Below are 113047 nucleotides of genomic sequence, written 5' to 3'. Positions count from 1 at the left end.
CGCCTTCGCCCGGATCTGCCCGGCCGACCGGGTGGACACCCTGGTCACGGACACGGCGGCGGACCCGGCCACGGTGACCCGCTTCGAGGAGGCGGGGATCACGGTCGTCCTGGTGTGACGGGTAGGGCTACGCGGGCTCCCGGGAAACGTTGGCCGCGCGGGCCCGAATCAGCGGGAGCCGGCCTCGCCGACGACCCCGCACGTGCTGCCCGGAGCCACGACGGGTGCCGCATCCAGCACCCAGCGGTCCCCTTTCCGGACGGCGGACCACGCACTGCACACCGGCCCCTGGCCCGGCACGTCCGCGACGATCGTGATCACGGGGTGCGTGCCACCCTCCGACACGGTGGCGCGGATGCGCTGGGGTCCGGTGTCGTCGAGCCGCTCCAGATAGTTCTTGGCGTAGGCGTCACCGGCACTTTCGGAGTCGACCAGGCGGGCCAGCGTGCCGTCGTCGCGCTCCGCCAGGGCCTGCTCCACAGCGGCCGTAAGGCCCTTGAGAGTGCGTTCGCCACCGGGCTCCTCGCGCACGATCGACACGACCACGACCGCCAGCCACACGACCAGAACGGCCCCACCGATCAGGGGAATCACAAGGTACGGCTGCTTCAGCCTGGCCCGCCGCTTCTCGGCCATGGTGCGTCCACTCTCGTAGCGGGATGCTGGTGCGAGCCGCGACAGTACCATCCGCGATTCGACACCTGTACGACGGGCGCGCCCCACCACGTGGAGCGGGTCGCGGGGTCACAGGTGCACGGGTGCACGGGTGCACGGTGTCGCGGGGGCCCAGTTCGTCGAAGACCGCTTGCCCGTTGCACCGATCGCTCCCTACTCTGACTTTGTGCCGCTAATAAACAAAGTACGACCGCGCAGCGCCGCGCGGGACGCCGACGACCTCACCCGACTCCGTGCCGCCCTCACCGTCTTCTTCGCCCTCGACGGCTTCATCTTCGCCGGCTGGGTGGTACGGATCCCCGCGATCAAGGAGCAGACGGGCGCGTCCGCGAGCACGCTCGGTCTGGCGCTGCTCGGGGTATCGGCCGGAGCGGTGGTCACGATGACGCTCACCGGACGGCTCTGTCGGCGCCTGGGCAGCCACCGGGTGACGGTGGGCTGCGCGGTACTGCTCGCCCTGAGTGTCGCCCTGCCGCCCCTGACGCACTCCGCGCTCGCGCTCGGCCTGGTGCTGCTGGCGTTCGGCGCGGCCTACGGCGGTCTGAACGTCGCCATGAACAGCGCGGCCGTCGATCTCGTCGGCGCGCTCCGGCGGCCCGTGATGCCGAGTTTCCATGCGGCGTTCAGCCTCGGCGGCATGCTCGGCGCGGGCCTCGGCGGCCTGGTCGCGGGCCACCTGTCCCCCACCCGACACCTCCTCACGCTGACCGTCATCGGCCTCGTGGTCACCGCGACCACGAGCCGCACCCTGCTGCGGTACGAGGCCCCGGCGCGGCCCGAGTCGAAGCGGCGGGGCGCGACACCGCGCCGGCTCGACCGACGTACCCGGGGGCTGGTCCTGGTGTTCGGACTGATCGCGCTCTGCACGGCGTACGGCGAAGGGGCCCTGGCCGACTGGGGCGCACTGCACCTGGAGGAGGACCTGTCCGCACATCCCGGAATCGCGGCGGCCGGCTACTCGTGCTTCGCCCTCGCGATGACGATCGGCCGACTCACCGGGACGACGCTCCTGGAACGCCTGGGGCGCACCCGCACCCTGGTCGCGGGCGGCACGACGGCGGCGGTCGGCATGCTGATCGGAGCGCTGGCACCCTCGGTCTGGGCCGCACTCCTCGGCTTCGCCGTCACCGGCCTCGGCCTGGCCAACATCTTCCCGGTCGCCATCGAACGCGCCGGAGCCCTGGCGGGCCCGACCGGGGTGGCCGCCGCATCCACGCTGGGCTACGGCGGCATGCTGCTCGGCCCACCGGCGATAGGCTTCATGGCCGACTGGTTCTCCCTCCCGACGGCACTGACCAGCGTGGCGGTCCTGGCGGGGGTGGCGGCGGCGATCGGTTACTCGACGCGGGGGGCCGCGCGGGAGGAGCCGGTACGGGCGTGAGCAGGGAGCACGGGTGCCGTCGTGGTGGGGTGCTCTCGGGCGCCGGGGCGAGTTGTCGCGGCCGGAGAGCATTGACGCCGTCGGAGTCCGCTGCTCACGGTTCGGGGGGCGCGCCGCCGCGACGGGAGAGCGCTGATGTCATCGCGGTTCAGCGCTCACGCACAGCACCTCGGGCCGCCACGACCGGAGAGCACCGACGCCGTAGCGGTCCAGCGCTCACACCGCAGACGCGCCCCGTCCCCACCTCGTACCGCCCCGCAATCCCACCCGGCCCGCCCCGACCCGTCGCTCAACTCCAAGTGATTCCCGACCGTTCGCGCCACAGCGCCGCCAACTCCGGGTCGCCGGTGATGTCGGGGAATGGCAGCCGGTTCCACAGGGCCAGGTAGAGGCGCGCGGCGGGGCCCGCGAGTTCGCAGTCGGCGTCGCCGGATTCGCCGCGCTCGGTCACCGGCGCGTCGGCGGACAGGCGTACCGTCCACACCGCACCGGTGTCCGTGGCGCGTACCCGCAGCGTGCGGGGCGCGTCCGTGCGTACCCGGCTCTTACTGCGGGCGTGGAAGCCGCGCAGCAGTTCGTCGATGCCGTCCGCCGCGAAGCCCGCCGCGATCGTCGTGGGGGTGTTGCCCCGGGCGGTCTCGGCGTCGACCCGGTGGATCGTCGTCTCGTGGGCCTGGCGCCGCACCCAGAACGCCAGCGGGGAGGGCGCGGGCATGAATGCCCAGCACTCCAGGTCGGCGGGGGCCGTGGACAGCGTGTCGACCAGCCGGGCGTGACCGTCCCGGAACCAGGCGAGCAGCAATTCGCCGTAGAGATCCGGAAGCCCGCCGTCAGGGTGGTAGGAGGTGTGACCCTCGGCGACAAGTGTGGTGGCCCAGCGGTGCACCATGCCTGTGTGCCGCAGCAGATCACTGATCTGCCACCCCGGGCAGGTCGGTACCTCGGCGTCGAACCCCGCCTCCCGCGCCGCGTCGGCCAGCAGCCGGCCCTCCGCGTCCAGGCTCCGCATCAGCTCGCCAGTCTCCATGCGGGCATTGTGCCCAGAACGACGGAACCGTACGTCTCAGGAATCAGCACGCCTGCGCCGACCACGGCCGACCTACGCCGACCTGCGGGACAGAAGCCCGCGACCCCGACCCGTCAGGAGCCGGCGAGCATCCGGGTGAGCACCGCTCTCTGCAACGGCCTTACCTCGGTGTGCAGGTCACGGCCCTTGGCGGTGAGGCAGACCCGTACGCCCCGGCGGTCCTCCTCGCACATCCCGCGCTCCACCAGGCCGTCCTTCTCCAGACGGCCGACAAGGCGGGACAGGGCGCTCTGGCTCAGATGGACGCGGGACGCGATCTCCTGCACGCGGTAGGAGGCACCGCCATCGTCCGGCGACCCCTCGGCGAGCACGTCCAGGACCTCGAAGTCGCTTGCGCCCAGGCCGTGCCGGTGCAGTTCCCTGTCGAGTTCGCACATCGTGCGCGCATGCAAGGCGAGGATGTCCCGCCACTGGTCCACGAGCACGTGCTCGGCACTCTTCGCCGCCATGACGGCACGGTAGCAGAACATCGATGAATGTTGCATCGGAATTAAATGCGCTTGCATTCAATGCATGTGCATGTACTGTCTGCGCATGACCTCTCCGCTCACCGCCGCCGTCCCCAAGTCGGCGTCCCCGGAACACTGGACCCCGCGCCTGTGGGGCACCCTTTTGGTGCTGTGCGCCGCGATGTTCCTCGACGCGCTCGACGTCTCGATGGTCGGCGTCGCCCTGCCGTCCATCGGCTCCGAACTCGACCTCTCCACGTCGACGCTGCAATGGATCGTCAGCGGCTACATCCTCGGCTACGGCGGTCTGCTGCTGCTCGGCGGACGCGCGGCCGATCTGCTGGGCCGGCGCCGGGTGTTCCTGATCGCGCTCGCCGTGTTCGCGGTGGCCTCCCTGCTCGGCGGGCTCGTCGACTCGGGTCCGCTGCTGATCGCGAGCCGTTTCATCAAGGGCCTGAGCGCCGCGTTCACCGCGCCCGCCGGACTGTCGATCATCACCACGACCTTCGCCGAGGGCCCGGTCCGCAACCGCGCGCTCGCCATCTACACCACCTGCGCCGCCACCGGCTTCTCCATGGGCCTGGTCCTGTCCGGCCTGCTCACCGAGGCCAGTTGGCGCCTGACGATGCTGCTGCCCGCCCCCATCGCGCTGATCGCCCTGGTGATCGGCGTCAAGCTCATCCCGCACAGCGAGCGCGACGACACCCATCGCGGCTACGACATACCGGGAGCCGTCACCGGCACGCTCTCGATGCTCCTGCTCGTGTTCACCGTGGTCCAGGCCCCGGAGGTCGGCTGGGGCTCCGCGCGAACACTGCTCTCGTTCCTGGCCGCCGCCGTACTCCTCACCGTCTTCGTCGCGATCGAACGCCGTACCGCGAGTCCCCTGGTCCGCCTCGGCGTGCTCCGCTCGGGCAGCCAGGTCAGGGCCCAGCTCGGCGCGATGGCGTTCTTCGGCTCGTACGTCGGATTCCAGTTCCTGGTGACCCTGTACATGCAGTCACTGCTCGGCTGGTCGGCGCTGCACACCGCGCTGGCCTTCCTACCGGCGGGGGCCCTGGTGGCGCTGTCCTCCACGAAGGTCGGCGCGATCGTCGACCGGTTCGGCACGCCCCGCGTGATCGCGGTCGGCTTCGCGCTGATGGTCGTCGGGTACGCGCTCTTCCTCCGCGTCGACCTCGATCCGCACTACGCGGCGGTGATCCTGCCGACCATGCTGCTGATCGGCGCGGCCTGCGCACTCGTCTTCCCCTCGCTCAACATCCAGGCCACCAACGGTGTGCCGGACCACGAACAGGGCATGGTGTCGGGCCTGTTGAACACCTCCGTCCAGGTGGGCGGCGCGATCTTCCTCGCGGTGGTCACCGCCGTCGTCACCGCGAACGGCCACGAGGGCGCCTCCGCGCGCGAGGTGCTCGACAGCTACCGCCCCGGCCTGATCGTGATCACCGGAATCGCCCTGATCGGCCTGCTGATCACGGTGACCGGGCTGCGTACCCGCCCCAAGGAGCGGCCCGACGGGCACACGGTCCTGGTCGCCTCGTCCGAGCAGGACGCGGCACGACGGCGCGCGCGGGAGGCGGCCGAGCGTGACACCGCCGACGCGCGGCCGGTGGCGGCGCGCGACTGATTCGACGGCACTTCGACGGCACCCGGAACTCGGGACGACTGAGCCAACCGAAGGAACGGGGGGCGGGCCCGGCGTACGGCGACCGTACGCCGGGCCCGCACAGGTCGGCGCCGGCTCGGCGTGCGCCCCCGCTCAGCCCAGCCAGCCGGGCCGCACCAGGCCCGATTCGTAGGCGAGGACGACCAGTTGGGCGCGGTCGCGGGCGCCGAGTTTCACCATGGTGCGGCTGACATGTGTCTTGGCGGTGAGCGGACTGACGACGAGCCGGCGGGCGATCTCCTCGTTGGACAGCCCGATCCCGACCAGCGCCATCACCTCCCGCTCCCGCTCGGTGAGTTCGGACAGCGAATCGGCGGCGGCCGGCTCCTTGGAACGGGCGGCGAACTCGGCGATGAGCCGCCGCGTGACGCCGGGCGAGAGCAGTGCGTCGCCGTCGACCACGGCCCGTACCGCGCGGAGCAGTTCCTCCGGTTCGGTGTCCTTGACGAGGAAGCCGGAGGCGCCCGCGCGGATCGCCTCGAAGACGTACTCGTCGAGTTCGAAGGTGGTGAGCATGACCACCTTCACCTGACGCAGGTCCGCGTCACCGGTGAGGCGGCGGGTGGCGGCGAGTCCGTCCAGGAGGGGCATCCGGATGTCCATCAGGACGACATCGGGCCGCAGTTCACGTACCGCGTGGAGCGCCGCTTCCCCGTCGGCGGCCTCCCCCGCGACCTCGATGTCGGGCTGCGCGTCGAGCAGCGCCCTGAACCCGGCCCTCACCAACGACTGGTCGTCGGCGAGCAGTACACGGATCACCGCTCTCCCTTTCACCGGTCCTCCTCGCGGGGCAGTACGGCGGACACCCTGAACCCTCCGTCGGGACGGGGGCCCGCCTCGATCGTGCCACCGAGCGCGGCGGCACGCTCCCGCATGCCGGCGAGCCCGTTGCCGCTGCCGCCCGCGTCGGCCCCGGTCGCGGGCCCGTCGTCGTCGACGCGGATCCGTACCCCGCCGTCCTCGTGACGCACCACTACGCGCGCGTGCCGTGATCCCGAGTGGCGGACGATGTTCGTCAGCGCCTCCTGGACGATGCGGAACGCGGCCAGGTCCATACCCGGCGGCAGCGACCCTGCGCCGCCGGACGCCTCCTGAGTGGTGACGTGGACGGTGAGTCCCGCGCTCGCGGCCTGTTCGACGAGTTCCGGGAGCCGGTCGAGGCCTGGCGCGGGCGCGCGCGGGGCGTCGCCGGGGGTGCGGAGGGTGTCGAGGACCTGGCGGACCTCGCCCAGGGCCTCCTTGCTGGCCGCCTTGATGGTGGTCAGCGCGGACCGCGCCTGCTCCGGGTCGGAGTCGAGGAGCGCGAGGCCCACGCCTGCCTGCACGTTGATGACGGAGATGCTGTGGGCGAGCACGTCGTGCAGTTCGCGCGCGATGCGCAGCCGCTCCTCGTCGGCCCGGCGCGCCGCGGCCTGCCGCCGCTCGGCACGGTCGCGCTCCCACTGCTCGCGCCGGACGCGGCCCAGCTCGGAGAGCGCGACGACGGCGACGAGCCAGGTGGCGATGATCGCCTCCTGCCCCCAGGGCGCCGCGTGATCACCCGCCGGGGGCAGCCAGCGGTAGAGCCAGTGCGCGATGAGCAGATGTCCCACCCACCACATCCCGGCCGCCGACCAGGCCGCGACCCGATGCCCCGCGACGACGGCGCTGAAACAGCCCACGACGACCGCGAGGAGGACGGGTCCGTACGGATATCCGGCGGCGAAGTAGACCAGGGTCGCCGTCGCCGCACCGAACACGGCGAACACCGGGTGACGCTTACGCCACAGCAGTACGCCCGTGGCCGCGACCATGAGCAGCCGGGCGAAGACGTCCAGTTGCTGGCGGTCCGGCTGACCGTGCGCGGCGAAGGTGGAGCCGACGAGGACGAACACGGTGATCAGCAGCGTCGAGCGCCAGGGCCATGTGCTCGTACGGTCACCGGCGTCGCCGACATCACCGGGGCCGCCGAAGCCGTCGCCCCGGCCGCCCCACCACGGCGGTCCCGGCCACCGCTTGTGCGGCGGTCCGCCCCTCGCCCAGGGCGGACCGCCGCACCGGGGCGCGCGCAACTCTTCCATGCCGGCCACGCTAGACGCCGTGCACCGCCGGGGGCGTCAGCCGGGCGAGGTGATCACCCGTACTCCCCGGGGAGTACGCGGGCCCGCATCACGCGCGCGCCGGCGGCCCGTCTCCGCGCCCTACGCAGGAGTGACCTCGTCGACCGGCAGCCCCACCCCGTGGGCGAGCCGGGTGACGGCGTACCGGAAGAACGCGTCACGGTCCTCGACGACCCGGTGGAACTGTCCGAACACCTCGAAGCCGACCAGGCCGAACAACTGCGCCCACGACGCGACGAGCGTGGTCATGACCTCGGGGGGCAGATCGGGCGCCAGGTCGTCGGCCATGCGCTCCGCCTCGGGCCGCAGCCCCGGCGGCAGCACGGGCAGCGTCACCCCCCGGCCGAACCGGGCCTCCCTGACCACGTCGATGAGCAGCAGCCCGACCCGCGACGCGGCGGGAATCGTCGTCTCGGGAGCGGTGTAGCCGGGCACGGGCGACCCGTAGATCAGCGCGTACTCGTGCGGATGCTTCAGCGCCCAGCCGCGTACCGCCTCGCACACCGCCACCCAGCGGCGCGCGGGCGGTTCCTCGGCCGCCTTCGTGTGGGCTCCCTCGGCCGCCTCGCCGAGGGAGTCGTAGGCGTCGATGATCAGGGCCGTCAGCAGGTCGTCACGGCTCGGGAAGTAGCGGTAGAGGGCCGACGAGACCATGCCGAGTTCCCGGGCCACCGCGCGCAGCGACAGCTTGGCGGCCCCGTCGGCCGCGAGCTGTCTGCGTGCCTCGTCCTTGATGGCGGCGGTGACTTCGATGCGGGCTCGTGCGCGGGCTCCTTGTGTAGTGCTCATGGGAGAAGTCTGCCATGCCGCGAGAGCGGCGCACACAGACGAGATCGGCGTTCGCAAACGTGTTCAGTGCATACGTTCGAGAGCACCGCTCTTGCTTTGGAGCACCCATCTGCTCCATACTGAGGCCAGGAACGGAGAGCACCGCTCTCGATCGGCGTTCTTGTCGAGCGCCCTCGTACCGGCCGGCGCTCGTTCTCGCTCTGGCTTCTCTCGCTCTGCACCTGGAAGGCCGCCATGTCCACGACCTACATCAAGCCGAATTCCTTCGACCGGATGCTCAACACGTCCATCGGCTGGCTCGCGCGACGGGGCGTCAGTCTGATGGGTACGGCCGAACTGTCCGTGATCGGGCGGAAGAGCGGCGAGTGGCGGCGTACGCCGGTGAATCTGCTTCCGTACGAAGGGGGCCCGTACCTGGTCTCGGCGCGCGGGCACTCCGAGTGGGTGCGCAACATGCGGGCGGCCGGTGGGGGGCGGCTCCAGGTCGGGCGCCGGACGCAGGAGTTCACGGCGGTCGAGCTGTCCGACGAGGAGAAGCCGGTGATCCTGCGCACCTACCTGAAGAAGTGGGGCTGGGAGGTGGGCCGTTTCTTCGGTGAGGTGACCGCCGATTCGACGGACGAGGAGCTGCTGGCGGCGGCGCCCCGGCACCCGGTCTTCCGGATCACCGTGAAGCCCTGACCGCCACCGAACCGACCGCCACCGACCTCCACCGGCCGACCCCGACCGGCACCGAACCGACCGCCACGGGGTCGACCGGCGCTCCCGGCCCCGTCCCCGCTCTCGGCCGCCGCCCCCGCACCCCCGCATGGGCACCCGCCCCGGCCGACGCGCCAAGGGGCGGGCCCCTACCGGTCCATGGACGACAGGACGCGCCCCGCCATCGGGTGCGTCCGCACGATCTCGCCGAGCGTCGTCGTGCCACGGGTGATCCGCGCGAAGGCCTTCCAGGCGGGACGGAAGCCGGTGATGGCCGCGTGCAGGACGCCGGGCCGGCGCTCGAACACGGTCAGCATGCGCTTGCCGACGCTCATCTCGACGCCGAGTCCCGCCTTCACCGCGAAGGCGTAGTTCAGGGCCTGGCGGCGGGCGTCCACCGCGTCGTGGGACTCGGCGATCCGGACCGCCCACTCCCCCGCGAGCCGCCCCGACCGCAGGGCGAACGAAATGCCCTCGCGGGTCCACGGCTCCAGCAGCCCCGCCGCGTCCCCGCACACCAGGACCCGGCCGCGCGACAGCGGTGAGTCGTCCGCGCGGCAGCGCGTGAGGTGTCCGGAGGAGATGCTCGGTTCGAATCCGGCGAGACCGAGGCGGGCGATGAAGTCCTCCAGATACCGCTTGGTGGCGGAGCCCTCACCGCGCGCGGAGATGACGCCGACCGTCAGCGTCTCGCCCTTGGGGAACACCCAGCCGTAACTGCCGGGCATCGGGCCCCAGTCGATGAGGACGCGGCCCTTCCAGTCCTCGGCGACGGTGGCCGGGACCGGGATCTCCGCCTCCAGGCCGAGGTCGACCTGTTCGAGCTTCACACCGACATGGGCGCCTATCCGGCTGGCGCTTCCGTCCGCGCCGACGACCGCGCGCGCGAGCAGGGTCTCGCCGCCCTGGAGGACGACGGCGACCGTGCGCCGGTCGGGGACCGCCGCGCCGTGCTGCTCGACCCGCGAAACGGTGGCCCCGGTGCGGAGTTCGGCACCGGCCTTCTGCGCGTGCTCCACGAGCTGCTGGTCGAACTCCGACCGGTTCACCAGGCCGAACAGGATCTGCTTGGAGCGGCGGGTGCGGCTGTACTTGCCGTCGAGTGTGAACGTGACCGCGTGCACCCGGTCGCGGAACGGCAGGTCGAAGCCGGGCGGCAGCGCGTCGCGGGAGGGTCCGATGATGCCGCCGCCACATGTCTTGTAGCGGGGTAGTTCGGCCTTTTCCAGGAGCAGGACCCGGCGTCCGGCGACCGCAGCCGCATAGGCGGCGGACGCTCCCGCGGGTCCCGCCCCGATCACGACGACGTCCCACACCTGACGGGCGTCGTCCGAAGAGTTCTCGCTGCTCACGTTGGTTTACCGCTCCCGATCCCACAGCCTGCCGCGCTTCTTCCAGGCATCCTACGGCGGGCGCCGCCGGTCCCCGCTGTGGGAGGATCGGCGGCACTTGCGCCGTGCACACAAGCACGAGCGAAACGCCCACACGTACCCGTACTCACCCCGGTACAACGTCGCACCCACGAGGAGCGTGCCCATGTCGCCGAATCCGATGTCCGAGACCATCGCCTCCCTGCTGCCCAGGGCCCGGACGGAACTCGCGGAGCTGGTGGCCTTCAAGTCGGTGGCGGACTTCGAGCAGTTCCCGCGGAGCGAGAGCGAGGGCGCCGCGAACTGGGTCGCGGACACGCTGCGCGCCGAGGGCTTCCAGGACGTGGCGCTGCTCGACACCCCGGACGGCACGCAGTCCGTGTACGGGTTCCTGCCCGGCCCCGAGGGTGCGCCGACGGTGCTCCTGTACGCGCACTACGACGTGCAGCCGCCGCTCGACGAGTCGCAGTGGCTGAGCCCGCCGTTCGAACTCACCGAGCGGGACGGCCGCTGGTACGGACGGGGTGCCGCGGACTGCAAGGGCGGTCTGGTCATGCACCTGTTGGCGCTGCGCGCGCTGAAGGAGCACGGCGGTGTCCCGGTCGGCGTGAAGGTGATCGCCGAGGGCTCCGAGGAGCAGGGCACGGGCGGTCTGGAGCGGTACGCGGAGGCGCACCCCGACCTGTTGAGGGCCGACACGATCGTGATCGGTGACACGGGCAACTTCCGGGTGGGGCTGCCGACGGTGACGTCGACGCTGCGCGGGATGACCCTGGTGCGGGTCGAGGTGGACACCCTGGAGGGCAACCTGCACTCCGGGCAGTTCGGCGGCGCCGCGCCCGACGCGCTGGCGGCGCTGGTGCGCGTACTCGACTCGCTGCGCGCGCAGGACGGTTCGACGACGGTGGACGGGCTGACGTCGCACGGGGTGTGGGACGGGTTGCAGTACCCGGAGGGCGACTTCCGCAAGGACGCGAAGGTGCTCGACGGGGTCGAGCTGATCGGGTCCGGCACGATCGCCGACCGGATCTGGGCGCGGCCCGCGGTGACCGTCCTGGGCATCGACTGCCCGCCGGTGGTGGGCGCGACACCGTCGGTGCAGGCGCACGCACGCGCGCTGGTCAGCCTTCGGGTGCCGCCGGGTGTCGACGCCGGTGAGGCGACCAAGCTGCTGATGGCCCATCTGGAGAGCCGTACGCCGTGGGGCGCGCGGGTGCGGGTGGAGCAGGTCGGTCAGGGCCAGCCCTTCCGCGCGGACACGGCGAGCCCCGCGTACGCGGCGATGGCCGAGGCGATGAGCGTGGCCTATCCGGGCGAGCGGATGCAGTACGCGGGCCAGGGCGGCTCGATCCCCCTGTGCAACACCCTGGCGACGCTGTACCCGGAGGCGGAGATCCTCCTCATCGGCCTCAGCGAGCCGGAGGCACAGATCCACGCGGTCAACGAGAGCGTGTCACCACAGGAGTTGGAGCGCCTGTCCGTTACGGAAGCACTGTTCTTGCAGAATTACGCGGTGGCCAGAACCGAAGGCGAACTGACCTGACCGGACCTACCGGGATCCGGCGTGCACGCCGGATCCGCCTGGTCCGGTCACGCCCCGGCCTGGGTGCCCGTCTCGGTGTCTGCCACGGCGATGGCGAAGCCGAGGGCTTCGGTGATGCGGGTCGCCGCCGCCATCACGCGGGCCGTGCCGACGACCGGCGCGATGGCGACCAGAACGTCCTGCACCTGACTCGCGGTCACGCCGGTCTCCGCGCCGACGCCGATGTGGGCGGCGTACGAAATCTCCGGCGCGCCCATGGCGGCCAGAGCCGCGATACGGGTGAGGACCAGATGGTCCGCGGGGAGCCCACACCGTTCGACCGAGTCCACGGTCATGGCCGCGAGAGTGTCGAGAACGGGGGTGTCGGATGCTGTCGTCATCAGGCTCATCTCCTGGGGGAGGTCGGGAGCCGACGCGGTTGCCGATGGGTGCAGCGTCCTGCTCGGCGCGCCGGACACCCTCTGTTTCGACCATAGACCATTCCCACCCGTATCACTCGCGGCGTTTCGCGGCGTTCCATGGAGGAAGTGCGTCGCCGGTCGACCACCCCTCGGTCGAACGACCTGGATACGGGGAGCGTGTACATGCCCAGCGACGTATCTGACCCGGAAGGCGACGCGTCCAAGCCGGGTTCGGGCTGTCCGGTCCCGGGGCCGTTCGGACGGAATGCGCGGCATGGACGGCCGCGCTTCTTGTCGGTGGGGCGCAGCGATGTTGCGGTGTATCAGGCTCTGGCGCAGTCCTCCCCGTTCAGGTCGGCGTGAAAGCGGCTGAGGGACACGGCGCGCAAGCCGCCGACGCCGGGCGGACGGCGCGCCGGGTCCTCGCCCCCGCAGGAGAGTCGCGGCCTGGCCGGCAGGAGCAGGAGGGTCGGCCCCACCGCTGACCGGTACCGCACTCCGGCGTCCTACCACGACGGCGAGCATCGGAGTGTGTGATGGTCCTTGACCTGTTGCTGATCGGCCTGGCGATCACCCTGGAACCGTTCCCGCTCGTGGCGTTCGTCCTGGTGCTGTCGGCCGAGCGGGGCGTGCGCAAGGCGCTCGCCTTCATCCTCGCCTGGCTGGCCTGTCTGGTCGGTGTCATCGCCGCCGTGCTGCTGCTGACCGGCGGCCACCCGCCCGCCCACAAGACCGGTGGATCGACGGCGGCGATCATCGTCAAGCTGGTGGTGGGCGTCGGGCTGATCGCGTACGGCGAGCACAAGCGGCGAACAGTCGGCCGTCCGCGCAAGGCACCGAAGTGGGTGGCACGGCTGCACGAGTTGAACGGCTGGACGGCGGCCGGGCTGGCGGTTCTGCTCCAGCCGTGGGGGCTGGTCGCCGCGGGCGCCGCCACGGTGGTCGAGGCGAACCTTGACCACGGCGCCACCTACCTCACCCTGGTCGGCTTCTGCTTGTTGGCCACGGCGAGTCAGCTGACGCTGGAGCTGTACGCGGTCTTCTCCCCCCGCACCGCGGGCCCACGACTCGAACGGCTGAGCAACTGGCTGGACAACCACCATGACCAGGCGATCGTGGTGCTCTCCCTGCTCATCGGCTTCTGGCTGGTCGGCAAGAGCATCTCGCAGCTCGTCTGAGTCCGCCGGACCGGCCGCGGTCGCTCAGCGGCGTAGAGACAGAGACGGGGAGAGACAGGGTCCCGGTCCCGCCGTTGCCGGAGGCCGGCAGTCGAAGGCCGTGGTGTCGCGATGTCGAACCCTCGGCGGTCGGCGCCCGCTGCCGCGTTCCCGGCACCGTCTACACCGGAGTTCCCGACTCCAGATAGATCGCAGCCCCCCGCTCGCGCGCGCGCAGCGCCCACCGCAGGCGTTCGTACCGTACGGGTGGCAGGAGGTGGTGGGCCTCCTCCTCGGTGACGAAGCGGCAGTCGCGGAGTTCGGGGCCGGGGAGCAGCAGGTCGGTGGCCCGGGTCGCGTCGAGTCGGCCGCCGTCGAAGAGGAGGCGCAGTCCGCCGTAGGCCGGGGGTGACGGGGGTTCCCAGTCGAGGACGAGGAGGCGCGGTACGTCGGTGAGGCGCAGGCCCGTCTCCTCGGCGACTTCGCGCAGCCCCGCGCGCGCGGGTGCCTCGCCGGGTTCGACGACCCCGCCGGGGAACTCCCAGCCCGCCTTGTACGTGGGGTCCACGAGGAGTACGCGGCCTTCGGCGTCGAAGAGGAGGACTCCGGCGGCGACGGTCTCGCCGGTGGGTTCGGGTGTCTGGACGATGTCGCTGACGGCCGCGTCCCCGGTGCGGACGGCGTCGGCGATCCGTACGGCGGTGTCGTAGGGGGTGAGGGCGCTGTTGTCGATCAGGTGGGCGTCCGCCGCGAGCCATCCGGCGAGCGCGGTGCGGTAGGGCTCGATGTGCTCGTAACACCACTGTCGGACGCGTATCTCGCCTTCGGGCAGATCGGGCGGTATCTCGCGTTCCGCTATGCGGGCACGCAGGATCGTTTCCGCCGGGGCGAGGAGCACATGCCGTACGGAGATCCGGCGGGCGGCGAGTCCGCCGAAGATCTCGTCGCGGTACTCCTGGCGCAGCAGGGTCATGGGGACGACGAGGACGCCGCCGACGTCGGCGAGCAGGGCCGCCGCGGTGTCGACGACGAGGCGTCGCCAGATCGGCAGGTCCTGGAAGTCGCTCACCTCGGCGAGGCGCTTGGGCGGCAGCAGATGGGCCATCGCGCCGCCGATGACCTCGGGGTCGAAGAGCGTGCTGTCCGGAATCAGGTCGAGCAGTTCCCGTGCGGTGGTCGTCTTGCCCGCACCGAACGTTCCGTTGACCCAAACGATCACGGTTCCCCCTCTTCTCATGGCCCCCTGTGGCTTGCCCGGAACACCCTGCCACGGAAACCAGGGGCCGAAGAGGGCTCCCTTACCGGCTCCTTACCGGTCGTTTACCGGCCAAGTTGTGTACCGCCGGGTTTCCCGGGGTTCCCGGCGGTTCTCGTCACCGACCTTGCGTGTCGCCACCTGTGGTCCCGGTCGTCCCTCTCACCCCTTGGTCGAGCCGAGAGTGAGTCCGGCGATGAAGTGCCGCTGAAGCACCAGGAAGACGAGGATCGTCGGCAGGGCCACCAGGACCGAGCCCGCGGCGAGCATGTTGTAGTCCGTGAAGAACTGCCCTCTCAGGTTGTTGAGCGAGGAGGTGATGGGGAGTTTGTCCGGGTTGGAGATGAAGATGAGGGCCCAGAGGAAGTCGTTGTAGATCCAGGTGAATTCGAGGGTGCCGAGCGCGGCGAGCGCGGGGCGGCACAGGGGCAGCGTGATGCGCCAGAACTGGGTCCACACGCCGGCGCCGTCGACGACGGCGGCCTCCAGGATCTCCTGTGGCAGGGTCCGCATGAAGTTCGCCAGGACGAAGACGCAGAAGCCCAGTTGGAAGGAGATGTTGACGATGATCACGGCCCAGTACGAGTCGTACATCATCAGCGAGTCGGACATCCACCAGGGCAGCGGGATCTTGTTGAACAGGACGTAGAGCGGGGTGACGATGACCTGTGGGGGAAGCAGGTTGCCCGCGGTGAAGAACATCAGCAGGACCAGTCCGCCGCGGATCCTCAGCCGGGACACGGCGAAGGCGACGAACGACGCGAGGAACAGCGTGATCAGCACGCCGGGTACGGCGATGAGCAGCGTGTTGACGAAGTACTTGCCCATGCCCGAATCGGTGTACGCCTGCCGGTAGTAGTCGAACGACAGGTGTTCCGGGAGGGAGAAGTAGCCGTGCTGGGCGGTCTCCTCGTACGGGCGCAGGGACGCGTAGACGGCGAGGAGCAGCGGGGCGAGGAACGCCAGCGAGACGGCGAGCAGGAAGGCGTGCACGCCGAGGCGTCCTGGGCGGACGCGGCGGCGCGGCGGCGCGGGCGCGGGCCCGACGGGCCGTACGGGGGTGTCGGCGGAGGTGGTGGCGCGGAGATCGGCGGTCATCGGTCGCGTGCACCTCGCAGCTCTTGGACCAGGAACGTCACGATGAATCCCAGGGAGACGGTGAGCAGGACGACCGCGATGGCGGAGCCGAATCCGATGCGGCTGGCCTCGCCGATGACGTTGTCGGTGATGAGGACGGAGAGCAGTTCCAGGCCGTTGCGGCCCTTGTTGACCGCGTAGACGATGTCGAAGGCGCGCAGGGCCTCGATGACGGTGATGACGCCGACGATGACGTTGACGGGCCGCAGGGTCGGGAAGACGACGCGGAAGAAGGTCTGCCGGGCGCCCGCGCCGTCGATGGCGGCGGCTTCCTTGAGGGCGGGGTCGACCGCCTTGAGGCCGGCGAGGTAGAGGATCATCACATAGCCGACGTGGCGCCAGCTCGCGGCGAGCATGATCATCCAGATGTTGAGGTTCGCGTCGCCGAGCCAGTCGATGGGGTCGTCGTGGTTGGCGAGGATGGTGTTCAGGGCGCCCTGGTCGGTACCGAGGACGAGTTGGGCGATGAAGCCGACTATTGCGAGCGACAGCACGACCGGCATGTAGAGGGTGGACTGGTAGAAGCGGCTGAAGCGCACGCCCCGGTCGATGATGACGGCGAGCAGCAGTCCGAAGGGTGTGGCGATCAGGCCGAGGAACGCGAGCCACAGCAGGTTGTGGCGGACGGCGGGCCAGAAGGCCGGGTAGTTGTCGACGAGGTTCCGGTAGTTGTCTCCGCCCACCCAATGGATGTCGCCGATGCCGTCCCACGAGGTGAACGACAGGCCGATGGAGGCGAGCGTCGGCCCCCAGATGATGACGATGTCCAGCAGGACGGGTATGCCGAGGAGCACACCGAGAACGGCAAGGTCACGGCGGGTGAATCGCCGTGGGCCTCGCCGCCCGGCGCGCCGCGCGTTGTTCAGCGGCACGGATCCTTTTCCCCTTCTGGCCTCGATGGTCGGCTTCTCGCCTCGGTGGGGGCTTCTCGCCTCGGTGGTGGCTTCGCGCCTCGATGGTCGGCGGGTGACGGGCGCTCGCGGGGTCAGCCGACGGCTGTGGAGAAGATGGTCTTCTTCTGCCGTTCGATGCTGTTGCAGAGGCCGTCGACGTCGTTCGGGTTGCCGATGAAGTCCTGGATCGCCTTGATCATGACGGTCGACGCGAAGTCGGGACGGGTGTCGCGGTCCAGGAACTGGGAGATCTGCCGGGCGCCCGCGACCAGTTCGGCGGACTTCTTCTGCAGAGCGGTGTACGCGGAGGTGTCGGCGCCGTCGTTCACGGCGACGTTGTTGGGGTCGCCTGCGAGGTAGACGTCCTCGGCCTTGGGGGTGCCGAGCCAGGTGAGCAGGTCCTTGGCGGCGGTGACGTTCTTCGACTTCTTGGCGATGAGGAAGCCGTCGATGGGTGCCTCGACGGCGTCCTGGCCGAACTGCGGGTCGATCTCGGGGAAGGCGAAGAAGTCGATGTCCTCGCGCTCGTTCTCGGGGAACTGGCTGCCGGGGTGGGGCATTCCGAAGACGGCCATTCCGGTCTTGCGCTGCTGGAGGCCCTGCCCGGCCTCCTCCCAGGTCCGGCCGAGCGCGCCTTTCTGGTAGTACGGCATGAGTTCGCGCCACAGATCGAAGACGTTCTTGACCTTGGGGTCGGTCCAGGACTCCTCGCCCGCCATCAGCGACTTGTGGAAGTCGTATCCGTTGGCGCGGAGGTTGATGTAGTCGAAGGTGCCCATCGCGGGCCAGCCGTCCTTGTCGCTGAAGGCGACCGGAATGCCGTCCTTGCTCATCTTCTTGGCGAGGGCGATGAACTCGTCCCAGGTCTTGGCCTGTTCGTAGCCCTGCTTCTCGAAGAGGCTCTTCCGGTGGAAGACGGCCCACGGATAGTAGTAGTACGGCACGAAGTACTGCTTGCCGGCGTGGGTCGACTGGTCCTTGAGCGCCTGCGAGAAGCCGTTGAACTTCTTCCACACGTCGCTGATCTCGACGAGGAGGCCCTTTTCCGCGAAGTACTGCATACGGTATCCGGCGAACCACATGAAGACATCGTCCGGTGTGCCCTGGAGATACCGGTTGATGTTCTCCTGGAAGTCGTTGTGGTCCTTTGTGTTGACCTTGACGGTCTTCTTGGATTCCTTCTCGTAGGCGTCGAACGCGTCGGCGAACGCCTTCTTGGGCACCGCGTCCGATGCGTTGGAGCCGACGGTGACCGTCTTGCTGTCGCCGCCGGGGCCGCCGCCGCAGGCGGTGAGCAGGGCCGGCAGGGTCACGGCGCCCGCTCCGACAGCCGCACCACGCAAGAGATTCCGCCGGGACATCCGATGTCCAAAGGCGCCGCGCGGCGCGACCGGACCGTTGAACGATGACTGAGCCATGTCCCCCTCCTCGGGGTGCAACCCAACACAACCGAACGCGAGACTTGGATCTCACTGCCAACTTGGAGCGCAGTCAAGGGTTTTGGCGCGTCCATGGGCAACCGTTACCGCATCTCTTCCAACAGAGTCCAACACGCTCTACCGTAAACGCGCGCCTCTGACGCGTACATGCCGTCATCCCATCTGTCGCGAGTACGGAGGAACGTCACCATGCGTCATCTCTCCATCCGCAGTACCGGACGAAGAATGGTCGGAGCAGTCGCCACGGCGGTGCTGTGCTCCGCGGGGCTCGCCGCACCCGCGGCGGCAAGCGCACCGGCCGGCCCGGCGCAGGGCACGGCGGCATCGGCCCGTACCGCCGCCCCGGAGGCGGCCACCGCGCCGCCGAAGGCCGACGACGGACTGGCCCTGACACCTCCGATGGGTTTCAACAACTGGAACTCGACGCACTGTCGTGCCGAGTTCAACGAGGCGATGGTCAAAGGCATCGCCGATCTCTTCATCGAGAAAGGCCTGAAAGCGTCCGGCTATCAGTACGTCAATCTCGACGACTGCTGGGCGCTCCCGCAACGGGACGCGAACGGCAAGCTCGTCCCCGACCCGGTGCGTTTCCCGAACGGAATCAAGGCCGTCGCCGACTACGTCCACGCGAAGGGCCTCAAACTCGGCATCTACACCAGCGCCGGCACCAAGACATGCAACAGCGCGGGTTTCCCGGGCGCGCTCGGCCATGAGTACAGCGACGCGCAGCAGTTCGCGGACTGGGGTGTCGACTACCTCAAGTACGACAATTGCAACAACCAGGGCGTCGACGCCAAACAGCGCTACAACACGATGCGGGACGCGCTCAAGGCGACCGGCAGGCCCATCGTCTACAGCATTTGCGAATGGGGCGAGAACAAGCCGTGGGAATGGGCAGGGGACGTGGGCCAGCTCTGGCGCACGACCGGTGACATCAGCGACAACTGGGGTTCGATGCTGTCGATCCTCAAACAGAATCTGCCTCTCGCCCCGCACGCGGGTCCCGGCCGCTGGAACGACCCCGACATGCTGGAAGTCGGCAACGGCGGCATGACGGACACCGAGTACCGTACGCACTTCTCGATGTGGTCGATCATGGCGGCGCCGCTGCTCATCGGCTCGGATCTGCGCAAGGTGCCCGATTCCACCTTCGACATCCTCGACAACCGTGAGGTCATCGCGGTCGACCAGGACCCGCTCGGCAAGCAGGGAGCAGTGCTCACCTCCGAGGGCGGGCGCTGGGTCGTCGTCAAGGAGATGCAGGACGGCAGCCGTGCGATCGCCCTCTTCAACGAGACCAACACCGCGCAGCGCATCTCCACCACCGCGACCGCCGCGGGCCTCCCGCACGCCTCCGCCTACACGCTGCGGGACCTGTGGAAGCACCGCAGCTACAACACCGCGGGCGCAATCTCCGCGACCGTCCCCGCCCACGGCACCGTGCTGCTGCGGGTGACGGCCGACCGCAAGTGGTCCGCGTATCCGCCCGCCGTCGAACTCCACGCGGACGGCGGCACACTGGTCGAGGCCGGCAAGCAGACAGTGCTCACATCGAAGATCACCGATCTCGGCCGGACGCCCGCACAGCATGTGTCGGTGCGGCTCACCGGTCCGGCCGGCTGGAAGGTCCGGGCCACCTCACCTACCACCGCACCCGGCCTGCCCACGGGCAAGTCCCTCACGACGCGGTGGGCGGTCACGGCACCGGCGGGGACACCCGCCGGGGACTACGAGTTCACCCTCACGGCGACGTACCGCTCGCCGCGAGGGGACCGTGCGGAGAGCACCGTACCGCTGGCGAGCCGGGTCGTGGTACCGCCGCCCGCGGGCACCTCGCAGCTGAGCGACCTGCCGTGGCTCTCGGCGGTCAACGGCTACGGGCCCGTCGAGCGGGACACCAGCAACGGCGAGGACCAGGCGGGCGACGGCAACCCGATCACCATCGGCGGACAGGTCTTCGCCAAGGGGCTCGGCGCGCACGCGGCCGGCGACATCGAGTACTACACAGCCGGGGCGTGCCGCTCCGTCAGCGCACAGGTCGGCGTCGACGACGAGAAGGGGGACAACGGCACGGTCGTCTTCGAGATCTGGGCGGACGGCAGGAAGGTCGCCGCCACCGGGACCCTCACCAACGCGATGCCCGCGCAGCCGATCTCGGCCGATGTGACGGGCGCCCAGGTGGTCCACCTGATCGTCACGGACGCCGGAGACGGCGTCAGCTACGACCACGCGGACTGGGCGGACGCCAAGCTCACCTGCTGACAGGAGCGGGGCGGGAGCAGGGCATGGCGCGGGGACGGATGCCGGTCGGCGTCCACCCCCGCGCCATGCACCGCCGACCACGGGACCGCCGGAGCACCGCTCCCGCTTCAGATCGCGCATCACGCAACACGGCCCACGGCCCACGGACCACGCATCACGGATCACCGATCACCGATCACCGATCACGGACCTGACTCGTGGAGCACCGCTCCGGATTCAGCGCCCTGATCACCGACCAGCGATCACCGACCCCCGACCAGCGATCACCGCTCCGGTCTCACCCTCCGACCCTGGCGGCCGTCGCCCGGCTCGGCCCGCTCAGCGCCGCCGCAGCCGCACCGACCAGCCCGGCGTCCGTGCCCATGGTCGCGGGCGCCACCGTGAGGCGCTGCACGAAGGACAGCGTGGCGTAGTCGCGCAAGGACCGGCGCAGGGGCGCGAACAGGACCTCGCCGGCCTTCGCCACTCCCCCGCCGATCACCGCGATGTCGATCTCGACGAGCGTCGCGGTGGCGGCGATGCCCGCGGCGAGCGCCTGGGCGGCGCGCGCGAAGGACGCGAGCGCCACCGGGTCGCCCGCGCGCGCGGCCTCGGCGACCGCGGCGGCCGAAGTGTCGCCGTCGGGCCCGGGGCGCCAGCCGCCGTCCAGGGCGCGGCGCGCGATGTTCGGCCCGCTCGCGATGCGTTCGACGCAGCCGCGGGCACCGCACGGGCAGGGGTCCCCGTCGAGGTCGACGCTGATGTGCCCGATGTGACCGGCGTTGCCCGTCGGCCCCGGGTGCAGCTTGCCGCCGAGGACGAGTCCGCCGCCGACGCCGGTCGAGACGACCATGCACAGCGCGTTGTCGTGGCCGCGTGCGGCGCCCTGCCAGTGCTCGGCAGCCGTGATCGCGACGCCGTCGCCGATCAGTTCGACGGGCAGCCCGCCGGTCGCGGAGCGCACGCGGTCGACCAGTGGGTAGTCACGCCAGCCGGGTACGTTCACCGGGCTGACGGTTCCCTTCGACGCGTCCACGGGTCCCGCGCTGCCGATCCCGACGGCCCGCGCCGACGCCCACAGGGGGGATGCGGCCAGTTCGCCGAGGACCGCGTCGGCGGCCCGCATCACGGTGTCGCCGTCCTCCCGCGCGGGCGTGGACCGCTGTGCCCGGAGCAGGATCTGTCCCCGGTCGTCCACGAGGGCTCCGGCGATCTTGGTTCCGCCGATGTCGAGCGCGGCGACGAGGTCGGTGTGCATCAGTGTCAGATCTCCTGGTGAAGGGCAGTCCGCAGAATGCGATGGACAGTCTCTCCCGCATCTGACAACGTTGTCCAGGCTCTATGCTCGATGCCACATCTTCCTACCATCCCGGACGACAGGACAGGACAGCGCATCGTGGCCGAGATCGCCCGCCGATCCGAGAACCGTTATGGCAACCGTCCGACCATGAAGGACGTCGCCGCGCGCGCGGGAGTCGGCCTGAAAACGGTCTCGCGCGTGGTCAACGGAGAGCCGGGAGTGACCCCGGACACCGAGCGCCGGGTCCAGGAGGCCATCGACGCGCTGGGCTTCCGGCGCAACGACAGCGCGCGCGTGCTGCGCAAGGGGCGTACGGCGAGTATCGGCCTGGTCCTGGAGGATCTGGCCGACCCGTTCTACGGCCCGCTGAGCCGCGCCGTCGAGGAGGTCGCCCGTGCGCATGGCGCCCTGCTCATCAACGGGTCGAGCGCCGAGGACCCGGACCGGGAGCAGGAGCTGGTGCTCGCCCTGTGCGCGCGCCGGGTCGACGGTCTGGTGGTGATCCCGGCCGGTGACGACCACCGCTATCTGGAGCCGGAGATCAAGGCGGGCATCGCCACGGTGTTCGTGGACCGGCCGCCCGGCCGGATCGACGCGGACATGGTCCTCTCGGACAGCTACGGCGGTGCGCGCGCGGGCGTGGCCCACCTCATCGCCCATGGTCACCGCAGGATCGGTTTCATCGGTGACCAGCCGCGTATCCACACGGCGGCCGAGCGGCTGCGGGGCTATCGCGCGGCCATGGACGACGCGGGCATCGTGGTCGAGGACGCCTGGATGTCCCTGGGGCTCACGGTGCCGGAGCGGGTGCGGGCGGCGACGGACGCGATGCTGTCGGGCCCCGAGCCGGTCACGGCGATCTTCGCGGGCAACAACCGGGTGACGGTGACGGTCGTCCGGGTGCTCGCCGAGCGGGAGCGGCCGGTCGCCCTGGTCGGCTTCGACGACATCGAGCTGGCCGATCTGCTGAAGCCCGGGGTCACGGTGGTCGCGCAGGACGCGGCCCAGCTCGGCCGCACGGCGGCGGAGCGCCTCTTCCGCCAGCTCGACGGCGCGTCCATGGCGCCCGAGCGGATCGAACTCCCGACCCGGCTCATCACCCGGGGCTCGGGCGAGGTCCCGCCCTCGGCCTGAGGCGCCGCGCCACTCCGGCGGCGGCCCGCTTCCGTATGTCGGCCCCGGTTCCCGTCAGAGCGTGAGATCGCCGCGGCGCGGGGAGGCGAAGCCCTCCAGGCCCGCGCGGTCGAGGCCGGTGAGCCGGGTGACCTCGTCGGTGTCGAGGGCGCCGCAGTCGAGGCCGCGCAGCAGATAGCCGCTGAGCGCCTTCGCGGTCGCGGGCTCGTCCATGACGTCGCCGCCGGTCCGGTCGGCGTAGGCGGCGAGGCGGGCGGCGGCCTGTTCGTAGCCCTCGCGGTAGAAGGCGAAGACGGCGGCGTACCGGGTGGGGAGGTGGCCGGGGTGCATGTCCCAGCCCTGGTAGTAGGCGCGGGCCAGGGCGCGGCGGGTGAGGCCGTAGTGCAGCCGCCAGGCGTCGTGGACCTGGGCGGTGGGGCCGACGGGCAGGACGTTGGTGGAGCCGTCGCAGACCCGGACCCCGGTGCCCGCGGCGGCGACCTGCATGATCGCCTTGGCGTGGTCGGCGGCGGGATGGTCGCTCGCCTGGTGGGCGGCGCTGACGCCGAGACAGGCGCTGTAGTCGAAGGTGCCGTAGTGCAGTCCGGTGGCGCGGCCGTCGGCGGCCTGGATCATTCGGGCGACGGTCGCGGTGCCGTCGGTGGCCAGGATGGACTGGCTGGTCTCGATCTGGATCTCGAAGCCGATCCGGCCCGGCTCCAGGCCGCGCGCCTTCTCGAACTCCTCCAGGAGCCGGACCATGGCGGTGACCTGCTCGGCGTACGTGACCTTCGGCAGGGTGAGGACGAGCCCGTCGGGCAGACCGCCGGCCGCCATCAGTCCGGTGAGGAAGATGTCGAGGGTGCGGATGCCCCGGTCGCGTACCGCCGCCTCCATGCACTTCATGCGGATGCCCATGTACGGGGCCGCGGTGCCGTTCTCGTACGCCTCGGCGACGAGCCGGGCCGCGCGGGCCGCTGCCTGGTCCTCCTCGGCGTCGGGGCGCCGGCCGTAGCCGTCCTCGAAGTCGATCCGCAGGTCTTCCACCGGTTCGCGTTCCAGTTTGGCGCGCACGCGCGCGTGGACGGGCTCCGCGAGGTCGTCGCCGATGCCGAGGACGGCGGCGAAGGCGGCGGCGTCCGGGGCGTGTTCGTCGAGCGCGCGCAGCGCCCGGTCGCCCCAGGTGCGGAGGGTGTCCGCGGCGAAGTCGTCGGCGGGGACGTACACGGTGTGGACGGGCTGGCGGGTGCCCGGGTCGCCGGGGTAGCGCCGCTCCAGCTCCGCGTCGACCGGGGCGAGGGAGGCGCTGACGCTCTCGCTGACCGTGCCCGCGATGCTCGTCGCCACCTTCTCCTGCTGACCCATCCCACACCCTCCTGTTTTCCGATGTACGGAATCTTAAATCCGTATGGTGAAGTTATCCAGGGACCTTCGCGCCGGTCAACACCCGCTTGGCGTACGGGACACTTCCGGCACCCGGCGTGTTCACTCCCGTCTCGGTTCCCTCTTCGACACTGCGGTCGCACGCTGCATCGTGCACCCCGTTCGTCCCGACCCGCTTCGTGACCCGCTTCGTGACCCCCGACCGAAGGAGCACGCATGCCGAACACCAGCCGAGTGACGCGCCGTCTGGGGCTCAAGACCGCCGTGGCGGCGGCGGTCGCCGGTCCCCTGTCCAGTACAGCACTGTCCGCCGCTCCCGCCTCGGCGGCGACCGGGCGCACGGACCGCCGCCTGGACGTCATGTCGTTCAACCTGCGCTACGCGAGCGCCACCGAGCCGAACAGTTGGGCGCGGCGCCGGCCCGTGGTGCGGGAGTTGCTGCGCCGCGAGCGGCCTCAGGTGATCGGTACCCAGGAGGGCCTGTACCAGCAGGTGCGGGACATCGAGGCCGATCTGGGGGCGCGCTACGACTGGATCGGCACCGGCCGTGCGGGCGGCAGCCGCGACGAGTTCATGGCGGTCTTCTACGACACGCGCCGCGTCGAGCCCGTCTCCTACGAGCACTACTGGCTCTCCGACACGCCCGACGTGATCGGGTCCAACACCTGGGGCGGCGGCTCCATCCGCATGGTGACCTGGGTGCGGTTCCGCGATCTGCGCGATGCCGGGCGGGAGTTCTACTTCCTGGACACCCATCTCGACAACGCCAGTCAGCACGCACGCGCGCGTGCCGCGTCCCTGATCGCCGAACGGATCGCCGGTCTCGATCGTTCCCTGCCGCTCGTGGTGACGGGCGACTTCAATGTGCCGGCGCACGGGAATCCGGTCTACGACACGATGCTCGGCGCGGGCCTGGCGGACACCTGGGACACGGCGGCCGAGCGCAGCGCGCTGTACGCGACGTTCCACGGGTACCGGCCGCTCGTGCCGGACGGTGAGCGGATCGACTGGATTCTCGCCACGCCCGGGGTGACGGTGCACCGGGCGTCGATCAACGCGTTCTCGTCCGGCGGCCAGTTCCCGAGCGATCACCTTCCGGTGCAGGCGTCGCTGACCCTGTGACGTCCGGCGCTCAGGGGCTCGTACGAGCGCCGGTAGGAGCCCGTAGGCGCCCTGGACGAGCCGAGGCCCCCGCCGACCGGTGCGGTCGTGGGGGCCTCGTGCGCGGTGGGTGCTCAGCCCTTGCGGGCCTTGATCTCCTCGGTGAGCTGCGGGACGACCTCGAAGAGGTCACCGACCACGCCGTAGTCGACGAGGTCGAAGATCGGGGCCTCGGCGTCCTTGTTGACGGCGACGATCGTCTTCGACGTCTGCATACCGGCCCGGTGCTGGATCGCGCCCGAGATGCCGTTGGCGATGTAGAGCTGCGGCGACACGGACTTACCGGTCTGGCCGACCTGGTTCGAGTGCGGGTACCAGCCCGCGTCGACCGCTGCCCGCGAGGCGCCGACGGCCGCGCCCAGCGAGTCGGCCAGCGCCTCGATGATCCCGAAGTTCTCCGCGCCGTTGACGCCCCGGCCACCCGAGACCACGATCGCGGCCTCGGTCAGCTCGGGACGGCCCGTCGACTCCCGGGGCGTGCGCGCGGTGACCTTCGTACCGGTCGCCAGCGCACCGAACGTCACCGACAGGGCCTCCACCGCGCCGGCGGCCGGGGCGGCCTCGACGGGGGCGGAGTTCGGCTTGACGGTGATGACCGGAGTGCCCTTGCTGACCCGGGACTTGGTGGTGAAAGCGGCGGCGAACGCCGACTGCGTGGCGACCGGACCCTCGTCGCCGGCCTCCAGGTCGACGGCGTCGGTGATGATGCCCGAGCCGATGCGCACGGCGAGGCGAGCGGCGATCTCCTTGCCCTCGGCGGAGGACGGGACGAGCACGGCGGCCGGCGACACGGCGTCGTACGCGGCCTGGAGTGCGTCGACCTTCGGTACGACCAGGTAGTCGGCGTACTCGGGGGCGTCGTGCGTGAGGACCTTCACGGCGCCGTGCTCGGCGAGCGCGGAAGCGGTGCTCTCGGCACCGGGGCCGAGGGCGACGGCGACCGGCTCACCGATGCGGCGGGCCAGCGTCAGCAGCTCCAGGGTGGGCTTGCGGACGGCACCGTCCAGGTGATCGACGTAGACGAGAACTTCAGCCATGGGAATGCTCTCCTGCGGATTGCGAAGTCTGAGGGGGCGGCGAAAGGGGGTGGGGCGGGCCTCGGGGTCTGGTGGCCCGTACGTCCTGGGGGGCCTAGATGAACTTCTGGCCCGCGAGGAACTCGGCGAGCTGCTTGCCGCCCTCGCCCTCGTCCTTGACGACCGTGCCCGCGGTCCGCGCCGGGCGCTGCGCCGCCGAGTCGACCTTGGTCCAGGAGCCGCCGAGACCGACCTCGTCGGCGTCGATCTCCAGGTCCTCCAGGTCCAGTGACTGCACCGGCTTCTTCTTCGCCGCCATGATCCCCTTGAACGACGGGTAGCGCGCCTCACCCGACTGGTCCGTCACCGACACGACCGCCGGAAGCTGCGCCTCCAGCTGCTCGGATGCCGTGTCGCCGTCGCGGCGGCCCTTGACGGTGCCGTCCTCGACGGAGACCTCGGAGAGCAGCGTGACCTGGGGGACGCCGAGGCGTTCGGCGAGGATGGCCGGGAGCACGCCCATGGTGCCGTCGGTGGACGCCATGCCGCAGATCACCAGGTCGTAGCCGGTCTTCTCGATCGCCTTCGCCAGCACCAGCGAGGTGCCCAGCGCGTCCGTACCGTGCAGGTCGTCGTCCTCGACGTGGACCGCCTTGTCGGCGCCCATCGACAGCGCCTTGCGCAGCGCGTCCTTCGCGTCCTCGGGGCCGACGGTGAGAACGGTGATCTCGGCATCGTCGGCCTCGTCGGCGATCTGCAGCGCCTGCTCGACCGCGTACTCGTCCAGCTCCGACAGCAGACCGTCCACGTCGTCGCGGTCCAAGGTGAGGTCATCGGCGAAATGCCGGTCACCGGTGGCGTCGGGCACGTACTTCACACAGACAACGATCCTCAAGCTCACGCCGGCTCTCCTACTGCATCGTCATTTCTGAGCTGCCTTCTTCCAGGCAGCATAGGCGCCTGGAGCGGCGGATCCCGGTCGGAGTCGATCCACGCACCCGCCGAAATATTACTCACCAGTACACCCACATCATTCCCCCTGAGCAAGCGCTTTGAACTGTGACGTTCGCAACGCTGCGTAACCAGTGATGTCACAGGCGCGGCATGGCATGGGCGACACGCGAGCAGCGGGGAGCAGCAGCGGTTCCGGTCCGGGAGGGGACTCCTCGGTCCGGCTCGGCCCGGCTCGGCCCGGCTCAGTCCGGGAGCGATGTGTAGCGGCCCTGGTGGTACAGCAGGGGGCGTCCGGGACCCGTCGGGTCGCCGGTGAGGACCTCGGCGATCACGAGGCGGTGGTCGCCGGCGGGCACCCGCGCGCGGACGCGGCAGACGAGCCAGGCGGGTACGCCGTCGAGCAGGGGGACGCCCTCGGGGCCGGTGCGCCAACGGGTGGGCGGGCCGAAGCGGTCGGCGCCGCTGCGGGCGAACGTGGCGGCGAGATCGCGCTGGTGGTCACCGAGCAGATGGACGCCCACATGGGTGGCGTCGGCGACCGCGGGCCAACTGGAGGCGCCCGTACCGATCCCGAAGGACAGCAGCGGGGGTTCGGCCGAGACCGAGGTGAGCGAGGTCGCCGTGAAGCCGGCGGGGCCCGAAGGACCGAGAGCGGTGATCACTGCGACACCGGCGGCGTGCCGGCGGAAGACGGAGCGCAGGAGGTCGGACGATCCCGGCGGGGTCACCTGGGGCGCGAGCCGGGCGGGGCCGGTGTCGGGCGCGGCCGTCATGCGACGGCCAGGAGTTCCGGGGGCACAGAGTCAGGCTGACGATAGGTGTTACGCGCAGTCAAGTGCCGTTCGCCATCTGGGAGATGCGTCACCGCGAGCACCCGGCGTCCGGGGCGGCTCATACGGCCTCGCCGAGAGCGGCGATCACATCGGCCTTGCGGGGCTGGCCGGTGGCGCGCCGGACGATCCGGCCGTCCGCGTCGAGCACCAGGACCGTGGGGGTCTTCAGGATGTCCAGGGCGCGCACGAGGTCGAGTCGGTCCTCGGCGTCGATCTCCACATGCCGCACTCCGGGCACCATCCCGGCGACCTCGCCGAGCACCCGTCGGGTCGCACGGCAGGGCTGGCAGAAGGCGCTGGAGAACTGTACGAGGGTCGCGCGCTCCCCCAGGCTCTCGCCCAGCTCCGCCGTACCGAGTTGCTTCCCGCCGTCGCGTCCGCGCACTCTCACCCTCCCGCTCCGGCGCCGGTGCACGGCTCCGTACGCCGCCGCCAGCGCGAGCACCGCCATGCACACCACGAGTCCAGTCATCCCCGGCATCAGCGTTCACGAGACCGCAAAGATTCCCGGCGCCCCCGGGGACCGGTGATACGGAATGCTTGATTCATGGACATCGACGCGAGAGGACCGCGGTTCGGGGCCGCGGTGACGACGGCCGTACTGGCGGTCGTCCTCATCACCGGCAACGTCTGGCCGCTGGTCTGGCAGACACTCTGCTTCGCACTGGGCGCCGCGGGTGGCGTGGCGCGTTCCCCGTACGGCTGGTTGTTCCGGACGGTCGTACGGCCGCGGATCGGGCCGCCGACGGAGTTCGAGGCGCCCGAACCGCCCCGCTTCGCCCAGGCGGTGGGTCTGGTCTTCGCCGTGCTCGGGCTGATCGGATACGCGGTCGGACCGGAGTGGCTGGGACTCGCGGCTACGGCGTGCGCACTGGCGGCGGCCTTCCTGAACGCGGCGTTCGCCTACTGCCTCGGGTGCGAGGCGTATCTGCTGGTGCGGCGCGGTTCGGCACGGGTGGGGTGAGGGCGTCGGCACGGGTGGGGTGAGAACGGCGGGACCAGCGGGAACGGTATGTGTCGGGAACGTGACGAGAATCTCGCGCTCCGCGGGCACCAGGACTGGCTACCCGTTCGTTCTTGGGGCACGATCTGCGCAGGCCGCAAACCTACGGCTGCGTAACTTCCCGCCGGGAGACCCCTCCCCAGGCAGAGAGAAGGGTCCTCCTCGCCCATGGCAGAGCTCGTCTACCGTCCCGTCATCGGCATGGCCCTCACCATGTTCAAGGCGCTCGACCTGAAGATCGACTGCAAGGGTTCGGAGAACATTCCGCGTTCGGGCGGTGCGGTGCTGGTCAGCAACCACATCAGCTATCTCGACTTCATCTTCAACGGGCTCGCGGCCCTCCCGCAGAAACGTCTCGTCCGGTTCATGGCAAAAGAGTCCGTGTTCCGGAACAAGGTGTCGGGTCCGCTGATGCGCGGAATGAAGCACATTCCCGTCGACCGCAAGCAGGGTGAGGCTGCCTTCGCGCACGCCTTGGAGTCGCTGCGGTCGGGCGAGGTCGTCGGGGTGTTCCCCGAGGCGACGATCTCGCAGTCGTTCACGCTCAAGAGCTTCAAGTCCGGTGCCGCGCGGCTGGCCCAGGAGGCGGGCGTGCCGCTCGTCCCGATGGCGCTGTGGGGCACCCAGCGACTGTGGACGAAGGGGCACCCGCGCAACTTCCGGCGCCATCACATCCCCGTGACGATGCGGATCGGCAAGCCGTTGGAGGCCCCGCGCGACCAGTACGCGGGCGCGATCACCCGCCGGTTGCGCGAGCGGGTGCAGGAGTTGCTCGAAGCGGCCCAGCGCGCCTATCCCGTACGCCCCAAGGGGCCGGACGACACCTGGTGGATGCCGGCGCACCTCGGCGGCACGGCGCCGACGCCCGAGGCGGTGCGGGCGGCCGAGAAGGGCTGACGACGGAGCAGGGCCCGGCCACGGTGTGGCCGGGCCCTCGTCGTACCGTCAGCCTTGGTCGGGCGCGTGCACCGTGATCCGTGCGCCGGGGCTGAACTTCTCGACGAGTTCGGCGAGTTCGGCGCCCGCCGCGGCCAGGTCGGGCACGGGCATCGGAGGCAGGCCCTCCAGGAGGAACAGTGCGGAGACCGACGCCTCGGTGAGTCGGGTGCGCACTCCCTGGCGCCAGTTCCAGCGGCGGCAGGTCACTCCGGCGTCGTCGCGCCAGACGACCTCCCCCGGCTCGGGGTGCTCGACGGCCGGTTCGCCGCCGGCTGCGGTGGCGAACTCCTCGTCCCCGGTGGCGCGCACGAGCCTCATCGCGCCGGCGATGTGGTCCGCGTCCTCGCCGCCGACCGGGACGAGGTGGGCGACGCTGATCGCGTTGTACACGTCGACGAGAGCATTGATCCGGGGCAGTCCGGCGTCGGACAGGGCCCGCTTGGCGAGCGCTTCGGCGGAGTTGCGGGTACGGGATGGCTTGGCGCCGAACGCCGTGTACGCGGCGCGCCACGCGGCCATGTGCGGGTCCTCGTGCGGGGCGCGGCCGTCCAGGCGGGCCGTGAGGCGGCGGGCCGCGTCGTCGAGGAGTGCCGATGTGCCGTCCGTGCTGGGGCCGTTGACCAGCCCGTACGCCTCGACGACGACATGGGTGAAGCCGGGCGTGAGGGCGCGCACCTCGTCGGACACGGTGAGCGTGGGAGTCATGGTCCGCCTTGCCTGCTGGGAGTGCGTGCTGCGTGGAATGCCGAGTCCGGGCGCGGCTCGGTCGGAGCACACGCCCGGATTTGGTGCAGCATACAGGACTGGACAGTCCATCCTGCTGGACTAGGGCTTCTCGCCCTGGCGGGCCATCTCCTCCTTGAGGGCGGCGACGAAGCCGTCGACGTCCTCCGCGCGGGTGTCGAAGGAGCACATCCAGCGGACGTCGCCGGCCGCCTCGTCCCAGAAGTAGAAGCGGTAGCGCTTCTGGAGGCGTTCGCTGACGTCGTGCGGGAGGCGGGCGAAGACCGCGTTGGCCTGGACGGGATGAAGGATCTCGACGCCGTGCACCGCGCGGACGCCCTCGGCGAGCCGCTGGGCCATCTCGTTGGCGTGCCGGGCGTTGCGCAGCCAGAGGTCTTTGGCGAGCAGTGCTTCCAGTTGGACGGAGACGAAACGCATCTTGGAGGCGAGCTGCATGGACAGCTTGCGCAGATGCTTCATATGGCTGACGGCGCCGGGGTCGAGCACGACGACGGCTTCACCGAAGAGTGCGCCGTTCTTGGTGCCGCCGAGGGAGAGGATGTCGACGCCGACCGCGTTGGTGAAGGCCCGCATCGGGACGTCGAGGGACGCGGCGGCGTTGGCTATCCGGGCGCCGTCGAGGTGCACCTTCATGCCGTGCTGGTGGGCGTGGTCGCAGATCGCGCGGATCTCGTCGGGCGTGTAGACGGTGCCGAGTTCGGTGTTCTGGGCGAGCGACACGACCTGCGGCATGGCCCGGTGTTCGTCGTCCCAGCCGAACGCCTGCCGGTCGATCAGCTCCGGCGTCAGCTTGCCGTCCGGTGTGGGCACCGTGAGCAGCTTGAGCCCGCCGACCCGCTCGGGCGCCCCGCACTCGTCCACGTTGATATGGGCGCTCTCGGCACAGATCACTGCTCCCCAGCGGTCGGTGACGGCCTGGAGGGCGACGACATTGGCGCCGGTGCCGTTGAACACCGGGTACGCCTCGGCGCTCGCGCCGAAGTGTCCGCGGACGATCTGCTGGAGGTGGTGGGTGTAGTCGTCCTCGCCGTACGCCACCTGATGCCCGCCGTTGGCCAGGCCCAGGGCGGCGACGACCTCCGGGTGGCCGCCGGCGTAGTTGTCGCTGGCGAAGCCGCGGACCTCCGGGTCGTGATGGCGTCGCGCGTCGGTCTTCGGAGGGTTCACGGCTTCTCGGTCAGCCACAGACGGTTTCCGTTCACTTCCCGGGCGGGCCGCTCCCAGACTCCGGCGATGGCCTCGGCCAGCTCCTTCACGTCGGTGAAGCCCGCGAACTTCGCGTGGGGTCGTTCGGCGCGCATCGCGTCGTGGACCAGCGCCTTCACCACCAGGATGGCAGCCGCCGCGCGGGGGCCCTCGTCGCCCCCCGCCTTGCGGAAGTCGTCCCCGAGGGCGAGCGTCCACGCCTCGGCCGCCGCCTTGGCCGCCGCGTACGCCGCGTTGCCCGCGGTGGGCCTGCTGGCTCCGGCGGCGCTGATCAGGACGTAGCGGCCGATTCCGCTGCGCCGGAGCGGTTCCTGGAAGGCGAGTGAGGTGTGCTGGACGGTCCGGATGAGGAGCTTCTCCAGGAAGTCCCAGTCCGCGAGGTCGGTGTCGGCGAAGGAGGCGCTGCCGCGCCAGCCGCCGACGAGGTGGACGAGTCCGTCGACGCGTCCGAAGTCCTTCTCGATCCGCGCGGCCCAGTCCTTGGTGGCCCGCAGATCGAGGAGGTCGACGGTGTCGCCCGTCACCGTGCAGCCGCCGTGTGCGTACCGCGCGGCGTCCACGGCCTCGGCGAGCCGGGCCGGGTCCGCGTCGGCGCCGACCACGGTGGCCCCGGCCTCGGCGAGGCGCAGGAGAGTGGCCCGGCCCGCCGGGCCCGCCGCTCCGGCCACCGCGACCACGGCGCCGCTGAGCGCGCTGTCGCCGTCCATCGTCTCCACCTCCGGGCTGCCCTGGCTCACGCGGCGATCCCTTCGGGGGTCGACGCGGTGATGCCCTTGGTCGAGGCGATCACGTTCTTCAGCTTCTTGGCGAGCGCCTCATAGAACATGCTCAGGGGAAACTCGTCCGGAAGCACGTCGTCCACGAGCTTGCGGGGCGGCTGCGTCAGGTCGAGGGCGTCGGGGCCCTTGGCCCAGCGGGAGCCGGGGTGGGGCGAGAGATGGCTCGCGACCAGCTCGTAGCCGGCGAACCAGTGGACGATCTTGGGCCGGTCGATGCCGTCGCGGTAGAGCTTCTCGATCTCGGCGCAGAGCTGGTTGGTGACCTGCGGGGCGCGGTCCCAGTCGATGTGCAGCTTGTTGTCGGTCCAGCGCACCACGTCGTGCTGGTGGAGGTAGGCGAAGAGGAGCTGGCCGCCGAGTCCGTCGTAGTTGCGGACGCGGTCGCCGGTGACGGGGAAGCGGAACATGCGGTCGAACAGCACCGCGTACTGCACGTCGCGGCCCTGCGGGAAGCCGTCGTCGGCCAGCTTCACGGCCTCCTTGAAGGCGGTCAGGTCGCAGCGCAGCTCCTCCAGGCCGTACATCCAGAACGGCTGGCGCTGCTTGATCATGAACGGGTCGAAGGGCAGGTCGCCATGGCTGTGGGTGCGGTCGTGGACCATGTCCCACAGGACGAACGCCTCCTGGCAGCGCTCCTGGTCGGCGATCAGCTCGCGGATGTCGTCGGGGAGGTCGAGGCCCAGGATGTCGACGGCGGCGGTGGTGACGCGCCGGAAGCGGGCGGCCTCGCGGTCGCAGAAGATGCCGCCCCAGGAGAACCGCTCGGGCGCCTCGCGCACGGCGATCGTCTCGGGGAAGAGGACGGCCGAGTTGGTGTCGTACCCGGAGGTGAAGTCCTCGAAGGTGATGCCGCAGTAGAGCGGGTTGTCGTAGCGGGTGCGCTCCAGCTCGGCCAGCCAGTCGGGCCACACCATGCGCAGGACGACCGCTTCGAGATTGCGGTCCGGGTTGCCGTTCTGCGTGTACATCGGGAAGACGACCAGGTGCTGGAGGCCGTCCTCGCGGTGTGCGGCGGGCTGGAACGCGAGCAGTGAGTCGAGGAAGTCGGGGACCGCGAAACCGCCGTCGGCCCAGCGGCGCAGATCGGTGACGAGGGCGGTGTGGTAGGCGGCGTCGTGCGGCAGCAGCGGGGACAGCTCGCCGACCGCGGCGCTCACGCGCGCGACGGCCCGCTCGGCGTCGGCGACGGCCGGTGCGCCCTCGGCGGCGAAGTCGATCGATCCGTCCTTGGACTGCCAGGGCCGGATCTGCTCCACGGCATCCTTGAGCAGGGGCCACGCCGGGTGCTCCACGATGCGCTCCGTGCTCTGCTCCGCACGGGATATACGCCCCTCCGGACCCGCCTGCACAAGAATTTCCGTCATCTCTCACCCTCCACCGGAGAAACTTCCGTCAAGACACCGTATGCGTGCAAGCTTCTCCGCAGCAAGTGGGGGCTCGGCAAATTATCCTGCCCCACCCCACTCTTCACCGCTCTTTTTCCTGTCGGATGCCCGGGATGCGGATGCTTCTGCTACGAGCGGCTTGGGGCAGCCCTGGGTCAACGCCCGGAGGACTCGCCCACCGGCGGGTGACACGGCTCGCGGTCCCGGTGCGGCTGCCGGTAGGACGGGGCCCGGTCCCCTGTCCCGCCACCATCGGAGCCGCACCCCGTGAGTACCCGTGCCGTCCTTGTCGCCGCCGTGGTCACCGCTCTCGTCCTCGGGATCGTCAACCAGCGGGCGGATGCCTGCACTCGGCCCTGCCGGAGCGGTTCCCTCGCGGTGGCGGGCCATTAGGCTGCGACCTTGCCGCGTGGCCCCGCCTCCCCACGGCCGCGCGGGAGCAGAGCCGCCGTCGACGGAAGCGAGTCAACCTTGAACTTCCTCACCATCGGTCATCGCGGAGTGATGGGTGTCGAACCCGAGAACACCCTCCGATCGTTCCTCGCAGCGGAGCACGCGGGACTCGACCTCATCGAACTCGATCTGCATCTGAGCAAGGACGGCGCTCTCGTCGTCATGCACGACGCCGACGTGGACCGCACGACGGACGGCAGCGGGCCGATCGCCGAGCAGACCCTCGCCGAGCTGCGGACGCTCGACGCGGGCCGCGGTGAGCGCATCCCGGTCTTCGAGGAGGTCCTCGACGCGGTGAGAGCACCGCTCCAGGCCGAGATCAAGGATGTCGCGGCGGCGCGGGCCCTCGCCGAGGTGATGAACCGGCGCGATCTGGTCTCCCGCGTCGAGGTGCTCTCGTTCCATGACGAGGCCGTCGCCGAGATCGCCCGGCTCGTCCCGGGTGTGCGCACCGCTCTCGTCGCCAGCCGGTACGGCACGGACGTCGTGGAGCGGGCCACCGCCGTCGGCGCCACCACGCTCGTCCTGAACATCCGCAGGCTGACGCTGGAGATCGTCGAGCGGGCCCGGAAGGCGGACCTGCGGATCATCGGGTGGGTCGTCAACACCCAGGAGCATCTGCGGCTGGTCCGCGCCCTGGAGCTGGACGGCGCGACGACCGACTACCCGGAGATCAAGCGCACCGGCCGCTTCACGGCGTGACGTCGAGCGCCTTGACCAGCAGTTCGAACTGAAGGTCGTCGCGCTGGGGTATGCCGAAGCGCTCGTCGCCGTACGGGAACGGCGTCATCCGTCCCGTACGGCGGTAGCCCCGCCGCTCGTACCAGGCGATCAGGTCGTCGCGTACCGAGATGACCGTCATCTGCATCTCCCGCGCGTCCCACGTCCCGCGCGCGATGCGCTCGGCCTCCGCGATGATCACCTTGCCGAGGCCCGCGCCCTGGAGGTCGGGGCGGACGGCGAACATACCGAAGTACGCGGCGTCGCCGCGGTGTTCCAACTGGAAGCAGGCGACGACATCGCCGTCCCGCTCGACGCCGATCAGCAGGCTGTCGGGCGCCTTGATGACGTCGAGCACGCCCTGCGGGTCGGTGCGCTGTCCGCGCAGCAGGTCCGCCTCGGTGGTCCAGCCGCCCTGCTCGTCCCCCCGGTACGCCGCTTCGATCAGGGCGACGAGTGCGTCGACGTCGGACTCGGCGGCCTCCTTGAAGACGAGGTCGCCGGTGGTGGGGCGCGGGGCGGTGTCCATGGGCGTGTGTCTCCGCTCTCGTGTCGGTGGGCGCCCGCCTGTCGGTGGCGCGCCCGCACGTGGTCGTGGACGCGCTCGTGTCGGCGTGCCCGGCCGAGGGTAGCGCGGGCGCGGGCGGGCGCCCGCATGGTGCACGTACTCACGCAACAGGATCCTGATCCGCCCCAGCGACCCACCAGCCCTCCGCCCCGGACCGGGTCCGTCCGCCAAGGCCCCGTCCGGGCATCTGAAGGCGTTCGCTGAACAGGCGCGGCTCCGCATCCGTTGAAGCAACCAGAGGCATGGTGCGAAATCCGCCGACGGACCGCACGAAGGACCGCTCGTCCCGCTCCGCGCCACGCCGCCCGGCCCCGGCGGACGACCACCGGTGATGGCCGCCGGCGGGAGACCGCCGGGCCGGGCAGAAGAACCGCACGACCGAAGGGACACAGCCAAGATGACCGTCTCCCGGCCGCACCGCGACCGCGCGCCCGTCCGCGACACCGCCTTCCTGGATGCCGCGTGCATCGGCGAGGAACCCGAACTCTTCTTCCCTCGCGGGGAGTCGGAGCGGTGGGAACACTCCATCGAGCAGGCCAAACGCATCTGCGGCGGCTGCGACATCCGTATCGACTGCCTGCGGTACGCCGTGGACAACGCGGAGGCGGAGGGCGTGTGGGGTGGCCTCACACCGTCGGAGCGCCGCAGGTTCCGGCGCGCGCTGCGGACCCTGTACGGGGCGCAGGACACCCTCGTACGGCGGCTGTTGTCCGGGGAGCGGCTGCTGGTGCCGCCCGAGCATCTGGGTTCCGTGGTCTGGCAGTTGGCCTGGCACGGCTGGCGGATCGAGCGGATCTGCCTGGCCACGGCGGTACCGCGGCCCCGGGTGCGGCGCTCCCTGGCGGCGGCCCAGTCGGCGGCGGACTTCCTGCGCGCCGCCGGGATCGACCCGCGCCCGCGCGCGACCCGCGTCACGCCGGAGGAGCCGCCGGGCGCCTCGGACAGCCAGGGGCCGCGGGATCCGCACGGAGGCCGTCAGGCGGCGTGAGGCCGCCCGCGGAGACCGCCGGGCGGGAAACCGACGGGCAGGTCACGCGAGGCCCGTACGTGGGCGTCCTCGCGGCGGATCAGGCCCTTGGGCCGCCGAGGCTGCCTTCGAGCTGGGCGAGCAACTGCCCCAGGAGGGCGGCCAGGTCGTCGCGGCCGGGTGTGTCGAGTCCGGCCAGGGCCGCCTTCTCGTACGCGAGCTGTCCGGGCAGGACGGCGTCGACCAGGTCGCGGCCCGCGTCGGTGAGCGCCACATGGGCGACGCGCCGGTCCCGGGTGTCGCCCCGCCGCCCGACGAGCCCGCGCGCGGTGAGCTGCTTGAGCCGCTTGGTCACCGCGGCCCCGGACGAGAAGGTCTCGCGGGCCAGGTCGCCGGGGGTCAGTTCGTGTCCGGTGCGCCGCAGCGCGCCCAGGAGGTCGAACTCGGCGCGGGTCAGCCCCGCGCGCCGCAGCGGGGCGTCCTCGGCCTGCTGGAGAAGCGCCGCACAGCGGTTGATCCGGCCGATGATCTCCATCGGCCCGGTGTCGATCCCGGGGTGGACGTCCTGCCACTGCCGCACCACCTCGGCGACGGTGTCCCCCGCCGCCCGGCCGCTGTCCGTCGTCATGCCTGTGCGCCCTCCGGGACGTGCCGCCCCTGCCCTCGAACCGTCGCGGCGAGCGTACGGTGTCCGACCCGCTCGGTGAGTACGAGGCGCTCCTCGGGCAGCGCTTTCCGCCACCACTCGCCGGACGCGGCATCGGCCGTGGCGCGCAGCTCGACCAGGGCGGTGGCCAGGCTCCGGTGGGCGCGCTCCAGGGTGCCGCGTTCGGGGTCGCGCCGGGCCAGGGCGTGTTCGGCGTGCTCCCGCGCGCGGTCGGCGGTGTCCAGGGCCCGTTCGACATGGCGGGTGGCGCGCCGGTTGGTGACCGCGACGGCCGCGAGGATCCCGACGAGGGCGCCCACGGCGGTGTCGGCGACGCGGTCCGTGATCAGTTCGCCCGGCCCCTGGAACCGTCCGAACTCGGTGACGAGCAGCGCCATGGGGGTCACGCAGACGCTGCCGAGCCAGTAGTTGCGCGCGATCAGCGCCTCCGCGCCGAAGCTCAGCAGCAGACAGCACACCACCAGCGCGACCGGGCCGAGGTGGGCCAGCGGCGCGATCGCCGCGAAGGCGGCGACGCCGACGAGGTTCCCCACGAGGCGCTGGACCCCACGGGTCCAGGTGAGCGTGGTGTTGGCCTGGTAGAGCGAGGCGGCCGTGACCAGCGCCCAGTAGGGCCGCCCCACGCCGAGGGCGAGCGACGCGTACCCGGCGAGCGCACAGCCGACGGCGGTCCGCAGCGCTATGGGCGCCAGGGGCGAGCCCGGCCCGATCCGGTGCCACAGGGACGGCCGGGGCGCGCTGTGGGCGGCCTCGACGCGCAGGAGGCCGCCGTCACCTGCGGCGGCGGCCGTGCTTCCGAGGTCCGGAACAGCTCCTGTGCCGCGCAGGCCGGTCGCCCACGCGCGCAGGGCCGCCGGATCGGTGAGCGCGGGGGCGGCGAGAGCGGCGTCGGCGTGGACCAGAAGCCGTTCGAGGGCGCGGCGGACGGTGTCCCGGCGATCGGCCCGGGTGACGCGGCCACGCGCGCGGGGGTGGTACGCGAGTGCGCGCGGGCCGTCGGTACGCGGACCCGAGCTGATCGCGAGGAGGCACTGCCAGGCGGCGTCGACGGCCACCAAGGCGTGGGCTCGGGCGTCGTCGGCAGCACCGCGCGCGGGGATGTCGGCGGGCCCGTCCGCGCCTCCGCCGTCCGCGTGGTCAACCCCGTACTCGTCCGCGTAGGCGGCTGCCGCGTTCAGGGCGCGGGCGGTGGCGCGCCGTTCCGGGCCGTGCGGGCGTACGAGGGCGGGTGCCATGCCGACCAGCCAGGCGACCGCTCCCGCCCCGGCCGCGAGCGCGAGATGGCCGGGGAGCGCGCCGGGCGTCCCGGGTGTGAAGAGACACGCGGAGCTGACGAAGGTGAAGATCAGATGGCCGGGCGGGCCGATCCGGGTGGCGTCGCAGAGCGCCTTCTGCGCGGCGGCGAGCAGCGCGCCGACGGCCACGAGCACGGCCGCCGAACCGGTCAGGGACGCGGTGAGCAGGGCGACGCAGAGGCTCGTCAGCATGCCGACGACGACCAGGGCGAGCACCCGCGCGCGTGCCGCGTACGGGAGGTGGTGCGCATACAGGGCACAGAACGATCCCGCCATGGTGTACGTGACCAGATCGAGGCGGCCGAGGGCGAGCAGCGTGACGTTGGGGACCGCGGCGGCGACCACCACACTCAGCGCGGGCTTGAACCAGATGTCGGACGGCCGCCCGAGCCGCAGCACCCCGGCCAGAGGGAGCCGGCGGACCTGGGGCGCCCGGGAGGCGACGGCGGCAGAAGCAGCGGGGACGGCGGTGGCACCGGCCGGACGAGGGGTACTCACCCATAGAGATTAACAGGTATTTTACTCGTGAACGACTCCTCCGCGATCCACCCCCACCTGCGCCGCGATCCCGAGCGCTCCCCCTCGTACGCCTGCTCGTACGCCTGTGCGCTCACTTTTGCCCGCTTTCCCGGTCCACCGCTTGGGCATCAATCGCCCGACACCGTCGAGCGGGGGAGGTACGCGGTGCACGCACCGGCGTCGGCCGCCTGGCTCCTTGTCGCGCTGTGCGCGGCGAGCGGGGCCTACTGTCTGCTGCGGATGCGCAGCGCCGTCGAGGAGCAGCGCCGGGCCGCGGGCGCCGAGGCCCTGATGGGGTTCGGGATGGCGGCGATGGCGGTGCCGGCCGCGTTCGTGACGCCCCCGCGCGCGATGTGGCTCGTCTGCGCGGTCGTGTTCGCGGCGGCCGGACTGCGGTCGGTGGCGGGGGTCGGGCCGCGCGGCGCGCGGGGGCCCCGGGGTGACGCCCATCAACTGCACCACCTCGTGGGCGCGGTCGCGATGGTGTACATGTCGGTCGTGATGGCCGCCTCACCCGGCGGGCACGCGGGGCACGGCACGTCGGGAACGCCCTTGCTGACCGGGGCGCTGCTGCTGTACTTCGCGGCCTATGTGCTCAGGTCGGGCACACGACTCATACCCGCGACCGCCACGCGCCTGGGACACGGGCAGGGGCAGGGATACGGGCATGAGTACGGCGGCGGCACGGGCACCGCGGCCCTCGGCTGGGGAGACCGGCCCGAACTCGCGAGGGCCTGCCGACTCTCCATGGGCATCGCCATGTTCGCGATGCTCCTCACCCTCTGATCACCCTGACCACCTTGATCAACCTCTGAGCCCAGCCCTCCGCGACACCCGGGAGCCCCCCTCGCACCGGCGCCCCGAAGATCGAACACCCTCAAAAGGTGCAGAGATCACCGTCAAACCGTGGTCTGCGTCACTTGCCGCGACTGCCCATACCCTGGAGTAGTCGGCCCCTCATAGGCTGGGCGCATGACGGTCCCCGTGGCACTGCTGCTGCTCGGCGCTCTGACCGCCCTCCTCGCGCCGAGGCTCCTCGCGCGGGCCGAGTGGCCGGAGCGCGAACCGGTGGTGGCGCTGTGGGTGTGGCAGTGCGTCGTGGCGGCCGTCCTCCTCTGCTGTGCGCTGGCGATGGCGCTGAGCGCCGCGGCGGCCTGGCACGCGGTACGCGGACAGTTGTTCGCGCCCGCGCCGAGCGGCGTCGTGGAGGCGTACGCACTCGGTACGACGGGCCCCTGGGCGGCGACGACGGCCGTCCTGCTCGCCTGCGGAGGCGCCTGGACGGCGGCGATGCTGACCCGCGAGATCCTGGGCGCGCGGGCCCGGCGCAGGAAGCAGCGCGCCGAACTCCTCGTACGCTCCCCGCTGTTGCCCGGCGAAGAGGCGGGCGGTGACCGGCTCGTCGTGCTTGAGGGCAACCGTCCCGACGCTTGGTGGCTGCCGGGCGCCGCGCCTCAGCTCGTCATCACCACGGGCGCTCTGCGGCGGCTCAAGGGACGGCAACTGGACGCCGTGCTCGCCCATGAGCAGGGGCACGCGCAGGCCCGGCACGACTGGCTGCTGCACTGTTCGGCGGCGCTCGCGTACGGCTTCCCGCAGGTCCCGGTGTTCGCCGCGTTCCGTGACGAGATGCACCGGCTGGTGGAGTTGGCGGCCGACGACGTGGCTTCCCGGCGCTTCGGCCGGCTGACGATTGCGCTGGCGCTCGTCGAACTCAACGAGGACCGGGGCGTGTTCGGTCCCTGCCCCACGCCGCAGGCACATGTGCCGCAGCGTGTGCACCGGTTGCTCGCGCCCCGGACGCGGCTCTCGCCCGCGCGCCGGCTGCGGTTGACGGCGGCGGCGGCCCTGGTGCCCGTGGTGCCGCTGCTGGTGGCGTTCGTACCCGGGCTGCGGGCGCTGGGATAACCTCCGCGGGTGCCCGTCGAAGAGGATCGCCCCATGAGCACGGTGCCGGCCGAATCGCCCGTACCACCGCCTTCGTCACTGCCGTCGCCGCCGCCCCCGCCTCTCCCGGAGCCACCCGTTCCGTCGCCGTCGGACCCGTCGCCGCTGCCGCCCGCCGCGAACGCCACGCGCACCGCCGCCCTGGGCTTCGCCCTGCTCTCCGCCGTGCTGCTGCTTCTCGTGGCGCTGCGCTGGAGCCCGCTGATGGACGCCGACGGCTCCCTCGCGCGCGAGGCGCACCGGTGGGCCGTGGCGGAGCCGGGCGTGACCCATGTGCACCGGGTGCTGACGGACTGGGTGTGGGATCCGTGGACGATGCGGGCGCTGGCCGCGGCGGTCACGCTCTGGCTCCTGTCGCGCAAGGCGTGGTGGCTCGCGCTGTGGATCACCGTGACCTGTGCCCTGGGCACGGCGGTGCAGCAGTCCCTCAAGGCCGCGCTCGACCGTGACCGCCCGGTGTGGCCCGACCCGGTGGACTCGGCCCACTACGCGGCCTTCCCGTCCGGCCACGCGATGACGGCGACCGTCGTCTGCGGACTGCTCCTGTGGGTGCTGCATCTGTACGGCGCGGGCCGCGTCGTCCTGTGGCGTACCGCGGTCGTCGTCGCGGCGGTCTCCGTCGCCGGGGCGGGGCTGACCCGGCTCTGGCTGGGCGTGCACTGGCCGTCGGACGTGCTCGGCGGCTGGTTCCTGGGCACCCTGATGGTGACCCTGGCCATCGCTTCGTACGCCAAAGTGCGGGGACCCGGGCGTACTTGACCTGACGGGCGGCGGCGTCGAAGCATCTCCTTCATGACGATCAAAGGTGTGCTCTTCGACTTCTCGGGGACGCTGTTCCGCGCCGAGTCCACCGATTCCTGGCTGCGCGCCGCCCTCGGCGCGTCCGGAACCGCCGTGGGTGAGGCGGAGTTCACGCGGCTGAGCGCGGAGCTGGAGGCCGTGGGGGCACTGCCCGGCGGAGCCACCCCGGCACGGGTGCCCGAGGAGCTGACGCAGGTGTGGGACGACCGGGACATCGGCTCCGAGCAGCACCGCGCCGCGTACACGGGGATCGCGCGCCAGGTGCGGCTGCCCGGCGCCGGGCTCCACGACGCGCTGTACGAACGCCACATGGCACCGGCCGCGTGGCACCCCTACCCGGACGCGGCCGAGGTCCTGAAGGGGCTGCACGCGCGCGGTGTCGCCGTGGCAGTGGTGAGCAACATCGGCTGGGACCTGCGGCCCGTCTTCCTTGAGCACGGCGTGGACGCGTACGTCGGCGCGTACGCCCTGTCCTTCGAGCACGGCATCCAGAAGCCCGATCCCCGGCTCTTCGGGGCCGCGTGCGACGCGCTGGACGTCGACGCGCGGAACGTGCTCATGGTCGGCGACAACCGTCACGCGGACGGCGGCGCCACCGCGCTCGGCTGCGCGGTGCACTTCGTGGACCATCTCCCGGCGCGGGACCGGCCCGACGGGCTGCGGCCCGTCCTCGACCTTGTCGACAGGGCGAGCTGACGACGTTATCGACAGGGCGAGCTGAGGGTGCTCCGTCGGCAAGCGCGCGTCACGCGCGCGGGGTCACGCCGTCCTCCCCGCGCGCGTGGATCACGTTTCGCGTCCGCACTCCCCTGAGTGGTCGCACAGCGGCAGCCGCGCGCTGTTCCCGCAGCCGCACAGGGTGACCCGGGTCTCGGCCCACGGCGTGCCGTCCGGGGCTGTGATCCGCAGGTCGCCGCGGACCACGATCCGGCCGTCCGGCGCGCGGACGACGGTGGTCGGTGTCTCGGGCGACTCGTCGGGGCCGTCGGGAAGCGTGTACTGGAGTGCGCCGGACGGGCAGCGCCGGATCACGTCGGCGACCTCGGGGGCGGGTGCTCCGTCCGGGTCGATCCAGGGGCGGCGGGCGGTGTCGAAGACCTCGGGAAGCCCACGGACGCACTCCGCCGCGTGCAGACAGCGCCGGGCGTCGAAGGTGACGGTGACGCCCTTGCCCGCGTACGCCTTGCCGCGCCCGCCCGCGCTCATGCCCTGCCGCTTCCGGCGCCCACGGCGAATCTCCCGCTTCCGGCCCTCATGACTGGTAGCCCTCGACCTCCGGGGACGGCCGGACCGTCGCCTCGTCCGGGTTCTCGCCGAACTCCGACTTGGCGCGCCGCTGCCTGAGCAGGTCCCAGCACTGGTCGAGTTCCCGCTCCAGCTCGGCAAGGCGTGCGTGCTCCGTCGAGCTGTCGATCCGCCCGGCGGCGAGCGATGACCGCAGGGCCCGCTCGTCCTCGACCATCGCCGTGATCCGGGCGAGGATCTGCTGCTGATCCATGTCGTCGCCTCCTCGGACCTCACTCTAAGGAGGCCGCCGAAATCGCGCGAGAAGAGCGACCACCGCCCGCCCGCGAAGAACGGCCGCCAGGCGCTCCAGGACAGCGGACACGGCCTGCTCCGAGCAGCGGTCAAGGCAGAGGTCCGGGCCCCTGTCCGTACGGACGATCCCCCGCGTCGCCCGTACGGACAGCGACCCCGTCCGGGGCCCCGAGGGATCGCCGGACGTGCCGCGCTGAGTATATTGGCTGAGAGCCAGTCAACGCAGGAGTACAGGATGTCCCCGCGCAGCCCGTCGGTCAATGAAGAGTTGCGTCGACGTTCCCGCGAACGGTTGCTCCAGGCGGCCGTGGAGCTGGTCGACGAGCGCGGGTACGACGCCACGACGCTGGGCGACATCGCCGATCGGGCGGGCTCCGCGCGTGGTCTGGTCTCGTACTACTTCCCCGGGAAGCGGCAGCTCGTCCAGTCAGCGGTGCACCGGCTGATGCACCGCACGCTCCAGGCGGGTCTGGAGCGGGAGCCGCGCACCGCGGACGGCGCGGAGCTGCTGGCACGGGCGATCGACGCGATCCTGGGCCTGGCGCGGGACCGGCCGGTGCTGATGCGGACGCACATGGCCGGGATCCTCCAGGCCGAGGGGTTCGTGCGGTGCCCTGAGCAGCAGCGGCTCGCGGAGCTGCTGCGCGACACCGTGGAGGCTCATGGCTCGCCGGCCGCGGAGCGGGATTATCCGCTGCTGCGGGCGCAGTTGATGGGCGCGGTGTTCGCGATCCTGTTGCCGGGCGCCCCGATGCCGATGGCGGTCATGCGGGCGGAGCTGTTCCAGCGCTACGGGCTGGCGTGGGAGCGGGGTACCCCGCCGGGCGGCGAGCCGCCCGGCGGGACGCGTGGGCAGCGTCTCCCGGATCTTTCCCGGTACTTCGACACGGATCCGACGTAGGGCCGTCGAACAGGACCCGTCGGACAGTGCCGTCAGTTACGGCCGGTCAGTCGAAGTAGTCCGGCTGCGTCTGGACGTTGAGCTCGTCCAGCCTGACGCGCTTGGCGGGGTCGGTCCGCCGGTCGCTCAGCTTCAGTACGTCGAAGCCCTTCGCGATGTCGTTCGAGTAGATGTAGCCGTTGTAGTAGTACGCCGACCACGAGCCGCCGGTCGTCATGGTGTCCGTGGTGAGCGGGCCGCGCTCGAAGTAGCCGATCTCCTTCGGCTTCGTCGAGTCGGTGAAGTCCCAGACCGAGACACCGCCCTGGTACCACGCCTGGACCATGATGTCCTTGCCCTTGACCGGGATCAGCGAGCCGTTGTGGGCGACGCAGTTCTCGGTGCTGGCCTGGTGGCGCGGGATCTTGTAGTAGCTGCGGAACACCAGCTTGCGGTGGTCACCGCGGCCGACGATGTCGTAGATGCCGTTCGCGCCGCGCTTGGGGCCCACGGCCTCGTTGCAGGTCGCGGCGCCGCCGCCGCCCAGCTCGTCGGTGAAGACGACCTTGTCGGCGTCCTGGTTGAAGGTCGCCGAGTGCCAGAACGCGAAGTTGACGTTGTCCTGGACGACGTCGATGACCTTGGGGCGCTCCGGGTCCTTGATGGACATCAGGATGCCGTCGCCCATGCAGGCACCGGCGGCCAGGTCCTTGGACGGCAGCACGGTGATGTCGTGGCAGCCGGTCGTCTTGGAGACGCCCGGGTTGGTCGGCGCGCCGGGGTTGCCACCGCCGTCCGGGCCCTCGCCCGGGAACAGCACCGGGAAGTTCACGACCGCGGCCTTCTGGGGCGCCTTGCGCGGCACCTTGATGATCGAGATCCCGTCGTGCGGCGGCTGGCAGTCGGGGAACGTCACGCTCGGCGAGTACGACGAGACGTAGATGTAGACGTCCTTGCGCTCGGGTACCAGCGAGTGCGTGTGCGAGCCGCAGGCCGTCTCGACGGCGGCGACGTACTTCGGGTTGCGCTTGTCGCTGATGTCGAAGATCTTCATGCCCTCCCACGACGACTTCTCGGTCGCGGGCTGGCTCGTGCTGGCACACGAGTTGTCGCTGCGCGAGGAGTCCGTGGACAGGAAGAGCAGGTTCCCGGAGACGGAGATGTCGTTCTGGGAGCCGGGGCACAGCACCTGGGACACCGTCCTGGGCGCCTTCGGGTTGCTGATGTCGAAGATACGGAAGCCGTCGTAGTTGCCGGCGAAGGCGTACTTGCCCTGGAAGGCGAGGTCCGAATTGGTGCCGGGCAGGGCGTCCTTGGGGATGTTGACCAGGTGCTCGACGTTGTCGGAGTGGACGATCTCGTCCTGTGCGGGTATGTCCCCGTCGGCTATGGCCGCGCGGGTGTCGGCGGCCACGTCCTTCGACACACGCTGCGCTGACGGAGCGTCACCGGGGTCGGGCGTCGCGACCGCGGGTGCGGCCGTGAGCAGCGCGGCGAGCAGCCCGCTCGCCACGACGGCAACTCCGAGGCGTCTGCGTCGCGTTCGGGGGTTGTTCAACAGGGTCACTGCTTCCTCCCTCTTCACCGTCCGCGTTGGAACGGTTCACGGACACACGAAGTATCGTCTTCCTCATGCACATATCAACAGACGGCAACGAACTCGTCATCAATGTTTTCGATCATTGACGTAAGGAACCGTGCCAGTACGGACAATGAACCGTGCTAGTACGGACATCGAACGTCGTAGGTCCCCAACTCGCCGTACGCCGCAGGAGGATGCAGTGCCCCATCGCCGTACCCCCCGTCGCCGTCCCCTCAGCGGCCCTGCCGCGTCCCCGCGGGTCCGGCGCGCGCCGCTGCTCGTCCTGTCGTGCGCGGCGCTCGTCCTCGCGCTCGGCGCGTGCGACTCCGGGGGCGGGTCCGACGACGACGGCACTTCGGGGAAGGCGGCGCCGGGACCGTCCGTGATCGCCCCGGGCAAGCCCGGTGAGGCGGCCGAGACGCTGTCGGCGGCGGACGCCGCGAAGAGGAAGGGCGACGACAAGCCCAACTCGGCCGATTTCAGCTATGTGCAGATGATGATCGAGCACCACGGGCAGGCCCTGGAGATGACCGGGCTCGTCGCGAAGCGTGCCGAATCGGACAAGGTGAAGCGGCTCGCCGAGCGCATCGCCTCCTCGCAGGGGCCCGAGATCGACGCGATGGACGGCTGGCTCAAGAACAACGGCGGGGCGCGCGAGGAGAAGTCGTCCGGGCACGAGCACCATGCCGCGATGCCGGGGATGGCGTCGGACACCCAGCTCGCCAATCTGCGCACGGCCCGCGGCAAGGCGTTCGACGAGTTGTTCGTCAAGCTGATGATCACCCACCACGAGGGCGCCCTCACGATGGCCACGGATGTGCTGGGGCAGGGCAACAACGTCCTGGTCGAGGAGATGGCCAATGACGTGATCGCGCAGCAGACGAGCGAGATCTCCCGGATGCGCGACATGCCCTGACGTCCGGAGGCGTGGCTCACCCGGCGTCCGGAGGCGGGGTTCGCCCCGGCATCCGGGCGGGCGACATGCCTGACACGGCCGGGCGTCTCCCCTTGCGGCCCTCGGGGTGCCATGCTGAAGGAGAGGGCGGTCACTCTCCGTGGCCGCCTCGCGGAAGGGAGTTCCGCCGTGCTCCAGGTCGCCGTCGTCGGTTCGGGTCCCAGCGGGGTCTACACCGCCCAGACCCTCGTCCAGCAGGACCCGGACGTCCGGGTCGACGTACTGGACCGGCTGCCCTGCCCGTACGGGCTCGTGCGCTACGGCGTCGCACCCGACCACGAGAAGATCAAGTCTCTCCAGAACAATCTGCGGACGGTCCTGGAACACGACCGGGTGCGCTTCGTCGGCGGGGTCGATGTGGGCCCCGGCGGCCTGACCACGGAGCGGCTGCGGGAGCTGTACCACGCGGTCGTGTACTGCGTCGGAGCGGCCACCGACCGCAGGCTCGGCGTCCCCGGAGAGGATCTGCCGGGGAGCTGGTCGGCCACCGAGTTCGTCTCCTGGTACAGCGCGCACCCGGACACCGCTCAGGACGATTTCCTGCGGGGCGCGCGGTCCGCCGTCGTCATCGGCGTGGGCAATGTCGCCGTGGACGTGACCCGCATCCTCGCGCGCGGGGTCACCGAACTGCTGCCCACGGACATGCCGCAGGCGGCGCTCGACGCACTCGGCGCGAGCCAGGTCCGCGAGGTCCAGATGGTGGGCCGGCGCGGCCCCTCGCAGGCCAGGTTCACCACCAAGGAGCTGCGCGAACTCGGCGCCCTGCCGGACACGGACGTCGTGGTCGACCCGGCGGAGCTGGCCCTCGACCCGGCGTACGCCGATCCGTCCGGGCTGCCCGCGGTGCAGCGGCGCAATGTCGAGGTCCTGCGCGGCTGGGCCGAGCGCCCCGCGCGCGGGCACACGCGGCGCATCAGGCTCCGGTTCTTCCTGCGGCCCGTGGCGCTGATCGAGGAGGCGGGGCGCGTCGGCGCGGTCCGCTTCGAACGGACCGCGCCGGACGGGCAGGGCGGGGTGACAGGCACGGAGCGGTACGAGGACATCCCGGCGCAGTTGGTACTGCGCTCGGTCGGCTACCGCGGGGTTCCGCTGGCCGGGCTGCCGTTCGACGCCCGCCTCGGGACGGTGCCGCATCGCGCGGGGCGGGTGGTACGGGGCCCTGAGGGCGTTCCCGTGGCGGAGGCGCCGGTGTCGCCGGGTGAGTACGTCGCCGGATGGATCAAGCGCGGCCCCACGGGTGTCATCGGCACGAACCGGCCGTGCGCCAAGGAGACCGCCCTGTCCCTGCTCGCGGACGCGCCCGCCCTGCTGGCCAGGGGACCGCTGCCCGATCCCCTGGAGGTCCTGCGGGACGCGGGGCTGCGGCCGGTGGAGTGGCCGGGCTGGCAGGCGATCGAGCGCGCCGAGGCCGAGTGGGGCGCGTCGCTGGGGCGCGGCGTGGTGAAGCTGCCGGACTGGGACGCGCTGATGACGGCGGCGGAAGGTGCGGCGGCACGGGGTGGAGCGCCGGCCGTTCAGGGGGCCTGCGAGACCCGCTGAGGGAGACACCTCCCGGCAACAGGGCCGAAATCAACAAACTGTTCAAGCGGTCTACGGTCGCGGGCAGTCCCGGTCCCTGCCCCTGGAGAGCCCATGACGACCCCGGATTCCGCGCGCCCGGCCGACGCCGAACGACCAGCCGTACACCCAACGGTCGAAACACCCCTGCCCCCATCCGCGCACCCACCCGTGCACCCGGTCGACGAGGTCCCGCCCCTCCGCCAACTGACCGCCTTCGGGCTTCAGCACGTCCTCGCGATGTACGCGGGCGCGGTCGCCGTGCCGCTCATCGTCGGCGGTGCGATGAAGCTGCCGCCCGCGGATCTGGCGTATCTGATCACCGCGGATCTGCTGGTGTGCGGGATCGCGACGCTGATCCAGTGCGTGGGCCTCTGGCGGTTCGGCATCCGGCTGCCGATCATGCAGGGCTGCACCTTCGCGGCCGTCTCACCGATGGTGCTGATCGGGACGACCGGCGGCGGACTGCCCGCGATCTACGGCGCCGTGATCGTCACGGGGCTGGCGATGATGCTGCTGGCGCCCGTCTTCGGGAGACTCCTGCGCTTCTTCCCGCCGCTGGTCACCGGCACCGTCATCCTGATAATCGGCGTCTCGCTGCTCCCGGTGGCGGGCAACTGGGCGGCGGGCGGGGCGGGTTCGCCGGACTTCGGGGCGCCGCGGAACATCGGCCTCGCGGCGCTCGTCCTGGTCGTGGTGCTCGCGGTGCAGCGGTTCGCGCCGCCGTTCCTGAGCCGGGTCGCCGTGCTCGTCGGGATCGTCGTGGGTGTGCTGGTCGCGATACCGGCCGGGTTCACGGACTTCGGCGGGGTCGGGGACGCCGACTGGCTGGGCGTCAGCACGCCGTTCCACTTCGGGGCGCCGACCTTCCACGGCGCCGCCATCGTGTCGATGCTGATCGTGGGGCTGGTGGCGATGGTCGAGACCACGGGTGACTTCATCGCGGTGGGCGAGCTGACGGACCGGCCGGTGAAGCCGCGGGCGCTCGCCGACGGACTGCGCGCGGACGGCCTGTCGACGGTGCTCGGCGGGGTCTTCAACACCTTCCCGTACACCGCGTACGCGCAGAACGTGGGTCTGGTCGGCATGACGCGGGTGCGCAGCCGCTGGGTGGTCGCGGCGGCCGGCGGCATGCTGGTGCTGCTCGGTCTGCTCCCGAAGCTGGGCGCGGTGGTCGCGGCGATTCCGGCGCCGGTGCTCGGCGGCGCGGGGCTCGTCATGTTCGGGACGGTCGCGGCGAGCGGGCTGCGGACGCTGGCCCGGGTCGACTTCCGCGACAACCACCATCTGACCGTGGTCGCCGTGTCGGTGGCGGTGGGCGTGCTTCCGGTCGGGGTGCCGGAGATCTACGCGAAGTTCCCCGACGGGTTCCAGACAGTCATGGACAGCGGGATCAGCGCGGGCTGTGTCACCGCGATCGCCCTGAATCTGCTGTTCAACCACCTGCCGGGCACCAAGACGGTACCGGCGGATGCCGGGAAGGGGTCAGTTGTCGCCGATACGGGCGGCCTGCCGGGCGGCGGACGCGAGGACGCTGTCGATCAGGCCGGGGAACAGGGCGTCCAGGTCGGCCCGGCGTAGCCCGTTCATCTTGGCGGTGCCCTGGTAGGTCTGCTGGATGACCCCGGCCTCGCGCAGCACCCGGAAGTGGTGCGTGGTGGTCGACTTGGTGACCGGCAGGTCGAAGTGCGAACAGGAGAGCGCGCCGCCGTCCTCGGCGATCTCCCGTACGACGCGCAGGCGCATGGGGTCGGCCAGGGCGTGGAGCACGCCTTCGAGACGGATGTCCTCGCGGCCGGGGTGCGCGAGTTCGCGGCTGGGGGCTGCGGTCGTCACAGCGGCTCCACTTCGTCGGGAGGGTTTCGCGGGAAGGTCCGGTGCGCCGGGCCGGGACCCGCCGTCCGGTCGTACGAGACCCATCCCCGTAGTACGAGACCCATCGTAGTTTGACATTCACCGTAGTACGAGGTCTATCGTACAACCAGAAGCCCGCGACCGCACCGGGCGGTGCCTGCCCGGGTCGTACTCCCGTGCCCCCATGATGAATTGGAGTCCGCCGTGAGCGTACTGTTCGAGCCCTGCACGCTGCGATCGCTGACCATCCCCAACCGTGTGTGGATGGCGCCGATGTGTCAGTACTCCGCCGAGCTGTCGGGGCCGGACGCGGGCGTGCCGAACGACTGGCACTTCGCCCACTACGCGGCACGGGCCGTGGGCGGTACGGGCCTGATCCTCGTCGAGGCGACGGCCGTCAGCCCCGAGGGCCGGATCTCCCCGGCGGACCTGGGCGTCTGGAACGACACGCAGGTCGAGGCGTTCCGCAGGATCGTCGCCTTCCTCACCTCGCAGGGCACCGTTCCTGGGATCCAGCTCGCTCATGCAGGGCGCAAGGCGTCGACCGGACGGCCCTGGACCGGCGGTGGACCGCTCGGCGCCGATACGGGTGCCTGGCGGACGCTCGCGCCCAGCGCGGTCCCCTTCGACGAGGGTTACCCGGTGCCCGCGGAGCTGTCCGTGGAGGAGCTGCGGGCGATCGTGGGGCAGTTCGCGGACGCGGCGCGCCGGGCGCTCGACGCGGGCTTCCGGGTCGCCGAGGTGCACGGCGCGCACGGCTACCTGATCGGGCAGTTCCTGTCGCCGCACTCCAACCGCCGCACCGACGCGTACGGCGGCTCCTTCGAGAACCGGGTCCGCTTCGCCCTCGAAGTGGTCGACGCGATCCGCGAGGTGTGGCCGGACGACCAGCCGCTGTTCTTCCGGATCTCGGCGACCGACTGGCTGGACCAGAACGGCTGGACCGCCGACGACACCGTCCGCTTCGCCGCCCTCCTCAAGGATCACGGCGTGGACCTGCTCGACGTGTCCACCGGCGGCAACGCGGCCGGGGTCAGCATCCCCGTCGGCCCCGGCTATCAGGTGCCCTTCGCGGCGCGCGTCAGGGCCGAGACGGGTCTGCCGGTCGCCGCCGTCGGTCTGATCACGGACCCGGAGCAGGCCGAGAAGATCGTCGCCAACGGCGAGGCCGACGCGGTGCTCCTCGGCCGTGAACTGCTGCGCAATCCCTCCTGGGCCCGGCACGCCGCCCGCACACTCGGCGGTGATGTGCACGTACCGCCGCAGTACCACCGGTCCGTCTGAGACCCGCCCCGCACAGGACAGGCCCTGGCCGGCGCGGCGGTCGGTTAGCGTCGGACACGTGGACGAGATCCCGGGAGCGGCCGGAGCGGCCGGGGCCGCACTCACCGAAGCCGTCGGCCGCCGCGCCGTGGTGCTCGACGGCGGGCTGTCCAACCAGCTCACGGACGCCGGGCACGACCTGAGCGACGCCCTGTGGTCCGCCGGGCTGCTCGCCGACCGGCCCGACGCGATCGTCGCCGCACACCGCGCGTACTACGAGGCGGGCGCCGAGGTCGCCATCACCGCGAGCTATCAGGCGACCTTCGAGGGCTTCGCCCGGCGTGGCATCGACCGGGCGGGCACCGCCGAGCTGCTGCGGTCGAGCGTCGCCCTCGCGCGCGAGGCGGCGCGCCAGGCGCCCGGCCCCGGCCCCCGGTGGGTGGCCGCGTCGGTCGGCCCGTACGGCGCGTTTCTCGCCGACGGCTCCGAGTACCGGGGGCGGTACGGGCTGACCGTCGGCGAACTGGAGCGCTTCCACCGCCCCCGCATCGAGACGCTCGCCGATGCCGCGCCCGACGCGCTGGCCCTGGAGACCGTCCCGGACACCGACGAGGCCCGCGCCCTGCTGCGTGCGGTACGGGGCATCGGGCTGCCCGTGTGGCTGTCGTACAGCGTCAGCGGCGACCGTACGCGCGCGGGGCAGCCCTTGGCCGACGCCTTCGCGCTCGCGGCGGACGCGGACGAGGTGATCGCTGTCGGCGTGAACTGCTGCGCTCCCGGTGACGCGGACGCGGCGGTGGCCCTGGCCGCCCGGATCACCGGGAAGCCGGTGGTCGTCTATCCGAACAGCGGCGAGTCCTGGGACCCGGTGCGCCGCGCCTGGTACGGACCGTCGCGCTTCACGGCCGCGCGGGTCGCCGGGTGGCGGGCGGCGGGGGCCCGGCTCATCGGCGGCTGCTGCCGGGTGGGGCCGGAGGCCGTCGCGGACGTGGCGGCGGCACTGCGCTGAGACCGGCGGGCACCGGCGCACCGCCGCGGTCACCCCCGGCACCGCGCCGTCACCGCCGCCACCACACTCGCGGCCGGCACCACTCTCACCGCTGTCACCTGCGGAAACGTCGTCGTCGCGCTCACTGTCAGTGGTGCGGTGCAAACTGGCCCTTGTCCAGAGAACGGTGACAACGGCGTCCCGGTGGTGGTCGGCATGACGGAAGTACTGCTCGCGGTGGGTACCCGCAAAGGGCTGTTCATCGGCCGCAGGCGCGGCGGTGCGTGGGAGTTCGACGACGCTCCGTACTTCAACGCGCAGGCGATCTACTCGATCGCCATCGACACCAGAGCCACCGTGCCCCGGCTGCTGGTCGGCGGCGACAGCGCGCACTGGGGACCCTCGGTGTTCCACTCCGACGACCTCGGCCGGACCTGGACCGAACCGGCGCGCCCCGCGGTGAAGTTCCCCCCGGACACCCTCGCCTCGCTGGAGCGGGTGTGGCAGCTCCACCCGGCCGCCGCCGAGCCGGACGTCGTGTACGCGGGCACGGAACCCGCCGCCCTGTACCGCTCGGACGACCGCGGCGAGAGCTTCGAGCTGGTCCGGCCCCTGTGGGAGCACCCGACCCGGTCGCGGTGGGTGCCGGGCGGCGGCGGTGAGGGGCTGCACACCGTCGTCACCGACGCGCGCGACCCGCGCGCCGTGACGGTCGCCGTCTCGACCGCGGGTGTGTTCCGCACCGAGGACGGCGGAGCGAGCTGGTCTCCGTCGAACGCGGGCGTCTCGGCCGTGTTCCTGCCCGATCCGAACCCGGAGTTCGGCCAGTGCGTCCACAAGATCGCACAGGACGCGGGCGACCCGGACCGGCTGTACCTCCAGAACCACTGGGGTGTGTACCGCAGCGACGACAAGGGCGCGCACTGGACGGACATCGGCTCCGGGCTGCCGTCGACGTTCGGCTTCGCGGCGGCCACCCATCCGCACCGCGGCGACACGGCGTACGTCTACCCGATCAACGCGGACGCGGACCGGGTGCCCGCCGATCACCGCTGCCGTGTGTACCGCACGGCGGACGCCGGGAAGAGCTGGGAGCCGCTGTCGGCGGGGCTGCCCGAAGGCGCCCACTACGGGACGGTCCTGCGGGACGCGCTCTGCACGGACGACGCGGATCCGGCGGGAGTGTACTTCGGCAATCGCAACGGCGAAGTGTACGCATCGGCCGACGACGGGGACAGATGGCGGCAGTTGGCCTCGCATCTGCCGGACGTTCTGTGCGTGCGGGCCGCAGTCGCCGCGTAACAGGCAGCGACACAGGACGAGTTCGGCCATCACGTCCGAAAACAGACGTGACGAAAAACATCATCGACTCTTCATTCTCTTTCGAAACCTTCACAGGCCCTGAACCGTATTCCTAAGGGAGGTATCAACAAACGACACCAGGTGTCCTGGGAAGGAGATCACCGTGGTCCCCGTCTGCCCGTACTGCAAACGCGTGGAGTGCATCTGCCGGGCCCTCGGGGGCGTCGCGCCGGGGGCCCGGCGTGACCGTCCCGGGGAAAGGGGCACCGTCACTCGGCGGTACTCTTCGAGCCGCGTGGGTGAACGGCGATCCACGTGGGTGGACTTACCGATCTGAGACTTCTGGGGGGCACGGCCGCGTGGCACCACGACCCTTGCACGACATCGTCGAACCGGGCTGGGCGAAGGCCCTGGAACCGGTGGCCGGACGGATCTCCGAGATGGGGGACTTCCTCCGCGCGGAGATCGCCGCGGGCCGTACGTATCTGCCCGCCGGCGCACATGTGCTGCGGGCGTTCCAGCAGCCGTTCGACGAGGTCCGGGTCCTCATCGTGGGGCAGGACCCGTATCCCACCCCGGGGCATGCCGTGGGGCTCTCCTTCTCCGTGGCGCCCGAAGTGCGCCCGCTGCCCGGCAGCCTGATCAACATCTTCCGTGAGCTGAACACGGACCTGGGCCTTCCGCAGCCGTCCAACGGCGATCTCACCCCGTGGAGCCGCCAGGGCGTGCTCCTGCTGAACAGGGCGCTCACGACGGCGCCCCGGCGGCCCGCCGCCCATCGCGGCAAGGGCTGGGAAGAGGTCACCGAGCAGGCGATCCGGGCGCTCGCCGAGCGCGGCCGGCCCCTGGTGTCGATCCTGTGGGGCCGCGACGCGCGCAACGCCCGCCCGCTGCTCGGGGATTATCCGTCGGTCGAGTCGGCGCACCCCTCGCCGATGTCGGCGGACCGCGGGTTCTTCGGCTCGCGCCCGTTCAGCCGCGCCAACGACCTGCTGACCCGGCAGGGTGCGGAGCCGGTGGACTGGCAGCTGCCGTGACGGAGACCGCGCCCGGCGACGGGCCGGCCGGCCCGTCGGCCGACACACCATTCGAGGCACCGGGCGCCGTGCTCGCCGTCGACTCCGGCGGCTCCGGGCTGCGGGCCGTCGTCGCCGTGGCCGGTGTCGCGCGTACCGCGCCCGTGACCTCGGCCGAGCCCGTCCGCACCGGCCCGAGCGGTATCGACCCCGGGCACCTCCTCGACCAGCTCCTGCCCATGGCGGACGGTCTGCTGCGCGCGGCGGGCGCCACCGGGCTGCGGGCGGTGGCCATCGGCGCCACCGGGATGGCGACCCTCGGCGACGCCCTGCGCGCCGAACTGCCCGCCGCCCTCGCGAAGGAGCTGGGCGTACGGCGCCTCGCCCTGGCCGCCGACGCCGTCACCGCGTACGCGGGCGCGCTCGGGCACCGGCCCGGCGCGGTCGTCGCCGCGGGCACCGGGATGATCGCCGTCGGCACCGATCTCACCGCCTGGCACCGCGCCGACGGCTGGGGTCATCTCCTCGGCGACTGCGGCGGCGGCTCGTGGATCGGGCGGGCCGGACTGGAGGCGGCGATGCGCGCGTTCGACGGACGCCGTGGCGGATCGCCCGCGCTCCTCGCGCGCGCGGAGGAGATGTTCGGCCCGGCCGGAGACCTTCCCGGAAAGCTCTACCCGCGCACCGACCGGCCCGCCGTGCTCGCCTCCTTCGCCCCTCAAGTCGCCGCCTGCGCACCCCTGGACGAGGTCGCGGCCGGCATTCTGCGCGCCGCGGCGACGCACATCGCGGAAGCGGCGGCGGCCGTGTCCCCCGCCTCCGGTCCCTGCGAAGTGGCGCTGACGGGTGGCTTGTTCAAGATGGGCGAACCTCTACTCGCGCCGGTCCGCGCGGAGTTGGCGCGCCTGCTTCCGCACGCGCGGGAAATCCCCGCCGAGGGCGACCCGCTGCACGGTGCGGTGCGGATCGCGTCCGACCTCGCGGCGGGCGGGACCACACTGCCCCATGACGGCAGGATGCTGTACATCCGTACGGAAAAAGACAGTTGATGCTTTCCCTTCCGTAGCGCACTGATCAGACATATACGGACGGATACCGCTCACCTGCACCCTCCCCGAACAGGGGAACCCTTGAAGCCAGTAGCATGCGGCGCCATGAGCACCCCCACTGGGCCCGCCTCCGGCCTGCCAGTACGAATGCCGCGACCCCGACAGTCGGGACGGCACCGCCGCCCCGAACCCGTGGTGGCGCCCGAAGGTGCGCCCGCGCTCGTGCTCGCGGTCCCGGGCACGCCCAGTGGCGCCACCCGGAGCCTCGCCGAGGAGGTCGTGAGCATCGCCCGCTCCGAGCTTCCCGGCCTCGACGCCAGGATCGGATACCTGGACGGGGACGACGGCGAGTTCCTGTCCCTTCAGGCCGTGCTCGCGCACGCCGCCCAGGAGCGCACCGCCCGCTTCGAGCAGGCACGCGCCGACGGCGCGGACGTGACCGAGCCGGACGGCCCCGTCGCGGTCGTGGTGCCGCTGCTCGCGGGCCCGGACGCCGCGCTGCTGCGCCGGGTCCGCCAGGCCGTGATGGACAGCCGCACCGCCGCGGAGCTGACCGATGTCCTCGGTCCGCACCCGCTGCTCGCGGAGGCGCTGCACGTCCGGCTCTCCGAGGCCGGTCTGGCCCGCGCCGACCGCGCCCGGCTGTTCACGGTGGCCACGGCCGCCGACGGCATCATCCTCGCCTCGGTGGGCGGCGAGGAGGCCGTGCAGGCCGCCGGGATCACGGGCATGCTCCTTGCCGCGCGGCTCGCGGTGCCGGTGATGGCAGCGGCCCTCGACGACCAGGGCTCCATCGCGGCGACGGCGGAGCAGCTACGGACGTCGGGCTCGTCGCAGCTCGCGCTCGCGCCGTATCTGATCGGGCCGGAGATCGACGCGACGCTCGTCGAGGAGGCAGCGCGCGAAGCGGGGTGCTCCGCCGCCGAATCCCTCGGCGCCTACCCGGCGATCGGCAAGCTGGCCCTGTCCAAGTACACGACGGCCCTGGGGATCGCCCAGCAGCCGACGGGCGCGCCCGCGCACTGAACACGCACCAACACGCGCAGCATGACGGCCGTAGGGCCCGCTCCTGGCCGGGAACGGGCCCTACGGCCGTCATGCTGCGGGTGGGTGTCAGTCGAAGACCACGCACGAGACGGCGGGCGCGTCCAGGGCCCCGGCCCGGCGCGGAAGCCCCGTCTCCAGGTCGACCTCGAACCAGGTCACGTCGCCGGAGCGCTCGTTGGCCGCGTACAGATGCCGGCCCGTCGACCCCAGCGCCAGATCGCGCGGCCAGTGTCCGCCGCACGGCACCGTCGCCAGGAACCGCAGCCGCTCCCCCGCCTCCTCGACGGCGAGGACCGACACGACGTCCTCGCCCCGCGTCGCGGTCCACACGAAACGGCCGTCGGGCGCCACGACGATCGCGGACGGATAGGCGTCGCCGTCCGGCGCGCCCGGCAGTACGGATGTCTCACCGAGCGGCTTCAGCGCGCCGTCGTCCGCGTCCCAGCGGCAGACGGTGACGGTGGGCGTCAGCTCGTTCAGGACGTAGGCGATGCCGCCGCGCGGGTGGAACGCCAGATGGCGGGGACCCGATCCGGGGCGCAGCGCCACCTCCCGGTGCAGGGTCAGGTCGCCGCCCGCGTCCAGCGCGCACACCCTCAGGGAATCGGTCCCGAGGTCCACACCGACGGCCCACCGGCCACTCGGGTCGGGCACCACCTGATGGGCGTGCGGGGCCTGTTGGCGCTGCGGATGCGGGCCCGATCCCTTGTGCGTGAGCACGGCGGACGGGGCGTCGCCGAGGGTCCCGTCGGGGCGCAGCGGCACGGCGGTGACGCTGCCGGAGCCGTAGTTGGCGGTCAGCACATGGCCCGCGTGCACCGCGAGATGGGTGGGGCCCGCGCCCCGCACCGGGACGGGCGGCGCGGTGAGTTCGGGTGTCGCGCCGGTCACCCGGTACGCGGCGACGGCCCCTTCGTCCGTCTCGCTGACGGCGTAGAGCAGGTCACCGGCGGGGGCGAGCGCGAGATACGAGGGGTCCGCGACCGCGTCGCTGACGCCGAGGACCGTGAGCGCGCCCGTCGCGTGGTCGACGGCGGCGGTGACGACGCCCCAGCCGCCGGCCGCCGTGAAGGATCCGATGTACGCCCGCCCGGCGTCCCTGCCGCCCACTGCCACTGAACTGTCCCCTCTCGGCTGCCTGCGTTGGTGCGGCCGACGGTAGCAGCCAACGGCGAGCGGTCTAGACCAGATCCCCGGCGACGTCGCGGTGTCGGCCCGTGAAGGTGCCGTCCGGTGCCGTCCGGTGCCGCCGGGTGGTCGAGCGCGCGGGCGGGCCGGCCCTTGGTGCGGTGCCCGTTCGGGTGGTGCGGGGTCAGACGCGGACCAGGGGTGCGCGGGGAGAGCTGCGTACCGGCGCGGAGAGCGCCGCGAGCGCCCCCTCCAGGCGGTGCAGATGGGCGAGCGCGGGCACGGTGGGCAGCGCGTGCTCCGGGACCGGACGCTCCGGTGCGCGGCCCGGATCGGCCGCCTCCGAACCCCCGTACGCCGGTTCCGTCAGGGCTTCCACGGCGGCCTCGACACGCCGGCACGCGGCGGCGAGCCGGTCGTCGTGGGACGCCTCCGGGTCGGCGGCGACGGAGGCGAGTCCCCGTACCTCGTCCGCGCAGGTGTCGAGCAGGGCGAGGACCTGCCGGGCGCGGGCCTTGCGGGCGCGCAGCGGGCTGAGCGGATGCACGAGCGGTGCGAGGGAGAGCCGTACGCGGCCGAGCAGGGCCTCCAGTTCGGCGACGTGTCCGGTGGGGTCGGCGGTCGCGGATCCCGCGAGGCGGGCCGCGGCCTCGGCCGTGCAGGCGTGCACGCGGCGCAGGGCCTGGGCGATCCACGCGTGCGTGGTGGTGTGGGTGGTGACCGGCAGCACGAGCAGCACCGCCAGCATCCCGCCGAGCGCCCCGACACCGGTCTCCAGGAGTCGCAGCGCGAGCAGGGCGGGGTCCAGGACGCCGAGCAGCCCGTACAGCGAACCGGCGAGGACGGTCACCGCGAGCATCATCCATGTGTAGGACACGGCGGCGGTGTAGAAGATCCCGAAGACGCTCACCACGACGAGGACGGCGGTGGGCACGGGGGCGCCCTGGAGGGGGACGACGGCCACGACTCCGACGGCCAGGCCGATCAGCGTGCCGAGGACCCGGCGGAAGCCGCGGACGAGGGTTTCGCCTCGCGACGCGGTGTTGACGAACATCCACCAGGTGGCGCCGACGGCCCAGTACCAGCGCTGTTCGGAGAGCAGTTGGCCCACCATGAGCGCGACGGCGGCGCCCGCGGTCGCCTGGACCGCCTGGCGCGTGGTCGTACGGGCCAGGCCACGCCCGGTCGGCGGCGCCGGTACGACGGGTGCGGGCAGCCGCCGCTCGTAGCACCACAGGCCGAACCGGACGGCCGACGACATCAGCAGGGAGAGCGCCACGGCGGCGTACAGCTCGGGCAGTTGGCCGGGCACGGTGTGCAGGAACTGGGTGCTGAAGAAGGCCATGAACGCGAAGACGCCCAGCGCATGGCCCCGGGGTCCCCAGCGGCGCGCGTACACCCCCAGGCCGACGACGGCGAGCAGCGCCGTGTCCCTGGCCACCGGGTGGTCGTGGAGTCCGGCGGCGAGAGCGAGGACGGGGAAGCCGACCGCCGGCAGCAGCAGGGTGGTGAGCGCCTGGCCGCGCACGGTCGCGTCGGTGACCGTGAACAGCGCGAGGAGCGCCGCCAGGCCCCCGGTGACGGCGGCGACGAGCGAGTGCCCGGTGAGGCCGCAGAGGGCCACCGCCGCGCCGATGCCGAGCACCGCCCGGGTCGCGGCGCGCAGCCGCTGCCGCCCTGGGTCCGGCGCCACGAACATCCCCTTCAGCACGGCTTCCCCGCCCCTTCCGCCCGCCCGCGCGACCTGCCTCGCGCGGCGCATGAAAAAGGCGCCGCGGAGTTCCGCAGCGCCATCGACGGCACCATCAGAGCATCCCGGAGCCCCTTGGCTCAACCGAGGCCGGACGGGCTGGGCCAATGGCACAGGCGAGTCGCCGGATACGGGGCCGGAGGCGAACCAACGGCCGACACCGCCGATCAACGGCGACGGCGACGGCGCACACTCGACACGGCCCCCACGCGACCCCAGAGCCATCGCGGACCCCGAGAAGCCCTCCGTACGGACGACGGCCCAGCCGACACCCCCCGCACCGGGCCATTGGTACCGTGGAAGTGATCCTTCCGCCAGGTTCGATCATGCCGAGTGGGCGGGAGAGCGACACACCGTGGCCGTGGACGAGCTGGACACCCGGATCCTGCGGCTGCTCCTGGAGCAACCGCGCACCAGCGTGCGGGAGTACGCCCGCGTCCTCGGTGTCGCGCGGGGCACGCTCCAGGCGCGGCTCGACCGGCTGGAGCGGGACGGTGTGATCACCGGCACGGCCCCCTCGCTGTCCCCCGCCGCACTGGGCCACCCAGTCCTCGCGTTCGTCCACGTCGAGGTCACTCAGGGGCACCTGGACGACGTCGGCGAGGCGCTGGCCGCCGTGCCGGAGATCATCGAGGCGTACTCCATCACCGGCGGCGGCGATCTGCTGACCCGGGTGGCCGCGCGGGACAACGGTCATCTGGAGGATGTGATCCAGCGGTTGATCCAGCTCCCTGGCGTCGTCCGCACCCGTACCGAGGTCGCCCTGCGCGAGCGGGTGCCGCACCGGCTGCTGCCTCTGGTGGAGTCGGTCGGACGGTCGGCCGCCGCACCGAGGTGATCACCGGCTTGGCATGCTGGGGCGCATGAGCACTCCCGTACCGCGCCCCCGCCTCTCGGTGGTCTTCGACCTCGACGGCACCCTCGTGGACAGCGAGCCGAACTACTTCGAGGCGGGCCTCCGCCTCCTCGCCGCGCACGGCGTCACCGGCTTCACCTGGCAGGACCACGAGAGCTACGTCGGCATCAGCACCCGCGAGACCCTGGCCCTGCTGCGGGAGCGGTACGGGATCGGGGCGCCGGTCGACGCGCTGCTCGCGGACCTCGACCGCCACTATCTGGAGCTGGCCCGCGCGTCGACGCGGGTGTACCCGGAGATGCGGAGGTTCGTGGAGCGGCTGCACGGGGCCGGGGTGCCGATGGCGGTGGCGTCCGGGTCGTCGCGCGCCGCGATCGACGCGATCCTGACCGGCACCGGCCTCGGCGAGCTGGTTCCGGTCCGGGTCTCGGCGGACGAGGTGGCGCACGGCAAGCCGGCCCCCGACGTCTTCCTGGCGGCGGCCCGGCTGCTCGGCGCGGACCCCGCGGACTGCGTGGTCCTGGAGGACGCGGCGCCGGGCGCGCTGGCGGCACACGCGGCGGGCATGCGCTGCGTCGCCGTCCCGTATGTCGCGGCACAGGCGGACGATCCGGCCTTCGGTACGGCGGATCTGCTGTTCCGGGGCGGGCAGGCGGAGTTCACGGCACGGGCGGCGTACGACTGGCTCGCCGATCTGGTCCAGACCTCTTGACGAATGGTCTGTACCAACTTACGGTCTGGCACATCACCGCCCGTGCGCCGTCCCCACCCGCACACACCGGACGCACCGGACGCACCGGACGCACCACCGACACACCACCGACGCACCACCCCACGTACGTCTCCAGGCTCCCCACGCTCCAGGAGGTAAACGTGTCACCCCGAACCGCTGCCCGAACCGCTGCCCGAACCCCCGCCCCGCGCCGGGCATCCCGTCTGCTGCTCGGACTCGGTCTCGCCCTCGCCGGCGTCGCGCAGTTGATGGTCGCGGCGGCCCCGAGCAGCCAGGCCAGTTCCCCCGCCGCCGCACCTCCCACCACCCAGGCGACCACCTGCGCGGTCAAGTCGAAACCCGCGGGCAAGGTGCTCCAGGGGTACTGGGAGAACTGGGACGGCTCCTCCAACGGCGTGCATCCGCCGCTGGGTTGGATCCCGATCACCGACAGCCGTATCCGCGCCCACGGCTACAACGTGCTCAACGCCGCCTTCCCGGTCATCCGTTCGGACGGCACCGTCCTCTGGGAGGACGGCATGGACTCGACCGTGAAGGTCGCGACGCCGGCCGAGATGTGCCAGGCCAAGGCGGACGGCCAGACGATCCTGATGTCGATCGGCGGTGCCACGGCCGGGATCGACCTCAGCTCGTCGGCGGTCGCCGACCGGTTCGTGCAGACGATCGTGCCGATCCTGAAGACGTACAACTTCGACGGCATCGACATCGACATCGAGACCGGCCTCGTCGGCAGCGGCAACATCAACACGCTGTCCCCGTCGCAGGCCAACCTCATCCGCATCATCGACGGCGTCCTCGCCCAGATGCCGTCCAACTTCGGCCTGACGATGGCCCCCGAGACGGCGTACGTCACCGGCGGCAGTGTGGTCTACGGCTCGATCTGGGGCGCGTATCTGCCGATCGTGAAGAAGTACGCGGACAACGGCCGCCTCTGGTGGCTGAACATGCAGTACTACAACGGCAGCATGTACGGCTGCTCCGGCGACTCCTACTCGGCCGGTACGGTCGCCGGGTTCACGGCGCAGACCAACTGCCTCAACAAGGGTCTGGTGATCCAGGGCACCACGATCAAGGTCCCGTACGACAAGCAGGTCCCGGGGCTTCCGGCCCAGGCGGGCGCGGGCGGCGGGTACATGGCGCCGGGTCTCGTGTCGCAGGCGTGGAACACGTACGGCGGCGGCCTCAAGGGGCTGATGACCTGGTCGCTGAACTGGGACGGTTCGAAGGGCTGGACCTTCGGTGACAACGTGAAGGCGCTCCAGGGACGCTGACGGCGGGCGTACACGGACGAGAGGCGCCCCTCCCGCGCGGGGAGGGGCGCCTCTCGTGTGTTCCTGCGGGCCGGCGTCCGTCAGCCGGCGCGGCGCACGCGTGCGGCCTGACGGGCCTCGGCGGTCTGCTTGGCCTCGCCGGTCCGGCGTGACTCGCCGCCGCCACGGCCGGGGCGGCCCCGGCGGGTACCGCGGCCCCGGAAGGGGGCGCTGCCGGTGCGCTTGGGGCGCTCGGCGACGGGCGCGGTCACGGTGACGGGCACGCCGGAGGGCGCCTGCGCGCCGGTGATACGGCTCAGCTCGGCCTCACCGGAGCGGACCTGCGCGATCTGCGGGGTGATCCCGGCGTCCGCCATCAGACGGGCCATGTCGCGGCGCTGGTTGGGCAGTACGAGCGTCACGACGCTGCCGGACTCCCCGGCGCGGGCGGTACGGCCGCCGCGGTGCAGGTAGTCCTTGTGGTCGCTCGGCGGGTCGACATTGACGACGAGGTCGAGGTCGTCGACGTGGATGCCGCGGGCCGCGACATTGGTGGCGACCAGCGCCGTGACGTGCCCGGTCTTGAACTGGGCGAGGGTGCGGGTGCGCTGGGGCTGCGACTTGCCGCCGTGCAGCGCGGCGGCCCGTACACCGCTGCTCAGCAGGTGCTTGGTCAGCTTGTCGACGGCGTGCTTGGTGTCCAGGAACATGATCACGCGGCCTTCGCGGGCGGCGATCTCGGTGGTCGTGGCGTACTTGTCGGCGACCTGGACGTGCAGGACGTGGTGCTCCATCGTCACGACCGCGCCCGCCGACGGGTCGACGGAGTGGACGACCGGGTCGTGCAGGTAGCGGCGGACCAGGAGGTCGATGTTCCGGTCCAGCGTCGCCGAGAACAGCATGCGCTGGCCGTCGGGGAGCACCTGGTCGAGCAGCGCGGTGACCTGCGGCATGAAGCCCATGTCGGCCATCTGGTCGGCCTCGTCGAGAACGGTGATCTTCACCCGGTCCAGACGGCAGTCCTTGCGCTCGATGAGGTCCTTGAGGCGGCCGGGCGTCGCGACGACGACCTCGGCGCCGGAGCGCAGCGCACCGGCCTGCCGGCCGATCGACATCCCGCCGACGACCGTGGCCATCCGCACCTTCAGGGCGCGGGCGTAGGGGGTGAGCGCGTCGGTGACCTGCTGGGCGAGTTCCCGGGTGGGGACGAGGACCAGGGCGAGGGGCTGCCGGGGCTCGGCGACCTGTCCCGCGGTGCGGACCAGGAGGGCCAGGCCGAAGGCGAGGGTCTTGCCGGATCCGGTGCGTCCGCGGCCGAGGACGTCGCGGCCCGCGAGGCTGTTGGGGAGCGTCGCGGCCTGGATCGGGAACGGCTCGTTCACACCGAGGCTGGTGAGCATCTTCAACAGCTCGACCGGCATGCCCAGTTCGGCGAAGGTCGCGGCCGGGGGCAGCGGCGGGGTGATGGTGTCCGGCAGCGCGAACTCGCCCTGCGGGGCCGAGGAGCTCCGGCCGCCACCGGAGCGGTTGCCGGGACGGCCGCCGCCCTGGCCCTTGGGCCGGAATCGGGCGCCTCGGCCGGAGTTGGCCGACGCGCTCTTACGAGAGTTGGAATAGCGGTCGTTCGTGCGAGCTGAGCGGTTCAAGGAGAACCTTTCCTCGATAAGGCACGTATCGAGGAATTCCCGGCGAAAATACGCCGTGGGAATTGCAAGAACGAGCCGATGAACTGATTGACCGAAGCCGGTCCCCCGCCCCGGCAGCAAGGTGCCGGGCGCCGGAGTACCGGAATTCGCCGTAAAGAAGGCGACGGGGCCGAATCTTGGGCTCCGGACGGGTCTGGGGGCCCTGTGGATCCTGGAAGTACTCCGGATCCTGTGGGCCCTGCGGGTCCGTCCCGAGCGGCGGGCGTTGTGCCTGCCGGGTCGTCCGCCGAGGGGCGGAACGGTACGTCGCCTGGTGCTGTGCCACGTGGTCGTTCACGCGTCGTCGCGTGAGCGGTGGGCCGCCGTCGTGCGGGGGAAGTGCCGCAAACGGCAACGAGCTGGGGCCGCACCCCTCGGTGCGGGCCCCAGCTGCGTCGTACGCTTCAGGGTCAGGCGGGAACGATGTTCTCGGCCTGCGGGCCCTTCTGGCCCTGCGTGACGTCGAAGTTCACCTTCTGGCCTTCCTGAAGCTCACGGAAGCCCTGGGTGGCGATGTTCGAGTAGTGGGCGAAGACGTCGGGGCCGCCACCCTCCTGCTCGATGAAGCCGAAGCCCTTTTCCGCGTTGAACCACTTCACGGTGCCAGTAGCCATGTCAATTCTCCTTCTGGGGCAGTACCCGGTGCCCACACTGTGTGAACTCCGGCGTCGCCGCGATGATTACCCCGTCGGAAAACTGCACCGAAAACAAAAAAATGCCCGACGACACGAAGTCGTCCAAGGCACTTGAAGTCTATGGGAACCACAACTGCAACTGGGATCAACAGTAGCACGGCACGGGGTTCGATCCACGGCGACCTCGGAGTTTTCGCTCCGGGACACCGTGAATCCGTCTGGGGTAGGGCGCGAATTTGTGAAGGGGGAACTGCGAACCGGGCGTGTCGGGCCCGACGCGCGTACACCCGTTCAGCGGGACCGTGCGGGTAGGGCCGTGAAGGTGATGCCGGCCGCGAGAGCGGTGATCTCGACGTCGCTGCCGAGGGCCCATTCGGCGACGCGGGAGACCGTCGCCGCCGGAATCTCGTCGCTGATTCCCGGGGCGGCCGGAATGTTCTGGGTCGCGTGGGCGTCGTGCGGCAGGACGACCCGGTAGCCCAACGCCAGGGCCGTACGGGAGGTCGCCTGGACGCACATCTCGGACATCATGCCGCACACCGCGAGCGCCTGGACGCCCGCATCGGTCAGGACGCGCCCCAGCGAGGTCTTCGCGAAGCCGTCGTCCTCGGGTTTGCGGATCACCACCTCCGTGGGGCCGGTCAGGACGGGGTGGTGGAGTTCCCATCCGGGTGTGTGCGGCTCGTCGCCCGTGCCGGGCGCGCCGTCGTTCTGGAGGTGGACGACGAGCGCCCCGCTCTGCCGTGCCCGTGCGATCAGATCCGCCGTCCGGTCCACGAGACGCGCCGCGTCGGGCACGGCGCGGTCACCGGTCACTCCTGCCGCCTGGACATCCACCACGATCAGAGCCTCCACGGGAGGCACATGCTGGTTCATGGCGTCATCATGACGAGGGGCGCCGGGCTCCTCCACCGGATTTTCCACGGCGTGCGACGGCCGGCGGCGGGCAAGTCGCCCCCTTCGTCGAGGAGTTACGCGCCCACTGCGGCTTCCGGGGTCGGCCGCTGCCCCAGGACATGTTCCCTGCCCCATTCACCGAGGGGTTCGAGCGCGGTGCTCAGGGCCCGGCCGCGGGCGGTCAGGGCGTAGTCGACGCGGGGCGGGATCTCGTCGTACGCCGTGCGGTCGACGATGCCGTGGGTCTCCAGTTCGCGGAGGTGCGCGGTGAGGACCTTCTCCGTGATGCCGGGGAGCATTCTGCGCAGCTCGCCGAAGCGGCGCGGGCTCTCGTCCAGGGCCCAGAGGATCAGGACCTTCCATTTGCCGCCGATCACATCCATCGCCGCGTCGATCCCGCAGTGATATCCGTCCCGCGCACCCGGCCTGCCCACGGTCGCCATCGCCCCGCCACCTTTCTCCGACCCGCTCCGAGCTGGTCACCTACCTCGGGGAAAGTACCCACTTCCAAGTACGTACTTGTCGGCCCCGACCCTTCCGACCAGCCTAATCGTCATGACCGACACACAGTCCGACCCCACTTCCCCCACCCGTTCCGTCTCCCTTCTCGGCCTCGGCGACATGGGTGCCGCCTTCGCCCGCGCCTGGCTCGCCGCCGGATACTCCGTGACCGTCTGGAACCGCACCGCGAGCCGCGCCGACGCCCTGGTGGCCGAGGGCGCCACGCGGGCCGAGAGCGCCGCTCACGCGGTCGCCGCGAACACGCTCGTCGTGACCTGTCTGCTGGACGACGCCTCCGTCGGCGAGGCCCTGGAGAGCGCTGATCTCACCGGTAAGGACCTGGTGGACGTCACCACCGGCTCCCCGGCCGAGGCCAGGGCGCGTGCCGCGTGGGCGCAGGCGCGCGGGGCCCGTTTCCTGAGCGGCGGGATCATGGCCGTACCGCCGATGGTGGGGCAGCCGGAGGCGGGCGGTTATGTCTTCTACAGCGGGTCCCGTGAGCTGTTCGAGGCGCGGCGCGAGGCGCTGGCGGTCCCGGTCGGGACGCGGTACGTCGGCGCCGACGCCGGACACGCCGCGCTTCAGGACGTGGCGCTGCTGAGTGCGATGTACGGCGCGTTCGCGGGCATCACGCACGCGTTCGCGCTGGTGCGCGGCGAGGACGAGATCGCGCTCAAGGAGTTCGCGCCGCTGCTCACGGAGTGGGTGGTGTCGATGTCGGGGGCCGTCGGACAGATGGCCGAGCAGTTGGAGAGCGGTGATCACACATCGGGCGTCGTCTCGAATCTGGCGATGCAGGTCGCGGGGATCAAGACGTTCGTGGGGACGGCGCACGAGCAGGGTGTCAGCCCCGAGCTACTGACGCCGTACTTCGACCTGATGCGGCGCCGGGTCGAGAGCGGGCACGGCACGGAGGGCGGGACGGGCCTCGTGGATCTGCTGCGGTCCGGGGGCGGGTCCGCCGATCGGTGAGCGGGCCGGGACGGGTGTTGTCCGGGGTGCCGTTCCGTGAAGCCACCACCGGTGGTTACTATCTGCCGCGATGAGCAACCGGGCCAGCGGATTCCGGAGCGCGACGGGACACGTCGCCTCGGTCTTCGTGCTGCGGTGCACCGCTCTGCTCGCCGTCGTGCTGTGGCTGTTCCCGGTGTGTACGCACCCGGGCGACGACGCCTTCACGGCGGACCGGCCGACGTCGGCATCGGCATCCGTGTCGGCTTCGACCGTGGACGCCGCCCGTCTCGCCCCCGGCCTCGGTGACCTGTGCCCGGACCTGGGCCACGGTGACGTGCGGTGCCACGCCGCGACCGGTGTGGCGGGCGGCACCGTCTCCCCCGCCCAGGCACCGTCGACCAAGCCGCTGGAGTCCGGTTCGGGCGCCGCGACCCAGGGCGCGACGGCCGCTCCGGACGCGCCACAGGTACGACAACCCGCACCGGACTTGCATGAGTTGAGTGTTCAGCGGATCTAGACCGGACCCTCGCGCACGCGACGTCCCGCACCCACCCAGGGCGCGGGCCGGCGTACGCGCGCATGCCGGCCATCGACCGCTCGACTCGCACCGCCGCACGCCGGGTAAGGCACGGCGGGGACAAGGACATGCCATGGGTTCCTCCGGAGCCAAAGCCCAACGAGCCGCCCGTCGCGCCAAGATCGAGGAGCAGCGCCGCGCGGAAGCCGCCCGGGAGCGCCGCAACCGCATCATCACCGTCACGCTCAGCGGTGTCATCGTCGCCGGACTCGTCGGCGGCCTCTGGTACTTCGTCCAGGACAACCAGAAGAAGGAGGACGCCAAGGCGGAGGCCGCCGCCAAGCCGATCAGCGGCGAGAAGTCGTGGAAGGACCTGGGCCGTGACCACGTCACCACACCCGTCGAGTACAAGATGGCGCCCGCGACCGGCGGCAACCACGACCAGGTCTGGATGAACTGCGACGGCGACGTGTACGCCGAGGAGATAGCCGAGACCAACGCCGTCCACTCGCTGGAGCACGGCGCGGTCTGGGTCACGTACAACGACAAGGCTCCGGAGAAGGACGTCAGCGCGCTGAAGGAGCGGGTGGAGAAGACGCCGTACACGCTGATGAGCCCCTACGCGGCGCAGTCCTCGCCCATCACGCTGTCGGCCTGGGGCAAGCAGCTCGGTGTCAAGACGGCCGACGATCCCCGGGTGTCGCAGTTCCTGGAGAAGTATGTGCAGGGCTCCCAGACGCCGGAGCCGGGCGCGGCCTGCACGGGGGGCAAGCCGGCCTGAGCCCTGGCTGTCCGGGACGCTCCGCCGCGATCCGCACGTGCCTCAGTGCGCGTGCGGTTCGTTGCGGTGGACGGGGCCGTGCGGCTCCTCGCAGTGCGTGTGCGCACCGTCCGCTCCGGCGCCGGAGTGGCCGTTCTCCGGGACCGCATGGTCCGGGCCCGCATGGGTGTCCGCCGTGTCGCGGTCGGCGACCTGGAGCAGGGCTGTGGCCGTGTGGTCGACCTGGAGTGTGGTGTGCGTGATGCCGTAGTCGTGGCGCATGATCCGCTCCAGGCCGCGCCGGACGGCGTGGCAGTCGCCGCCGGGCTCCACCAGGACGTGGGCGGACAGGGCGGCCTGGCCCGAGGTGATCTCCCAGACGTGCAGATCGTGGACCTCGTCCACGGCGGGCTGGGCGACGAGCCGGTCGCCGAGTTCGTCGGGGTCGACGTGGGCGGGCGCGGCCTCCAGGAAGATCCGCCCGGACTCGCGCAGCAGCCCGTACCCGGCCTTGACCATCAGGGCGACGACGACCAGCGTGGCGATGGCGTCGGCGCGGGAGAAGCCGGTGAGGACGACGACCAGGGCCGCGATGGCGGTGCCGATGAAGGCGAACAGGTCGTTGAGGATGTGCTGATACGCGCCCTCCACGTTCAGCGACGAGCGGTTGGCCTTCGAGATGCACCAGGTCGCCACCAGGTTGACCGCGATCCCGACGAGCGCGGTGACCAGCATCAGACCGCCCTCGACCGTCTCCGGGGTGATCAGCCGGCGTACCGCCTCGTACGCCAGCCAGGCGCCCAGCAGGAGCAGGGTGAGGCCGTTGGCTTGGGCGGAGAGGATCTCGGCGCGCTTGAGTCCGTAGGTGAAGCCGCCGCGTGCCGGGCGGGCGGCCAGCCGCATGGCGATCAGCGCGAGGACGATGGACACGGCGTCCGTGAGCATGTGGGCCGCGTCCGAGATCAGCGCCAGCGAACGGGCCATGACACCGACGACGACCTCGGCGGCCATGAACGTCGTGATCAGCGCGAGGGCGATCCCGAGCCAGCGCCGGTCGGCGTCGACCGACACCCCGTGCGTGTGCCCGCCGTGCCCGCCGTGTCCCTCGGTGCCGTGTTCGTTTTCGCTCATGGTCTACGCCTTCCCCCCGGTACAACGAAATCCCCGCTCGCGGTGATGTCCCGCTCGCAGTGAAACGCATGCCGGAGAGATCGGCAAAGCCTGCACCGGTGACCGTTGTCATGACCGTTAAGACCGCGTTGACCTGCGGAAACATCGCGGGGGTCCGCACGCCCTCCGGCACTCGGGGTCATCCAAGGAGCAGGGACCTGGGCTGTGCGGAGAGCGCCCGGTCGAGGACCAGGGACGCCGCTCCCACCGCGGCCACCTTCTCGCCGAGGGTGGTGGAGACGACCGTGGTCGGATGCGTCGGCCTGACGAACGGGGACCGGGCGACCATCGGCTCGATGGTGGTGAGCAGCCGGTCGTCGAGCACATGCCAGGTGGGGCCGCCGAAGACGACAGTGTCGACGTCGAGAAGGGTCGCCGCCGCGCAGACGCCCCGGCCGATGCGGACGCCGAGGCGTTCGATGATGCCGTCGGCCTCCGTGTGACCCTCGGCGGCGAGCGCCGCGAGCCGCTCCAGACCGTGCTGGGCGTCGGCCGGGTCGAGGACCGTGTACTCACCGCCGAGCACGCCGAGCGCGATGGCCTCGTCCACAAGGGTGCGTGTCGAGCACGCCGAGCCGAGGCCGCCGACCTCGCCCGCGTTGCCCGAGACGCCGCGCAGGACCATGTCCTCCACGACCAGGCCCATGCCGGATCCGGTGCCGAGGTAGAAGAAGAGCAGGTTGCGGCTGTCGGCGCCCGCTCCGGCCCAGCGTTCCGCGACGACGGCGGCTGTGACGTCCTTGTCGAGGAGTGCCGGGAGTCCGGTCGCCTCGCTGAGCCGGTCGCGCAGCGGGTAGCGGCCCCAGCCGGGCAGCTCCGGCGGATCGACGACCCAGCCGGCGGTGGCGTCGATGGGGCCCGGCGCGGCGATGCCCAGGCCGAGCACGCGCGCCTCGTCCACGCCCGGCTCCGCCATGAGCGCGCACGCCGACGCGGCCATGTCGGCGACGATCCCCTCGGTGTCGCTGCCGCTCGGCGTGCGCTGACTGCGCTGGGCGACGACCGTGCCGAGGAGGTCCACCAGGACGCAGGTGATCACGGCGGGGTCGAGGTGGACGCCCACGGCGTAGCGGGACGTGGGCACGATTTCGAGGAGGGTACGGGGTTTTCCGCTGCCGGTGTTCTGCTTGCCCGACTCCCTGGCCACGCCCTGGTCGAGGAGGCGGCGGGTGATGTTGGAGACGGTCTGCGCGGACAGTCCGGTGGCCTGCGCGAGTTCCACCCGGCTCAGCCCCGCCGGGTGCCGGCGGATGGCGTCCAGGATCACGGACTCGTTGAAGTCCCCCATGCGTGGCAGGTTGGTGCCGCGCCGTATCGAGCGCTTCCCGGTTGTCGCTCTCTTGGTCGTCACCGTGTCTCTCCTCGCCTCCGGCGGGCGGCGGCGCTGTGGGTGGTGGTGCGCCGCCGCGCGATCCGTCGGCACTGAATCGTTCGAATCATAGGCCGCGGGAGGCGCACCCCGTACGAGGTGCGCCCGTCCTCCTCACCCGTCCACGGAATCGGGCGACTTGGCGCCCGCCACGGCGGGCCGCAGACGGAGCGTGCGGATCTGGAAGGGCCGGAACCTGAGGGCGACGGTTCCGTCGTCGGAGGCGAGTGCGGACTCCTGGATCGGCTGCTCAAGAAGGTCGCATTCGTGTGCGGCGGCGAGCGGGAATCCCGCGGACAGCCGCGCCGGTACCGCTCCGCCGCACGCTTCGTACAGCCGGATCACGACATCACCGCTGCGGTCGTCCGCGAGCTTCACCGACTCCACCACCACGTCGGTGGTGTCGAGGGCGACCAGGGGCCGTGCCTCGGCCGGGGCGGGCCGCAGGGGCAGATTCAGCGCGTAGCCCCCGGCGATGGCGTCCTCGATGCCGGCGCCCGCGAGAAGGGCGTAGCTGAAGCGGTGCCGTCCCCGGTCGGCCTGGGGGTCGGGGCTGTGCGGGGCGCGGAGCAGCGAGAGCCTCAGGGTCGTGGTGGTTCCGCCGTCGTCGCGGGTGTCGCGGCGTACGTCGTGTCCGTAGGTGGAGTCGTTGAGCACGGCGGCGCCCCAGTGCCGCTCGCCGACGTGGACCCAGCGGTGTGCCCACAGTTCGAAGCGGGCCGCGTCCCAACTGGTGTTCTCGTGGGTGGGCCGCTGCACATGGCCGAACTGGATCTCGGCGCTCTCCCGTTCCGCGTGCACGTCGAGCGGCCACGCGGCCTTCAGTACGGTGTCGCGCTCCTGCCAGTCGATGTCGCTGCGGACGGTCACCTGCTTGCTCTCCGCGGCGACCTCGATGTACTGGGTGAACCGGGATGATCCGTGGGCGCGCTCGACCCGGACCGACGCCAGCAGCGGCCCCGCGTCGACCAGGGTCACCGACTCGGCCTCGTCCAGGTCGCGGACCGTGTCGCGGTAGTACGGGTCGATGTTCCACGCCGACCACAGATTCGGGTCGTCGGGGTGGAGCTGGAGGAGGTTGCCCGCCGCGCCGGGCGCGATGGCCTCGCGCTGCGCGGTGTGGTCGTACACCGAGGTGAGCAGGCCGCGCCGGTCCACGACGACGGTCACCTCTCCGTTGCCGAGGACGAAACCGCCGTCCTGGGCGCGGGCGGTGACGGCGCCCCGGGGGGCCGCCGTGGCGCCTGAGGCGAGCGGGGCGACCTCGGCGAGGACGGCCGCGCGCCCGTCGGACAGGCGCTGCGCACCGGGGAACCCCTGGTCGGGGACGACGGCGACCTCGCGGCGCGCGTACGGCCCGGCGTTGAGGAGCGCGGGGGGCGCGGGGGGCGCGGGCAGGTGGGCGACCGCGTCGGCGATCAGTGTCTCCAGCTCGGTGTGGATCTCGGCGTACTCGCGCTCGGCCTGCTGGTGCACCCAGGCAATGGACGAGCCGGGCAGGATGTCGTGGAACTGGTTGAGCAGGACCCGCTGCCAGAGGGATTCCAGCCGCTCGTACGGGTACGGCGCGCCGGTCCGGACGGCGGCGGTGGCGGCCCAGAGTTCGGCTTCGCGGAGCAATGCCTCGCTGCGCCGGTTGCCGCGCTTGGTGCGGGCCTGGCTGGTGTAGGTGCCGCGATGGTTCTCCAGGTACAACTCACCTCGCCATACGGGGAGTTGATCCACCCGGCCGTGGGTCTGACCCTGGCCGTCGCCCTCGCCCTCGCGCTCGGCGCGCGCCGCCGCGAAGAAGGCGTCGGGCGCCTCGATGACGACCTTCGGCGAGCCTTCGAGGTCGCGCAGGCGGCGGGCCTTCTCCAGCATGGAGCGGCTGGGGCCGCCACCGCCGTCGCCGTAGCCGAACGGGACGAGTGAGCGGGTCGCCACGCCCTTCTCGGCGAAGTTGCTTTCGGCGTGGGCGAGTTCGGCGGCCGTGAGGGACGCGTTGTAGCTGTCGACGGGCGGGAAGTGGGTGAAGATACGGGTGCCGTCGATGCCTTCCCAGGCGAAGGTGTGGTGCGGCAGCCTGTTCGTCTCGTTCCACGAGAGCTTCTGCGTGAGGAACCACTTCGCGCCGGCCAACTTGGCGAGCTGGGGGTAGGCAGCGGTGTAGCCGAACGAGTCGGGCAGCCACACCCCGTGCTGCTCGATCCCGAACTCCTCGGCGAAGAAGCGGCGCCCGTACACGAGTTGGCGGGCCAGCGCCTCACCGCCGGGGAGATTCCCGTCGGCCTCGACCCACATCCCGCCGACGGGCACCCAACTGCCCTCCGCCGCGGCCTTCTTCATCCGGGCGAAGATCTCCGGGCGCTGCTCCTTCATCCACGCGTACTGCTGCGCCGAGGAGCAGGCGAAGACCAGCTCCGGGTACTCCTCCGCCAGCGTGGTCATGTTGGTGAAGGTGCGGGCGCACTTGCGTACCGTCTCGCGGACCGGCCACAGCCAGGCCGAGTCGATGTGGGCGTGCCCGACGGCGGCGACGGTGTGCGCGGAGGCGTGCGCGGGACGGGACAGCACGTCGGCGAGGCGGTCGCGGGCCACTCCCGCCGTGCCCGCCACGTCGGTCGGGTCGACGGCGTCGGCGGCGCGGCGCAGGGCGTGCAGGATCTCGTGGCGCCGCGACGAGCCGACGGGCAGTTCGTGCATCAGCTCGTCCAGCACCTCGATGTCGTGGACGAGGTGCCATACGTCGTGCTCGCGCACCGCGATCTCGGCCTGCTGAAGCCGGTACAGGGGCGCGGTGCCTGCGGTCTCCCGCGAACCGTGGTGGAGGTGCAGTCCCGCGCTGCCGACGATGGGCGGGTTGGCGGCGAGTTCGATGAGCAGGTCGACGCGGTCGGCGCCGGTCGCGGAGTCCGTGAGCAGCACAGTGCGGTTGTACGGATGCAGGCCCTGGAGCGGGGTGCCCTGTGCGTCGTGGACCAGGCCCTCCGCCTGGCCGCCCGGTCCCTTGGTCAGGTCGAAGTCGAGGTCGAAGACGGCCTCGACACGGCGTCCCGACCACTCGTCGGGGATTTCGGCGCTTGCCCGCATCCAGGTTGTCGCCCAGGGGCCGCCCCAGGTCGCGCCGAGGGTGAAGGGGTCGTAGGCGGCGGCCAGGGCGTCCGCCACCGGGACCGGTTCGCCGTCGACTTGCCAGGTGCTCAGGGTGAGGGGGCGGGTGGCGCTGTAGAGGGCTGGGCGGACGACCCGGTCGAGGAGTTTGCGGATGCGGGCTTCGGTGATCTGGCGGTCGTCATGCACGGGGTGGGTCCTTCCGGGGGTTGCCGGGGGGCTGTGGCGGGTTGCGCAGTTCCCCGCGCCCCTTGTGAGGTGCGTCTGTGCGGACGGTTGTTTCGCGGGTGCCCGTCGACTCCGGAGCCTTGCGCAGTTCCCCGCGCCCCCTATCAGGTGCGTCCCCGCCCAGGGTTGATTCGCGGGCACCCCTCGACCCCGGACCCTTGCGCAGTTCCCCGCGCCCCCTAACAGGTGCGTCCCCGCCCAGGGTTGATTCGCGGGCACCCCTCGACCCCGGACCCTTGCGCAGTTCCCCGCGCCCCCTATGAGGTGCGTCCGCGGCCAGGGGGGTTTCGGGGGCGGGGAGTTGGATGGTGTCCTGGGTGCCGTCTGACCAGGTCACGTCTGCCAGCAAGGTGGTGCCTTCGGTGCGGGTGGTGACTTGGGGTAGGGCGGTGGGGTCGGTGGCGGCGAGGTGGATGAGGGCTATGTGGAGGGTGCCGTGGGTGGCGGGGCCCGCCGTCTCCACGATCGGGGTGGCGGAGGCGGAGCCCAGGGCGTTGCTGTTCCGGCCGGGGACCACGGACGCCCTCGGGAGCCCCTGCGCGCCGACGACGACGGAGATCAATCCGTCGGCGCCCGCGACCCGGGCGGTGTCCCCGGCCTGCGGGTCCGTTGGTGCGACGGCCAGAGCGAAGCCTCCGATGCGCAGGACGTGCCCGGGGCCCGCTGCTTCGGTTTCGGTCGCGGGGTCCACGCGTACGGCCCTGACCTCGATCGATCCCCGCAGTGCGGAGCCAACGGTGATCCAGGGGCCGAGGGTGTACGGGGTGTCGGGGCCGCCGAACACGTCCCAGGTGGCGTTGGCCGGCCAGTGCGCGCGGCTGCGGGAGACTGCGGTGGTGGCGCCGAGCGAGATCCTGGTCGTCGGGCGCCGGTGGGACGCGCGGCCTGCCGCGTCGAGCAGCACCACCGCGTTGTCGAGCGGGTCGGCGTCCGCGCTGCCGTCGGGGAGTGTCGGGTCCCCGGGGGTCTCGGGTGCGGTGTGGGTGGAGTAGGCGAACCGCGCGTAGCAGGGGTCGTCCGCGTGCGGGCGGTTCGGGTCGGCGTGGTCGCCGCCGTGCTGGACGACGCGGACGACTCCGTCGGCTGCGGTGCCGGAGACGAGCCAGCCGGGCGCGGCGAGGGAGCGCGCGAAGTCGCCCTGTTCGACGGCGAGTGGGGACTCCTCGTCGGTCCACACCGGGTGGTCCGGCGGCAGGGCGAGCCCGATGAAGCCCTTGCTCGCCCAGTACGGCGAAGCGGGACCCGAGTACCCCTGGAGGATGCCGCGGAACGGCCGGTGCCAGCCGAGGGTGAGCAGGTCGTCCGCGTCCGTGGCGCCGTGCTGGGTGAAGTGGTCGAGCATGCGGTTCGCGAGCGCCCGGGTCTCCCCCGGCGCCAGGGGTGTGGCGTCGAAGAGGGCGCCGGTCCACAGGGGGGCGAGCGCGGCGTGGCGGTAGGTGAGTGACCGGCCCTGGACGAGCGGTGAGCCGTTCGCGCCGATCAGCAGCCGCTGGTCCTCCAGGAAGCGGTGCAGCCGGGCGCGGTAGCGGTCGAGGAGCCCGCTGGGCGCCGCGTCACCGAGGATGCGGCAGAACCACAGCGGGTACAGGTGCATGGCCCAGCCGTTGTAGTGGTCGAAGTTGCGGTGCTCGCCGCCGGTGAGCCCGTCGGAGTACCAGCCGTCGCCCGCGTACCAGCCGTCGGTCAGCGCGATGACACGGTCCAGGTCCTGCTGGCGCCACCGGCCGCCGGCCGTGCGGGCGAACGCCTCGGTGACGCCCTGGAACCAGATCCAGTTGTTGCCGGGCATCGGGTCGCCGACCATGGGGGCGAGCCAGTCGAGGACGTGCTGTCTGATCCGGTCGTCGAGTCGGTCCCAGATCCAGGGCCGCGTCTCGTGCAGCGCGAGCGCGATCGACGCGGCCTCGACCTTGGCCTGGTTGCACTCGGCGAACGTGGGCCAGCGGTCCGGGTTCCTCGGGTCGGTGCCCGCGGCCAGCCCGGTGGCGTACCACCCGGCGAGGTCGTGCGGGTCGGCGCCGCGCGCCCCCGCCAGCCGGAAACCGGCCAGCAGGAACGTGCGGGCGAAGCCTTCGAGACCGTCACTGCGCCCGCCGTTGTGGCTCGGCACACCGGGCAGCCGGATCAGGGCGAGGTCGTCGGTCGCGTACGGCCGGACGGCGAGCAGCAGTCGGTCCGCGGTCCGCTCCCAGTGGGCGCGGTCCTCGGCGGGGGTGCGGGTCATGAGTGGCGGGTCTCCCATGCCTGTTCGTACTCGGCGCGGATCTTGTCGCCGGCCTCCTTGCGCCAGTTCTTCATGGCACCGTCCCACTCGCTGAGGGGGATACGGCCCTGCATGATGCCCTTGCGGGTGTCGTCGAGGGACGTCTGGAGGAGTTTGGACATCTTGGAGTCGGTCGCCGAGTACAGCGGTTCGGCGGGGTTGGGGATCAGGCGCCGGATGGCTTCCTTCTGGAACTCGTACTGGTCCGGCACGATCTCCGGCTTGGCCGGGTAGTAGAGCGACATCGGTGCGTCGGTGGCGAAGATGGTGGGCAGGGTGACCTCGCCCTGGCCCTGCGGGGTGAGCACCGGATCGCTCCCCCTGAGGGTGTGGTCGGGCCCCTGGACGCCGTACTTGCGCAGCAGATAGCCGTCGGTGCCGAAGGGCGATGCAAGGGCGTTCATGGCGCGCAGGATCTGCTGGATGCGTGCCTTGGGGGCCTTCTTGATGATGAGCGTGGCGTAGTTCGCCGAGCCCTGCCACTGGCCGCCCGTGCCGCCGTCCCAGCCGGGCGCCATCATGTAGCCGATGTCCAGGCCCTTCGCGGTCGCCGCGTACGTGGTGTAGTAGTCGTTCCACGCGACCGGCGCGTCCGGGTTCAGGACGGTGCGTCCGGTGCCGAACCACTCCTTGGCCTTGCCGAGGACGCTGTAGGTGTCGGGGTGCATGGTGCCGGCCTTGGTGAGCTGGCGGACCGCGTCGAGGGCCTGTTTGGCCTCCTCCGACTCGAAGTACCAGGTGAACCTGCCACCCTCCTCGCGCCAGTTGTTGGGGCCCTTCAGCATCATCATCATGAAGTTCCACGCGGTGACGCTGTCGCCCATGGCGTACTGGTTGGCCTTCGGGTCCGTGACGTCCTTGCAGAGCTGGAAGAACTCGCTCCAGGACTTCGGGTTCGGATCGAGGCCCCGCTTCTTGATCAGGTCCAGGCGGGTGTAGGTGGGGCCGCCGGAGAGCGGGCGGGGCATCGGGAGGGCGTAGATCCCGCCGTTGCGCACACAGGGGGCCCATGAGGCGCTGGGGATGTTGGCGAGGTACGGGTAGTCGCGGATGTTGTCACCGGACAGATGCTCGGTGAGGTCCTCGAAGAGGGCGTCGAGCATGTCCGGCGTGGCGGCGGAGTTCTGGTCCGGGCGCAGCATCAGCATCGCGTCCGGCAGATCGCCGCCCGCGATCGTCACGGCGAACTTGTTCGGATAGTCGCCGACCGGTGTGATCTGGAAGTTGAGGTCGCAGCCGACGCTCTTGTTGAGCGCCTGCCACATGACGTTGCGGTCCACCGGCGGCGGCACCGGGTTGAAGATCAGCGTCATGATGTCGATGGCGGGACCCTTGGCGGGCGGTCCGCCCGGCAGCGCCTTGACGGGCTCGGCCGGGTAGTGCAGATATCCCGGCGAGACGCCGTCCGCCGTTGCGGGCATCGACGTCGGGACGCCCTGGTACGGGATGTACGTGGGCAGTTGAGCCCTGGCGTTGGCGTCGCGCACGGTGGCGGGGCGGTGGTCCCCACAGGCGGCCAGGGTCAGCCCGGCCGTGACGCCCGCGGCCGAGGCGAGGAAGCCGCGGCGGCTGAGTGGTGCCTTCATGACAGTCTTCGTCCCTTCACCCTTCGTGCCCTCACCCTTCGCACTCTCACCCTTCGCGCCTTCACCCTTAGTCGCTTCACGGTTCATCCCTTCACCGCTCCGACCATCACGCCCTTGTTCATGTGCCGCTGGAGGAAGGGGTAGACGATCACGATGGGCACGATCGACAGGACCAGGATCGCCGCCTGGAGCGACTGGGTCGGGGGCAGCGGAGCGCCGGCCGCGACATCGACCTGACCGCCGCTGAGCTGCGCGTTGTTGACGACGTAGGTCCGCAGCACGAGTTGCATGGGCCACTTCGACGCGTCGTTGATGTACAGCAGGGCGTTGAAGAAGGCGTTCCAGTACGTCACCGCGTAGAACAGGCCGATCACGGCGACCGACGCCTTGGACAGCGGGAGCACGATCCTGGTGAGGATCGACAGTTCGGACGCGCCGTCGATGCGTGCCGAGTCGATGAGTTCCTTGGGGATGCTCATGAAGAAGGAGCGCAGCACGATCACATTGAACGCATTGATCATGGTGGGCAGAATCAATGACCAGTAACTGTTGATCAACCCGAGTTGCTTGACCATCAAGTAGCTGGGGATGACGCCGGGTACGAACAGCATGGACATCAACAGCAGCAGGAGGACGGGCTTGTGCCCGTAGGAGCCCGGCCGGCTGAGCCCGTAGGCCAGGGAGATGGAGCTGACGAGGCTGAGGGCCGTGCCGACGACGGTGACGCCGACGCTGACCAGCATCGCCTTGGACACCAGGCCGCCCGACAGGAGCGCCGAGTAGGCGGAGAAGCTGGGGTGGTCGGGCCAGAGGACATAGCCGCCGGCCTTGGTGACCTGGTCGGCGTCGGCGAGCGACGTCGAGATGATCGCGACGAAGGGCAGCACGACCAGAACCACACAGGCCAGCAGGATCAGTGACTTGAGGCTGCGCCACGGCAGCGATCCGGGGGTCTCGCCGGGGATCGCGCTGTAGGCCCTGCGGGGCTTGCGGCGCACGGAGTGTGCGGGAGACAGAGTGGTCATGACCGGTAGACACCTTCTTCGCCGAAGAGATGGGCGATCTTGTTGGCGCCCAGCACGAGTGCGACTCCGACGACTCCCTTGACGAGTCCGACGGCGGCGCTGACGCCCCAGTCCCCGCCCACGAGTCCGTGGTTGAAGACGTACGTGTCCATCACTTCACTGTTGTCCAGGCCGACGCCCTGCTGCTGGAGGAGGATCTGCTCGAAGCCGACGGACAGGGCGTCGCCGAGGCGGAGGATGAGCAGCAGGACCACCAGGCCGCGCAGCGCGGGCAGGGTGACGTGCCAGGTCTGGCGCCAGCGGCTGGCGCCGTCCATGGCGGCTGCCTCGTAGAGGTCGTTGTCGACGCGGGACAGGGCGGCCAGGAACAGGATCGTGCCCCAGCCGGTGTCCTTCCAGATGACCTGGGAGGTGAGCAGCGCCTTGAAGGTGTCGGGGTCGCCGATGATGTTCCAGCTGCCCATGTCGTGGGCCTGGAGGAACAGGTTGAGCATGCCGTCGTTGCCCAGCATCTGCTGGAAGAGGGAGACGACGACCACCCACGACAGGAAGTGCGGCAGATACAGGACGTTCTGCACCCACTTCTTGATCCGCTCGCTGACCAGGCTGTTCAGCGCGAGGGCGAGCAGGATGGGCGCGGGGAACACGAACACGACCTGGATCAGGGTCAGTTGGAGCGTGTTGACGAGAGCCCGTACGAACTGCTGGTCGCCGTTGAAGATGACGTCGAAGTTGCTGAACCCGCTCCAGGGGCTGTGCAGGATGCCGATGTAGGGCTGGTAGTCCTGGAAGGCGATGACGTTGCCGAGGAGCGGGATGTAGTGGAACAGCAGCAGGACGACGATGCCCGGTATCAGGAACCAGAACAGTGCGGCGTCGCGGCGGCGCCGTGGGCGCAGGCGCCCCAGTCGGCCTCTGTCCGCCCGCCCGGCGTCCTCGGCCGGGTCTGCGGCGGGTTGTTGAAGCGTTGTCATGATGTGCGGCCCTTTCACCGGAGACGGTCTTCGTCGGCCGCCCCGGGTTGACAAGGTGTCGGGTGAGTCAGAGCGACGAGCTGCCCTCCTTGGGTGATCAGGTGTCCGTGTCCGTGCGGGTCTCCGCGCGCGCGGCCGTCAGGCCAGGCGCGGGAGTGCTTCGGGGGTGACTTCGCCGAGCAGCGGCTCGCCCGCCACCCACCGTCTGACCTCGGCGACGGCGTACTGCCCGAGGCGTCGTACCTCACTGCCCTGTGCGCCGGCCATGTGCGGGGTGACCAGCACGTTGGGCAGCGCGAGCAGGGGGTGGCCGGGTGGCAGGGGTTCGGGGTCCGTCACATCGAGGTACGCCTCAAGGCGGCCGGAGGAGCACGCGCGGATCAGCGCGTCGGTGTCGACGATCGCGCCCCGGGCGGTGTTGATCACCGCGCCGCCGTCGGGGATGAGGTCGAGCATCCCGGCGTCGAGCAGCCCGGTCGTCTCCGGCAGGAGCGGTGCGTGGACACTCACCACACGCGACTCGCGGCACAGCTCGGCGAGCGGGACCCGCCGTGCGCCGAGCCGCCGCGCCTCCTCGTCGGTCACATGGGGGTCGCTGAGGAGCACCCGGTACCCCGCGTCGGAGCGGGCCAGTTCGGCGATGACGCGCCGCCCGATGCGTGAGGCGCCGACGATGCCGACCGTGACGCCGTCGGCGCCGGCCCGGCTCTCGAAGGCCGGCCATCCCTCCGCGTAGCCCGCCGCATAACCCGCCGCCAGGGTCAGCGTGCGCCGTGCGGCGAGCGTGACGAGGGCGACGGTGTGCGAGACGACCGGGCCCGCGTTGGCGTCGGCCGCCGACGACACGACGATGCCGCGCTCCCACACCGCCTCGCTGACCAGCGACTTGACCGATCCGGCGGCGTGCACGACAGCACGCAGACGGGGGGCTCGGGCCAGGACGTCGGCCGTGAGGCGGGGGCAGCCCCAGCCGCTGACCAGGATCTCCGCGTCGGCGAGCGCGGCCGGGAACGCGTCCCCGTCGGAACCTTCCGCGCCGGGACCTTCCGCCTCGGGAGCGAGTACCGGGTCGGGGGCGAGCGTGACGAGCGCGGAGAGCCGTTCACGCAGCTCCTCGGGGAGTACGAGGTCGGCGACAACGGGGTTCATGACACAGACCGCCCTCGGTGGTGCGGGTCGTACGGTTCGGGCTGTCATGCCATGAGTCCTCTTTCGGTACGTGCTGATCGGTCGGCGCACCGGGACGGCGGTACGGGGAGGCGGTGCCCGGAGGCGGTGCGGGAGTGCCGCCGTCCCGGTGCGGCGCCGTCGTCAGGCGCGGGGCAGGCGCAGGGTCACGAGCTGGAACGGCCGCAGGGTGAGTACGACACCGCCGTCGGCCCGCGCCGGCGGCTCGGTGTCCGGGAGCGGGCGCTCCAGGAGATCGGTCAGGACGGCACGGTCGGCGGCGAAGCCGTCGACACGGACCGTGGCGCGGGCCCGGCCGCCGTGCGCCTCGTAGAGCCGGACGACCAGGTCGCCGCTGCGGTCGTCTGCGGCCTTCACCGCGCTCACCACCACGGCGTCGTCGTCCACGGTGACCAGCGGCGGGACCTCGGTGGCGGTCCCGGTGACCCGGCGCTCGGAGAGGTTGGCCCGGTAGCCCTCGCGGACCGCGTCGCCGATCGTCGCGCCCGGCACCAGCGCGTGATGGAACCGGTGCACACCCTGGTCGGTCTCCGGGTCCGGGTAGCGGGGCGCGCGCAGCAGTGACGCCCGTACCGTGGTCGTCACTCCCGCGTCGGCGCCGGTGCGTACCGAGCGGGTCACGTCGTGGCCGTAGGTCGCGTCATTGACGACGGCGACGCCCCAGCCGGGCTCGTCCACGTGCACGAAGCGGTGGTTGCACGCCTCGAACTTGGCCCACTCCCAGCTGGTGTTCTGATGGGTGGGACGGTGGACATGGCCGAACTGGGTCTCGGACGCGTACCGGTCGGCCTTCACATCCAGCGGGAACGCCAGTTTCAGGAAGCGTTCCGTCTCGTGCCAGTCCACCTCGGTGTCGATGTCGAGCCGCTTGGCGTCGAGCGGAACCGACAGGAGCTGCACGACCCGGGAGTCCCCAAAAACCCGCTCGACGCGTACCGAGGTGCCGTCGATCTCCAGCGCGGCGACCTCGGTGACATCGTTGCCGGTGTTGCGGTAGAAGGCGTCGACGTCCCACGCGTCCCACTGGTTGGGGAAGTCGGGGTGGAGCTGGAGGAGGTTGGCCGCCCGGCCCGGCGCGATCGCCTCCCGGTGCGCGAGGTGGTCGTAGGCGGAGACCACCAGACCGCGAGCGTCGATCTCGATCCGGAGCAGGCCGTTGTCCAGGACGTAGCCACCGTCGTCGCGCGGCACGGGAAGCACCGTCTCGCCCTGTGCGGAGCGGAGCGCGGCGCCTCCGGCCGGGACGCCGCCCCGGGTGTGCGGGGCCGAGTTGAACACCAGCTCGCTGCCGCCCGACGCGTCACCGGCCAGCGCACGCTGCGCGCCCGCGATGATGCCCTCCAGCTCCTCGGCGACGCGCGCATACGTCTCGCGCGCCTCCCGGTGCACCCAGGCGATGGACGAGCCGGGCAGGATGTCGTGGAACTGGTGCAGCAGCACCGTCTTCCAGATCCGGTCCAACTCCTCGTACGGATAAGGGAATGCCGTCCTCGCGGCAGCGGTCGCCGCCCACAGCTCGGCCTCCGTCAGCAGGGACTCGCCGCGCCGGTTGCCGCGTTTGGTCTGCGCCTGGCTGGTGAGGGTCGCACGGTGCAGTTCGAGGTACAGCTCGCCCACCCAGACGGGCGGGTCGGGGTATTCGGCCTCGGCCTTGGCGAAGAAGTCCGCGGGAGCCTCCCACGCGACGGTCGCGGCGCCCTCCAGGCTCCGCATCCGGGCCGCCTTGGCGACCATCTCGCGGGTGGTGCCGCCTCCGCCGTCGCCGTAGCCGGTCGGTGCGAGGGAGCGCGTCGCGGCGCCCTTCTCCTTGAAGTTGCGTGCCGCGTGCGCGATCTGACGTCCTGTCATCTCGCAGTTGTACGAGTCGACGGGCGGGAAGTGCGTGAAGATGCGGGTGCCGTCGATGCCCTCCCACTGGAAGGTGTGGTGCGGGAACTTGTTGGTGCGGCTCCACGAGATCTTCTGGGTCAGCAGCCGGGTCGACCCGGCCGCCCTGATGATCTGGGGCAGGCCCGCCGCGAAGCCGAAGGTGTCGGGCAGCCATGCCTCGTCGTTCTCGATGCCGAACTCTTCGAGGAAGAACCGCTTGCCGTGGACGAACTGGCGGGCCATCGCCTCGGACCCGGGCATGTTGGTGTCGGACTCGACCCACATCCCGCCGGTGGGGACGAACCTGCCGTCGGCGACGGCCTTCTTGACCCGCGCGTACACCTCGGGCCGGTGCTCCTTGATCCAGGCGAACTGCTGGGCCTGCGACATGGCGAAGACGAAGTCGGGTTCGTCTTCGAGGAGGGCCGTCATGTTGGACGCGGTACGGGCGACCTTGCGGACGGTCTCGCGCAGCGGCCACAGCCACGCGGAGTCGATGTGGGCGTGCCCGACGGCGCTGATGCGGTGGGCCGACGGCGAGGCGGGTGCGGCGAGCACACCGGCGAGCGCGTCCCGCGCTGCCTGCGCCGTGCCGTTCACGTCCTGGAGGTCCACGGCGTCCAGGGCTCGGCTCACCGCCCGCAGGATCTCCCAGCGGCGCGCCCCTTCCAGCGGCAGCTCCGCCATGAGTTCGCCGAGCACTTCCAGGTCCATGACCAGGTTCCACACGGTCTCGTCGAAGACGGCGAGCCGCATCTCGCCGAGGACGTACTGGGGTGCGTCGCCCGCGGTGTCCTTGTCGCCCATCTGTGTGGGCCGGAACGGCACACCGCTCGCGTCGAGGTCGGGGTTGGACGCGGCCTCGATGCGCCAGTGGACCTGTTCGCCGCCGGCCACCGGCGAGCCGACGCGGACGTACGAGTTGCGTGGGTGGATGCCCTTGACCGGGGTGCCGTCGGGCAGGTGGACAAGGCCTTCGCACTGGAAGCCCGGGGTGCGCGGGGTGAAACCGAGGTCGAGGACGGCCTCGACGGTACGGCCCGCCCAGTCGGCGGGGACGGTGCCGGTGACCTTGAACCAGCTGGTGCCCCACGGGGTGCCCCAGGGGGTGCCCGGGGCGATGGGGCGGACCGGCGCCGCCAGCCCTTCGGCGACGGGGACGGGTTCGTCCGGGGTGGACCAGATCTCCACGGTCAGCGGAGTGGTGACGGGGTGGACAGCCGGCCGGACGCGTTCCCTGAGAACGCGTTCCAGGCGGGCCTCGACCAGGTTCCGGTCGTCGTGCATGAAAGGGGTCTCCTGTTGGTACGAGCGTGCGGCTGGTACGAGGGGGCGGCGGGGGCGGATCGGGCCTGCCGGTCCGTCAGTGGGGCGAGTCCGTCACCGGGGCGGATCGGTGACCGGGGCGGGGCGCTCGCAGGTGCCGGCCACCGGGAGCGTGCGGCCCTGGTCCGCCGCGTCCATGAGCGTGAACATGGTGTCCAGGACATGGGCGGCGAGTTCGGCCGACGCACGGTGCGGGCGTCCGGTGTGCAGGGCGTCGGCCAGGTCGGCGAGGCCGATGCCGCGTCCGGCGGCGCGGTAGCCGGCGGACACGGGCAGGGTCTCCCAGCCGTCGCCGCGCTGGATCTCGACCGCGCCGTCGAAGCCGTTCGGGTCGGGCACGGACAGGGACGCTTCGGTGCCGTGCACCTCGATGCGGGGCAGCCGGGCGGCCCGTACGTCGAAGCTCATGATCAGCGTGGACAGGGCGCCGCCCGCGTGTTCCAGGACGCCGGTGATGTGGGTGTCGATCTCGACCGGGAAGGTGTGTCCGGCGCGGGGGCCGCTGCCGATCGTCCGCTCGGTGCGCGGCCGGGACGAGGCGCCGGTGACCTTGGTGACCGGGCCGAGGAGGTGGACCAGGGCCGAGAGGTAGTAGGGGCCCATGTCGAGCAGGGGGCCGCCGCCGGGCCGGTAGTAGAACTCCGGGTCCGGGTGCCATTTCTCGTGGCCCGCGCTGGTCATGAAGGCGGTGGCCGCGACGGGCCGGCCGATCAGGCCGTCGTCGACCGCCTTGCGGGCGGTCTGGGTGCCGGTGCCGAGGACGGTGTCGGGGGCGCAGCCGACCCGCAGTCCCGCCGCGCGGGCCGCCGCGAGGACGGCGTCCGCCTCCTTGCGGTCGGCCGCGAGGGGCTTCTCGCCGTACACGTGCTTGCCCGCGGCGAGCGCGGTCAGGGCGACGTCCGCGTGTGCGGCCGGGATGGTGAGGTTGAGGACGGCGTCCACGTCGTCCCTGGCGACCAGTGCGGCCACGGACGGCGCCACGGCGACCTCTCCCCCGTCGTGCGCCCGCACCCGGTCCGCGACGGCCCTCGCGCGGCCGGCGTCGAGGTCGGTGACGGCGGTCAGGCGGACGGACGTCAGATGCTCCAGCGTGTCGAGGTAGGCGCCGCTGATCTTTCCCGCGCCCACGATGCCGATGTTCAAGGGCTTCAGCGGCTCGCCCACAGCAGTCCCCTTTCGGTCAGTGTGCGGACCTCGGGCACGTCGAAGTCGTCGGGCTTGTGCCCGAGGGTCGAGACGAAGACCCGGCCCGCGCCCCACGTCCTGGTCCACACGGCGGGCATCACGGCGGGCCGGTCGCGCAGGTCGTCGGGCGGGAAGGTGGTGGTGGCCAGTACGTCGCTGTGCGGGTCGGTGAGGACCCAGTACTGCTCGGTGTGCACGGCGAAGTCGCCGAGGCCCGCGATCACGGGGTGGTCGGCGTGCTCGGGCAGCGGGTGCACGGTGTGGTCGTGGAAGCCCGGCGGGTGCATCACGAACTTTCCGCCGGTCAGCAGGTGGTAGCCGTGGTCGTGGAACGAGTCGACGATGCCGCCGTGCCAGCCGGCCAGGCCGGTGCCCGCGCGGACGGCTGCGGCGAGGTTGTCGCTCTGCTGCCGGGTGATCGTCCCCATCGTCCAGCACTGCACGATCAGGTCGGTGGCGGCCAGACGCTCCGCGTCCTCGTACACCGCGAGGTCGCCGGAGGTCTCGACGGCGAATCCCCGCTCCTTGAGGAACGGCACGAATCCGTCGCTGATGGTCACGGGCTGGTGCCCGTCCCAACCGCCGCGGACGACGAGGGCCCGCCGGATGTCGGTGGTCAAGGGAATTGCACGCTCCCATCGGCGCCGCACGGCTGGGTGCGGCGTTCGGGGTCGGTTGAAGTCGCCCAGCAGGCCGGGTCGGAGCGGTAGTTACCGCTGTTCGGGGCGGTGCGGGGGCGTGGTGCGTTGCGAACTTACGAACGGCCCCCCTAGTTTGTCAATACGTTTGATGAAGTCTGGAAAGGGCTTTCCCGTCACCCCGCCGACGCGGGGGCCGGGCGCCTGTGCGGGGGCTGTGAGCCGTCTGTCCGGCGGCTCCGCGCGGACAGCCGCGGTCGAGCCCGCGCCCCTTCGATCGGGAGCGCGGGCTCAACCTTGTGAGGGGGCCGGGATGGACCCGGCGCCAGGATGTGCGAGGTCAGCCGGTGATCGGGAAGGTGCCCGGTGAGTCGTTGCGGGTGGCGACCTGGCCCGGGAACAGGTTCTTCACCACATTGCCCGTGAAGGTTCCCTGCCCTGTGACCCCTGACGCGACCCAGATTCCTTGCTGGGCGGGGCCGTCGATCGTGTTGTTCCGCAGCGTCACGTTCACGCGGGTGCGGTCGATGTAGAGGCCCGCGCGGAGCGCTCCGCGCATGACGTTGTCGGTCAGGGTGACGTTCGTGTACGCGTCCGGGAACAGCGAGGCACTGTTCGGGGAGCTGATCCGCACCCCGTGCCGGACGCTGTTCCAGCCGCCACCGCCGATCAGGACGTTTCCGCTGATCGTGGCGGATTCCAGGGGGTGTCCGGTGTCACCGAACACACCGATGTCCAGCGCGCTGTTCGACGACACGCTGTTCACCAGGTTGTTCCTGACCTCGACACCCTGCCCGCCGGCGACCCGCAGGCCGTTGGCCCACCAGGGTGCGATGGCGGTGTTGTTCAGGATCTTCGCGCCGGTCACCTGTCCGTTGGTGCCGGCGGCACCGGCGTCGGAGTACGTCGCGTAGGAGTCGTCACCCGTGCCCCGGGCGAAGTTGTTCTGCACCGTGATGTTGTTGCCCAGCTTGTCCGGATTCTTCACGTTGCTGTTGTTGATGTTGAATCCGTCGCCGTAGCCGTCCGCCGTGCGGCTGTCCCGGATGACGCCATTGCTGCCCGACAGCCAGTTGGCGTCGGTGTGCCGTGTCCAGATCCGCTCCACGAGCCACCCGCCGGCGCCGCTGGCGTTGATGCCGTAGTCCGCGCCGCCGGGGCCGCCCACGTCGCGCCAGACGGCGTTGGAGTCGATCTGCAGATCCCGCAGCGTGGTGCCCGATCCCACCAGGGTCTGCGAGCGCCACGAGGTGGCCGGGAGCGGGACCTTGCGGTAGAGCGTCGTACGCCACATGCCCGCGCCCTCCACCGTCACACCGGTGAAGTCCAGCGGCTTCGACACGAGGCTGTTCGTCAGATACTTGCCCGGCGGGATCCACACCGACTTGCCCTGCTGCCTGGCGGCGTTCACGGCGTTCTGGATGGGGACCGTCGAGTCCTGCCCGAAGGCCGGATCCGCGCCGTAGTCGATGACGGAGAGTGAGCCCGCCGGCTGGGTCCGGGCGGCGCCGACGTTCTCCAGGTCGACGGAGTCGATGTCGTAGACGGCGGCTGTGTTGGCGGCGTCCTTGCGGAGCGTGATGGTGCTGCCCGCGGGGATGGGAGCGCCGGTGACCCAGATGGGGAACTCGTTGTAGAAGCGGTAGGCGGCCCCGCCGGCATGGGGGTCGTCCGGATTCGTCGTCGCGCCACGGTAGTTCCACGCCTGCTGCGAACTGAGCGTGATCGCCTGGCGGTAGGTGCCGTTCACGTACAGGTTCAGTGACGCCGTGATGCCGCCGCCGTTCGGTGCGTCGGGGATCGAGGCGCGCACGACCAGGGTGTTGGCGCTCCTTCCCGAACTGTTCGGCAGCGTCACCGAGTCTCCGGTGCTCTTCAGCTCGACCAGCGAGTAGCCCGATGCCTCGGTCTCCAGGGTGGCCACGGTCGGTGGCGGATCTCCCGCCTTGATCGAGCGGACGCGGGCACCGCCGCCGAGCGTCCCGGATTCGGCTTCGACCGTCGTGAAAGGCGTCATGGCACCGGCGGCGGCCACCACCTCGGCCTCGGTACGGACGCCGGTCTGCGCATGACCTTCGGCGGCCAGGAGAACCGTGAGCGAGCCGACGGCGACCGACGTGACGCCCCAGCGCCAGATCAAGGCGCGCCGGAGTCTGCTTCGGTGCATTCTTCACCTCATGTCGGGATGAGTGACAGGGGGAGCCGAACCGACATGAGCGCGCCGAGACGCACAGGGGTCTGTCGATTCGACGGAGCAATGTCCGGGCCTTCGGGGGTCGCTCCGGTCCTGCTCGCCGCCCGTGGCGGCAGGGGAAGGCCCAAGACAGCAGGCACCAGCCGGAGTTGGGACCCGGCGAGTAGTACTGCCTGACTGGACGCCCTGCGAACGTAGGAACCGTCACCCTGGTTTGTCAATACGTTGTACTTAATGGGCCGTTGGCATTCGGCAGTCGGTATTCCGCATTTCCCGGGACCGGTGGCGGGTGCCGGAGGATGATGAGCGATCACGCCCGGCGGTCGGGTGGCGGCGTGGGCGGGCGCGGGGTTCGGTGTCCGGTGCCCGGGGTCCGTGGTGCGTGGTCCGGGAGGGGACGGTGAGTCGCGTGGGCAGGTGGGTGCGGACGGGCGCGTTCGCCGTCGCCGGCAGCGTGCTCGCGGCCTTCGGGCATCACACGGTCGCCGAGGGCCCGGTGCCGTGGGCGCTCGTACTGGCCCTCGCCGTGGCCCAGTTCGCGGTGTTCTGGCCGGTGGCCCGGCGTCCGCGTCCGCTGCCGGTCGTCGTCCTGTGCACGCTCGCCGCCCAGGCCGCGGTGCACGGCGTACTGACGGTCGCGGGCGGGTCGCATCCACGCGCGGCGGCCTCACCGTACGTCGGCATGGGCGAGCACTCCGGCACCGCGCACTCCCACGGCGGTCACTCCGGCCTGGTCCCCGGCGACGGCCATCCATGGCATCACGCCGGATTCGCCATGACGGCGGCGCATCTGCTCGCCGCCGCCGCGGTGGCCTGGCTGCTGCACCGCGCGGACACCGCGCTGGCGTCGGCGCTGGACACGGCGCGGACGGCGAGGCGGGCGGCGGGGCGGGCGGCCGGTGCCGTACTGGCCAGAGTGCTGCCCCGCCTCGCCTTCCGGACCTCCCGCACGGGGACGCGAAGTCCGGTGCGCGGACCGCTCTTCGGGTACGCGGCTCTCCCCGCCCCGGCCGGGAGGGAGACCTTGGCCCACGCGGTGGTGCGCAGGGGCCCACCGCACGGTACGGGTGTCCGTCGCGCGGTCACGTCCCGCGTCTGAGGCACCCCCTCGGCCCTCCATCTCCCCTACCCGGGCGGCGACTTCGACGCGCCCGGTTCCTCCCCCACCAGCTAGGAGTACCCCTGTGCCCAGACACCACCTGACCCGCGCGACACGGCGTACCGGACTCGCGGGCGCCGTCGCGCTCGTGGCGACCCTCGCGCTGGCCGGTACGGCGTACGCGCATGTGGAAGTCACCGCCGACACCCCGCAGGCCCTGGCGGAGAACGTCACCCTCAGCTTCACCTCCGAGGCCGAGTCGGGCTCCGCGGGCTTCACCGAGGTACGGGTCGTCCTGCCGGAGGGCATCGCACCGGGCGACGTGTCACTCGACTCCGCCCCCAAGGGCTGGACGTTCAAGGCCACGGCCGACGGGTACGCGGTCGCGGGCCCGAAGCTCGCCGTCGGCACGGACGCCGTGCACAAGGTCACCGTGCGGCAGCTCCCGGACGCCGAGGAGCTGGCGTTCAAGGCCGTGGAGACCTACAGCGACGGCGAGGTGTCCCGCTGGATCGAGCTGCCCAGCGGCGGCAAGGAGCCGGAGCAGCCCGCCCCGCTCCTGAAGCTCAAGGCGGCGGCCCCCGGCGCCACTCCACTCGGCCCGAGCCCCACCGCGAGCGCGACGGCTCCCTCCACCCCGCCGCCGTCGTCCACTCCGTCACCGGAGGGCACGGCGTCACCGTCCGATGCGAAGAACACCGCCGACGACTCCGGTGACGGTTCGTCGTCGGGCCTGCTGATCGCGGGCGGGGTGGTCGCGGCGCTCGTCGTGGCCGGGGGCGGCTGGTGGTTCGCGCGGCGCCGGAGGACGCCGGGCGGGAACGGCTGAGCAGGGCTCTGCTCAGCGGCACACCCAGGGCACTCGGTACCCCCGCCCCCGGAACTCGGTTCCGGGGACGGGGCCTGGCCGGAGGCCGACACCAGGGAAGAGGCGCGGCCCTACGTCTCGCCGAGCGCCGCCTCCACGCCCTGGACGAGCCGCCACATCGGCACCCCGCGCCTGGCGAACACCACGACGACGTCGTCCGCCGGATCGCCGTCCGCGCCACCGCCCGCGCCGGGCGCCGCGCACAGGTCGCACCAGGCCTGGTGCACGTACTCCAACGCCTGGTCCACGTCCACGAGTACGTCCCCGCTCCCTCCGGAGCGCAGCCACGCGCGCAGGGCGTGGTTGTGGGCGGCCACGACCGACGCGGCGACGACGTCGGCGCGCAGGGTGCGGTCCGGCCTGACGGCGAAGCGGGCCCGCAGGAAGTCGGCGAGGACCCTCTCGTACCGCCGGACGACCGAGAGTTCGTGGGTGCGCAGCCCGGGGACCTGGCGGGTCAGCCCGTAACGCCGTACGGAGAACGCCGGGTTGTCGGCGTACATGCGTGCGACGAGGCGGGCCGCGTCGCACACCCGGTGCACGGGGTCGTCGTCGGGTGCGCCCGCGGCGAGGAAGGTGCTCATGTCGGCGAGGCAGCGTTCGTGGTCGGGGAAGACCACGGCCTCCTTCGAGGGGAAGTAGCGGAAGAAGGACCGGCGGCCCACCCCGGCGAGGGCCACGATGTCGTCGATCGTCGTCTGCTCGAAGCCGCGCTCCACGAACAGCTCCAGCGCCGCCGCGACGAGCGCGTCCCGCATCGCCGGCTTCGTCCGGCCGCCGTTCGGGGGCCGTTGCCGTGTCTCACCGCTCATGCGTCGGATCACCGCTCATGCGTCGGAACCTCACACTGGTCTGGGCCACTCCCTGATGAAACCTTATGGGGGCACTCAGTACCCTACTCTTCCGACACTAAGTGTCATACGATCGTCGTGTCACCCTCTCGACAAAGGCTGCCCCATGTCTCATGACTTCGATCTGTACCGCCCGGCGGAGGAGCACGACATGCTCCGGGACTCGGTGCGTGCGCTGGCCGAGGCGAAGATCGCGCCGTTCGCCGCCGCCGTGGACGAGGAGGCGCGGTTCCCGCAGGAGGCACTGGACGCGCTGGTCGCGGCCGATCTGCACGCGGTCCATGTGCCGGAGGAGTTCGGCGGCGCCGGGGCCGACGCGCTGGCCACGGTGATCGTGATCGAGGAGGTCGCGCGGGTGTGCGCGTCGTCGTCGCTGATCCCGGCGGTCAACAAGCTCGGCTCGCTGCCGGTGATCCTGTCGGGTTCGCCGGAGCTGAAGAAGAAGTTCCTCACTCCGCTGGCCAAGGGCGAGGCGATGTTCTCGTACTGCCTCTCCGAGCCGGACGCCGGGTCGGACGCGGCGGGCATGAAGACGAAGGCGGTCCGCGACGGCGACCACTACGTCCTCGACGGCGTCAAGCGGTGGATCACCAACGCCGGGGTGTCGCAGTACTACACGGTGATGGCCGTCACCGACCCGGAGAAGCGGTCGAAGGGGATCTCCGCGTTCGTCGTGGACAAGGACGATGCGGGGGTGTCGTTCGGGGCGCCGGAGAAGAAACTCGGCATCAAGGGCTCACCGACCCGCGAGGTCTATCTCGACCAGGTCCGGATCCCCGCCGACCGCATGATCGGCGCCGAGGGCACCGGCTTCGCCACCGCGATGAAGACCCTCGACCACACCCGTATCACCATCGCCGCCCAGGCCCTCGGTATCGCCCAGGGCGCCCTGGACTACGCCCGCGGCTATGTCCAGGAGCGCAAGCAGTTCGGCCGCCCGATCGCCGACTTCCAGGGCGTCCAGTTCATGCTCGCCGACATGGCCATGAAGCTGGAGGCCGCCCGCCAGCTCACCTACGCGGCTGCCGCCAAGTCCCAGCGCCTCGACTCCGACCTCACCTTCTTCGGCGCCGCCGCCAAGTGCTACGCGTCCGACGCCGCGATGGACATCACCACCGACGCCGTCCAACTCCTCGGCGGCTACGGCTACACCCGCGACTATCCCGTCGAACGCATGATGCGCGACGCCAAGATCACCCAGATCTACGAAGGCACCAACCAGGTCCAGCGCATCGTCATGGCCCGCAACCTGCCATAACGCGCCTGCCGCCCACCCACCTGTCGCCACCCGACCGACCCCGACGCGACCTCCCGCAGCACCGCGCCGGAGGCGGGCAGCTCTCCCCGAGCCCGCCCCCGGCGCCACATCCTCCGTACTCTCCCGTACTCTGAACCCGTCCCATTACTAGGACGTCCTACTAAATCTTGGAGGGCACCGTGCCCGTCGGGACCGCCGCCTCGCAGCTCCACCGGCCGGACCACCCCGTCCGATTCGTCACCGCGTCCAGCCTCTTCGACGGTCACGACGCCTCGATCAACATCATGCGGCGCATCCTCCAGTCCCAGGGCGCGGAGGTGATCCACCTCGGGCACAACCGGTCCGTGAGCGAGGTGGTCGACGCCGCGCTGGAGGAGGACGTCCAGGGCGTGGCGGTCAGCTCGTACCAGGGCGGGCACGTCGAGTACTTCGAGTATCTGGTCGAGCTGCTGCGGGAGCGGGGCGCCGGGCACGTCAAGGTGTTCGGCGGGGGCGGCGGGGTCATCGTGCCGGAGGAGATAGCACGGCTGTCCCGGGCCGGCGTCCACATCTTCTCGCCCGAGGACGGGCAGCACCTCGGTCTGGCCGGCATGATCAACACGCTGATCAAGGACTGTGACATCAGCCTGTGGGAGTCCGGTCCCGCCGATGTCACCCAGGTACTGGCCGGGGAGCGCGCGGGTCTGGCGCGGCTGGTGACCGGCCTGGAGCAGGGCAGCGTTCCGGACGCCGAGCTGCGGGTCCTGAGGGATGCGGCGGCGCAGCGCCGGGTGCCGGTACTCGGGATCACCGGGACGGGCGGTTCGGGCAAGTCCTCGCTCACCGACGAGCTGGTCCGCCGGCTGCGCACCGACCAGGGCGACAAGCTGCGCGTCGCGGTCCTCGCGGTGGACCCGACGCGGCGGCGCGGCGGTGGCGCGCTGCTCGGCGACCGGATCCGGATGAACTCCCTGGACGGGGACCGGGTGTTCTTCCGGTCGCTGGCCACGCGCGGCAGCAGCGAACTCCCGGACGGACTGGCGGACGCGATCACGGCGTGCAAGGCCGCGGGGTACGACCTGGTGGTCATCGAGACGCCCGGGATCGGCCAGGGCGACGCGGCGATCGTGCCGTTCGCGGATGTGTCGCTGTATGTGATGACGCCGGAGTTCGGCGCGGCCACCCAGCTGGAGAAGATCGACATGCTCGACTTCGCCGATGTCGTCGCCATCAACAAGTTCGAGCGGCGCGGCGCCCAGGACGCGTTGCGCGACGTGGGGCGCCAACTCGTCCGCAACCGGGAGGCGTTCGGGTCGTCGCCGCAGGACATGCCGGTCTTCGGGACGAGCGCCGCCACGTTCAACGACGACGGGGTGACCGCGCTCTACCAGCATCTGCGCGGTCTGCTCACCGAGCGCGGAATGCCCGTGCAGCCGGGGGCACTGGTACCCGTCACGACGCGGCACTCCAGTGGCGCCGCGCAGATCGTTCCGCCGCAGCGGGGCCGCTATCTCGCCGAGATCGCGGAGACGGTCCGCGGCTATCACGCCGACACGGCGGTGCAGAGCGAGCAGGCGCGACGGGCGCAGCGGCTGGCCGCGGTCCACGAGGAGGTGACGGCGGCCGGAGCCACCACGACCGTGCTCGACGGGTTGCTCGCGGGCGCGCGCGACGACCTCCCACCGCAGGCGCGGCGCCTTCTCGACGAGTGGCCGGAGACCGTACGGGCTTACTCCGGCGACGAGTTGGTGGTCACCGTACGGGAGCGGGAGCTGCGGACGGCGCTGCGCCGCGAGTCGCTGTCCGGCACCCGGATCCCCCGCGTGGCGCTGCCCCGGTTCACCGATCACGGGGAGCTGCTGCGGTTCCTGCGCGCCGAGAACCTGCCGGGCCGTTTCCCGTTCACGGCGGGTGTCTTCCCGTTCAAGCGCGAGGGCGAGGACCCGGCCCGGATGTTCGCGGGCGAGGGCGATCCCCGGCGCACCAATCAGCGGTTCCACTATCTGTCCAGGGACGGTGAGGCGACGCGCCTGTCCACCGCGTTCGACTCGGTCACGCTGTACGGCCGCGACCCCGATCCGCGACCCGACATCTACGGCAAGGTCGGCACCAGCGGGGTGTCCGTCGCGACGCTTGAGGACATGAAGGACCTCTACGCGGGCTTCGACCTGGTGGCCCCCACCACCTCCGTGTCGATGACGATCAACGGTCCGGCGCCGACGATCCTCGCGTTCTTCCTCAACACCGCCATCGACCAGAGGCTCGACGCGTTCACCGCCGAGCACGGCCGGGCGCCCGAACCCGAAGAGGCGGCAGGGGTACGGGAGTTGGTGCTGCGGACGGTTCGGGGAACGGTGCAGGCGGACATCCTCAAGGAGGACCAGGGCCAGAACACCTGCCTGTTCTCGACCGAGTTCAGCCTGCGGATGATGGCGGACATCCAGGAGTGGTTCATCGCCCAGGGCGTCCGTAACTTCTACTCCGTGTCCATATCGGGCTACCACATCGCCGAGGCCGGGGCGAACCCCATCAGCCAGCTCGCGTTCACCCTCTCCAACGGCTTCACCTACGTCGAGACCTATCTCGCGCGCGGTATGACGGTGGACGCCTTCGCTCCGAACCTGTCGTTCTTCTTCTCCAACGGCATGGACCCCGAGTACTCGGTCCTGGGGCGGGTCGCGCGGCGGATCTGGGCGGTCGCCATGCGGGACCGGTACGGCGCGGACGAGCGCAGCCAGAAGCTCAAGTACCACGTGCAGACCTCGGGCCGTTCCCTGCACGCGCAGGAGATGGACTTCAACGACATCCGCACCACGCTCCAGGCCCTCATCGCCCTCTACGACAACTGCAACAGCCTCCACACGAACGCGTACGACGAGGCCGTGACCACGCCTTCCGAGGACTCGGTGCGCAGGGCGCTGGCCATCCAGCTGATCATCAACCGGGAGTGGGGCCTCGCGATGAACGAGAACCCGCTCCAGGGCGCGTTCGTCATCGACGAACTCACGGATCTGGTCGAGGAGGCCGTCCTCAAGGAGTTCGACCGGATCAGCGAACGCGGCGGTGTGCTCGGCGCGATGGAGACCGGCTATCAGCGCGGGCGCATCCAGGACGAGTCGATGCTGTACGAGCAGCGCAAGCACGACGGGACGCTGCCGATCATCGGCGTCAACACCTTCCGTAACCCGCACGCCGACACCGCCGCTCCGGCGACCGTCGAACTCGCCCGCGCCACCGAGGACGAGAAGCGCTCGCAGCTCACCCGGGTGCACGACTTCCAGCAGCGGCACCGGGAGGCGGCCGAGTCGGCGCTCGTGGCGCTGAAGGAGGCGGCGGTGCGCGGCGAGAACGTCTTCGCCGTACTGATGGACGCGGCCCGGGTGTGCTCGTTGCAGCAGATCACCGAGGCGTTCTTCGAGGTCGGGGGAGAGTACCGGCGCAACGTCTGAGCGTGCTCCGGACGGCCGGGGAACCAAGTATTGGGCCGGGCTTCACAAAGGTGACGCCCGGCCCCTCTTGGCGTGCGCATGGAAAACCGGGATGCTGAACTCCGCTTCTTGGGCTCCGCATTGCCGGGCTCCGCACTCCTGAACTCCGTATACCCCCCACCGCTGTTCGGGCCCGCGCGCCGGGCCGTCGAGGAGGACACCGTGCACGGAAAGCCGTCATCGAGGTTCCTGAGGTCACGGCGGTTGCGGAAGGTGTCGCTGACCGGCGCGGTCACCGCCGCCCTGGTTCTCGCCTTCCCGTCGACCGCCTTCGCCGCCCCGCCCCAGGCGCTGCCCGGCAACGCCAACGGACTGGAGCAGACCTTCCAGCCCGCGTACGACTACGACAAGGACGGCTGCTATTCGAGCCCGGCCATCGGCCCCGACGGGACCATCGCGCCGGGCCTGGGCATGGGCGGTGACGTCAACGGCCAGTGCCGCGACCTGTCCGACCTGAACAACACCAACGGCTACTCGCGCGAGAAGTGCAACAACGGCTGGTGCGCGATCATGTACGCCCTCTACTTCGAGAAGGACCAGGTCTCCCTCGGTCCGGGCAGCGCGGGGCACCGGCACGACTGGGAGCACGTCGTGGTCTGGGTGCAGAACAACCAGGTCGAGTACGTCTCCACGTCCAACCACGGCAGCTTCACGGTCCACAACAAGTCGCAGATCCGGTTCGACGGGACCCACCCGAAGATCGTGTACCACAAGGACGGGATCAGCACCCACTGCTTCCGGGCCGCGAACTCCAACGACGACCCGCCGGAGAACCACAAGGGGACGTGGCAGTTCCCCACGCTCGTCGGCTGGGAGGGGTATCCCCCGGGTCTGCGGGACAAGTTGAGCCAGGCGAACTTCGGCAGCGCTCTCCTCGGCATCAAGGACGGCCAGTTCAACGGCCATCTCGCCAAGGCCAAGCCGTCCGGCATCCCGTTCGACCCGAACGCCTAGAGCCCTTCGGAAGTTCCGGTTCGGGCCCGCCCGGCGCGCGACGCGACCGCACCCCGCAGTCGCACCGCCGCCGCGGCGGCCTCGGCGGCCGAGGGTGCGAGAACCCCGTTCTCGGCCATCAGCGCGTGGAACTGCTGCTGTTCGTAGGGGACTCCGGGCGGCAGCGCGGCGATGTGCCAGTGCAGATGGGAGTTTCCCCGCTTGCTGCCGAGGGAGTACAGATACGTCCGCTCGGTCGGGTACGCGTCCTCGACCGCGAGGGCGACCTCGCGGACGACCCTCATCCGGCTCAGCGGGTCCGGATGCCGGAGATCTCGTGCGGTCGGTACGGCTCCTCCAGGCGGGCGACCTCGTCCTCGTCGAGGGTGAGGTCGAGCGAGGCGACGGCGTCCGCGAGGTGTTCGGGGCGGGTCGCGCCGACGATCGGCGAGTCCACGGCCGGCCGACCCGACAGCCAGGCGAGGGCGACCTGCGCCGCCGACACACCGCGCTCGGCGGCCACGTCGGCGACCCGCTCCACGATGAGCCGGTCCTCGGGGTGGTACAGGGTCTTGCCGTACTCGTCCGTCCCGGAGCGCTCCGTACGGGCGTCCCACGGACGGGTCAGCCGCCCGCGCGCGAGCGGGCTCCACGGGATGACCCCGACCCCCTGGTCCGCGCAGAACGGCAGCATCTCGCGCTCCTCCTCGCGGTACAGGAGGTTGTAGTGGTTCTGCATCGACACGAACCGTGTCCAGCCGTGCAGATCCGCCGTGTACTGCGCCTTCGCGAACTGCCAGGCGGCCATGGACGAGGCGCCGATGTAGCGGGACTTGCCCGCCTTCACCACGTCGTGCAGCGCCTCAAGGGTCTCCTCGATGGGGGTGTCGTGGTCCCAGCGGTGGATCTGGTAGAGGTCCACGTAGTCCGTGCCCAGCCGGGTCAGGCTGTGGTCGATCTCGCTCAGGATCGCCTTGCGCGACAGCCCGGCGCCATTCGGACCCGGACGCATCCGGTTGTTGACCTTGGTGGCGATGACGACCTCGTCGCGCGACGCGAAGTCCTTCAGCGCCCGCCCGACGATCTCCTCGCTCGACCCGTCCGAGTACACATTGGCCGTGTCGAAGGTGGTGATGCCGGCCTCCAGGGCCTGCTTGACGATCGCCCGGCTCGCCTCCTCGCCCAGGGTCCACGTATGGGCGCCCCGGTCCGGATCGCCGAAGCTCATACAGCCCACGGTCAGCGCGGAGATCTCCAGACCGGTGCCGCCGAGCCTCACGTATTTCATGCGTGTCTCCCCTGGATCCCGCGGACGGACTTTCCCGATCTTCCCCCGGACCCTCTCTTCCGTCCAGAACATCCGAATCATCCGACGACAGGGCCGTGCCGCGTTCGGGTCACCCGGCGTCCGGGGAGGCCACGGCCGCCGTCAGGGCGGCGAACTCCTCGTCGGACAGCGTGACGAGCGCGGCTGCGGTGTTCTCCTCGACGTGGGCGACGCTGGACGTGCCGGGGATCGGCAGCATCACCGGGGAGCGGTGCAGCAGCCAGGCGAGAGCGAGTTGGGACGGGGTCACGCCGTGGTCCGCCGCCGCCTTGTCCAACGGCCCTCCGGGACGAGCCAGTTCACCGGTCGCCACCGGGAACCAGGGGATGAAGCCGATCGCGTGCGACTCCGCGTACTCCAGCACGTCCTCGGCGCTGCGGTCGGCGAGGTTGTACAGGTTCTGGACGGAGACGATCTCCGCGAGGTCCCGCGCCCGCCCCAGGTCGGCGACGCTCACCTCGGAGAGTCCGATATGGCGGATCTTGCCCTCCTGCCGGAGGCTGACCAACTCGCCGAGCTGGTCGGCGAGGGGCACCGCGGGGTCGATGCGGTGCAGCTGGAAGAGGTCGATGCGGTCGACGCCGAGGTGACGGAGGCTCAGTTCGGCCTGCTGGCGGAGGTATTCGGGGCGGCCGATGGGGTGCCACTCCCCCGGGCCCGTACGGGCCAGCCCGGCCTTGGTCGCGATGGTCAGATCGGACGGGTACGGATGCAGCGCCTCCTTGATCAGCAGTTCGGCGGTGAACGGGCCGTAGGAGTCGGCGGTGTCGATGAGGTTGACCCCGAGGTCCACGGCCCGGCGCAGTACACGCACGGCCTCGGCGGGGTCCTTCGGGCTGCCCCAGACGCCGGGGCCGGTGAGCTGCATGCTGCCGTAACCGAGCCGGTTGACGACGAGGTCACCGCCGATGGCGAAGGTGCCGGAAGCGTCGGCGGGGCGGGGTGTGGTCGGAGCGCTCATGATCGTCCTCCGTGGCGAAGAAACACCGGGTGTACGGGTCCTCCTACCAGTCTCACCCTCACCCCGGGCGTCAGCGAGAGGTGGCCGGACGTCGCTGATTTCCGTCCGCATGTCAGAGTCGGCCGGGCTGTCTCGTCTCAGGTGGTGACGACGGGTTCCGAGGGGAACCCACCTCACGGCAAGGAGCCGCTAATGAGCGAGCAGACCGCACGGCGGAAGGTCGCGCTGGTCACCGGGGCGAACAAGGGCATCGGCAGGGGGATCGCCGAACAGCTCGCCGCGCTGGGCATGACGGTCGTGATCGGCGCGAGGGACCCTCGGCGGGGCGAGGAGGCCGCCGCGGCGGTGCGCGCGGCCGGCGGCGACGCACACGCGGTCACCCTGGACGTCACTGACCGGGCCACGGTCCGCGAGACCGCGCGGCAGATCGAGGACCGCTTCGGCCGTCTCGACGTACTGGTCAACAACGCCGGCATCACCGGCTCCGGGCAGGTCTCGCCCGAGGACGCCCACGACCAGGTCCCCAGCACCGTCGACCTGGACATGGTCCGGGCGGTGTTCGAGACCAACGTCTTCGGGGTGATCGCGGTGACCAACGCGATGCTGCCGCTGCTGCGGCGGTCACCGGCGCCCCGCGTCGTGAACGTCAGCAGCCACGCCGCGTCGCTGACGCTCACCAGCGATCCGGACGGCCCCTTCACGGCGCTGCTGCCGTCGGCCGCGTACACGCCGTCCAAGACCGCGCTGTCCGCGCTGACCGTGCAGTACGCCAACGAGCTGCGGAAGGACGGCATCCTCGTCAACGCGGTCGCCCCCGGCTTCGTGGACACGGACAGCAACAATCACACGGGGTTCCTCACGGTCGCGCAGGGCGCCGCCATCGCGGTGCGCCTGGCCACACTGGGCGGGGACGGGCAGACGGCCGGATTCTTCAGTGCGGAGGGACCGGTGCCTTGGTGACGGGGTGCCTCGGTGACGAGGTGCTGATGACGTTTCACTGACAGTGATCTACGGCGGGGACCCACGAGGAGCGGGCGTGACGAAGACCGAAGAGTTCGAGGAGCTGCGACCACTGCTGTTCTCGATCGCGTACCGGATCCTCGGCAGTGTGAGCGAGGCCGAGGACGCGGTCCAGGAGACCTGGCTGCGCTACCGGACCACGTCCGCCCGGCCCGGGTCGGCCAAGGCGTTCCTGTCGACCGTGGTCACCCGGATCGCGATCGACGTACTGCGGTCGGCCCGCGTCCGGCGGGAGGAGTACGCCGGGCCGTGGCTCCCCGAACCGCTGCTGACCGATCCGTACGAGGACCCGGCGCGGTCGGCCGAGCTGGTGGACTCGCTGTCGACGGCGGCCCTGCTCCTGCTGGAACGGCTCACGCCGCTGGAGCGCGCGGTCTTCGTGCTGCGGGACGTGTTCGCCTTCGGCTTCCCGGAGATCGCGTCGGCCGTGGGGCGGTCGGAGGCGGCGTGCCACCAGCTCGCGGTGCGGGCGCGCCGGCACATGGACGCGGGGCGGCCCCGGTTCGAGGCGGGCCGGAAGGAGCGCGACAGGCTCGCCGAGCGGTTCTTCGACGCCTTCCGGGAAGGGAACGTCGACGGGCTCGCCGAGCTGCTGGCCGCCGACATCCACATGGTCGGCGACAGCGGCGGCAAGGCGCCGAACGTCCAGCCCGTCGTCCTCGGTGCCGAGAACGTGGCCCGGGTGCTCGCGGTGTTCGCGCCGCTGGTCGCCAGGGGTGGCGGTGTGATGGAGCCCGTGCAGGTGAACGGCCGGCCGGGCGCGGTCTTCCGCGACCGGGACGGCCGGGTCCTCAGCACCTGGGCGCTCGACGTGGCCGACGGGCGGGTCCGGACGATCCACACGGTGAACAACCCCGACAAGCTCGGGCACCTGGGCCCGGTGGCGGACGCCTGGACGGTCCTCCGCGAGGCCCAGCGGGCACCCCGGGACTGACCTCGCCCTGGTCTTCCGCACCAGGGTCAAGGTTCCTCAAGGCAGGATCGAGTCGACGTAGCCGCCGTCGACGCGTACGGCGCCTCCCGTCGTCGCGGACGCCTGGTCCGAGCTGAGGTAGACGACGAGATTCGCGATCTCGTCGGGTTCGATCAGCCGCTGCAACAGCGACTGCGGCCGGTACTCCCGCATGAACGCGCGCTGCGCCTCGTCCCACGGCATCGCGTCGCCCACCAGTTGGTGGACGAAGTCCTCGACACCGGCCGTGTGCGTGGGGCCGGCGATCACCGAGTTCACGGTGACACCCGTACCGGCGGCCTCCTTCGCGAAGCCCCGGCCGACCGCGAGGAGCGCCGTCTTGGACATGCCGTAGTGGATCATCTCGACGGGAGTCACGAGGGCGGAGTCGCTGGCGATGTACTGGACGCGGCCCCAGCCGCGCTCCATCATCCCGGGCAGATAGGCGCGGGTGAGGCGGACCGCCGCCAGGACGTTGATCTCGAAGTAGCGCCGCCATTCGTCGTCGCTGATCTCCAGTGGCGGCCGGGCGCCGAAGATGCCGAGGTTGTTGATCAGGATCTCGACGCCGGGCAGCAGCTCCACCGCACGGGCCGCGCCCTCCTCCGTACCGAGGTCCGCCGCGACGGGGACCCACTCCGCGCCCGGCGCCTCCACCTCCAGCCGCGCCACCGCCTCCTCGACGCGGGAGGCGTCCCGCCCGTTGACGCCGACCCGGGCGCCCGCCCGTGCGAGCCCGGTGGCGATGGCGGCGCCGATGCCCTGGGTGGATCCGGAGACGAGGGCGGTGCGTCCTTCAAGGTTCAGTTGCATCGGCGGGCTCCGCATCTGTGCCGGTTCGCCGGGGCTTCCGGCGCTCAGGTCGGCAGGGACTGCTCTGTCCAGACGATCTTCCCGGATGAGGTGTAGCGCGTGCCCTGGTGCTGGGTCAGCCGGGTGACGATCGACAGACCTCGGCCCCCTTCGTCCGTCGCCTGCGGCCTGCGCCGGTGCGGGCCCGAACCGCTGCTGTCCGAAACCTCGCAGATCAGCGTCCGGGCGTCCCGTACGAGACGGAGTCCGATGGGTCCTGTGGAGTAGCGCAGCGCGTTCGTGACGAGTTCGCTCACCACCAGGGTGGTGCTGTCCACGAGATCGTCGAGTGCCCAGGCCGCCAGTCGCCCGGCGGCCCAGGCTCGGGCGTCGGAGACGGCTGCGGGGTCGGGCGGCAGGGTCAGGGTGGCCACGTCGTCGGCGGGCAGGGCGCGGGTGCGGGCCAGGAGGAGGGTCCTCCGGTCACCGCAGCGCAGGATCAGGAGGCTTCCGGCGGGTGCGGAGAACTCGGTGTTCTCGTACGGCTCGCCCATTTCTCCCGGCTCGCCCAGTTCACCCAGTTCACCCGTTCCGCTCGGATCGCCGGGCTCCATGGGCTCGGGTTCGCTCGGCTCGGCGCCCAAGGGGGGATGCGCGGCGAGGCCGGGGACGCTGACGCCGCCGTCGGGGTGGGCGACCAGCAGGGTCGGACCGCCTGCCCGCGCGGAGACGCAGCGCTGGGTGGCGGGGTCGTAGATCACGTAGAGGCAGCTCGCGCCCGACCGCGGCCCGGAGAGGCGGGTCACCACGTCGTCCAGGTGTGCGAGGAGTTCGTCTGGCGGCAGGTCGAGCGCAGCGAGGGTGGTGACCGCGGCTCTCAGCCGGTTCATGGCGACGGCGGCGTGCGCCCCGTCGCCGTCGGCCGTGCCCACCACCAGGGCGACCCGTGCGCCGGCCAGCGGCAGGACGTCGTACCACTGCCCGTCGGCGGCGCCGGCCGGAAGGCGCCCGTGGGCGGCTTCGAGCGCGCTGACCGCCGGGAACTCGTCGGGCATGGAGCGGCGCAGGTGCCGTACGAGAGCGTCCTCCTCGATACGGCGGACCCCGCCGACTCCACGGACCCGGCGGACCCGGCAGATTCGGCGGCGCACGGTCTCCAGGCAGCGCGCCGCGTCGTCCGCGAGACGGGCGGCTTCCTGGAGGTCGGTCTCGTCGAAGGGGCTCGATCCGGACCGCCGGTACAGGACGAACAGCCCGAGCACCACGCCCCCGGCCATCAGCGGGAGGACGAGAACGGAGTGCGCGCCCACCGCGCGCATGCGCCGCGCCCGCCGGGGATCGCGGGCGAGCCATCCGGCGTCGTGGTTCAGGTCGCGGATCAGGCGGGGGCGCAGATCGGACAGGGCGTGGTGGTACGGGGTCGCGGGCGGGGCCGGGCTGACCTCGCCGACGGCGTAGGCGCCCCGTACGTCCGGCCCCCGTCGGCTCAGGAAGGCGGCGCGCCGGAGCGCGGTGGTCGCGTCGACCGGCCCGGGTGGCGGCGCGCCGCCCTGGAGCAGGAGGTCGACCACGTCTACGGAGGTGGCGTCGGCCAGCCGTGGCACGGCCGCGTCGGCGAGCTTCCGGGCAGCGCGGAACAGGGTCCGCGAGGAGGCGTCCGTCGCGGGTGCGAGGGTGGTGGAGGTCATGGGCTGTGTCCTGGGTGAGGGGCGAGGAACTGCACCCCTTCGAGGCTCCCGCGCGGGGCGCGGCGGGGCATCGGCACTGATCCGCAACCGGTCCCGCGCCCTACCCCGCACGGGATACGGACCACCCGCACGGCCACATGCGGTTTCCCCGCACCCTCACCCGCAGGTGGCCCGCACCCCCGGCCACCCACCTCTCACGCCCGGGATCCGGGACTTACGGTGGATCCATGAATGCCGACCGCGGGCTCGGTGGGGGACACACCGGGGCAGCCGCCGGGGCGCCTGCCCAGAGGTTCACGGGGGTGTCCTCCACCGGCACACCCCCGCCCCGCCCCACCGTCGTCCTCGCGGACGATCACCTCGTCGTCCGTGCCGGGATGCGGCTGCTGCTCTCCGCCGATCCGGTGTTCGACATCGTGGCGGAGAGTGCGACGCTCGGTGAGACGTTGCTGGCGGTGGGGCGGTGCCGGCCGAGTGTGCTCGTACTGGATCTGATGCTGTCGGGGCAGTCCAGCCTCCGTGCCATTCCGGAGCTTCTGGCCGCATCGCCCCGCACCCGGATTCTGGTACTCACCATGCAGGAGGACCCGGCGTTCGCCCGTGAGGCGCTGCGCAACGGCGCCTCCGGCTATCTGCTGAAGGAGGCGGCGGCCGAGGAGCTGCTCGGTGCCGTGCGCCAGGTCGCCGCCGGGGGCACGTATGTGCAGCCCTCGCTCGGTGCCCGCCTGGCCGTCGCCGACCTCGGCCCGCCCGGCGGGGCGCCGGACGACCGGCTGACGGCGCGCGAGGTGGAGGTGCTGTCCCTGCTCGCCCGGGGCCACACCAATCAGGAGATCGCGGAGCAGGTGCACGTCTCCGTCCGTACGGTCGAGACGCACCGCGCGAGAATCCGGGCCAAGCTCGGGGCCGAGACCAAGGCGGACCTGGTGACCGCCGCACGCGAACGCGGACTCCTGGCATGACCACCGCATCGCGCCTCCGCGTCCACACCCTCACCCGCGCGCGGGCGGGCGGCATCGCGGAGGCGGCCGGTTCGGTCCTGCTGCTCACCGCCCTCGTCTTCGAGGTCGCCGTGCAGTCCCTGCACGCCGAGTTGGCGCTGTGTCTCGCCGCGGGCGCCCTGTTCCTGGTCGCCGCCGTCCTGACCCCCGAAGCCGCCGACGCACGGCGGCCGTGGCTGACGACCGTCGGCGCCCTGTCCCTCGTGATCGCCGTGGCCCTGCTCGTCCGTATCACGGAGGCGCCACTCCTCAACGGCCTGCACCTCGTGCCCGTCACCCTGATCGCGTGCGCCGCCGCGCTCGGACACCGTGCGGCGCTGCGCCACCGGGGGCTCGACCGGGAGTGGAGCCGGGCCCGCCGTGACGGCGAGGAGCGCGAGCGCCGGCGGTGGGCGCGCGAGTTGCACGACGACACCCTCCAGGAGCTGGGCGCGGTGCAGATCGTCCTCGCGGGTGCCGCTTCCAGCAGCCGCCTCGACACCATGAAGGAGGCCATCAACCAGGCCCGGCGCCTGATCGGCAACCAGATCACCTCGCTCCGGCATCTGATCGCGGAGCTGCGCCCGGCCGCCCTCGACCAACTCGGCCTGCGCCCCGCCATCGAAGCCCTGTGCCGGAGCACGTCGGAGAACTTCGGTATCGACGCCGAAGTACGTGTCGGGGAGCACTGGGACGACCACGGCGCCGACCTGCCGCCCGATGCGGAGGCCCACGTCTACCGCATCGTGCAGGAAGCGGTGACCAACGCGGTGAAGCACGCCCGTCCCACCCGGATCGTCGTCGCACTCGACGCCGACGACCACACCGTGTCGGCGACGGTCACCGACAACGGCGACGGCATGTCCCCCGCGACCGCCACGGCACCCGTCCGCACCCCGCCCCGGGCGACCGCTTCCGGCGGCGTGGGCATCGCGGCCATGCGGGAACGGGCACATCTCCTCGACGCCGACCTCACGCTGGAGTCGGCCCCGCGGCGGGGCACGACCGTCACTCTGCGGGTCCCCCGGCACGGCGGGGACCAGGAACCCGACCGCAACGGCGGGTGGGGCGGGCGGCGAGGCACGTAGACCGAGAACGAGGACGAGGGCCAGGGAACAAGCGCCGGAAACCCGAATGCGCCCCCTCGCCCGCCTCTGGGAACATGCCGAAATGGCAGAAAGTCTCGCATCGCTGGTCGTCCGGCACACCCACCGCATCCCCATGCCCGGGGCTCCCGTAGCGCTTGAGGCTTCCGGTGAGGGCGACGTCGTGGCGCGGCAGTTCGACGCCGCGCTGCTGTCCGTGGGCTTCAAGCTCTCCGCGGACCTGCTGAAGCACCTGTCACGCCTGCCCGAGGGCGAGGTGGTCGACACCGCCGTCCGCACGCTGGGCACCGTACGCGAGATGGTCGGCGACCATGTGCGGCACAACGTGTACTTCATCGACTTCCCGGCGCATGTGCCCGACACGTTCGACTTCTGGATGCGGTGTGTCACCGACGGGCTCAGCGACAGCAAGTCCCGTGACGGCATCCTCGCCCAGCTCCGGAGCGGGGTCCTGGATCTGCTCACGCTGCCTTCCTACGGCAACTACCGCCACACGTATGCCGAAATGCTCGCCTCGCACGACGAGCTGATCGCGGCGGCGGGCGACCGGCTGACCGTCCTGCACCTGGGCGGCGAGCCGGCCGACGAGGTCACCGCCCTCTACCTCGCCCTGGCCAACAGCACCACACCCCTGGGCGACGACGGCCTGCACGACCTGCGGATCCTCGCCGAGCACGGCGTCCACGGCCCGCAGCCCGACGCGATCCCGGTCCGGGAGAGCCGCGCCGTCATCAACAAGGCCCGTCTGCACGCGGGCGCGGATCTCCTCCTCGACACGGTCACCGATGTGCTCCGCCTGGCCTGCGCGCTGTCGGACGGTGATGTGACGCTCCAGGAGCCGACCCGTTTCCGCGCGCCGTCCCGCCGGGTGCGCCGCGCCCTGCTCGCGGGGCTCGACGGCGTGGTCGCGGCGGCTCCGGCCAAGCTCGCCGATGTCGCCGCGCACCGCGAGATGTGGAAGCGGCTCGGTGAGCGCCTGCATCCGCACGAGTACCCCCGGTGGCCGCATGCCGCCGACGTGTTCGCCGTCGCCCGGGGCGAGAAGGAGGCGCGGTCCTTCGACAGCAGGGCCGAGGAACTGCTCGGCCTCGGCGATGTCACGGGAGCGACGGAGCTGCTGAAGTCCGCGCCGGGCAAGCTGTTCCGGACCCTGGACCGGCTGCTCCGCACGGCCGGAACGCGAGCCGAGTACGAGGCCGTCGTGGCCGCCGCCCAGCAGATCGCGCCGGACGTCTCGGGCCGGGTCGTGCTGTCGGTCCGCGACCATTTCCACAACCGTGCCGGGGAGAGCGGCGAGCGACGCGTCTTCGTCAACCGCCTCGGCCGGGCCTGGGTCATGGACGACACCCGTGCGCCCGTCCCGCCGGGGGCCCGCGACCGGCTGATCGCCGTGCTCGACGACGAGATACGCCGCCGGCTGCCGGCCCCGGGCCATCTGCTGATCGACCCGGGCGTCCTCGACGTCGCGCTTCCGCTCAGCGGCCGGGCGACCGCGTCCGGACTCGGCGTACTGCCCCGCGGCTCCGTCTCGCCGGTCGACGGCGAGTTGCTGCGCTTCTTCGTGTACTGGAAGCAGACGGGCCGTGACACCGACTTCGACCTGTCGGCGCTGATGCTGGACGCCGACTACCGGACCGTCAACTGGCTGTCGTACACATCCCTCAGCGACGTCGAGGGCGAGCACTCCGGCGACATCACCGAAGCACCCGACGGCGCTTCGGAGTTCATCAACCTGCGTCTCGGCGCCGTGCGCGGCACCTTCATCGTGCCGCAGGTCAACATCTTCGCGGGGGAAGGCTTCGAGGAGGTCGAGGAGTCGTTCTTCGGGTTCATGCTGCGCGAGGGCGAGCAGAAGGGGCGACCGTTCGAGGCGCGTACCGTGCGGATGAAGTCGGAGCTGCGCGGCCCCGGCCGGGTGGCTCTGCCGCTGGCGTTCCAGCGCGGGAGCGACGGCCGCTGGATCGCCAGGTGGTTGCATCTGTACCTCAAGGGCACCCCGTCGGCCAACCGGGTCGAGGGCAACCGGGTGTCGGTCGCGACGCTGCTGCGCCCCCTCGTCGAGCGCGACGCCCTCACGGTCCGGTACCTCACCGACCTGATGGCCGACGGCGCGACGGCCACGAGCCTGTGGGACGGCGCGACGGTACCGGACGGGCCGGTCACCTATGTGGGCATGGAACGGCCCGAGGGCCTGCACCCCGACTCCCGTGTCGTCACGCTCGAAAATCTGCGCGACCTGATCCCCGCCTGACTGCTACCTTTGGCCACGGCGAGGCCATGAAGGGACTTCCTTCTCATTCCTCTCTTGAATCCAGTCCTTTCGCTTTCCTCGCCCTCGACTTCGCGCCCCGGGGCCCGGTCCGCCCGGCCCCGGGCCACGTCGTTCGCGCTCCGTGCACTCGCTCCTACCGGTATTCGACGGTCAGGGTCGCCGGAGTGTCCTTGTTCACGAACAGATACGCCGCCGAGGTCTGATCCGCCCCGAAGCGCAACCGGAGTTGCGTGGTGCCGGTCCGGTCGATCGCGGCGAGCCCGGCCGAGGACAGATCGCCGGAGTTCCTGCTCCCCGAGGTGAACGAGGGGATGTCGGCGGCGCCCGGCACGGTGGCGGGGGCGGCCCAGTCCAAGGGTTCGACGGAGCAGCCGCCGAAGCAGCCCGTCCGTACGTCGACCAGCAGCCGATTGCCCGCCGGGCTCGCCCAGGGGTCGCCCGCCCCACTGGTCCGGTTCAGGGTCACGTAGGCACGGGTGATCGTCTTGTCGGCGGGGATGCGTGAGGTGTCGAAGGACAGGACGCTCCGGTTGAACTTCCCGTCGGTGCCCCGGCCGAGCGCGAGACCGTAGACGCTCTTCAGCGCACCGACGACCGGCCCGGAACCGTCGGCGGCGGCCTTCACATAGCCGTCCTGTGCGTCCGTGCTCGGGATGACGACCTGGTTCCGCGGGGGTGTCGGCGCGTCGCCGCCGAGCGCCCGGACCATCGCCATGATCGTCTCGATCTGCTTGCCGCCGTGCCGGGCGTGGTCGGCGTCACCGAGGTAACCCCACCAGTTCCAGCAGCCGTTGGGGTTGTCGAGCGTGGCGGTGGCGACGGCCTGCGGGTACAGCACGATCAGGTTGTTGGTGTCGGCGTACTCGTTGAGATGGGCCTTGTCGACGAACTGCGTGCCGAACCCCTGATAGGAGTAGCCCTGCTTGCAGCCGTGCAGCGCGACGACCAGCTCGCAGGCGGCGCCGTTCGCGCAGTTCGGCGGCGTGTAGACGAAGCCCTTGTCGTCCATGGAGATCGCCTTGGCGCTGCCGCCGGGGGTGTACGGGTTCTGGTCGAACTGGATCAGGGAGCCGCCGGGTGTCACGCTCGGCGCGGTGACGGAGCCGAGCAGATGCCCGAGCAGGTCGCCCGGCGCGTCCACACCGCAGTTGTTGAGCCACGGACTCTGCGTGAGGGTGCAGGAGTTCGGCCCCAGCGGGCTGACCCAGGCGTGCCCGGCCGCGCTGGTCCTGTCGTAGCGGACCGCGGACCCGAAGCGGCCGAAGTAGGTGGAGAGCGCGTCGGCCACGGGCCGCTTGACCGTCGTGTCGTTGGCGCCGCTGAACGCGTAGACCCGGTCGCCGGAGAGCTGTGCCACGGGGTCGATGAGCCCCTGGGCCGACCAGTCCCGGGTGGTCTGCTCCAGCCTGTCGAGCTGGAGATCCTGGAAGGTCTCCATACAGGCGTTGAGCGCCTTGCCGAGGTCCCGCTGCGCACAGTTGTAGGGACCGGAGGCGAAGACTCCGGAGCCGCTGAACGTCCCCGAGTACGCCACGTGGAGCTGGGTGGCCATGTAGCCGCCGGAGGAGATGCCGGCGGTGTACGCGGCGGTGATGTGGTGGGGGGCGAGGGTTCCTGGTACGGGGGCCAGGGGGGCGGATTCCTTCGTGCTGGTGGCGGTGGGTGCGGGTGCCGGGGTGGGGGCTGCCTCGGTCGCGGAGGCCGGGAGCGTCGTCGCCCCGCCCCACAGCGCCGGCACCAGCACGGCCACCGCGACCAGTCCGCGTAACCGCAGGGCGAAGGACGATCTCATGGCGCCTCCTCGAATGAGCCGGTGACCCGGGTGATGTCCCGCTGTCACGGTCTCCCGGAAGGTAGAGGCGTACGGCAGGTGCCCCTATGGGGTCGGCCCCCACAATTCCCGGTGCGGCTGAGGTGTGCGCTCCTGCTGACAGGATCTCGGTGAGCCGTGGACTGCGCTCACCGGCCCGGCGTCTCGGACGGACGCCCGGCGGGTGTCACTCGGACCCGGAGACCTTGATGATGTCGCCGTTCTTGTCGATGGTGTGGGTCTGCCAGTACTTGTCCCACTTGTCGCCGACGTGCTTCGGCTCCTTGCCCTCGGGGTAGCGGACGTAACCCTTCGACGGCTCCTCACCGTTGGACACACAGGCGCTGCCGGTGCTTCCGATGGTCATGACCGGATACTCGCCACCGCCGCACGTCGCGTCTTCGAGTGAGCAGCCGGTGGTCAGCATCGCGACGGTCGCGGAGGCCACGGCCAGACCCGCCATGGGCCGGCGCACCCGGTGGGCGCTGCTGCCGGACGAACGGAGGCGGAGGCGGGGGGTGATGTTCATGATGCGGTTCTCCCTGATCGGCTGATGGCTCAAGCCTGCCGGGGCGCCGACTGCCGATCATGAGTACGGCTACTCAGATGTCGTGGCGCAGGTACCCAATCGGTAGGTGTTCTTGACACACCTCTCTCCTAGAGTTATAACTTCTAACGAACGATAAATACCGTAACCGAATGGGTAGCACAGTGGAGGTCGCCATGAACGGTCACGCCGAGGAACTGATCGAGGTCGTCCTGCCGGGCAAGGTGGAGCCGGAAGGGCTGGAGATCCGGCACGGTGCCGTCCCCGCCGCGGGGCCCGGACAGGTCGTGATCCGGATGGAGGCGACAGGGGTCTCGTTCGCCGAGCAGCAGATGCGGCGTGGGCGGTACTACGACCAGCCGGCGTTCCCGTTCGTGCCCGGCTACGACCTGGTCGGCACGGTGATCGCCACCGGCGAGGGTGTCGAGCCGGGACTCTCGGGCACCCGGGTGGCCGCGCTGGTCAAGGTCGGCGGCTGGGCCAGCCATGTACGGGTCGACGCGGCGGACGTGGTGCCGGTGCCGGACGGGGTCGGCGCGGCGGAGGCGGAGACCCTGGTGGTCAACGGCGTCACCGCCTGGCAGATGCTGCACCGCAAGGCACGGGTCCGCGCGGGGCAGACGATTCTGGTGCACGGCGCCAACGGGGGCGTCGGCTCGGTCCTGGTCCAACTCGCCCACGCGGCGGGTGTGAAGGTGATCGGTACGGCGTCCGCGCGCCACCACGACGCCCTGCGGGAACGGGGCGTCACCCCCGTCGACTACCGCACCGAGGACGTTCCCGTACGGGTCCGCGAGCTGGCCCCCGGTGGGGTGGACGCCGTGTTCGACCATGTCGGCGGCCGAAGCGCGGTCGACTCCTGGCACCTCCTCGCACCCGGCGGCACGCTCGTCTCCTACGGCAGCGCCTCCACCCGGGACGACGAAGGGTCCAAGCAGGTGCCGGTGTTCAAGCTGCTCGGCCGGGTATGGCTGTGGAACGCGCTGCCCAATGGCCGCCACGCCTACTTCTTCAACGTCTGGGCGGGCCGCGCCCTGTCCAAGGACCGGTTCCGGGCCCGGCTGCGCGGTGACCTCGCTCAGGTCTTCGGGGCGCTCCAGCGCGGGGATGTCACCGCGCAGATCGCCGCGCGGCTCCCCCTCACCAGCGCCGCCGACGCCCTGCGCCTGGCCGAATCGGGCACAGTCTCCGGAAAGGTGGTCCTCACGCCGTAGTTCGGGTCCGGCCGGGCTTCAACAGGATGTCCGAGAGCCATACTTGACCCTGCGGGGGATCACCCCGTGGTGGCGTGGTTCGGGGAAGGCAGTACATCCGGTGAGCGGTGCGAGCAGAGTTCAGGGCAACATCGAGGTGAGGCTGCGCTGGGACCCGAGTCCCTGGAACCAGCCACCCCACCATCTCGACATCATCGCCACGACGTACTCGGCGGACGCCCCGTACGGACCACCGGTGTACGTCGTGCACTCCGACAGCCGCTCCCCCGACGGCACCATCAACATGCCCCGGCACAGCCGGACGGGCCAGGGCTTCGGCTACGTCGAGGTGATGGTCCTCGAACTCGACCGCCTGGCGTCCTCCTTCGCGCGGGTGGTCGTAGGGGTGGCGATCCACCAGAACAGCGGCCACAAGACCTTCGGCGACCTGTCGAACGCGGGGGTGCTGGTCGTGGAGGGCTACAAGGAACTCCTGGCGGACGACTTCCCCGAGGTCGCCGAAGCGACCGCCACCAAGGTGGCGACCTTCACGAAAGACCCGTCGGGATCCTGGCAGTTCCACCCGACGATCCAGGGCTTCGACAGCGACCCGGAGACGTTCACAGCGGAAATGGGCGGCGAGCCACCGGTCCTGGAGCAGTGACCACGGCGAAGCATTGGCTCGATCTGTCATGGACGCGATAGACGCCACGCGCGCGTACACCCTCGACACCCACGACGGGCAGTTGGGTGACGGCCTCAGCCCCAATGTCGTCTGCGGCTCAAGCGCCAAGTTCTCCATGGACGTGCCGGCGGACGTTCCCGGCGGAGCCGCGGTCGTGCGGATCTGCCTCACCGACGGTTCCCACACACCGTTGCGCTGCGAGCGCTACGGGCACTGATCCGCCGGCCGGTCGTCCCCCGTCACGTGGTGCCGATGGATACCACTGTCACCGTCGACTGGCCGTCGGGGGCGTCGTAGTGGGCCGTGTCGCCCGGGTGGTGGCCCAGGAGGGCGTGGCCGAGGGGGCTGTCGGCTGTGACCAGGGTGTGGTTCGACTCCTCGGCGGCGTCGCCGAT

The 113047-nt window shown here is 71.3% G+C and carries 103 protein-coding genes (2 of these 103 only partly in view); 47 read left to right on the top strand and 56 right to left on the bottom strand.

From position 1 onward, the window contains the following. On the top strand, positions 1–118 hold the final stretch of the coding sequence (locus ACIQNU_RS09130) for a DeoR/GlpR family DNA-binding transcription regulator (protein WP_401364218.1). The gene continues 707 nt to the left of window position 1, outside the view; the window shows 118 of its 825 coding nt (coding positions 708–825); its start codon lies off the left edge, out of view; the stop codon is at positions 116–118. A 50-nt stretch (positions 119–168) separates the two neighbouring features. Here ACIQNU_RS09130 and ACIQNU_RS09125 read toward each other — a convergent pair whose 3' ends face one another. Then, positions 169–636, bottom strand: coding sequence for a hypothetical protein (locus ACIQNU_RS09125; protein ID WP_401363101.1), 468 nt, complete (start codon positions 634–636; stop codon positions 169–171). 205 nt (positions 637–841) lie between these two features. Between ACIQNU_RS09125 and ACIQNU_RS09120 the strand changes: the two genes are divergently transcribed. Beyond that, positions 842–2056, top strand: coding sequence for an MFS transporter (locus ACIQNU_RS09120; protein WP_401363098.1), 1215 nt, complete (start codon positions 842–844; stop codon positions 2054–2056). Between the two features lie 289 nt (positions 2057–2345). Here the strand turns inward: ACIQNU_RS09120 and ACIQNU_RS09115 are convergent, their stop codons facing one another. Continuing rightward, positions 2346–3083 carry a maleylpyruvate isomerase family mycothiol-dependent enzyme gene (locus ACIQNU_RS09115; RefSeq protein ID WP_401363095.1) on the bottom strand — a complete coding sequence of 246 codons (738 nt, stop codon included), beginning with the start codon at positions 3081–3083 and terminating at the stop codon, positions 2346–2348. Positions 3084–3196: 113 nt separating this feature from the next. Continuing rightward, positions 3197–3592: a MarR family winged helix-turn-helix transcriptional regulator gene (locus ACIQNU_RS09110; protein WP_401363092.1), complete on the bottom strand. Its 396-nt coding sequence runs from the start codon at positions 3590–3592 to the stop codon at positions 3197–3199. 85 nt (positions 3593–3677) lie between these two features. Between ACIQNU_RS09110 and ACIQNU_RS09105 the strand changes: the two genes are divergently transcribed. After that, the gene (locus ACIQNU_RS09105; RefSeq protein WP_401363089.1) at positions 3678–5222 is read left to right on the top strand and encodes an MFS transporter; all 1545 of its coding nucleotides are present in this window, start codon (positions 3678–3680) and stop codon (positions 5220–5222) included. Positions 5223–5354: 132 nt separating this feature from the next. Here ACIQNU_RS09105 and ACIQNU_RS09100 read toward each other — a convergent pair whose 3' ends face one another. The 3 genes from ACIQNU_RS09100 to ACIQNU_RS09090 form a co-directional block, all read right to left on the bottom strand. Continuing rightward, complete coding sequence (locus ACIQNU_RS09100) at positions 5355–6020, bottom strand: response regulator (protein WP_401363086.1); 666 nt, start codon at positions 6018–6020, stop codon at positions 5355–5357. Between the two features lie 11 nt (positions 6021–6031). After that, positions 6032–7330 carry a sensor histidine kinase gene (locus ACIQNU_RS09095; RefSeq protein WP_401363084.1) on the bottom strand — a complete coding sequence of 433 codons (1299 nt, stop codon included), beginning with the start codon at positions 7328–7330 and terminating at the stop codon, positions 6032–6034. 111 nt (positions 7331–7441) lie between these two features. Further along, a complete protein-coding gene (locus ACIQNU_RS09090) occupies positions 7442–8149 on the bottom strand; it encodes a TetR/AcrR family transcriptional regulator (protein ID WP_401363081.1) in 708 nt (235 codons plus the stop codon). A 234-nt stretch (positions 8150–8383) separates the two neighbouring features. Between ACIQNU_RS09090 and ACIQNU_RS09085 the strand changes: the two genes are divergently transcribed. Continuing rightward, complete coding sequence (locus tag ACIQNU_RS09085) at positions 8384–8830, top strand: nitroreductase family deazaflavin-dependent oxidoreductase (protein WP_401363078.1); 447 nt, start codon at positions 8384–8386, stop codon at positions 8828–8830. A gap of 167 nt (positions 8831–8997) precedes the next feature. Here ACIQNU_RS09085 and ACIQNU_RS09080 read toward each other — a convergent pair whose 3' ends face one another. Next, positions 8998–10200: a geranylgeranyl reductase family protein gene (locus ACIQNU_RS09080; RefSeq protein WP_401363075.1), complete on the bottom strand. Its 1203-nt coding sequence runs from the start codon at positions 10198–10200 to the stop codon at positions 8998–9000. 184 nt (positions 10201–10384) lie between these two features. On the opposite strand from ACIQNU_RS09080, the gene ACIQNU_RS09075 reads away from it, so the two are divergent. After that, positions 10385–11761: a dipeptidase gene (locus ACIQNU_RS09075; RefSeq protein WP_401363072.1), complete on the top strand. Its 1377-nt coding sequence runs from the start codon at positions 10385–10387 to the stop codon at positions 11759–11761. A 47-nt stretch (positions 11762–11808) separates the two neighbouring features. Here the strand turns inward: ACIQNU_RS09075 and ACIQNU_RS09070 are convergent, their stop codons facing one another. After that, positions 11809–12141, bottom strand: a complete 333-nt coding sequence (locus ACIQNU_RS09070) for a carboxymuconolactone decarboxylase family protein (RefSeq protein ID WP_401363069.1) — start codon at positions 12139–12141, stop codon at positions 11809–11811. Between the two features lie 557 nt (positions 12142–12698). Here ACIQNU_RS09070 and ACIQNU_RS09065 point away from each other — a divergent pair. After that, positions 12699–13340, top strand: coding sequence for a GAP family protein (locus tag ACIQNU_RS09065; protein ID WP_401363062.1), 642 nt, complete (start codon positions 12699–12701; stop codon positions 13338–13340). 160 nt (positions 13341–13500) lie between these two features. Here the strand turns inward: ACIQNU_RS09065 and ACIQNU_RS09060 are convergent, their stop codons facing one another. The 4 genes from ACIQNU_RS09060 to ACIQNU_RS09045 form a co-directional block, all read right to left on the bottom strand. Further along, positions 13501–14556, bottom strand: a complete 1056-nt coding sequence (locus ACIQNU_RS09060) for an NUDIX domain-containing protein (protein WP_401363060.1) — start codon at positions 14554–14556, stop codon at positions 13501–13503. 180 nt (positions 14557–14736) lie between these two features. Further along, a complete protein-coding gene (locus tag ACIQNU_RS09055; protein ID WP_401363057.1) occupies positions 14737–15672 on the bottom strand; it encodes a carbohydrate ABC transporter permease in 936 nt (311 codons plus the stop codon). Then, positions 15669–16583: a carbohydrate ABC transporter permease gene (locus ACIQNU_RS09050; protein ID WP_401363053.1), complete on the bottom strand. Its 915-nt coding sequence runs from the start codon at positions 16581–16583 to the stop codon at positions 15669–15671. Before ACIQNU_RS09050 ends, ACIQNU_RS09055 begins: the two co-directional genes overlap by 4 nt. A gap of 113 nt (positions 16584–16696) precedes the next feature. Continuing rightward, positions 16697–17965 carry an ABC transporter substrate-binding protein gene (locus ACIQNU_RS09045; protein WP_401364215.1) on the bottom strand — a complete coding sequence of 423 codons (1269 nt, stop codon included), beginning with the start codon at positions 17963–17965 and terminating at the stop codon, positions 16697–16699. Positions 17966–18232: 267 nt separating this feature from the next. On the opposite strand from ACIQNU_RS09045, the gene ACIQNU_RS09040 reads away from it, so the two are divergent. Continuing rightward, positions 18233–20305 carry an NPCBM/NEW2 domain-containing protein gene (locus tag ACIQNU_RS09040; protein ID WP_401363050.1) on the top strand — a complete coding sequence of 691 codons (2073 nt, stop codon included), beginning with the start codon at positions 18233–18235 and terminating at the stop codon, positions 20303–20305. Positions 20306–20582: 277 nt separating this feature from the next. Here the strand turns inward: ACIQNU_RS09040 and ACIQNU_RS09035 are convergent, their stop codons facing one another. Continuing rightward, entirely contained in the window at positions 20583–21542 is a 960-nt protein-coding gene (locus tag ACIQNU_RS09035) for an ROK family protein (protein WP_401363047.1), read from the bottom strand. A 90-nt stretch (positions 21543–21632) separates the two neighbouring features. On the opposite strand from ACIQNU_RS09035, the gene ACIQNU_RS09030 reads away from it, so the two are divergent. Then, positions 21633–22718: a LacI family DNA-binding transcriptional regulator gene (locus tag ACIQNU_RS09030; RefSeq protein ID WP_401363044.1), complete on the top strand. Its 1086-nt coding sequence runs from the start codon at positions 21633–21635 to the stop codon at positions 22716–22718. A gap of 54 nt (positions 22719–22772) precedes the next feature. Here the strand turns inward: ACIQNU_RS09030 and ACIQNU_RS09025 are convergent, their stop codons facing one another. After that, on the bottom strand, positions 22773–24062 hold the full coding sequence (locus ACIQNU_RS09025) for a DUF6986 family protein (RefSeq protein WP_401363041.1): 1290 nt from the start codon (positions 24060–24062) through the stop codon (positions 22773–22775). Positions 24063–24296: 234 nt separating this feature from the next. Here ACIQNU_RS09025 and ACIQNU_RS09020 point away from each other — a divergent pair, with 234 nt between their 5' ends. Further along, positions 24297–25202 carry an endonuclease/exonuclease/phosphatase family protein gene (locus ACIQNU_RS09020; protein ID WP_401363038.1) on the top strand — a complete coding sequence of 302 codons (906 nt, stop codon included), beginning with the start codon at positions 24297–24299 and terminating at the stop codon, positions 25200–25202. Between the two features lie 113 nt (positions 25203–25315). On the opposite strand, the gene ACIQNU_RS09015 is transcribed toward ACIQNU_RS09020, so the two are convergent. The 4 genes from ACIQNU_RS09015 to ACIQNU_RS09000 all read right to left on the bottom strand — a co-directional run bounded on the left by ACIQNU_RS09015 (position 25316) and on the right by ACIQNU_RS09000 (position 28516). Continuing rightward, positions 25316–26278, bottom strand: a complete 963-nt coding sequence (locus ACIQNU_RS09015) for an electron transfer flavoprotein subunit alpha/FixB family protein (protein WP_401363035.1) — start codon at positions 26276–26278, stop codon at positions 25316–25318. Positions 26279–26372: 94 nt separating this feature from the next. Further along, positions 26373–27158: an electron transfer flavoprotein subunit beta/FixA family protein gene (locus ACIQNU_RS09010; protein WP_401363032.1), complete on the bottom strand. Its 786-nt coding sequence runs from the start codon at positions 27156–27158 to the stop codon at positions 26373–26375. 295 nt (positions 27159–27453) lie between these two features. Continuing rightward, a complete protein-coding gene (locus tag ACIQNU_RS09005) occupies positions 27454–27984 on the bottom strand; it encodes a flavin reductase family protein (RefSeq protein ID WP_401363029.1) in 531 nt (176 codons plus the stop codon). Positions 27985–28102: 118 nt separating this feature from the next. Continuing rightward, the gene (locus ACIQNU_RS09000) at positions 28103–28516 is read right to left on the bottom strand and encodes a TlpA family protein disulfide reductase (RefSeq protein WP_401363026.1); all 414 of its coding nucleotides are present in this window, start codon (positions 28514–28516) and stop codon (positions 28103–28105) included. 75 nt (positions 28517–28591) lie between these two features. On the opposite strand from ACIQNU_RS09000, the gene ACIQNU_RS08995 reads away from it, so the two are divergent. Together ACIQNU_RS08995 and ACIQNU_RS08990 are read left to right on the top strand one after the other, a co-directional pair. Continuing rightward, entirely contained in the window at positions 28592–29008 is a 417-nt protein-coding gene (locus ACIQNU_RS08995) for a DUF4395 domain-containing protein (RefSeq protein ID WP_401363023.1), read from the top strand. A gap of 207 nt (positions 29009–29215) precedes the next feature. Beyond that, entirely contained in the window at positions 29216–29944 is a 729-nt protein-coding gene (locus ACIQNU_RS08990; protein WP_401363020.1) for a lysophospholipid acyltransferase family protein, read from the top strand. 48 nt (positions 29945–29992) lie between these two features. Here the strand turns inward: ACIQNU_RS08990 and ACIQNU_RS08985 are convergent, their stop codons facing one another. The 4 genes from ACIQNU_RS08985 to ACIQNU_RS08970 all read right to left on the bottom strand — a co-directional run bounded on the left by ACIQNU_RS08985 (position 29993) and on the right by ACIQNU_RS08970 (position 34079). Next, positions 29993–30691 carry a B3/4 domain-containing protein gene (locus tag ACIQNU_RS08985; RefSeq protein ID WP_401363017.1) on the bottom strand — a complete coding sequence of 233 codons (699 nt, stop codon included), beginning with the start codon at positions 30689–30691 and terminating at the stop codon, positions 29993–29995. A 120-nt stretch (positions 30692–30811) separates the two neighbouring features. Further along, positions 30812–31897 carry a threonine aldolase family protein gene (locus ACIQNU_RS08980; RefSeq protein WP_401363015.1) on the bottom strand — a complete coding sequence of 362 codons (1086 nt, stop codon included), beginning with the start codon at positions 31895–31897 and terminating at the stop codon, positions 30812–30814. Beyond that, entirely contained in the window at positions 31894–32643 is a 750-nt protein-coding gene (locus ACIQNU_RS08975; protein WP_401364213.1) for an SDR family NAD(P)-dependent oxidoreductase, read from the bottom strand. The genes ACIQNU_RS08980 and ACIQNU_RS08975 overlap by 4 nt, the downstream gene beginning before the upstream one ends. 26 nt (positions 32644–32669) lie before the next feature. Next, positions 32670–34079, bottom strand: coding sequence for a DUF6421 family protein (locus ACIQNU_RS08970; protein ID WP_401363012.1), 1410 nt, complete (start codon positions 34077–34079; stop codon positions 32670–32672). Positions 34080–34367: 288 nt separating this feature from the next. Here ACIQNU_RS08970 and ACIQNU_RS08965 point away from each other — a divergent pair, with 288 nt between their 5' ends. Both ACIQNU_RS08965 and ACIQNU_RS08960 read left to right on the top strand, forming a co-directional pair. Further along, positions 34368–34493: a hypothetical protein gene (locus ACIQNU_RS08965; RefSeq protein WP_401363009.1), complete on the top strand. Its 126-nt coding sequence runs from the start codon at positions 34368–34370 to the stop codon at positions 34491–34493. Positions 34494–34571: 78 nt separating this feature from the next. Further along, positions 34572–35255 carry a glycerophosphodiester phosphodiesterase gene (locus ACIQNU_RS08960; RefSeq protein WP_401363006.1) on the top strand — a complete coding sequence of 228 codons (684 nt, stop codon included), beginning with the start codon at positions 34572–34574 and terminating at the stop codon, positions 35253–35255. On the opposite strand, the gene ACIQNU_RS08955 is transcribed toward ACIQNU_RS08960, so the two are convergent. After that, entirely contained in the window at positions 35245–35802 is a 558-nt protein-coding gene (locus tag ACIQNU_RS08955) for a GNAT family N-acetyltransferase (protein WP_401363003.1), read from the bottom strand. The two genes, ACIQNU_RS08960 and ACIQNU_RS08955, sit on opposite strands and share 11 nt — an antisense overlap. A gap of 436 nt (positions 35803–36238) precedes the next feature. Between ACIQNU_RS08955 and ACIQNU_RS08950 the strand changes: the two genes are divergently transcribed. Continuing rightward, complete coding sequence (locus ACIQNU_RS08950) at positions 36239–36829, top strand: WhiB family transcriptional regulator (RefSeq protein ID WP_401363000.1); 591 nt, start codon at positions 36239–36241, stop codon at positions 36827–36829. Positions 36830–36908: 79 nt separating this feature from the next. Here ACIQNU_RS08950 and ACIQNU_RS08945 read toward each other — a convergent pair whose 3' ends face one another. Continuing rightward, a complete protein-coding gene (locus ACIQNU_RS08945) occupies positions 36909–37436 on the bottom strand; it encodes a MarR family winged helix-turn-helix transcriptional regulator (protein ID WP_401362997.1) in 528 nt (175 codons plus the stop codon). Then, the gene (locus ACIQNU_RS08940) at positions 37433–39169 is read right to left on the bottom strand and encodes an FUSC family protein (protein ID WP_401364210.1); all 1737 of its coding nucleotides are present in this window, start codon (positions 39167–39169) and stop codon (positions 37433–37435) included. Before ACIQNU_RS08940 ends, ACIQNU_RS08945 begins: the two co-directional genes overlap by 4 nt. Positions 39170–39454: 285 nt before the next feature. Here ACIQNU_RS08940 and ACIQNU_RS08935 point away from each other — a divergent pair, with 285 nt between their 5' ends. The 4 genes from ACIQNU_RS08935 (at position 39455) to ACIQNU_RS08920 (ending at position 42733) form a co-directional block, all read left to right on the top strand. Beyond that, entirely contained in the window at positions 39455–40075 is a 621-nt protein-coding gene (locus ACIQNU_RS08935; protein WP_401364207.1) for a DUF5134 domain-containing protein, read from the top strand. A gap of 186 nt (positions 40076–40261) precedes the next feature. After that, entirely contained in the window at positions 40262–41197 is a 936-nt protein-coding gene (locus ACIQNU_RS08930; protein ID WP_401362994.1) for a M56 family metallopeptidase, read from the top strand. Between the two features lie 33 nt (positions 41198–41230). After that, positions 41231–41995: a phosphatase PAP2 family protein gene (locus ACIQNU_RS08925; RefSeq protein WP_401362991.1), complete on the top strand. Its 765-nt coding sequence runs from the start codon at positions 41231–41233 to the stop codon at positions 41993–41995. Positions 41996–42028: 33 nt separating this feature from the next. Continuing rightward, positions 42029–42733: an HAD family hydrolase gene (locus tag ACIQNU_RS08920; RefSeq protein WP_401362988.1), complete on the top strand. Its 705-nt coding sequence runs from the start codon at positions 42029–42031 to the stop codon at positions 42731–42733. 90 nt (positions 42734–42823) lie between these two features. Here ACIQNU_RS08920 and ACIQNU_RS08915 read toward each other — a convergent pair whose 3' ends face one another. Both ACIQNU_RS08915 and ACIQNU_RS08910 read right to left on the bottom strand, forming a co-directional pair. Then, positions 42824–43243 (bottom strand): (4Fe-4S)-binding protein, encoded by a 420-nt coding sequence (locus ACIQNU_RS08915; protein WP_401362985.1) that lies wholly within the window; start codon positions 43241–43243, stop codon positions 42824–42826. A gap of 46 nt (positions 43244–43289) precedes the next feature. Next, positions 43290–43535 (bottom strand): DUF2630 family protein, encoded by a 246-nt coding sequence (locus ACIQNU_RS08910; RefSeq protein ID WP_401362982.1) that lies wholly within the window; start codon positions 43533–43535, stop codon positions 43290–43292. A gap of 276 nt (positions 43536–43811) precedes the next feature. Between ACIQNU_RS08910 and ACIQNU_RS08905 the strand changes: the two genes are divergently transcribed. After that, positions 43812–44477, top strand: a complete 666-nt coding sequence (locus ACIQNU_RS08905) for a TetR/AcrR family transcriptional regulator (protein ID WP_401362980.1) — start codon at positions 43812–43814, stop codon at positions 44475–44477. A 46-nt stretch (positions 44478–44523) separates the two neighbouring features. On the opposite strand, the gene ACIQNU_RS08900 is transcribed toward ACIQNU_RS08905, so the two are convergent. Continuing rightward, positions 44524–46023 carry an LVIVD repeat-containing protein gene (locus ACIQNU_RS08900; RefSeq protein ID WP_401362977.1) on the bottom strand — a complete coding sequence of 500 codons (1500 nt, stop codon included), beginning with the start codon at positions 46021–46023 and terminating at the stop codon, positions 44524–44526. 214 nt (positions 46024–46237) lie between these two features. Here ACIQNU_RS08900 and ACIQNU_RS08895 point away from each other — a divergent pair, with 214 nt between their 5' ends. From ACIQNU_RS08895 to ACIQNU_RS08885, 3 genes are all read left to right on the top strand, one after another. Beyond that, positions 46238–46954, top strand: a complete 717-nt coding sequence (locus ACIQNU_RS08895) for a DUF305 domain-containing protein (RefSeq protein ID WP_401362974.1) — start codon at positions 46238–46240, stop codon at positions 46952–46954. Positions 46955–47122: 168 nt separating this feature from the next. After that, positions 47123–48532, top strand: a complete 1410-nt coding sequence (locus ACIQNU_RS08890) for an FAD-dependent oxidoreductase (protein WP_401364205.1) — start codon at positions 47123–47125, stop codon at positions 48530–48532. A 93-nt stretch (positions 48533–48625) separates the two neighbouring features. Further along, on the top strand, positions 48626–50131 hold the full coding sequence (locus tag ACIQNU_RS08885) for a nucleobase:cation symporter-2 family protein (RefSeq protein ID WP_401362971.1): 1506 nt from the start codon (positions 48626–48628) through the stop codon (positions 50129–50131). On the opposite strand, the gene ACIQNU_RS08880 is transcribed toward ACIQNU_RS08885, so the two are convergent. After that, positions 50036–50386, bottom strand: a complete 351-nt coding sequence (locus ACIQNU_RS08880; RefSeq protein ID WP_401362968.1) for an ArsR/SmtB family transcription factor — start codon at positions 50384–50386, stop codon at positions 50036–50038. The genes ACIQNU_RS08885 and ACIQNU_RS08880 overlap by 96 nt on opposite strands. Positions 50387–50608: 222 nt before the next feature. Here ACIQNU_RS08880 and ACIQNU_RS08875 point away from each other — a divergent pair, with 222 nt between their 5' ends. The 6 genes from ACIQNU_RS08875 to ACIQNU_RS08850 all read left to right on the top strand — a co-directional run bounded on the left by ACIQNU_RS08875 (position 50609) and on the right by ACIQNU_RS08850 (position 57048). Continuing rightward, positions 50609–51688, top strand: a complete 1080-nt coding sequence (locus tag ACIQNU_RS08875) for an NADH:flavin oxidoreductase/NADH oxidase (RefSeq protein WP_401362965.1) — start codon at positions 50609–50611, stop codon at positions 51686–51688. 67 nt (positions 51689–51755) lie between these two features. Beyond that, a complete protein-coding gene (gene mmuM / locus ACIQNU_RS08870) occupies positions 51756–52676 on the top strand; it encodes a homocysteine S-methyltransferase (RefSeq protein ID WP_401364202.1) in 921 nt (306 codons plus the stop codon). A gap of 195 nt (positions 52677–52871) precedes the next feature. Further along, on the top strand, positions 52872–53957 hold the full coding sequence (locus ACIQNU_RS08865; protein WP_401362962.1) for a WD40/YVTN/BNR-like repeat-containing protein: 1086 nt from the start codon (positions 52872–52874) through the stop codon (positions 53955–53957). Positions 53958–54316: 359 nt separating this feature from the next. Continuing rightward, a complete protein-coding gene (locus ACIQNU_RS08860; RefSeq protein WP_401362960.1) occupies positions 54317–54994 on the top strand; it encodes a uracil-DNA glycosylase in 678 nt (225 codons plus the stop codon). Then, positions 54991–56022, top strand: a complete 1032-nt coding sequence (locus tag ACIQNU_RS08855; RefSeq protein WP_401362957.1) for an N-acetylglucosamine kinase — start codon at positions 54991–54993, stop codon at positions 56020–56022. The genes ACIQNU_RS08860 and ACIQNU_RS08855 overlap by 4 nt, the downstream gene beginning before the upstream one ends. 105 nt (positions 56023–56127) lie before the next feature. Beyond that, entirely contained in the window at positions 56128–57048 is a 921-nt protein-coding gene (locus ACIQNU_RS08850; protein WP_401362954.1) for a sirohydrochlorin chelatase, read from the top strand. Between the two features lie 87 nt (positions 57049–57135). Here the strand turns inward: ACIQNU_RS08850 and ACIQNU_RS08845 are convergent, their stop codons facing one another. After that, positions 57136–58185: a lactonase family protein gene (locus ACIQNU_RS08845; protein WP_401362951.1), complete on the bottom strand. Its 1050-nt coding sequence runs from the start codon at positions 58183–58185 to the stop codon at positions 57136–57138. Between the two features lie 196 nt (positions 58186–58381). Further along, on the bottom strand, positions 58382–59908 hold the full coding sequence (locus ACIQNU_RS08840) for an FUSC family protein (RefSeq protein WP_401362948.1): 1527 nt from the start codon (positions 59906–59908) through the stop codon (positions 58382–58384). Between the two features lie 394 nt (positions 59909–60302). Here ACIQNU_RS08840 and ACIQNU_RS08835 point away from each other — a divergent pair, with 394 nt between their 5' ends. The 3 genes from ACIQNU_RS08835 (at position 60303) to ACIQNU_RS08825 (ending at position 62807) form a co-directional block, all read left to right on the top strand. Further along, complete coding sequence (locus ACIQNU_RS08835) at positions 60303–60785, top strand: Lrp/AsnC family transcriptional regulator (protein WP_401362945.1); 483 nt, start codon at positions 60303–60305, stop codon at positions 60783–60785. 25 nt (positions 60786–60810) lie between these two features. Next, positions 60811–61515 (top strand): HAD family hydrolase, encoded by a 705-nt coding sequence (locus tag ACIQNU_RS08830; protein ID WP_401362942.1) that lies wholly within the window; start codon positions 60811–60813, stop codon positions 61513–61515. Positions 61516–61784: 269 nt separating this feature from the next. Further along, positions 61785–62807 carry a chitinase gene (locus tag ACIQNU_RS08825; RefSeq protein ID WP_401364199.1) on the top strand — a complete coding sequence of 341 codons (1023 nt, stop codon included), beginning with the start codon at positions 61785–61787 and terminating at the stop codon, positions 62805–62807. A gap of 80 nt (positions 62808–62887) precedes the next feature. Here the strand turns inward: ACIQNU_RS08825 and ACIQNU_RS08820 are convergent, their stop codons facing one another. From ACIQNU_RS08820 to ACIQNU_RS08805, 4 genes are all read right to left on the bottom strand, one after another. Further along, entirely contained in the window at positions 62888–64432 is a 1545-nt protein-coding gene (locus ACIQNU_RS08820; protein ID WP_401362939.1) for a DEAD/DEAH box helicase, read from the bottom strand. A gap of 449 nt (positions 64433–64881) precedes the next feature. After that, positions 64882–65085, bottom strand: coding sequence for a cold-shock protein (locus ACIQNU_RS08815; protein WP_018536328.1), 204 nt, complete (start codon positions 65083–65085; stop codon positions 64882–64884). Positions 65086–65397: 312 nt separating this feature from the next. Then, on the bottom strand, positions 65398–65982 hold the full coding sequence (locus ACIQNU_RS08810; RefSeq protein WP_401362934.1) for an isochorismatase family protein: 585 nt from the start codon (positions 65980–65982) through the stop codon (positions 65398–65400). A 95-nt stretch (positions 65983–66077) separates the two neighbouring features. Then, positions 66078–66446 (bottom strand): winged helix-turn-helix transcriptional regulator, encoded by a 369-nt coding sequence (locus ACIQNU_RS08805; protein ID WP_401362932.1) that lies wholly within the window; start codon positions 66444–66446, stop codon positions 66078–66080. A gap of 112 nt (positions 66447–66558) precedes the next feature. On the opposite strand from ACIQNU_RS08805, the gene ACIQNU_RS08800 reads away from it, so the two are divergent. From ACIQNU_RS08800 to ACIQNU_RS08790, 3 genes are all read left to right on the top strand, one after another. Continuing rightward, the gene (locus ACIQNU_RS08800) at positions 66559–67476 is read left to right on the top strand and encodes an NAD(P)-binding domain-containing protein (protein WP_401362929.1); all 918 of its coding nucleotides are present in this window, start codon (positions 66559–66561) and stop codon (positions 67474–67476) included. A 70-nt stretch (positions 67477–67546) separates the two neighbouring features. Continuing rightward, positions 67547–67975 carry a hypothetical protein gene (locus ACIQNU_RS08795; RefSeq protein ID WP_401362926.1) on the top strand — a complete coding sequence of 143 codons (429 nt, stop codon included), beginning with the start codon at positions 67547–67549 and terminating at the stop codon, positions 67973–67975. Between the two features lie 133 nt (positions 67976–68108). Continuing rightward, on the top strand, positions 68109–68756 hold the full coding sequence (locus ACIQNU_RS08790) for a DUF3105 domain-containing protein (protein ID WP_401362923.1): 648 nt from the start codon (positions 68109–68111) through the stop codon (positions 68754–68756). Positions 68757–68798: 42 nt separating this feature from the next. Here the strand turns inward: ACIQNU_RS08790 and ACIQNU_RS08785 are convergent, their stop codons facing one another. The 12 genes from ACIQNU_RS08785 to ACIQNU_RS08730 all read right to left on the bottom strand — a co-directional run bounded on the left by ACIQNU_RS08785 (position 68799) and on the right by ACIQNU_RS08730 (position 88816). Beyond that, positions 68799–69866 (bottom strand): cation diffusion facilitator family transporter, encoded by a 1068-nt coding sequence (locus tag ACIQNU_RS08785; RefSeq protein WP_401362920.1) that lies wholly within the window; start codon positions 69864–69866, stop codon positions 68799–68801. A gap of 178 nt (positions 69867–70044) precedes the next feature. Further along, entirely contained in the window at positions 70045–71256 is a 1212-nt protein-coding gene (locus tag ACIQNU_RS08780) for an ROK family transcriptional regulator (protein WP_401362917.1), read from the bottom strand. Positions 71257–71388: 132 nt separating this feature from the next. Beyond that, complete coding sequence (locus ACIQNU_RS08775) at positions 71389–74556, bottom strand: alpha-mannosidase (RefSeq protein WP_401362915.1); 3168 nt, start codon at positions 74554–74556, stop codon at positions 71389–71391. Further along, positions 74549–76819 carry a DUF2264 domain-containing protein gene (locus tag ACIQNU_RS08770; protein ID WP_401362913.1) on the bottom strand — a complete coding sequence of 757 codons (2271 nt, stop codon included), beginning with the start codon at positions 76817–76819 and terminating at the stop codon, positions 74549–74551. The genes ACIQNU_RS08775 and ACIQNU_RS08770 overlap by 8 nt, the downstream gene beginning before the upstream one ends. After that, positions 76816–78444, bottom strand: coding sequence for a substrate-binding domain-containing protein (locus tag ACIQNU_RS08765; protein WP_401362910.1), 1629 nt, complete (start codon positions 78442–78444; stop codon positions 76816–76818). Before ACIQNU_RS08765 ends, ACIQNU_RS08770 begins: the two co-directional genes overlap by 4 nt. Positions 78445–78527: 83 nt before the next feature. Further along, complete coding sequence (locus ACIQNU_RS08760) at positions 78528–79469, bottom strand: carbohydrate ABC transporter permease (protein WP_401362907.1); 942 nt, start codon at positions 79467–79469, stop codon at positions 78528–78530. After that, the gene (locus ACIQNU_RS08755) at positions 79466–80443 is read right to left on the bottom strand and encodes an ABC transporter permease (RefSeq protein ID WP_401362905.1); all 978 of its coding nucleotides are present in this window, start codon (positions 80441–80443) and stop codon (positions 79466–79468) included. Before ACIQNU_RS08755 ends, ACIQNU_RS08760 begins: the two co-directional genes overlap by 4 nt. A gap of 138 nt (positions 80444–80581) precedes the next feature. Beyond that, on the bottom strand, positions 80582–81640 hold the full coding sequence (locus ACIQNU_RS08750; RefSeq protein WP_401362902.1) for a hydroxyacid dehydrogenase: 1059 nt from the start codon (positions 81638–81640) through the stop codon (positions 80582–80584). Between the two features lie 114 nt (positions 81641–81754). Further along, positions 81755–84787 (bottom strand): alpha-mannosidase, encoded by a 3033-nt coding sequence (locus ACIQNU_RS08745; RefSeq protein ID WP_401362900.1) that lies wholly within the window; start codon positions 84785–84787, stop codon positions 81755–81757. Between the two features lie 93 nt (positions 84788–84880). After that, entirely contained in the window at positions 84881–85990 is a 1110-nt protein-coding gene (locus tag ACIQNU_RS08740) for a Gfo/Idh/MocA family protein (RefSeq protein WP_401362897.1), read from the bottom strand. Then, complete coding sequence (locus ACIQNU_RS08735) at positions 85975–86631, bottom strand: ThuA domain-containing protein (RefSeq protein ID WP_401362894.1); 657 nt, start codon at positions 86629–86631, stop codon at positions 85975–85977. The genes ACIQNU_RS08740 and ACIQNU_RS08735 overlap by 16 nt, the downstream gene beginning before the upstream one ends. A 358-nt stretch (positions 86632–86989) precedes the next feature. Then, positions 86990–88816 carry a right-handed parallel beta-helix repeat-containing protein gene (locus ACIQNU_RS08730; protein WP_401362891.1) on the bottom strand — a complete coding sequence of 609 codons (1827 nt, stop codon included), beginning with the start codon at positions 88814–88816 and terminating at the stop codon, positions 86990–86992. A 436-nt stretch (positions 88817–89252) separates the two neighbouring features. Here ACIQNU_RS08730 and ACIQNU_RS08725 point away from each other — a divergent pair, with 436 nt between their 5' ends. Together ACIQNU_RS08725 and ACIQNU_RS08720 are read left to right on the top strand one after the other, a co-directional pair. Further along, positions 89253–89942, top strand: a complete 690-nt coding sequence (locus ACIQNU_RS08725) for a hypothetical protein (protein ID WP_401362888.1) — start codon at positions 89253–89255, stop codon at positions 89940–89942. 85 nt (positions 89943–90027) lie between these two features. After that, the gene (locus ACIQNU_RS08720) at positions 90028–90771 is read left to right on the top strand and encodes a DUF1775 domain-containing protein (protein WP_401362885.1); all 744 of its coding nucleotides are present in this window, start codon (positions 90028–90030) and stop codon (positions 90769–90771) included. 110 nt (positions 90772–90881) lie between these two features. Here ACIQNU_RS08720 and ACIQNU_RS08715 read toward each other — a convergent pair whose 3' ends face one another. Then, the gene (locus tag ACIQNU_RS08715) at positions 90882–91622 is read right to left on the bottom strand and encodes a TetR family transcriptional regulator (protein WP_401362882.1); all 741 of its coding nucleotides are present in this window, start codon (positions 91620–91622) and stop codon (positions 90882–90884) included. Between the two features lie 145 nt (positions 91623–91767). On the opposite strand from ACIQNU_RS08715, the gene ACIQNU_RS08710 reads away from it, so the two are divergent. The 3 genes from ACIQNU_RS08710 to ACIQNU_RS08700 all read left to right on the top strand — a co-directional run bounded on the left by ACIQNU_RS08710 (position 91768) and on the right by ACIQNU_RS08700 (position 97340). Then, positions 91768–92919 carry an acyl-CoA dehydrogenase family protein gene (locus ACIQNU_RS08710; RefSeq protein ID WP_401362879.1) on the top strand — a complete coding sequence of 384 codons (1152 nt, stop codon included), beginning with the start codon at positions 91768–91770 and terminating at the stop codon, positions 92917–92919. Positions 92920–93098: 179 nt separating this feature from the next. After that, on the top strand, positions 93099–96347 hold the full coding sequence (icmF, locus tag ACIQNU_RS08705; protein WP_401362876.1) for a fused isobutyryl-CoA mutase/GTPase IcmF: 3249 nt from the start codon (positions 93099–93101) through the stop codon (positions 96345–96347). A 201-nt stretch (positions 96348–96548) separates the two neighbouring features. Next, positions 96549–97340, top strand: a complete 792-nt coding sequence (locus tag ACIQNU_RS08700; protein ID WP_401364196.1) for an NPP1 family protein — start codon at positions 96549–96551, stop codon at positions 97338–97340. On the opposite strand, the gene ACIQNU_RS08695 is transcribed toward ACIQNU_RS08700, so the two are convergent. The 3 genes from ACIQNU_RS08695 to ACIQNU_RS08685 form a co-directional block, all read right to left on the bottom strand. Beyond that, positions 97337–97624: a hypothetical protein gene (locus ACIQNU_RS08695; RefSeq protein WP_401362873.1), complete on the bottom strand. Its 288-nt coding sequence runs from the start codon at positions 97622–97624 to the stop codon at positions 97337–97339. The two genes, ACIQNU_RS08700 and ACIQNU_RS08695, sit on opposite strands and share 4 nt — an antisense overlap. Positions 97625–97629: 5 nt before the next feature. Beyond that, a complete protein-coding gene (locus ACIQNU_RS08690; protein WP_401362870.1) occupies positions 97630–98607 on the bottom strand; it encodes an aldo/keto reductase in 978 nt (325 codons plus the stop codon). Between the two features lie 109 nt (positions 98608–98716). Further along, positions 98717–99607 carry an aldo/keto reductase gene (locus tag ACIQNU_RS08685; protein ID WP_401362867.1) on the bottom strand — a complete coding sequence of 297 codons (891 nt, stop codon included), beginning with the start codon at positions 99605–99607 and terminating at the stop codon, positions 98717–98719. Between the two features lie 192 nt (positions 99608–99799). Between ACIQNU_RS08685 and ACIQNU_RS08680 the strand changes: the two genes are divergently transcribed. Continuing rightward, positions 99800–100567, top strand: a complete 768-nt coding sequence (locus tag ACIQNU_RS08680; RefSeq protein WP_401362864.1) for an SDR family NAD(P)-dependent oxidoreductase — start codon at positions 99800–99802, stop codon at positions 100565–100567. A gap of 76 nt (positions 100568–100643) precedes the next feature. Continuing rightward, positions 100644–101561: an RNA polymerase sigma-70 factor gene (locus ACIQNU_RS08675; RefSeq protein ID WP_401362861.1), complete on the top strand. Its 918-nt coding sequence runs from the start codon at positions 100644–100646 to the stop codon at positions 101559–101561. 36 nt (positions 101562–101597) lie between these two features. On the opposite strand, the gene ACIQNU_RS08670 is transcribed toward ACIQNU_RS08675, so the two are convergent. Beyond that, entirely contained in the window at positions 101598–102392 is a 795-nt protein-coding gene (locus tag ACIQNU_RS08670; protein ID WP_401362858.1) for an SDR family NAD(P)-dependent oxidoreductase, read from the bottom strand. Positions 102393–102436: 44 nt separating this feature from the next. After that, positions 102437–104059 (bottom strand): SpoIIE family protein phosphatase, encoded by a 1623-nt coding sequence (locus ACIQNU_RS08665; protein WP_401362855.1) that lies wholly within the window; start codon positions 104057–104059, stop codon positions 102437–102439. A gap of 227 nt (positions 104060–104286) precedes the next feature. Here ACIQNU_RS08665 and ACIQNU_RS08660 point away from each other — a divergent pair, with 227 nt between their 5' ends. The 3 genes from ACIQNU_RS08660 (at position 104287) to ACIQNU_RS08650 (ending at position 108396) form a co-directional block, all read left to right on the top strand. After that, complete coding sequence (locus ACIQNU_RS08660; protein ID WP_401362852.1) at positions 104287–105021, top strand: LuxR C-terminal-related transcriptional regulator; 735 nt, start codon at positions 104287–104289, stop codon at positions 105019–105021. Beyond that, positions 105018–106127 (top strand): sensor histidine kinase, encoded by a 1110-nt coding sequence (locus tag ACIQNU_RS08655; RefSeq protein ID WP_401362849.1) that lies wholly within the window; start codon positions 105018–105020, stop codon positions 106125–106127. The genes ACIQNU_RS08660 and ACIQNU_RS08655 overlap by 4 nt, the downstream gene beginning before the upstream one ends. An 82-nt stretch (positions 106128–106209) precedes the next feature. Continuing rightward, positions 106210–108396: a TerD family protein gene (locus ACIQNU_RS08650; RefSeq protein WP_401362846.1), complete on the top strand. Its 2187-nt coding sequence runs from the start codon at positions 106210–106212 to the stop codon at positions 108394–108396. A 154-nt stretch (positions 108397–108550) separates the two neighbouring features. On the opposite strand, the gene ACIQNU_RS08645 is transcribed toward ACIQNU_RS08650, so the two are convergent. Continuing rightward, positions 108551–110209, bottom strand: a complete 1659-nt coding sequence (locus ACIQNU_RS08645; RefSeq protein WP_401362843.1) for a PHB depolymerase family esterase — start codon at positions 110207–110209, stop codon at positions 108551–108553. A 205-nt stretch (positions 110210–110414) separates the two neighbouring features. After that, entirely contained in the window at positions 110415–110756 is a 342-nt protein-coding gene (locus ACIQNU_RS08640) for an SCO0607 family lipoprotein (protein ID WP_401362840.1), read from the bottom strand. A gap of 170 nt (positions 110757–110926) precedes the next feature. Between ACIQNU_RS08640 and ACIQNU_RS08635 the strand changes: the two genes are divergently transcribed. The 3 genes from ACIQNU_RS08635 to ACIQNU_RS08625 all read left to right on the top strand — a co-directional run bounded on the left by ACIQNU_RS08635 (position 110927) and on the right by ACIQNU_RS08625 (position 112869). Further along, positions 110927–111988, top strand: coding sequence for a medium chain dehydrogenase/reductase family protein (locus tag ACIQNU_RS08635; RefSeq protein ID WP_401362837.1), 1062 nt, complete (start codon positions 110927–110929; stop codon positions 111986–111988). 100 nt (positions 111989–112088) lie between these two features. After that, on the top strand, positions 112089–112631 hold the full coding sequence (locus ACIQNU_RS08630) for a TerD family protein (protein WP_401362834.1): 543 nt from the start codon (positions 112089–112091) through the stop codon (positions 112629–112631). A gap of 28 nt (positions 112632–112659) precedes the next feature. Next, complete coding sequence (locus ACIQNU_RS08625) at positions 112660–112869, top strand: hypothetical protein (protein ID WP_401362831.1); 210 nt, start codon at positions 112660–112662, stop codon at positions 112867–112869. A 22-nt stretch (positions 112870–112891) separates the two neighbouring features. On the opposite strand, the gene ACIQNU_RS08620 is transcribed toward ACIQNU_RS08625, so the two are convergent. Further along, positions 112892–113047 carry the end of a GreA/GreB family elongation factor gene (locus ACIQNU_RS08620; protein ID WP_401362828.1) on the bottom strand. The gene runs 309 nt beyond the window's last position, so only the last 156 of its 465 coding nucleotides appear in the window; its start codon lies beyond the right edge, outside the window; its stop codon occupies positions 112892–112894.

Origin of the sequence: Streptomyces sp. NPDC091292 (assembly GCF_044757265.1) — a bacterium.
In the GTDB taxonomy this organism is placed as follows: domain Bacteria; phylum Actinomycetota; class Actinomycetes; order Streptomycetales; family Streptomycetaceae; genus Streptomyces.
Note: the sequence above shows the minus strand (reverse complement) of the source record. Positions and strands in the feature narration are given on the sequence as shown.

Bases quoted from the DNA above. Each gene is read 5' to 3' on its own strand.
- ACIQNU_RS09125 (WP_401363101.1), bottom strand. From the start codon at position 636: ATGGCCGAGAAGCGGCGGGCCAGGCTGAAGCAGCCGTACCTTGTGATT.
- ACIQNU_RS09115 (WP_401363095.1), bottom strand. From the start codon at position 3,083: ATGGAGACTGGCGAGCTGATGCGGAGCCTGGACGCGGAGGGCCGGCTG.
- ACIQNU_RS09110 (WP_401363092.1), bottom strand. From the start codon at position 3,592: ATGGCGGCGAAGAGTGCCGAGCACGTGCTCGTGGACCAGTGGCGGGAC.
- ACIQNU_RS09105 (WP_401363089.1), top strand. From the start codon at position 3,678: ATGACCTCTCCGCTCACCGCCGCCGTCCCCAAGTCGGCGTCCCCGGAA.
- ACIQNU_RS09090 (WP_401363081.1), bottom strand. From the start codon at position 8,149: ATGAGCACTACACAAGGAGCCCGCGCACGAGCCCGCATCGAAGTCACC.
- ACIQNU_RS09085 (WP_401363078.1), top strand. From the start codon at position 8,384: ATGTCCACGACCTACATCAAGCCGAATTCCTTCGACCGGATGCTCAAC.
- ACIQNU_RS09075 (WP_401363072.1), top strand. From the start codon at position 10,385: ATGTCGCCGAATCCGATGTCCGAGACCATCGCCTCCCTGCTGCCCAGG.
- ACIQNU_RS09070 (WP_401363069.1), bottom strand. From the start codon at position 12,141: ATGACGACAGCATCCGACACCCCCGTTCTCGACACTCTCGCGGCCATG.
- ACIQNU_RS09065 (WP_401363062.1), top strand. From the start codon at position 12,699: ATGGTCCTTGACCTGTTGCTGATCGGCCTGGCGATCACCCTGGAACCG.
- ACIQNU_RS09060 (WP_401363060.1), bottom strand. From the start codon at position 14,556: ATGAGAAGAGGGGGAACCGTGATCGTTTGGGTCAACGGAACGTTCGGT.
- ACIQNU_RS09055 (WP_401363057.1), bottom strand. From the start codon at position 15,672: ATGACCGCCGATCTCCGCGCCACCACCTCCGCCGACACCCCCGTACGG.
- ACIQNU_RS09045 (WP_401364215.1), bottom strand. From the start codon at position 17,965: ATGTCCCGGCGGAATCTCTTGCGTGGTGCGGCTGTCGGAGCGGGCGCC.
- ACIQNU_RS09040 (WP_401363050.1), top strand. From the start codon at position 18,233: ATGCGTCATCTCTCCATCCGCAGTACCGGACGAAGAATGGTCGGAGCA.
- ACIQNU_RS09035 (WP_401363047.1), bottom strand. From the start codon at position 21,542: ATGCACACCGACCTCGTCGCCGCGCTCGACATCGGCGGAACCAAGATC.
- ACIQNU_RS09030 (WP_401363044.1), top strand. From the start codon at position 21,633: ATGCCACATCTTCCTACCATCCCGGACGACAGGACAGGACAGCGCATC.
- ACIQNU_RS09025 (WP_401363041.1), bottom strand. From the start codon at position 24,062: ATGGGTCAGCAGGAGAAGGTGGCGACGAGCATCGCGGGCACGGTCAGC.
- ACIQNU_RS09020 (WP_401363038.1), top strand. From the start codon at position 24,297: ATGCCGAACACCAGCCGAGTGACGCGCCGTCTGGGGCTCAAGACCGCC.
- ACIQNU_RS09015 (WP_401363035.1), bottom strand. From the start codon at position 26,278: ATGGCTGAAGTTCTCGTCTACGTCGATCACCTGGACGGTGCCGTCCGC.
- ACIQNU_RS09005 (WP_401363029.1), bottom strand. From the start codon at position 27,984: ATGACGGCCGCGCCCGACACCGGCCCCGCCCGGCTCGCGCCCCAGGTG.
- ACIQNU_RS09000 (WP_401363026.1), bottom strand. From the start codon at position 28,516: ATGACTGGACTCGTGGTGTGCATGGCGGTGCTCGCGCTGGCGGCGGCG.
- ACIQNU_RS08995 (WP_401363023.1), top strand. From the start codon at position 28,592: ATGGACATCGACGCGAGAGGACCGCGGTTCGGGGCCGCGGTGACGACG.
- ACIQNU_RS08990 (WP_401363020.1), top strand. From the start codon at position 29,216: ATGGCAGAGCTCGTCTACCGTCCCGTCATCGGCATGGCCCTCACCATG.
- ACIQNU_RS08985 (WP_401363017.1), bottom strand. From the start codon at position 30,691: ATGACTCCCACGCTCACCGTGTCCGACGAGGTGCGCGCCCTCACGCCC.
- ACIQNU_RS08975 (WP_401364213.1), bottom strand. From the start codon at position 32,643: ATGGACGGCGACAGCGCGCTCAGCGGCGCCGTGGTCGCGGTGGCCGGA.
- ACIQNU_RS08970 (WP_401363012.1), bottom strand. From the start codon at position 34,079: ATGACGGAAATTCTTGTGCAGGCGGGTCCGGAGGGGCGTATATCCCGT.
- ACIQNU_RS08955 (WP_401363003.1), bottom strand. From the start codon at position 35,802: ATGGACACCGCCCCGCGCCCCACCACCGGCGACCTCGTCTTCAAGGAG.
- ACIQNU_RS08950 (WP_401363000.1), top strand. From the start codon at position 36,239: ATGACCGTCTCCCGGCCGCACCGCGACCGCGCGCCCGTCCGCGACACC.
- ACIQNU_RS08945 (WP_401362997.1), bottom strand. From the start codon at position 37,436: ATGACGACGGACAGCGGCCGGGCGGCGGGGGACACCGTCGCCGAGGTG.
- ACIQNU_RS08930 (WP_401362994.1), top strand. From the start codon at position 40,262: ATGACGGTCCCCGTGGCACTGCTGCTGCTCGGCGCTCTGACCGCCCTC.
- ACIQNU_RS08925 (WP_401362991.1), top strand. From the start codon at position 41,231: ATGAGCACGGTGCCGGCCGAATCGCCCGTACCACCGCCTTCGTCACTG.
- ACIQNU_RS08920 (WP_401362988.1), top strand. From the start codon at position 42,029: ATGACGATCAAAGGTGTGCTCTTCGACTTCTCGGGGACGCTGTTCCGC.
- ACIQNU_RS08915 (WP_401362985.1), bottom strand. From the start codon at position 43,243: ATGAGCGCGGGCGGGCGCGGCAAGGCGTACGCGGGCAAGGGCGTCACC.
- ACIQNU_RS08910 (WP_401362982.1), bottom strand. From the start codon at position 43,535: ATGGATCAGCAGCAGATCCTCGCCCGGATCACGGCGATGGTCGAGGAC.
- ACIQNU_RS08905 (WP_401362980.1), top strand. From the start codon at position 43,812: ATGTCCCCGCGCAGCCCGTCGGTCAATGAAGAGTTGCGTCGACGTTCC.
- ACIQNU_RS08885 (WP_401362971.1), top strand. From the start codon at position 48,626: ATGACGACCCCGGATTCCGCGCGCCCGGCCGACGCCGAACGACCAGCC.
- ACIQNU_RS08865 (WP_401362962.1), top strand. From the start codon at position 52,872: ATGACGGAAGTACTGCTCGCGGTGGGTACCCGCAAAGGGCTGTTCATC.
- ACIQNU_RS08850 (WP_401362954.1), top strand. From the start codon at position 56,128: ATGAGCACCCCCACTGGGCCCGCCTCCGGCCTGCCAGTACGAATGCCG.
- ACIQNU_RS08830 (WP_401362942.1), top strand. From the start codon at position 60,811: ATGAGCACTCCCGTACCGCGCCCCCGCCTCTCGGTGGTCTTCGACCTC.
- ACIQNU_RS08825 (WP_401364199.1), top strand. From the start codon at position 61,785: ATGGTCGCGGCGGCCCCGAGCAGCCAGGCCAGTTCCCCCGCCGCCGCA.
- ACIQNU_RS08815 (WP_018536328.1), bottom strand. From the start codon at position 65,085: ATGGCTACTGGCACCGTGAAGTGGTTCAACGCGGAAAAGGGCTTCGGC.
- ACIQNU_RS08810 (WP_401362934.1), bottom strand. From the start codon at position 65,982: ATGAACCAGCATGTGCCTCCCGTGGAGGCTCTGATCGTGGTGGATGTC.
- ACIQNU_RS08805 (WP_401362932.1), bottom strand. From the start codon at position 66,446: ATGGCGACCGTGGGCAGGCCGGGTGCGCGGGACGGATATCACTGCGGG.
- ACIQNU_RS08800 (WP_401362929.1), top strand. From the start codon at position 66,559: ATGACCGACACACAGTCCGACCCCACTTCCCCCACCCGTTCCGTCTCC.
- ACIQNU_RS08795 (WP_401362926.1), top strand. From the start codon at position 67,547: ATGAGCAACCGGGCCAGCGGATTCCGGAGCGCGACGGGACACGTCGCC.
- ACIQNU_RS08790 (WP_401362923.1), top strand. From the start codon at position 68,109: ATGGGTTCCTCCGGAGCCAAAGCCCAACGAGCCGCCCGTCGCGCCAAG.
- ACIQNU_RS08785 (WP_401362920.1), bottom strand. From the start codon at position 69,866: ATGAGCGAAAACGAACACGGCACCGAGGGACACGGCGGGCACGGCGGG.
- ACIQNU_RS08770 (WP_401362913.1), bottom strand. From the start codon at position 76,819: ATGACCCGCACCCCCGCCGAGGACCGCGCCCACTGGGAGCGGACCGCG.
- ACIQNU_RS08765 (WP_401362910.1), bottom strand. From the start codon at position 78,444: ATGAAGGCACCACTCAGCCGCCGCGGCTTCCTCGCCTCGGCCGCGGGC.
- ACIQNU_RS08760 (WP_401362907.1), bottom strand. From the start codon at position 79,469: ATGACCACTCTGTCTCCCGCACACTCCGTGCGCCGCAAGCCCCGCAGG.
- ACIQNU_RS08755 (WP_401362905.1), bottom strand. From the start codon at position 80,443: ATGACAACGCTTCAACAACCCGCCGCAGACCCGGCCGAGGACGCCGGG.
- ACIQNU_RS08750 (WP_401362902.1), bottom strand. From the start codon at position 81,640: ATGACAGCCCGAACCGTACGACCCGCACCACCGAGGGCGGTCTGTGTC.
- ACIQNU_RS08745 (WP_401362900.1), bottom strand. From the start codon at position 84,787: ATGCACGACGACCGGAACCTGGTCGAGGCCCGCCTGGAACGCGTTCTC.
- ACIQNU_RS08730 (WP_401362891.1), bottom strand. From the start codon at position 88,816: ATGCACCGAAGCAGACTCCGGCGCGCCTTGATCTGGCGCTGGGGCGTC.
- ACIQNU_RS08715 (WP_401362882.1), bottom strand. From the start codon at position 91,622: ATGAGCGGTGAGACACGGCAACGGCCCCCGAACGGCGGCCGGACGAAG.
- ACIQNU_RS08710 (WP_401362879.1), top strand. From the start codon at position 91,768: ATGTCTCATGACTTCGATCTGTACCGCCCGGCGGAGGAGCACGACATG.
- ACIQNU_RS08695 (WP_401362873.1), bottom strand. From the start codon at position 97,624: ATGAGGGTCGTCCGCGAGGTCGCCCTCGCGGTCGAGGACGCGTACCCG.
- ACIQNU_RS08690 (WP_401362870.1), bottom strand. From the start codon at position 98,607: ATGAAATACGTGAGGCTCGGCGGCACCGGTCTGGAGATCTCCGCGCTG.
- ACIQNU_RS08685 (WP_401362867.1), bottom strand. From the start codon at position 99,607: ATGAGCGCTCCGACCACACCCCGCCCCGCCGACGCTTCCGGCACCTTC.
- ACIQNU_RS08680 (WP_401362864.1), top strand. From the start codon at position 99,800: ATGAGCGAGCAGACCGCACGGCGGAAGGTCGCGCTGGTCACCGGGGCG.
- ACIQNU_RS08670 (WP_401362858.1), bottom strand. From the start codon at position 102,392: ATGCAACTGAACCTTGAAGGACGCACCGCCCTCGTCTCCGGATCCACC.
- ACIQNU_RS08665 (WP_401362855.1), bottom strand. From the start codon at position 104,059: ATGACCTCCACCACCCTCGCACCCGCGACGGACGCCTCCTCGCGGACC.
- ACIQNU_RS08660 (WP_401362852.1), top strand. From the start codon at position 104,287: ATGAATGCCGACCGCGGGCTCGGTGGGGGACACACCGGGGCAGCCGCC.
- ACIQNU_RS08655 (WP_401362849.1), top strand. From the start codon at position 105,018: ATGACCACCGCATCGCGCCTCCGCGTCCACACCCTCACCCGCGCGCGG.
- ACIQNU_RS08650 (WP_401362846.1), top strand. From the start codon at position 106,210: ATGGCAGAAAGTCTCGCATCGCTGGTCGTCCGGCACACCCACCGCATC.
- ACIQNU_RS08645 (WP_401362843.1), bottom strand. From the start codon at position 110,209: ATGAGATCGTCCTTCGCCCTGCGGTTACGCGGACTGGTCGCGGTGGCC.
- ACIQNU_RS08640 (WP_401362840.1), bottom strand. From the start codon at position 110,756: ATGAACATCACCCCCCGCCTCCGCCTCCGTTCGTCCGGCAGCAGCGCC.
- ACIQNU_RS08635 (WP_401362837.1), top strand. From the start codon at position 110,927: ATGGGTAGCACAGTGGAGGTCGCCATGAACGGTCACGCCGAGGAACTG.
- ACIQNU_RS08625 (WP_401362831.1), top strand. From the start codon at position 112,660: ATGGACGCGATAGACGCCACGCGCGCGTACACCCTCGACACCCACGAC.